The following is a 115343-nucleotide window of genomic DNA, read 5'->3' on the forward strand; positions in this document are numbered from 1 at the left end:
GAAACCAGCTTTTACCCAGCGCTCCCACTAGAACCGCACCTGCCAGCAGGCCGCCAGCGTGGGCCATATAGGCGACACCGGTAGCGCCGGCGTACCAGTAATCGTAAATTTCTTTACCCAGCCACACCGGCAGAATGGCGATAGCCGGCGCTCGAAAATAGTTGAAGTAGACGCCCAGGAAAATGAAAAAGCGGATTTTTTGCAGACCGTAAATCGCCACATACATGCCCATCAGCCCGGAAATGGCGCCAGACGCACCAATCAGCGGCACCAGGCTGCCCGCAGAGAATCCAGTGAACATCAGGCCAGAAAGCGCCCCACACAGCAGATAGGCCAACAGAAAGCGCGTAGCGCCCAAGGCTTTCTCCACGGTAAATCCCAGCAAAAACAGAAACACCAGATTGCCTAGCAAGTGTCCCCAGCCGCCGTGCAAAAACTGATAGCTGATAAGGCTGTGCAACGACAACTGCGCGGGTATCAGCCCAAAACGCTGGGAACTGAGCCGGCCAATAAAGTTGTCCTCAATAAAGCCGCGCTGCTGTTGCCAGCGTTCGCGTTCTGCGCTGGCCCACACCAGATCACGGTTATCGAGCAAATACTGATAAAAGTCGCGGTCCATCAGCAGGGTAACCGCCAGCCAGCCGCCTTTCTGATTGGCCTGTAGATTACGCATCTGCTGCAGCTGGTAAACCGACTCGCTATCACCCTGTTGGCGTATCTTACGCAGCAGGTAATCTTCGTAAACCGGCGCCTCCAGAGCCTGTAGATTATTTTTCAGATACTGGTTAACAGCCACCTGAAGCTTGCGCTGGTCGGCACCCTGATAAAACGTGAACACCAGCACGCAGGCCAGCATCAACCCTAAGGTAATCCAGGGCGGGCGTTTCCAGTTAACAGCGTTTTCAGCGGGAATAATCAGCATGGGTCGTCACATTTGATCACAATTGGCCACCTGTAAGCCGTGTTTTGTCATAGCGTAGCCTTGGTTGTGAGGTTTAATGGCGCTATCGACCAACCGCCTAATGCTGGTATTGTTCTGCGCGCCAATAGTTCGGCCTTAATATCTTAATATATAGTACGGCCTCAAAATCGGGCTTGAAAACCCGGTTTAAGAACCATCGTACGGCGTAAAACATTATCAGCCGGCCCCCGAATGCAAGGAAACCCCACATGACCGTTCTTGTTTTGGATAACCCGGAATTACTGGCCCTCGCAACTCTGGCGGAGGGTTTTCAGCCAGATTCATGCGCCGAGTCACACAAACCCCGTCAGCTGAAGTTCCATTACGGCTACAACAAACATCAGCTTAGCGCCGCCGACATGGACATGCTTACCCGTCACGGCCACTACTTGCTCCGCAACGTTCATCTACATGTGCGCGTACACGGGCATTCCGACGCCTTTGGTAGCGACGACTATGGTCATTTTCTGTCGCGCATGCGGGCCAGCGCCGTGGTACGTTTTTTAATTGAAGAGGGCGTGGATGAACAGCGTTTAAAAGCTGTCGGCTGGGGCTCAGACCGCCCGCTGGCAACACGGGCAGATCACGCGGCCAACCGCCGGGTGGAACTGGAGTACGTGCAACACAGCGTCTCCAGCGCGCTGTCCGGCTAATTTGCCCAGACCCCGGACATTTTTCGACCTAACCGTATACTTGAAACACGTTCAGCAGCAGCAATACGGCGATCATCAGAATTGAGACCCAGGTTAGCAAAATACCCACCATGCGGGCCTTGTGGGGCCCGCCATGGCCCTGGAACATGCCCCAAGCGTGCAATATGCGCCCCAAGACAAAAGCCATACCAATCCAGTAAATAAAACCGTTGGAAACGCCGTTCAGCTCGGCAATACCCAACATCAGCAGGGTCAGCGGTGCGTATTCCACCAGATTACCGTGGGCCCGCACGGCAGCCTCAAAATCGAGATCTTCCGTAATACCCATACCCTTGCCGTATTTGATTCGGTACTTAACCACAACGGCAGACAAAACCAGCAGCAAAATTCCGATAACAGCCGCGAAAACACCGGTTATAGGTACAATCATATTCAGTCCTGTTGATCAATGAAATGCCCGCGCAGGCCATGCCTGCGTCGCGGACAGGTGACGGAAGCTAACTCACTGTGCCTTACTTTCACCCAGCTCGGCAATTGCCTTGGCCATAGCGCTGTGGCAGCGCGCGATCAGTTCGGGTATGTCTTTGTTGGTCATGCCAGTGGTTTCAATGGCCGGTAAAACCCTGAGTGGAACCGGTTTGCGGCGGCCCAGCCAGCCCAAGGAATCATCCTGGTACTGGCCAACACACACCATCACCAGCGGTGATCCGGAGGCAATGGCCGCGTAAAATGCACCTTTTTTAAAACTCTGCAGCCCTTTACCACGGCTGCGCGTGCCCTCTGGGAAAACCCACAGGCTTTTGCGTTCGTGAACAATGGTATCGCCTACCGCCTGCATGCTGGCAACGGATTTGCGCGAGCGCGAACGGTTCAGAATTACGTTGCCACCAAGCCAGAATACCTGTCCGAAAAACGGCACCCACAACAGCCCCGCCTTGCCCACCGCCACCAAGCGCCGCGGCACAACATCCCCCACGATCAAAAAATCGTCGTTATGCTGGTGATTCGCAATCACCACCATGGAACGGTCTTTGGGCATATTCTCCGCGCCGTACAGCGGGCGCTGCATGCCAAGAACTGCGCGCCCGAAACGGGCACATACCCCCGCCAGAATACGGTTATTATCTGGATTAAAGGGCCGCGCCAAATACAGCACCATCGACAGCAGACAAAGCAGTAATACACCCGTCCAGGCCAGTATTTTTCTTAGTAGGGCCATAACATAGCAACTCTGTGTCCGATATTTTGGCGCACAAGTGTACGTCAGCTTTACGGCCCGGAGACAGTCCCAATTTGCTCAAACACCCACACCGCAGAATCCAGAGCGTTGCCGGTTTCGCCAAACAGGGGATGCACAAACAGAATCAGCAACATAACCAGCCAAAGACCGGCGGCATCACGGCCACGCCTCAACCCGGCTATGGTGCGGCGCACCAGCGCACGGCTGAACGATATTACCTGCGAAAAAAATAGACCTGTCATTATCATAATCAGCACCGCCGTTTTGTGTTGGTCAGTTGTGTTAGTACGTTGCGTTGGTAGATTTATGGCAACAGCACTGTATGACCGCAATATGGCAACGACAGCGGGCAACTGTGATCAATTGTGGCAAGCTCCGCAGCACAACCCTTTTGCCCTTGTGCAGCGCGAGCGTCATCACTATCTTAGGTTTACAGCACTGCTCGCCTATTAACCCCTCATCCACTCACCGGGCCACCATGAACAAGCATCTGGCACTGATCGAAGACGAACCCGCCATCCGCGATAATTACCGCGCTGCTTTCGAGCGCAGGGGCTTTTCTGTGTCTACCTACGGTGACCGGCCAGCTGCCTGGCAGGCATTACAGCGGCAGTTACCGGACCTGGCGATTATTGATGTGGGCCTGGGGAGCGAAGCCGAGGGCGGGTTTACTTTGTGCCAGGACTTACGCCGGCAGTCCGCCACACTGCCGATTATTTTTCTGACCGCTCGCGACAGCGACATAGACTCCGTGCACGGCCTGCGCCTGGGCGCAGACGACTACGTCACCAAAGACATGAGCATGGAACATCTACTGGCCCGCATTAATGCATTGCTGCGCCGCGCAGACGCCTGGAATCAGGCCCATCAACAGCCCGACGAATTGCTGGCAAGAGGCAAACTGACACTGAATCTGGACCGCATGAGCGCCAGCTGGAACAACCAGGCCGTTGAGCTGACGGTCACCGAGTTCTGGATGCTGCACGCACTGGCCCGCCACCCGGGCCATGTGCGCAGCCGTGTTCAGCTGATGGACGCGGCCAGCACGGTACTCGATGACAATACGGTGACGTCGCATATCAAACGTATTCGTGGCAAATTCAACGCTCTGGATCGCGACTTCAACAGCGTTCAAACGGTTTACGGCATGGGTTATCGCTGGCACGACCACAATGCCTGAGCGTGCCATTTTCGGCCCAAGCCAAGAGCCGTGCGCGTGGCCGCACTGAGCCTGAAACGCCAGCTGTTGCTGGTAAGCCTGTTGATGTTGCTGGTTCCTCTTGCCGGGGTTCAGTTTGCGCTTGAGTTAGACAACATTCTGCGCCAGCAGGCCCAGCAACAATTGCAGCAACAGGCAAATCGCCTGGCCCTGCTGGCGGGTGATGAGCTGCTGGCACAGCCACCGTTGGCCGCCGGCACGTTTGCTGTTTATACCGCGGCTCAGAATAGCGCCCTCCTGCTTGACGGCTACGCCGATGATTGGCCGGGCTACGATTCCTCCGAGCCGTTCCCGCCGTCGGCGCAGGCACCTCTGTCCGCTCTTCAACCTTGGCAGCAGCTGCCCGGGGCCGCCCCTCAGCCTAGCGCGCTTTACTGGCAGGCCAGCCACAGCGATAAAACCCTGTATCTGCTGATTCGCATTCCAGGCCAGCCACCTCAGCTGTTCAATCCCGGCGCGCCGCGGCTGGCCCACCACCGGTTATTGCTGCAACTGTTCAGTGGCGCCAATGAGCTCCGTATAAACCCGCGCAATCAGGCCTGGTTGCTACGCCCGTCGGCACCCGGACAGCTGCCGGCCCGCAGCGGTGCTAACTGGACCGAAACCGACCCCCGCGTGAACGCGTTCTGGCAACCGGTGGCCAATGGCTGGCAGCTGGAACTGGCCCTGCCCCGGCCTGCCGCGGGCAGCCGCATAACGCTTGCCCTTTATGGAGGCGAAGGTGTGGCTGCTGAAAGTCCGCCATTGGCGCAGATTCCAGCGGCTGCGCTGGTTCGCCGCAACGCGGATCTGGAGCAGACGCTGGCCAGCTGGCTAGACAGCGGCCAACAACTGCGAGTAATGGAAGAATCCGGTTGGGTTATCGCCCGTCAGCAGCGCACAGTCTTAACCAAGCCGGCGACCACGACGGGCATCGAGCCAAGGTCTGCACGCATCGACCAAGCAGATGAAAACGCCTCGTGGCTACAACAGGTAGGGCAGAATCTGCTGAAGGCGCTGGTGAAAGCCAATCAACCCGACTCGATTCTGGTGAATGAACAGCTCTGGCGCCAGTTCCCGGTTAATCTTCCCGCCCCGGCGTTGATGCGTCACAGTAACGATAGCCTGTGGCTGAGCGCACAGGCTCCGGTGTTTGGTGGGCGAACACTGGTGCTGGAGCAATCGCTGGATCAACTGCTGAACATTTCAGGCGCCGCTCTGGGCACCGTACTGGCCCGCAGCTTTCTGATTATTATTGGCTTGGTGGTGGTTCTGCTGGGTTATGCCAGCTGGCTGTCGTGGCGCATTAGCCGTTTGGCGAAATGGGTCACCCAGTGCGTGGATGCCGATGGCCGAATGGCTCCTCAGGTGCCGTTGCAGCCAAAGTCAGGTATCGGTAACGACGAGCTTGGCCAGCTTCAGCAGCGCTTTAACCGGCTAGTCAGCAGTCTTCACGGTTACAACCAATACCTGGAAAGCTTCTCACAGCGCTTGTCTCATGAACTGAAAACGCCACTGGCGGTGGTACGCTCATCCCTTGATAACCTGACTCACTGCGCCGATGAAGCCGAGCGGCAAAATTATCTGACCCGTGCCCAAAGCGCTGTGGCCAGGCTTAGCGGTATTTTGCGCAGCATGAGTGAAGCCACACGGCTGGAGCAGAGCCTGGAAGCCGAACACAAAGAGGTGTTTGACGTGGCTGAAGTGCTGACGCAGGTAACAGCTGCCTACCAGGCGTTGGATCCGCACCACGTTATTGTGTACCGGGGCCCGGAGCACGGCAGTCATGTTTTGGGGTCGCCGGAGCTGTTGGTACAGCTTTTGGATAAGTTAGTCGACAACGCGCGGGACTTTACCCCTGAAGGCCAACGTATTGAGCTGAATCTGCGGCGAGTTGACCAGGGCTGGCAACTCGGCGTATTTAATCAGGGCTCCCAACTGCCCGCCGGGGCGGATATTTTCTCGGCGTTTGTGTCCCATAGAGTAGGCCAGATCAACACGTCTGAACATCATCTGGGCCAGGGCCTGCTGATTGCGCAGCTGATTGCGAACTACCACCAGACCCGCCTGGAGGCGGAAAATAAGAGCCGAAACGGCCTTGACGGCGTGACGTTCCGGCTGGTGATTCCCGCCGCTGAATCAGGCGCGGATATAAATTCGACGCCGCCTTAACCACCGAGTAATCGCCTACTAATCGCTTACTAGTCAACTACCGGCGAGCGCGGGCCGTGCTGACGGAAGAACTGCTGCGCTGTGCGGCCATTGCGGACACCGCGAGCGGTCGCGAAACGAATGGCTTGCTGGTGCAGGGCCTCACGATCGCCAACTTCGGCAAACAACGCATCAATCGCCTGCAAGTAAAGCTCCTGGGAAAACGCATAGAACGAGAGCTGCACGCCAAAGCGATCAGCCAGGGAAATCTGCTCTTCTATAGCTTCAGCCGGATGAATTTCACCCCCGCGACTGTGGCTACTCATATTGTCTGCCATATACTCGGGCATCAGGTGGCGACGATTCGAGGTGGCGTACACACGCACATTCTCCGGTGGCAGTTCCAGCGACCCTTCCAGAACGCTTTTCAGCGCCTTGTAGCTGGTTTCACCGGCCTCGAATGAGAGGTCATCGCAAAATATAACGAAGTGGTAGGGCAAGTCCCACAAATCATCAACAATCTCAGGCAGGTGCACCAGGTCGTCTTTATCCACTTCAATCATTCGCAGGCCCTGTGCCTGATAGTGGTTCAGCAGCGCTTTGATCAAAGACGACTTGCCAGTACCACGGGCGCCCCAAAGCAGTACGTTATTAGACGGCTCGCCCTGCAAAAAACGTTCGGTGTTCAGCGCCAGCGCCTGTTGCTGTTGGTCTACGCCGGTCAGCGACCCCCAGGTAACCGGATCCAGGCGGCGAATAGCACGCAGGCCGGAACGGTGCCGGCGCCACACGGCGGCCGGCGTGGTGCGCCAGTCGATAGATTTGGTAACCGCCATAAGTTTCTCCCTGTAGTCATCTTGAAAGCAGGCACTGTAGCGCAAAGCGGTTTGCTGTAAACAAAAAAAGGCGTGGCAACTTAATGCCACGCCTTTTTCGCTCTTTAGTCGGTCTTAGCAGCAGTCCTTGTTAAAACTGAAACTTCACGCCAACCTGACCGGTGTCGAATTCCGGGCCGCTGTTGCTGAGCTGACCGTTAAAGTCATCTGAGTCGATGTCGATGTCATAGCGGTTATATTCCGCAAACGCCGTAAGGTGCTCGGTTACACGAAAATCCACGCCCACGCCCACAAGCGGGCTGACGTCATCGTAGGTTTCGCTTTCGCCGAAAGCGTCAACATCTAATGACGAAGCAAACGCACCGGCTTTACCATACACACCAAAGCTCTGGGTCAGCGGTAAGCGTCCCACTGCGACCAAATTCACACCTTTAAGCTTGCCATCAACGTCGTCTTTACCAAAATTGCCAAAGTCGATGTACCCGGCTTCCAGCGCAAAGAACGGGTTAAACTGATAACCCACTGCGGCGCCGAGCAGATCGTTATCGTCTTTAAAATCACCACCGTGTGATTTGTAACCACCGTAACTACCGCTGATGTAAGGGCCCGAAGACTCGCGATCTACAGAGCCTTGGGCAAGAACAGTCGGCGCAGCGAAAACGCTGGCTGACAAAACCGTGGCGCAAGCAATACGAGATTTATAATTCATAACGGGGTTATCCTCGTTGTTCGTCTATAAAGATTTGAGTTAAGCATCTTCAACGTTTGCGACGACGGCTTGTATGAAAAGACTGTCGCCAGCACGTACAGCCAGATTAGCCGCCATCGTGTCTTTTTTGGGTTACAAATACCGTAAAAAGCCTTCATCTTCTGTTAACGTGCGAAACTCAATAAAACCCCCAAGTTCGCTCAGAGGAAGGCTTTTCAGGCGTCCCGGGTTGGCTGTTTGATTAAAAAGAAGTGAAAAACCGGAGCGTCGCTATGGCCGAGCTGGATAAACAAAGCTCAGCTCACGGGCGCGATCACATTAGGGCGGGGTATCTGCGACAGGGGTTTGCGGTTCGGCAGGAGCAGTCGCGTTTTTTTCTGGCTGTTCCATCATCGCCATACCGCCTTGCAGCAACAGGCGTCGAAGGCGAGAGTCGTCGTGCCCTGCAATACCGGCTGCAAACGCAATAGCAATGGCTTCCAGGGGGTTGTCTGTAATCGCAGAACGCAAAATCTGTATCGGCGAGCGGGAAGCAGACTTGGCGCTGCCCTCGCTACCGCTTTGATCTTTCGAAGAACGCCCGGGGCTGGCCAGTCGATAGAAAAACAATGCAACCAACAACACGCAAGCCAGCCCGGAAATGGCCATCGCCCCGGCTTGCCCCACCAACGGGGCAAGCGCGAGGGTGCCTGCGTTCACCAGCAAATGCAGCCCGGTAAGCAGCAGCGCCGCTAACAAAATCAACGCCATTACAAAACCTATCAGCGCAGCTGCGGCTTTGCGGATGGTGCTTTTTATAGCGGCAGAATCAAACATAATCAGCGATCGAGCATCTTACCAACCACAATGCCCGCTAGAAACATCAAGATGATGCTCAAAAACGGGCGCTCTTCAATTTTGTGCTCAACGCTTTCCACCGTTTGCGAGCCGGCTTCCGTGGCGCGGGCTATCGCTTTGTCACCGCTGGCACGAAGCTGGTCGAAAATCGCGTGAGTTTCCTTGCTGATTTCGTCTTTCAGATTGCTGGCACTGTTTGCCTGGCCACTGGCCACGGCCTTGGTCAGTGCGGCCAGATCTTCCCTGAGCGCTGTAAGATCGTCTTTAACGCGAGCGTAATCGTCTTGTGCGGATTTGTGTTCCATGTGCTGTCTCCCGACTTGGTTGAGTAATCCAGAAACGTGATGTGTAATCGACTCTTTATTCGGCCCTTCATTCGATTCTTCATTCGACAACGGATGGAGAATGTTTCTTTCCATCAACGCTGACATTGCGGCTGCCAGCTCAAATAACTCTAGCACAGTGGCCTGAAGGCACCATGACAGTCCATTAATGCAACGGCGTTCGGGCCAGACGGTAAAAACCTACTGAATGCCAGGCGACTCCGGTTCATCATTTCGCACTCGCATAAAACTGGCAAATCGCGGCAGGCCGGTGGCGGTGTGGCCGAAATGTTTGAAGGTAATAACGCTACCCAGTGGCGGTGGTTCTGCGCGTTCGGCATCGCTGAAACCGCTGCCAATGCGAAACTCCCTTTTACCAGCCAGCCTCACCCGCAGCGCGCCCATCATCCCCTGATATTTGCCCTTGCCCGGCAGAATGCCAACAACAATCGCTTCGGCGTCGTCAAAGCGCTTCACTTTTAACAGGTCATCCGAGCGACCAGCCTTATAAAGGCTAGCGCCACGGCGCAGCATCAGCCCTTCGCCGCCGACAGCAATCATTTTATCCCGGCGAGCCATCAGCTGCTGATGGCTTCCGGGCCGTTGCTGCTCAACCAAGGCCAGATAGGGTGACCCCGCTTGACTGACCAACTCGCGCAAACGGGGAAGACGTTGATCGAATGTCTGGTCGATCAACGGCAAATCGAACACCATAAAACGCACAGAACGCCAATCCGCATCGACGGGACGAACGGTGCGCACAATGCCAGAAAGTTGTGCGAAATGGCCGCGCCCCAGCCACAGCTCGCCGTCTAACGGCTGCGGCGGGAAATCACTGACAAACCAGTCAGGCGCCTGAAACGGATTGCCGCGGCGGGACCACAGGCGCTCACCGTCCCAATAAGCCCGCACTCCATCCAGTTTTTCGCTCACCCAATAATCCGCAAGCGGCGCGCCCTGCTGATACACATTGGCCAACGGAACCTTCGCTGGCGCACCAAGCACCACGGCCGTCATCAGCGCAAGACTCGCCAACAGGCCTGAACCCAAGCGCTTCGTCCATAATATGCCGGACATTAACAACTCCCTTTACAACGTTACGTTAATACAGACTGCGCGGCAGGCGGAACCCACTCAGCAGTTGCTGGGTAAAAGGGTTGGTGTTACTGCCGGCGTGCAAGCGGTAACGCATGGCACCCTCATCAACTGTGAATTTAACGTCTACCGCGGTGCTGTCGACGCCGGTTAAATCAGCGTTTTCCAACAGCCGGAACAGCGCCCAGGGTCCCTGCTGCGAAAGACTGCGGGGCGACCTGTTAACTTCAACCGGCACCAGGGTGATGCGGCTTTGCACGTTATCCCGCAGGGTATTGGGCCACACCAGCGGAATGCTCTGCCGCGGCCCGTGGTTAAACTCCACCAGTTGGCCATCCAGATTCATCACGCTGCGGCGCTTGTTGGAGGTAAGGTTCAGCGGCTCTAATGCGAACTCCACGTCCAACGATCCCGACGTTGTAAAGTAGGCACGGCGAATGGCATCCGCGCTGGCCAAGGCCGCCGTTACTTCCCGCCGCAGTAACCCGGCACGAGCCAATGCCCCGGACTGCTGCGGATAATCTTCCACAAATAGTTTTAGCTTCTGGTTATAGAAGGTTTGCAAGGTGCCGCCCGGCGCAAAGAATTGTTCAAAATCCTGCAGCGCCGCATCTCGGTCGGTGCCGGCCTTGAAGGGATAAAACGGAGCCAGATTTTGGGCGAACGGCTGGTACACCTCGCGAAACCACTCGCGCTCTAGCTGCGCCACTGCGCTGTCCAGCAGTACCCGCCAGCTTTCACTGGCCAAGTGGCCGAGCATCCGGTTTAGTGGTTCGGGTTGATAAGCCGCCATTCGCTGAAGAGTGAAGATCGGATCTGCACCTTCCAGGTCTAATCGCGCCCTTGCGGCCGCCAAAGCAGATTTGCCGCTGTCTGGAGCCTCCTGAATATTACGCAGATATTGATGCAGCTCTGCAACCACCAGCATGATTTCGTCCAGCTCGCTGGGGTCTTCGCCTTGCGACAGAGTTAACCGGTTCAAATCACTGAACTGGCGTTCGATGTTCTGCAGCACGGCCAGCCTGGGTGGCACTTGCGCAGGGGTTAATGCCAGCCCTGCCGCTGCAGGCGAGGCCTGGCGCAAATCGTTGCTTAGGCCCGCCGCCAGCGAGGTGTTTTCGCGCAGCTGCTGCAACACGCTTGCCAGAGGCTGATAACTGCTGCCCAAGCTCTCCAGAATCCGTACGCCGTGGTTCAAGTCCTCAAAACGATGGATCTTCAGGCGGCTGAGCGCGCCACGCCAGTGGCGCACATATTCTTGCGAGTAAATGTTGTGCAAGCCGGCCTGCAGTTGCTGTTGATCGGCCGGGCTGAAATCAATGTTGTCACGCCGGCCCAGCACCCAGGCGTCTATCAGCGCCAGCTCGGTTACCCTTCCCGCGCGATCCAAAAACCATTTTTGCAAGCTGTCACGCGTAAACAGAGCCGGTATCAGCATAGGGTTGTCATCACTCACTGAGGGCAAAGACGTTGTGTCAGCATCCACAACGCCGAATACGGTAGCAAAGGCCGGGCCGCTGCTGCGGGCCAGATCCCTCGCTGGCGGCAACTGCCTTGCGGCGGCCTGCTCCAGGTCTCGGTATACCCGCCGTAATGTGGGCACACGCCCAAGTTCATACTGAGCCCACTCTACGCGACCGCTGAACGGCGCCAGAACCATACGAGCATTGACGTCACCGGCCTCAGCCCAGCCTGCCAGATTGGTATTCTCAAGGCCGTAATCCAGATGCGTCAGCAATTGCTCCTGGCGCTCACGCTGACCCGGATACAGGCGCTGCCAATAATCCTGAAGATAGCCGCGAACCATGTCTTTGCGGCGACCGCTGGCGTCATACAACATACGCAACACCCGCAAGTGCTCCAGACTATCGTTGCTGTAGTTGCCGTTGCTGTAGTTTGAATAGTTTGAAGAGCCTAAAGAGTCAGAAAGGCCCAAAGAGCCTGGCGAACGTGGAGATCCGGGTGCGGCCACCATCTGTTCACTGACGGCAAACATCAACGCCGGTAAAAACTGATAGGCCAGCATGTCGCGATAGGCGCCTTCCAGCGCTGGCGCAATCTGATCGCCCCGGTACAGACCCATATCCCGCAGCCACGGCGCAGCTTTTTTACGTTCGCCAAATGCCAGAGTGGCGTCGCGCAACCGATTCAGAGATCCCAGCAGTTCTGCGCCAGACACAGCACGGTCAACATTCACCGTCGCGGTGCTGTTTAAAAACGCCTGCACCTGGGCCTCGACCATCAATGCCGCTTCGGCATTTTTAGTAAAGTAATGCTGCCAGCCGGCGCTCATTAGCCCGCCAGCGGCCAGTGCCAAAACCGCGGCGACTGCAATCTGACGTTGCCGTCTGAAGCAGCGCTGACCTTGGCCGGCCAGGCCCTCCTCCGCCATAAAAATCGACGCAAACAATTGCGACGCAAACATCGGTACCGATCGCCGTTGACGTTGGGCCGGCTGAACGGGACCGGTTAACCGGTAATTGGCCGCAGCCGCCGTTACAAATGCGTCTTCGGGCACGCCTTCCTGGCGCACCGAGGTAAAATAACTGCCGCGCACCAGCGCCGGATTAGAGAAGCCATCGGCTGCTAGCAGCGTAGCCAGATAGGCTTCAAGTACCGGCGCAAGACCGGCCATCTGGCGGGTGAAGGAATAAGCGGCAGCCCGCGTTTCAGCGTTGTGACTGGCGCCCAGCACCTCTGGCAGACGTGCCATCAGGCCCTGCACCAGCTGTTCATAGCGTTCGGCGAACTGCGTTAGCCAACGGTCGTTATCGCCGCCGCGATGAAGTTCGAAGGTAAAACCCAAGGGCTGCTCCAGCTCGGCCTTTGGCCAACTGGCGGCGAAGCTCTCAAAGCCGTACAGCAAGTCCATTTTTGTGAAACAGATGTAAATTGGCAGCTGTGGGCCGGTTTTTTCCATCAACTCACGCAGGCGATTGCGAAGAACGATGGCCTGGGCCTGGCTTTGCGGTTCGCCAGCCATGCTCAATTGGGCCAAATCGATCACCATTAGCACACCGTTGAGTGGCTGATGCGATCGGTTGCGTTGAAGCCAACCCAGAAAGTGCCGCCACAGACGGTGCTGAATCTCGCCGCTGATGCCGCCTTCATTATTCTCACCAAGAAGCTCGCCGGCAGGATCAATCATCAAACCGGTGTCAGCCACCCACCAATCGAAACCGAAGGGATTACGGTCGGTACGGTTGTTACGGGTAACATCGGACAACGCCCAGGACTGCCCGCAACCCTGAATCAGGCTGGTTTTACCAGCGTTTTCAAGTCCCATTACCAGATACCAAGGCAGCCGATAAGCGCCGTGCCGGCGCGAGTGCTTACCCCGTAGCGCAGCCAGTTGCCGGTCCAGCAAGCGCTGTTGTTTGCGCTCGAACGGCAACACTGGATCTTCCTGCTCCTGCGCTACAGCGGTTTGCGATTGTTGGTTTTGGCGTAATCGCCGCGCCAGCATTAAGCCCCACAGCAACGTAACCAACAGCACGGCCGCCAGTGTTACCAAGGAGCGGGCCTGCCAGCTCGCAAGGGGAAATTCACCGTTCAGCGACCAGCGTGGCCCCAGCCACCAGACGGCAGCCAACGCAAGTGCCAGCGCCACAAACAGGGCACGAGGCGCTACGCGACGTAAATGCGGCGTCACCACGGCAACAGTGCGGCCGAGTCGTAATACATAAGTCCACATGGCATCCCTTCCTGCGGTTTAAGGTTAAATTCGATGATTTCAGGCTGGCGGTTCAAACTGTTTCAGTAAACTCGGTTCCCAGGTTTCCAGTGTCCGGCCCTGCAGCTGCTGTCGTAAGTCCTGCTGTTGTTGCTGCGCCAGAGTTATCAGCCCACTGTGTTGAAGTAGACGGTTAGACGCCAGGCGCCAATAAAAGCGTTCACGGGGTTCGCGAGCACTCAGCAAGCCGTCCTCCAAAATCTGCATGGCGGCGGCCAAACCGCAGTCGGCCAGCCGCTCACAAGCCTGTTGATAAGCCTGGTTCCACGGGTTGGCAGCAGCAGGCGTTGATGTGCTGCCCGTCTGTGGTGCCTGCAGCCAGAGCATGGCCTCCGCGCATAAAAACTCGGTACCGTCGCTGAAAGTCAGGTGTTGCAGGGTCGGCAGGCGTTCCACAAAAGCGGCCAACGCCCCACGAATCGCTTCAGCACATCGGCTATGGCCTAATGTCTGCGCCGCTCGCGCACTAAGCCAGTGGCCGTCAAGCCAGAACGGACTTGCGGCTACGCTTTGCTCGATACGCTGCCAAACCTCTCCGTTTGCTGCCTTCGCCAAGGCATCCTGGTAGTCGGCCACCCGGTCCGCACTGATCGCTGCGAGCTCAGTGCGTACACCGTCGCGTGTTGGCGGTGCGCCGCTGATGCTAAACCAGAGCGCATGGCGGCGCAGTTGGTAACCCAGAGGGTTGGCCACGTCTGTGGTGGTGAGCAGTTCTGCAACTTTCAGCAGGCTCTGGCGGGTAGCACGTTCGTTGTTTGGGTCCAGAGTGAGCGAATCAGGGACAATCACCAAGCTCGCTGTTGCTGGTTTGGCAGAATCTGCAAGCGGATGTTCTGCGCTCTTGCCCTCGTTTTTATTGGTCGAGCGGATTGTTTTCGACGGCGCAAAATCGGTGGGCAGTCTGGCCAGTGTCTGTTGTAAACTTTTTACCGGTTCAGCGGGCAGCTGTTGCGCAGGCAGCAACGTTAGAATTCGCGACAGAGCTGCCTGGCAGAATGCTTGCCCATCGCCCTGGCTGGCGTCAAAACTCAGAGCATCGACATGCTTCGCTGCCCGCTGCAACATCTGTTTGAACAGCATCTGCCGGGCCCGCTCTCCCTTGACCCCGGGGTGGGGCCAGGCTTGCGCCCACCAACTGTCCAACACGCCGGCGAGTAGCCACAACGCCAGAGCGAAGCGTTCACCGCCGCCACCTCTGAGCAGACACAACAAAAGAAAGCCGAATACTTTCAGATCTTTACTGCGGTCTGAAAGAATACTGAGCGCTTCCCGCTCTACCTTGGGCCAATCAATAGTGGTGTGTGCCAGCGAGCCCATTTTCATTAATTCCTGGTCCAGAAAATCAAGCGCCGGATCGTCTTCCAGGCACTCGCCAAATTCGGGCCCGGCTCCTTGGTCGAGCGTTCCTAATACCAGGTCTACATAAGGATGTTGCTCAATGGCTTGCATAGACTCTCCTATCACCAGCCGCAGGCGTTGCGCAGCGGTTTGATGGCGCTGGAAAAGCCCGCCAGATCAAACACCAGGCCATCGATTGAGCTGACATTAGCCTGCACTCGCACTTGCGGCATGAGCGCCAGCGTTTTAGCCAGCGCTATGGACGGCAGCCCACGGCCGGCGCTGAGCATGTAGCCGTCGTCGCGCAGGCGCCACAGTGACGGGTCACCGTTGATGTTCACCCGGACCCGATCCTGACCTAACGGCTGCGGCAACATCAGCGCCAACTCGGTAATATTGTTATGGCATTGCAGTACCATTAAAGGCCGTGGCAGCGTGGCACCCAGAGCCGGCAACGTAAGCAGCAAACCAGCGGCCATGCCACTGTCGTGATAAACCCAGCCGTCACGGTTATCGCCAGCCGCTTGAGCATAGGCCTGGCGCCAACGTTCTGAGTTCGGTAGTTGGGGCTCCTCGTGGGCACTCTGAACCGCCAGCGGCGTGGCGAAAACCCCATCAAAACACGCCAGGCGCTGCAAGCGCCTAGGCTCACCGGTACACTCCCGTGCCTGCTCCATTAGCCCGCTGTAGGCGGGCGCAGCGGGCAGCAAAAAAAGGCCAGCCAACGCCCAGCGACAGCATTTCTGATAGTGCGCAGCCGCTTTTTTGATGGCGAGAATCATGGGTGCATCACTTCATATTTCAGGCATTTATGCGCAAGTGTTCGCTTTGGCAATCCCAGGCTCTGTGCTGCCTGGCTGCGGTTGCCGTGGTACTGCTGCAAACGCTGACGAATCAGTGCCGCTTCAAAGGCCTGAGCAGCGGCCTTCAGGTCTTGCACCTGAGCCAGTGGCGGCAGGCCCGCCAGAAATTCACGATCAAGGTTGTCGCTGCGCTGAGCACACTGATCGCTGACTAGCGGGGCAGCGCCGCTGTTATAGGAGCCATCATTAAATGGGTCATCCAGACGAATAACGTCAGGCTGAATATCATCACCGAGTGGGGTCTGCAGACAGGCCAGCTCGATCACATTGCGTAATTCACGCACGTTGCCGGGAAAATCATAGTGTTTCAGCCGCCGCAATCCACGGCTACTGATGCCCTGAGGGCCGGCACCTTCACGCTCGCAGTAGGCACGAATGAAATGGCGGGTCAAAGCTTCCAGATCGTCGGGGCGCTGACGCAATGGTTCAATCCGCAGTGGAAACTGGTTCAGACGGTAAAACAGATCGCGGCGAAAGCGACCGTCATTAATGGCCTGCTGCAACGGCTGATGGGTCGCCGCCACCAAACGAAAATCCGAATGCTGTTCCTGTTGCGCTCCCAGGGGCCGGAACTGTCCGCTTTCCAGTACCCGCAGGAGTTTGGCCTGCAAGGTCAACGGCATATCTCCAATTTCATCAAGAAACAGCGTGCCACCGCGGGCCTGCGTCAGCAGCCCTTCCTGGGCTCGATCCGCCCCGGAAAAAGCGCCTTTGGTATGACCAAAAAGCTGACTTTCCAGCAAGGTATCGGGAATGGCGGCGCAATTCACCACTACCATCGGTCCTTTGGCTCGAGCCGAAAATTCGTGCACCGCCTGCGCCACGACATCTTTGCCACAACCGGTTTCTGCCTGTACCAACACCGCCAGCTGGCTGCTCGCAGCACGCACGGTTTGCAGGCGCAACTCGTCCATCTGCTGCGAATGACCCACCAGCACGGCCGCCAGTCTTTTGGCCCGCTGGCGCAGCAATTGCGCACCCTGCAGATGATCCAGCGAACGTTTAAGCAGCCGGCGCTGCCAAATCTGATCATGGTTACGCAACACACTGACCCATTGATGGCTGATAATCTGGCGCAGGCTGCGGTAGAGCGCCTGCTCGGTCACCCTCGCCCACTCCGGCTGGTCACTGCACAGCACCAACACGCCCAACGTGCGTCCGTCACTGCCAAAAAAAGGTTCCAACCACATGGATTCAGGCCGGCCACTGAGATCAGTCAACGCCTGAAAACCCGGATGTTCCAAGCGATAACCAGCAACCCGCGACAACGCGCAGGGGCGACCGCTTTGTAACAAATGAGCAAATGGGTGGCTGAAATCATCACAGACAAATTCGCTGGCGCCTTGCGAAGATTGTTGATCGACCAGCGCGCTGCAATGCAGAGTGCGGCCGCTTAAGTCCAGCTCTAGCGCCCAGCAGCGCTCCAGGCCAAAGGTTCTTTGCATCTGGCTAGTGGCCGTGCGCAGCAAGTCCGGCAGATTTTTTTGCCCAATCAGCGCCAGCGCCAAGTCGATACCGGTGTGCAGTTCCGTCTGCATCTGTCCCATACCCGATTGTCCGTTTTAAGGTGTGTAATGTGAGGTGGCCGTTCAGGCAACCGTGCCACTGAATCCGTTTTCGCCGACGCTCAGGGTGACCCGCGCAACCGGTTCCCGCCGCGCCAGTTTTTCCAGTAGGGCCAGTGACACTTTCGGCAGCAGTTCGCCCTCAATAACGGCCTCGAGCATGCGGGCGCCATTTTCACTGTGCAGAGCGCGCTCGCGGATGGCGCCAGCAAGATTACCATCCAGCACCACCTCGGCCTGGTAGCGCTGGCCGATCTGCTTGGCCAGTCGCTCCAGTTTGTCCACAACGATGCAGTCGAGAGTGCTGTCGTTCAGCGGCAGGTAAGGCACTACCTGCATACGCGCCAACAGCGCCGGCTTGAAGAAAGCGGCCAGCTCCGGGTAAATCGCTGCGATGAGTGCTTGCGGCTCATCGGCGTTTTGCACAATGGTCTGGTGGCCAAGATTTGAGGTCAGGAAGAACACAATATTGCTGCAATCGATCAACCGGCCTTCGCCATCCGCCATTTCCCCTTTGTCGAAGGCCTGGTAGAAAAGGTTCAGAACATCTGGATGGGCTTTTTCCACTTCATCCAGCAGCACCACCGAATAGGGTTTTTGGCGCATTGCCTCGGTGAGTAAACCGCCTTCGCCAAAGCCTACGTAGCCTGGGGGCGAGCCAATCAGGCGCGATACGGTGTGCTTTTCCTGATACTCGGACATATTGATGGTGGTCAAAAACTGTCGGCCACCGTAGAGCAGCTCGGCTAACTGAATCACGGTTTCCGTTTTGCCCACACCACTCGGGCCCGCCAGCAGGAAAGCGCCCATTGGCCTGCCGGGGCGGCGCAGATCCGCGCGGGCGGTCAGTAAATGCTGATGGATTGCGGCAATGGCGCTATCCTGACCTTTGATGTGGGCGAACAGATACGCCGGCAGGTGGGTGATTTTCTCCAGCTCGTCGCGGCTCATACGGTTGACCGGAATACCGGTCCAGTCGGCGATGACCGCGGCAATCTGACGTTCGTCTACCCGCGCGTACACCAACGGCTCGTCGGCCTGCAGCTGCGCAAGCTGCTGCTCAATAGTGCCGGCTTCTGCGGCCAATTCGGAATCGCCAGCCAGTAGCTGTTCTTGCACCTTAATCAGCCGCTCGACCAGCTTACGCTGGGCTTGCCAACGCTGTTCCAGCTCGCTTGCGGCGACCTGCAATGACGCTAACAATTCGTCGAGTTCTATTTGCCGTGCGCTGTCTGTTGCCTGCCCCAGTTGCTGGTCGCGCTGCAGTAATTCCTGCTCCAAAGCCAGCTGCGCAACCTCGCTGTGGATGTGGCTAAGCTGGCGCGGCGGCGCGGTCAAATTCAGGCTGACCCGGGCGCAAGCGGTATCCAGTACATCAATGGCTTTGTCAGGCAACTGGCGCCCGGCAAGATAGCGCGCAGACAATTCAGCCGCGGCCTGCAGTGCGCTGTCAGCAATCAAGATCTGATGGGCTTTTTCGTAAACCGGTCGCAAGCCGCGCAGTATGTGCACCGCCTGTTGCGGGCTGGGCTCATCCAAAGCAACCGGTTGAAAACGACGGCTCAGCGCCGGGTCTTTCTCAAAATACTTTTTATACTCGCGCCACGTGGTGGCGCCGATGGTGCTCAGTTCACCACGGGCCAGAGCCGGTTTTAGCAAATTAGCAGCGTCTGATCCGCCCTCGCTGTTACCGGCGCCGATCAGGGTATGGGCTTCGTCGATGAACAGAATGATCGGCGTTGCGGAGTTTTTGACGGTATCAATCACGCTTTTCAGACGCTTTTCGAATTCGCCTTTCACCGACGCCCCGGCCTGCAGGGCCCCCAAGTCTAGCCCCCATAGCGCCACTTTGCGCAGGCGTTCCGGCACTTCACCCTGGGCGATGCGCAGCGCCAAGCCTTCCACTACCGCACTTTTACCAACGCCGGCATCGCCCACAACCATGGGGTTGTTTTTGCGCCGACGGCACAAAATGTCGATGATCTGGTCGATTTCCCGATCGCGGCACAACACCGGGTCCAGCTTTTTCTGCCGTGCCAGCGCGGTGAAGTCTTGGGCGTAACGCTGCAAAGGGCCATCATCAACGCTGACCTGGCGGCTATCGGCGGCGGAGCCCTGCTGCGCAATAGTCGGCTGTTCTGCCGAGCCACGGGTGCAGGCTTCAAACTGGCGCCGCAGCTGCTCGCGGTTGATCGGCGCAAGGGTGTCGCATACCTGTGCTGGCAGATAGCGCTGCGGATTCAGCAGCAGCGCCAGCGAAATGGCTCCAGAGCGCAACTGTTGCTGCCCCAATTCGACCGACGCCAGCAGCCAGGCGTCTTGCAGCAGCTCAATCAGCAGCGGTGAAAAGGCTGGGTAAGGCTCGGCGTTTTGTACGCTGCCGGCCAGGCTGTCACCCAGTTGCTGCTGCAACGGCGAATACCCGATATTAGCCTGCTGAAGAATCTGTCGAACATCGCACAGGGGCTGATCCAGTAATTGGAACAGCAAATGGGCAGGCGTTATTTCCGTACCCTGACGGCTGATACTCAAAGCCGCAGAAGCTTCCAACGCCTGACGGCACACTTCGTTGAGGCGTCCGATTAACGCCGGCAGTTCAACCCGAATCACGGTGATATCCTTATCGTGGTAGTTGTTCCAATAATTCATGTACCTGCGCTACACGCTCATCCAGAGCGTTGCTGTACAGGTGAAAGATGCCGCCCAAAGCGAGCACTAAAGCCAGCGCAATACCCGCCAGCGGCCAGCGATTGCCATAATGACTGCGGGCCGGCACACGATTTTTCAGCGCGTCAGCCAGCGGCGCAAAAGCCGCGTCGCCATTAAGAGTGGCCAGTTGCTGGCCCAGACCGCGCACAATGCTGTTGTATTCGTCGCGGCCGTTAGTCATTACTTTGTAACGGCCCTCGAACCCCAGGCACAAGCATAGATAGATAAACGCCAGCATGTCCTTGTAGCGCTCCGGTTCCTGTTCCATCCGCGCCAAAATACCAAACACTTTTTCGCCGCCCCAGGTTTCGTTATGGAAGCGCGACAGCAGCGACTGCTGCGACCATACGCTGTGGGCACCCCAATGCGTCCCCAGCATGGCCTCGTCAATAAAGGCGCAGAGTACGTAGCGGTACGACACTAACGCCGAGTGTTCGTAACCCTGCACCACCAACTCGCGCTCAATAGCTATAATGTCGTCCCACACCTGTTGGTAAAGGCTTTCAACCGACGAATAGTCTGCCAACCGGCGAATCCGTATCACCAGCCCCAGCAATGGCGCCGCAGCGTCAATCAGCGGGTTCGGCTCCAGCCCACGCAGACTGAAGGCATTGCCGTGCATTTCGTTATCCATGGCTTATCTCCGGATAGCCCAGAACTGCATTTCCAGCGCGGGGAAATCACCGGCCACGTGAAAAGCAAAACCGCTGGCGTTTTCCAGCATTTGCCAGGCCTGACTGTTGTCGTCTAGCTGAAAGTACACATAACCGGCATGATACGGCAGCTGACGCGGCGCCACCGGCAACACCACCAATGGAATGCCCGGCAGCTGCAAACTGATCAAATCACGAATTTTTTCCACTGAAGCCACTTTGCACTGCTGCACAAAGCGACTGCGCAGATCGTCTTGGGGCATATCAGCTTTTACCGCCAGAATGAACTCGGCGCTGCCGATCAGGCCGGAATCGTGCAGCGGAGCTACCGTCAGCCCGAACTGACGCTCCTGAAGACTAATAGCCATGGCTTGAGGCTCCAATACCGTGCTCAGGGCCTGGCGCAGCAGCTGTATAAGCTGGCTGAAACAGACTTCCGGCAAATCGTGGTGATAGGGCACAAACGACGGTGACAGCCGGCTCTGATCGGTGAAGGTCACCAGTTCTGCACACAGTTCTAGCAGTGCTTCATAAAGAGTTTGTGGGTGCAGCTGCGGCAACCGTGACAGGTGCAGAAAGCGCGGGTGGTTGCGGTTCATCAGCTGCAGCAACAAAAAGTCTGTGACTTCGGCCACGCCGTTGTGTCCAGGGGACCCCACACGATCGGCGATATTACGCGCACGTTCTTGCATCAGCCCGGCCATTTCCTCCACAAACCGTTGCAGCCGCGGTGCAGCCTTTATGTCTAGCAGCGTAGGAATAAAATTCGTATCCATCACCAGGCTGCCGTTCGCTCGTTGTTCCAGAATGCGGCCAATGGCCAGCGTGCTGTAGGCGCTAAGGTCGTCACTTGCCAGCATCAATCTTGGCGTTACCCGCGCTAGATCAACACTGTGGGTGTCGCCCTGAGCGGTGTGCAGATCGCGGATATCTGTGCGAATTGCCTGGAAGCGCGAGTGCACCGCGGGCTCTTCCGGCCAGCAAATTTCAGCTTGGGTGTTGCTATACAGCGGCAGTGCCAGGTACACCAGCTGATTGGCCACTGAGGTGCCTGTAATTTCCAGCGGCGCCGGCATCACATCGTCGCGAAGCAAATCAAAGCAGGTGCCGTCGGCAAACAATCCGGCCGCATGGACCAAGGAAATCCGGCCAAAACCCAGATATTCATCATTCAACGCCAATGCACTGAAACCATAAAGTGACCGAGACAATGCCAGCGAACGCTGATGAATCTGCTGTTCCAGATAGCGCTGTTGCTGCTGAAAGTGCTGGGGTTTTATAAACAACCCATCACTCCAGACTACGCGATTGCTGCTGGTCATCACGATTCACCCGCGCGTTTCAGTTGCACTTCGCGTTGGCGCAAGTTCACCAACAGGTGATAGCGCCCGCCCAATGGGTCCACTTTGACCACTTTTTTCCACTGCGACTGATTGGGATAAGCGTAAAAAGCGATAACGCCGATAAACCGCGTGTCGGCGCTAACATCGAACGGTTCTACAAACTTGAATTCGCCCGGCACCACGGTGTAATCACTGTGGTCTATGTAATTGCGCCCCAGGGACGACTCCAGGTTGCTCAGCAGCTGATCAAAGTCGGCGGCCATCAGCAACGAGCTATCGCGCAACTCGATAATCTGAAACGCAATGGGTGTCGGGTTCAGCGCTTCATTGGGATTCACGTCTTGTTCGGCCACCATCGCCAGATCTATGCGGCTGGGAAGATCTTCGGCGTAGCCTACTGGAATGTCCGGGTCCCACAGTACCTTGCCGGTTTTGCTGACCACTTTGTAAGGGGTGCTGCAGCCGGCCAAACCCAGACCGAGGATTAGAATCAATAGGTGGCGCGCGATTAGACTCATAACAGGCTTTCTCTTTGCAGTTGACGTATGTGCTGGTCGTAGGCTTGGTCAAACACTTCCTGGAACAACCGCTCAAAGCCTTGCTGACGGCTGGAATTCAGCTCTTGGTAATAGTGCCGGTACATATCCCAGGCCCAAGTATTTTCATCTTCATCGGTTTGCAGGCCGCGACGATATCCGCGAAAACGCTGTAGCAGGGCGTCAGGTGACAACGCGTGCAGGATGGCTGCCAGGCCCTGGCTGGTCGCCACGCGGGTGGCTTGCTGGTGGTGCTCCAGACTGGCCAGACTTTCCTTCACGGCCGCGGGCGCAGACAAGTGCACCGGGCTGCGCTGGCCAGCAAACAGGGTGTGTACGGTCGACGAATAATCGGCCGCAAATCGCAAAGGGTTGTCTTCAATAGGCTGTAAGCGTGTGCGCAGCACCTGGTGCCGGCTGTCTTCGCTTTGATGCAGCGCCAGCAGCCCGCTAATGGCCGCTTGCAGAGTTTGTCCGGCTTCCTCCAGCAACAGCGTCATATCATCACTGTTAGCCAGAGTCAGATTGCTATCAAGGCCACGTAATAAGGGCGCTACGCCAATGTGCTGGCGGCTGTCCAGGCCCGTCTTTTGCGATTGAAAATGCCGGCGCTCCCCGCCGTCACCCTGCTCTTCCGCCGGGGCGTTTACGCCAACATTCGGGCCCGCCAATGACCAGGGCGGCGGCCCGTCAAAAGCAACGGCATCCTGGATCGGAGCTCTCAATGTGTGTAGAGGTTCCGCAGCCAACTGCTGTTCTTTTTGGCCTCGCAGCAAAGGGGCTTCAGCGCTATGCACTAAAGGCTGCTCTGTGAGGTTTTCGGTATCTGGGCCAGTGGCCAACTCCGCCGCCGCAACGCCAAATTCGGCGCGCATGCGATAGATACCGATGGCGATGGTATCGCCCCGCTGTAAGCGGGCCCGCCGCCCCCGCCCTATCGGTTGGCTGGCACTATTAATATAGGTACGGCCACTGCGATCAATCAGGCAATAGCCGTCGTCGGCAAAGCGCACCTCGGCGTGACCGGACACCGCGCCGGTGCGATGGGCCGACAGCCGCCAGGAATCGTTGCCGGCGCTACCAATGGAGCCACCTTCACGGCCAAAGCGGAAGTTTGTGGCGGTGCCGGCAACCGGAGGATTCAGCAATGTCAGCGTCAATTCATCGGTCGATAAGGGCATGGCGTAGGGTCCTGCGGGTTAGTGGCGAATGGGCAAGCAGACATAGGAGCTCGCAGATGCCCTTTCGGGACTTAGAAACGTGGTCCACCCCAAGCGGCCGTGCTGCCCTAGTGCAACCGGCTGGATATCCTGCGGGCGCATGTGCAGCTCCAAATCCCACGCCAGAGGTTCACGCACCACAAATTCCAGCAGGCGAATCAGCCTTGGGTAATCGTCGCCGTTAGGCAAAAAATCGGCGAAACGCCGATGGCAAAGGTTGCCAAGACGCAGGCAGAACTTGCCGCTGCGGTCCGCCACCCTGGCACCCGCCAGGGTGGCCTGACCCAGACTGGCGTTGGCCTGCCCCAAGGCAGTTTGCTGGGCCGGCGCAATATCGACGTTGCGCAGTACCCACTGACGAATGGCCACATCGGCCAAGTCAAAACAATGACCAACAATCTTCGCGACCACATCTGCCGAGCGGCTGGGACCTGCCAGCACACCAGCGCAGGCCAGCAATCTGGATTCGCTCACGGCCAAGGCCTGGCGCCTTTGCCGATCGCCCAGCCCCATCAAGGCAAAAACAGTGTCAGAGAAGCCATCATTCGCGCCTGGGCGGTAGCGCACGTGGTAACGGTATTTGCGCCAGGAGCGGTGGAACAGTGTGACCAAACGATGGTTGAAAAAATCAAGGAAGTGGCGACGCACGCCCAGATTCTGACCGGCCTCCCAGGCCAGGTCTTCCAGGTAATAGCCCGGCAATGGCGACTGCGAGCCGTGCAGACCCAGAAAACTCACCTCCATCTGGTAGGGGGCATGCTCATGTGCAGGCGACAGCGCTGACACCACATCGCTGCCAGGGAACCCCAGGCCCGCCGAGGCTGAAAAGCGGATACGTTCAGGCGCCGGCGAGCCATTGCCGGCCGCGTCAGATTCCATATTATCGTTGTGGTGCCGGTGAATAAGATCCACCAGTTGAAAAAAACTGTAGCGCCTGGCGTCACCCAAAACGGGCTGCAGAACCGCTACATCAGCAGCTGCTGATCGTGCTGTAACGTCCATGTATAGCGTTCCTGATTATCGGTATTCACCACATCCAGTTGGTGAAAAGCATTGATACTGGCATAGAGTGCAAAAAATCGACTCAACACCGTGCCAAACAGGTACAGTTCGCCTTCCGAGGCAAACCCCTGCTGGCTTAAAAACAAGCTGGTGCGAGAGCCTCGTACCGGTAATCCCCGCAACATCCGGTCTAGCGTCTGCAACTCCAGGCGCTTAATGGCCGACTGACGCTGGCGGGCAATTCGCGCAGCCTGCCGGTCAGACAACGCGCGAAAATCGTACAGGCGCATCAACGTGCGTAAAGCCTCGGCGTCTGGAGCCGCTACGTAGTTTAGCGACAAGTTGGCCACCAATGCCCACAGCAACCGCCCGTCCAGAGTCGGCCTGATCGCAGCTGTTGGCCGGGTAATATTGCGAAAGCTGGCGAAGGTTGGCGAGCTTTCGGTGCCCATGCAGATTTCCCCTGCTGCCAGTTGTTCCGGCAGTTGCCTGTTGCTGCACACAAGGCTCAGCGAAATGGCTTCCTGCCGGTTCACGCAGGCGGATTCGTCTGCGCGCACAAACGCCATGTAATGGTCAAAACCGTTGTTAAGCACGCTTTGCCGCGCCCGCAGGTGATAATACAAAGGCGTTGCCTGTTGCTCGCTGTCCATGTCATGGCGGAAACTTTCGAACGGCGTGTAAATGCGCGGAGCATTTCGCCCGGTATGCCCCTCCAGCCAACCTTCAACCTGCTCAACGCTGAACACTTCATAGTGGTCGGGCGAGCGGCTGGACGCCAGAATTCGGTACTCGGTCTGCCGCCCATTCAAGTCCACCGGCTCACCTTCATGGCTGAACAGGTTAATAGCAGGTGTACAGTACAACTGAAAATCATCCACGCCCACGCGCATCTGCACCGGCAATAGGCGGCTGAAATGAAAGCGCAGGCTGATTTCGTCTGCCTGCAGATTCGGCAAACGCGAAGACAGGCCCGTGACGGTTACAAAACGGAAGGCCTCGGGCAGGCTCAGATATTCCTGCAGAAGCCGGTGGCCGGGTAAAGCGCTCTGCGGATAGGGCAACAACGCCTCGTCGTCTGCAAAGCCCGCAGGCCGAAGCCGCTCAGTAGGCAACGGCCAGGCGGTGTCGCCCACCACCAGTTCCATAGCGTCCAGATAGTGGTTTAACCATAAGTAAAGCGTGGAGGCGTTTGGCTCATTCCCACCCAGATAAAATTGCAGGCTATCAAGCCCCAGACCGTTCACCGGCTGATCGCTGTGCACACCCAGCGACACCGTGACAGATGATCGCTGCGGCCCGTGCTCAGCCTTCACCGCGGCCACCGTCAATGGATAGATGTCGAGGGCACGGCAGGTACGGAAACGGCATTGGATCTGGCGATTGGCTTCGCCCACCGGCCGGCTTTTCACTTCAGTGTGGCGCGGCACCCGCTGGCGTTCGCTGATGGCGTGCAGCTGTGGGTCAAAACGCATGATGGTCAAGCTTGGCACAGGGCGCAAGTAGTTGGGCCACAGCAGGTTTAACAGCGAATGGGTCAGCTCGGGAAATTCATCTTCCACTTTTTCCCGTAGCTTGCCGGTCAAAAAGGCAAAGCCTTCCAACAGCCGCTCCACGTCAGGGTCTGCGCTCTGCTCCGACAGAAAACGCGTAAGCTGAGGATGGCTTTGCGCAAACTCCCGCCCTTGGAGCTTGAGGAAGCTCAACTCATCCTGATAGAAACGGTTCAATTTCATTCATGCGCCCGTTGGTGTGTTATCAAAGCTAGTCAGATCACCCGGTAATAGCGTTTGTCGTCCAGTAGCAGATCGATGGTCGCTTTGTCGTCTACCGCTGCCACCCGCAAATGCACGGTTACCTGAAAACGCAGCTGAAGCGGGTTCGCGCCCTGAGGTAATGCCAGAACGTTCACCCTGTTCACCCGGGGCTCAAAGTGTTCGATGCACTGACGGATGGCGTCACGCACCCGAATACCCAAATCAACAGTGCCCAGGGTAGCGTCGTTGAAGTCCAGCAAGCCCAGTTCAGGCGCGCTGGGGCTAGCACCGGGGTGGGCATTGAGTAGGCGCACCAGATGGCGTTTGATGGACTGCACCACATCGCCCAGCTCGTCCAACAGCGGCACGGCCGATTCGCCCGCCTGCTCCAGGCGTTCGAACAGGCTAAGCCCGGATGGCACAGCGGGGAGTGGAAAGTCTGCCTCAGAAACACCGAACATGGTCTATTCCTTGTCCAGCCGGCCCACCAGCGACAACTCAAAATTGGCGCCCATATACTTGAAGTGCGGCCTTACTGACAGCATCACCTGATACCAGCCCGGTTCACCTTCTACGTCTGACACCGTAATGCGGGCAGCCCTTAGTGGTCGGCGGCTACGCACCTCCGCCGGCGGATTTTCCTGATCGGCTACGTACTGGCGAATCCAGGTGTTCAGCTCACGCTCCAGATCCTGGCGTTCTTTCCAAGAACCGATCTGCTCCCGCTGCAACACCTTGATGTAATGCGCAAGACGGTTAACCACCATCATGTAAGGCAACTGGGTGCCTAGCTTGTAATTGGTCTCGGCGATTTTGCCCTCACGGGTGTTCGGGAACTGACGGGTTTTCTGCACCGAGTTTGCGGAGAAAAACGCTGCGTTGTCGCTCCCTTTGCGCATGGTGAGTGCAATAAAACCTTCATCCGCCAGTTCGAATTCGCGGCGATCGGTGATCAGTACTTCGGTGGGAATTTTTGCTTCCAGCTGGCCAAAGGACTCAAACAGGTGCACCGGCAGGTTTTCCACCGAGCCGCCGCTTTGCGGACCGATGATATTCGGACACCAGCGGTACTTGGCAAAGCTTTCGCTCAGCCGGGTGGCCAGAAGATACGCCGTATTGCCCCACAGATAGTGCTCGTGGTCAGCGGATACGTCTTCTTTGTAATTAAAACTGCGCACCGGATTTTCAGCCGGGTCATAAGGCGTGCGCAGCAAGAAGCGCGGCGCGGTCAGGCCCAGGTAGCGGGCGTCTTCAGATTCGCGCAGGCCGCGCCATTTGGTGTAGCGAGGTCCCTCGAAGACCGCTTTTAATTCCTTGATGGCCGGCAGCTCTTGATAGCCGTCTATGCCGAAAAACGACGGCGCCACCGATGACAAAAACGGAGCATGAGCCATGGCACCCACAGAAGCCACATAGTGCAGAAGCTTGATGTCTGCCGCGCCGGGGTTGAAGGCGTAATTGCCCACCACCGCGGCCACCGGTTCACCGCCAAACTGGCCGTATTCGGTAGCATAAATGTGCTGGTAAAAGCCTGTTTGAGTCACATCCGGAGCGAACTCGAAGTCTTCCAGCAGCTCGGCTTTGGTGGCGTGCAGAATGTCTACTTTAATGTTTTCACGGAAGTCGGTGCGGTCGACCATCAGCTTGAGCCCGCGCCAGGACGATTCCAACTCTTGCAGGCTAGGCGCGTGCAGAATTTCGTCCATCTGCGCGCTGATTTTACGATCCAGTTCCACCACCATCTGGTCCACCAGCGCTTTGTTCACCGGCTGGCCTTTTTCATCACTTCGCAGCAGATTGGTGATGAAGGTAGCAACGCCTTTGCGCGCTACCTCATAGCCTTCATCCGCTGGCGCCATTCTGCTGTTGGCCATTACCTGGTCCAGCAAAGAACCCTCCACAACAGTTTCAGCAGCCGTGTGCTGCCCGGCAGTATCAGACATACCAATTCCTTTTAGTACGTGTTTCGTCGTGAGGTTTATATCAAGATTGCGGTATAGCGGTAACCGTTACTCGCCGTCTGTGGCCAGTTGCAGTTCGCTTATCAGTTGCTCCCGGGCGCTGTCGTTGTTCAGCAATTCTTGCAGCTTACTGCGAAACGACGGCACGTTGCCCAGCGGGCCTTTTAAGGCGACCAAGGCTTCACGCAGCTCAATCAGCTTGCGCATCTCTGGAACCTGGCGTGCAATACTGTCGGGGGAAAAGTCTTCAAGGCTGTGAAACGCCAGATTGACCGCGAGGGCTTCGGCCTCTGGATCCAGCTTATTGCCAACACTGGCTGAAAGATTCAGTCCGGCTTCTTTGATCACCGAGCGAAAATTGCCTTTATCTACGCTAACGGCTTTGCGTTCTTCGATAGGGGTGGTTTCGGCGTGGCCCTTAAAATCGCCAACCACGAACAGCTTGAGTGGCAGCTCGGTTTCGGCCTGGCTATCGCCAGTAGCGGGTACATATTTGATATTGATGCGCTCTTTTGGCGCAACAGAACCGTCTTTTGCAGACATGGCTTGCTCCCTGTGCAATTCCTTTGCGATGTTACTTCCCTGATTGCGCACCATCCTGGCGAACAACGGTCTACACTGTACATAGAGAATTCTTGCCCCTCAAGCCAAATTTTGCCTTGCGCATCGAGAATGTGAACAAGGGCAAGTTTTCGCTCAAAGTCATCTCGCTTTGATCCTCCACGTTTCGAACTGTGACGCCAACCACCGTGCCCGCTATACTCGCGGCATCAGCCACTGGAGAGCCACCATGAGTGATCTGAAAACCCAATTTGAACAGGCCGTAAATCAGGTACAGAGCGCCGACGGCGATTTTAAGCCTTCGACGGAAATGAAGCTCGAATTCTATGCGCTGTACAAGCAGGCGACCGTCGGCGATGCCAGTGGCAAGCGCCCTGGAATGATGGATTTTGTGGGTCGGGCAAAGTACGACGCCTGGGCCAAACTGGAAGGTGCGTCAAAAGACCAGGCAATGCAGCAGTACATCAACAAACTCGCTGCGGTTAAGTAGCGCTGTGGGCCGGCCATGAAAACCAATCTGATTACCCGCGAAGGCTATGATTTGCTGCAGCAAGAGCTGGATCAGCTCTGGCGCCACGAACGCCCGGAGGTTACCCGCAAGGTAACCTGGGCCGCCGGCCTTGGCGATCGCTCTGAAAACGCTGATTATCAATACAACAAAAAGCGACTGCGGGAGATAGACCGTCGCGTGCGCTATCTGCGTAAGCGTTTTGAAGAATTGAAGGTGGTTGCCTATTCGCCGGAGCAAGAAGGTAAGGTATTTTTTGGCGCCTGGGTCAGCCTGCTGGACGAAGACGACAAGCCACTGACGTTCCGCATTGTAGGGCCTGACGAAATCTACGGCCGCAACGATTACGCCTCTGTCGACGCACCTTTGGTGCGCGCCTGCCTGAAAAAAGAGGTGGGTGACGAAGTGGCGGTTATACTGCCGGCCGGCGAAAAAACCTGGCTCATTGAGACCATTCACTACCCTTACTGACGTTTCATAAACGCTGACAGCAGACATAAAAAAGCCCCGTTAAACGGGGCAAGGTTCGCGCTGTCTGGAGTCCCAGCTGCTGAATAACTATTATTATACTCCAACACTATTACCAATGGGTGTCGGGGCCGTTACCAGTTGGTCAGAATTGATTACTGAGCGCTACCGTTCACCATAATTAGGTTGTGCACTCTAGTAGCCCGGCGTAACGTTCAGCCAACGCAGTTACATTCACAACGGAGGCTGTTATGAACCGCCAAAAATTACAGGATCTGGCGCTACAAGGTGTCGACACCCTGGGTTACCAGCTGGACCGTTTTGGTATTACCAGTAAGGTAAATCGCCACAATCTGGCGGCTTATCTGATGCACGGGCAGAAACAGCTGGAAGGCGAGTGGGACAGCTTACAGGTGCGTTTTGATCTGCAAAAAGCCCGCTTCGAAAGACTGAGTGAAACGGTTGAACAGAGGGCTAATCGCCTGTTGCGCCCGCTCAAGCGAAATAAACAACAGGGCTGAATCCGCTTTCAGATCATGGTGTCGTTGTCAATCGCAGGGCTAGCAGCGTTGATAGTTTTTCTGCGCCGCTTTCTGCGCTCTTTCACCACCGCCGGCATACGCACGGTAATGGTCAACCCCGGCGGCTCTTTGCCGGGGTGAGTGTCCGTCAGCTCGATGCGGGCCTGATGAATTTCCGCAACCGCATTCACCAGGCTAAGGCCGAGCCCGTTGCCGGGTAAAGAGCGACTTTTACCCACCCTGTAGAAGCGTTGAAATACCCGGCTTTTCTCTTCGTCTGGCACGCCAATACCGCTGTCTTGCACCGAAAATACCGCCTCGTCGTTTTCTTTGCGCACAACAATGCGAATAGTACCGTGTTGCGGGGTGTACTTAATGGCGTTATCAATTAGATTACTGAACATCTGAAACAGCAAATCCCGGTCGCCTTCAATATTCACACCTTGTTCCAGCTCTTGCTCGAAGTTCTGATCTTTATCTTCGGCTACTGCTTCGTAAAGCTCACAAGCGTCTTCCACCAAAGCATCTATTGCCACAGCCTTTACGTCCCCTGCGTTACCACGGCTTTCCAGACGGGCAATTCGCAGGAGGGCATTGAAGGTAGCCAGCAGTTGATCAGCTTCGGCCACCGCACGGCCAGCCTGTTCACGGGCTTCGTCGTTATCCACAGACATCAGGGTATTTTCGAGTTGATTACGCAAGCGGGTAAGTGGGGTGCGCAAGTCGTGGGCAATGCTGTCGGACACATGACGAATGCCTTCCATCAGATACACTATGCGGTCAAGCATCTGGTTCAGATTTTCCGCCAGCTGGTCAAAATCATCTTCGGTACCGCGGTTAGGAATGCGCAAAGACAGATGGCCGTTCATGATTCGGCGCGACGTGGCGTTAATAATTTCAATGCGGCCAGTCGTGCTGCGACTCATCAAAAAGCCGCCCATCAAGGCCAGAGCCAAGGTAATACCCATACCCCAATTGATGGTGTTTCCGATGACTCTTTTAACTTTGGTCAGCTCTTCGACATCGCGGCCTACCAACAGCAGCAGACCGCCCTGCACTTCAAAAATTCGCGCGCGGGCCAGGCGCTCGTTGCCCATCCAGCCTACTGCTTCATCGAGTTTGAAGTTGATCCAGCCAGTTTCCGAGGGGGTGATTGGCGGCCATTGTTGAATGTTGCCGGCGAGTTTGACATGTTCGTCGGTGGTCAGTAGGTAAATAGACTTTGCGTTGGGTTCGCGGGCCACACGCTCACGGATGATGGTAATCAAGCCGTTCACGCCGCGCCCACGATATTGCTCCGCCAGCCCCGCAATTTCGGCTTCAATAGTGGCATCTGTCTGGGCTGTCATAAAACCGGCCGTACGCCAGTATATGAACGCCAGAAGCAAGAACACCGAGGTGGCAAACACCACCATATACAGCAGTGCCAGTTGGAACGACGACGTTCTGAGCTGGCTAAGCAGTTTCACGCAGCATGTATCCGGCACCGCGAACGGTTTGCAGCAGCGGCGTATCGAACTCTTTGTCGATTTTCGCCCGCAGACGACTTATGTGCACATCAATCACGTTGGTCTGGGGGTCAAAATGATAGTCCCAGACTTTTTCCAGCAGCATGGTACGAGTAACCACCTGACCGGCGTTGCGCATCAGATATTCCAGAAGGCGGAATTCCCGCGGCTGTACGTCGATATTCTGGCCTGCGCGTTTTACCGTGCGTGCCAGCAGATCCATTTCGAGATCGGCCACATGCAGTACAGTCTCGGTTTCTGCTGCCTGGCGATTACGACGAATCAGAGATTCGATACGGGCCAGCAACTCGGTAAACGAGAACGGCTTGGTGAGATAGTCATCGCCGCCGCCACGTAGGCCCTCTACCCGGTCGTCCACATCACCCAGGGCGCTGAGAATCAAAATGGGTACCTGATTGCCTGTGGCGCGAACGGTTTTGATGATGGCTAGGCCATCCATGCCAGGCAACATGCGATCGACAATCATAATGTCGTATTCTTCGCTGGCTGCCATCAGCATGCCTGTTTTGCCGTCGTCCGCGTGATCCACTACAAAGTCAGATTCTCGCAGGCCTTTCACCAGATAACTTGCTACGTCGTGATCGTCTTCTATGACCAGTGCTTTCACCGGTATTCCTCCCGCTGGCCTATGATAGTGCTCCAAGGGTACGAATAACCTGGCCGCTGGGCCAGTTACCATCTTGTAAGAGGCTGTCGCCTATGACGACGCAACACTTACAAAAACGCCACCGGGCGTAAAAGCGGCGGTGGCGTTAATTGGCAGAGCCCCGTTAACACTGCATTTAAGCGGTTAAAGTCAGGCCGCTTCTTGCATGTGCAGACGTATTTTCTTCATCGCATTTTTTTCCAGTTGACGGATGCGTTCGGCAGATACCCCATAACGATCGGCCAGCTGGTGTAAGGTCGATTTGGTCTCTGACAGCCAGCGCTCGCGCAGGATATCTTGGCTGCGATCGTCCAGAGTGGACAGAGCCTGCATCAGGCGCCCGTTAGAATCTTCAGTCCAGTCGGAGCGTTCCAGTTGGGTAGCCGGATTGCTGCGGTGATCTTCAAGATAATACGCCGGCGCCTGGTAAGCGCTGTCTTCGTCATCGTTCATCGGGCCGTCAAAAGCCGTATCGTGAGACGACAGGCGGCCTTCCATTTCGCGCACCACGCGAGCTTCCACGCCTAAGTCTGCGGCCACTGCGTTTAGCTCATCGTGGCTCAACCAGGCCAATTTCTTTTTCTGACCGCGCAGATTAAAAAATAGCTTACGTTGGGCTTTGGTGGTCGCCACTTTCACAATGCGCCAGTTGCGCAAAATGAATTCGTGAATTTCTGCTTTGATCCAGTGCACCGCGAACGACACCAGCCGCACACCGTATTCGGGGTTGAAACGTTTAACGGCTTTCATCAGACCCACGTTACCTTCCTGCACCAAATCAGACTGATTCAGGCCATAACCGGAATAACTACGGGCAATGTGAATCACAAAGCGCAAATGCGACAGAATCAGCTGGCGGGCAGCATCTACGTCGCCCTCGTGATAAAGGCGTGCCGACAATGCACGCTCTTCATCCACTGTTAAAATGGGTATGCGACTCGCAGCCTGAATGTAAGACTCGAGATTAGCGCCCGGAACCAGCTTGTCCATCAGCTGCAAACTTGTGCCCATGCTTTATTCCTCCGAATCTGTACGCTGTAAAAACAGGCAATGACCTATAAGACCACAAAATGCCCTGAAAGTTCCTGAACGCATCATTAAAACACGGTAAATACGGGTGTTTACAGACTTCCTACCGCCTATTCTAATGGTCTCCGGGCTCCATGTCATCCAAGTGTCTTCGCACCGCCACCCAGGCACCCAGCCAGCCCAGTGTCATGGCAGTGAAAATCAACATTATTGCGTTTTCAAAGCCCAATCCACTCAGAACAAAATCACTGTGATATAACGCCGCTAATCTTGCTATCGGTGCGCTTAGCCACCAAAAAGTAATGAGTAGCAGCAAACACGCCACTAAACCGCCACCCAAACCAAACCAGGCGCCGGTGTACACAAAGGGGCGGCGCACAAAGGCGTCAGTGCCACCCACCAGCTTGGCCACCAAAATTTCATCGCGCCGGCTTTCAATGGCCAGGCGCACGGTGTTACCAATAACCAATACGACGGCAACCGCCAACAAGATTGCCAGCGCCAAAGCAGCCCGCGTCAATAAACCGGCCAGGGCATTCAGCCGCTGCAACCAACCCAGGTCCACTTGTACACGCTCCACTGCAGGCAGGCCTTGAAGGTACTCCACTAAAGCCTCCACACCGTCGGTACTGCGATAACTCGCCTCCGGCGTAATCAATAGGCTGTGCGGCAGCGGGTTCTCCTGCAGAAAATCCAGTGCGTCGGCAAGCCCGGAGCTGACGCGAAATTCCGCCAGGGCGCGCTCGCGGTCTACCAGCTCTACAAACGCCACCCGACTGTCGGTGTCTATCTGATCAGCTAGCGCATTGGCCTGCGGCAAAGGCGTTTCAAGGCCAAGGTAAACCGTCACCCGCGCGCCATTTTCCCAACCGGCACTGACATTCTGCAAACTGGCCAACAGCAGTAACAACGCCACCGGCAGCGCCAACGCAACGCCCATAACGGCCCAGGTCATCATGCTGGACACCGGGTTGCGCCACATGCGCGCTATGCTGTCGCGGGCTACTGTGCGGTGGTGGTCCAGATAACTGCCCGCAACCTGCTTCAGCGGCGAGGCGCTTTGGCGGGCGCCGCCGGAGCGCGGTACCGGTGATTTAGCCATGGTTAACCTCCGTCCGCGGGCGGCCATCAGCCACCAACTGGCCTTGGTCTAGCCTTAGGGTGCGGCGGTTCATGTCGTTAATCAGTGTAATGTCGTGGCTGGCAATCAACACGGTTACGCCCACCTGACTGAACTGGCCAAACAGATTCATAATATCGGCAGACAGCTCCGGGTCGAGGTTACCGGTAGGTTCATCGGCCAGCAGCACCGGTGGTTTATTCACCACCGCCCGAGCAATGCCGACGCGCTGCTGTTCACCACCAGACAACTGCAGGGGGTTCATCTTCTCTTTGCTCAGCAGACCCACTTTGTCCAACGCCGCGCGCACCCGCCGGCCAATGTCACCCGGGGCGACTCCGATGACCTGCAGTGGCATGGCAACGTTGTCAAATACGGTGCGGTCAAACAGCAACTGGTGGTTCTGAAACACCACGCCGATGTGACGGCGAATGTAGGGGATTTGCCGCCGAGGCAGGCTGTTCAACAACTGCCCGCCAACCCATACTTCACCGGCGCTGGGGCGCTCCATCACCATCAGCAGTTTTAGCAAGGTGCTTTTACCGGCCCCGGAATGCCCGGTCAGAAACGCCAGCTCGCCCCGATTAAGAGCAAAGTTTACCTGTCGCAGCGCGGTGTGATCGCTGCCATAGCGTTTCGTGACCTGACGGAACTCGATCATCACAATCCCTGGTGGTTGGCGCTCAAACGTTAGTCAAAAAGAGCGTCGACAAAGGCACGGGCGTCAAAGCTGCGCAGGTCTTCAACCTGCTCCCCCACGCCAATAAAACGAATCGGTAGCTGCAGCTGGCGGGCAATCGCGAACACAATACCGCCTTTGGCCGTGCCGTCGAGTTTGGTCAGAGTGATGCCACTGACGCCCACCGTTTGCTGGAACACCTGGGCCTGGCTCAATGCGTTCTGGCCGGTACCGGCATCCAGCACCAACATGACTTCGTGAGGTGCTGCGGTATCGAGCTTTTTCATCACCCGCACAACTTTTTCCAGCTCGCTCATCAGGTTATCTTTGTTGTGCAGCCGCCCGGCGGTGTCGGCAATGACCACGTCAATGCCGCGGGACTTGGCTGACTGAATAGCATCAAAAATAACAGACGCGCTGTCGGCGCCGGTGTGCTGGGCAATCACCGGGACTTTATTGCGGTCGCCCCAAACCTGCAACTGCTCCACTGCAGCGGCGCGGAATGTATCCCCCGCGGCCAGCAAGACAGATTTGCCTTCGTCTTGAAATTTCTTGGTGAGTTTGCCAATGGTGGTGGTTTTTCCAACCCCGTTCACGCCAACCATAAGAATGACAAAAGGCTTCGCTTGGGCGTCGAGCACAAGCGGCTTACTGACATCTTTTAACAACCCGTGGAGCTGGTCGCGCAGCGCCTGGCGAAGGGCTTCGCCATCTTTGAGCTGGTCGCGCTTAAGCTTTTCAGTCAGCGATTCAATAATTTCGGTGGTTGCGGTTACGCCTACGTCTGCCATTAACAGTGTGGTTTCAATTTCTTCCAGCAGGTCTGCGTCAATCTTCTTGCCCGCCGAGAACATATCCGCCAGGCCGCCGGCAAAGCTAGCGCGGGTTTTGCCCAGACCGCGGCGAATGCGCTCAAGAACGCTAATCTGGGGCTCTGGCTCAACTAACGGTTGCGGTACAACCTCCGGCCTGAACACTGCCGGTTCGGGTACGATGGGCGCCTGTTTAGGCTGGAGCTCAGCCAAGGCGGTGTCGGCCAGCTCGGCGTCAGACGCAGGCTTTGTTTCAGGCAATGGTTGCGGCGCAGGCGCGGCTTGCGAGTCTGGCTGGCGCAACTCGAATGTACGCGGGCGCGGAATCTTACGCCGGCGGCTGGCCAGATCCAGCACGAATAACAAAACAACCAGGGCCGCAATGCCAATTGAAATCCACTCTGCCGTTATAGTCATACCATTGAATCCAAAAATAAGCGGGACAAATTAGGCCGCTATTCTAACAGACTGCTGCCGGTTAGCGAGGTAGCGCACGCGGTGACGCTTTTGTTTTATCATGGGCCGGCCCAAACACCGCCTTTCAGGACACATGCCATGCCTCAGCGCCGCAAATCACCGCGCCCTTTGCCCAAGCAACACGCCGCCGATGGTCAGCGCCCTAAATCGGCCTCTACTAATGGGGGCGTTCAGGGCGAATTACGCATCATCGGCGGCGACTGGCGCAGCCGCAAGCTGACATTTCCAGACAGCGGAGGCGTGCGGCCAACGCCATCGCGCATCCGCGAAACCCTTTTTAACTGGCTGCGTTTCCATCTGGCCGGGGCTCACTGCCTGGATTTGTTTGCAGGTTCCGGTGCGCTCGGGCTAGAGGCGTTATCAAGGGGCGCAGCCCACAGCGTGTTTGTGGACCACACGCCAGAACTGGTCAAAGCGCTCAACAGCAATCTTGCACTTCTTCAGGCCGACAACGCCCGTGTTGTGCGCCAGGATACCGATGCCTTTCTGGCCGGCCCGGGGGACAGCTTTGACATCGTCTTTATTGACCCGCCCTTCCGTCAGGGCTGGCTGACACGATTGTTGCCTGCGCTGGCAGACAACGGCTGGGTCAAACCCGGTAGCTGGGTTTATTTAGAACACGAAAGTGAACTGACGACTCCAGCGGTGCCCACCGGCTGGCAATTACAGCGGCAAAAGAGCGCTGGGCAGGTATGTTACTGCCTGTTTCGTATAACCGACACAACATCAGTTTAAGGTTACCGACACAATTTAAGGTTACCAACACGACACCAGCCTGACGCTGCTTTTTATGACGGAGTGATCACCGTGCCCGAATTGCCTGAAGTTGAAACCACCCGCCGTGGCATAGCCCCCCACCTGGAAGGCCAGACCGTTCGCTCTGTCAGCGTTCGTAATGGTCGATTGCGCTGGCCGGTGCCAGAGGATCTAGCTATGCGATTGGAAGGGGAAGTGATACGCAGCGTGGAGCGACGCGCCAAATACCTGTTTCTGAATCTCGACAGCGGCAGCGTTATTGTGCACTTGGGTATGTCTGGCAGCTTGCGAATCATTACTGACGACAGCGCCGCGTTAACCCATGATCACGTAGAGCTGATGCTGCATTCGGGTGTACGCCTGAGATACAACGACCCACGCCGTTTCGGCTGCTGGCTGTGGTCCTCAAATCCCAGCACTCATCCGCTGATCGCTAGCCTGGGGCCAGAGCCGCTGGCACCCGAATTCAACGGCGCCTATTTATTTCGCCGTTCCCGGGGCAAAAGCACCGCGGTCAAATCCTTCATTATGGACGGCCATGTGGTGGTGGGCGTGGGCAATATTTACGCCAACGAAGCCCTGTTCAAAGCTGGCATTCACCCGCGGAGGCAAGCCGGACGCATCAGCCTTAGCCGCTACCACCGATTGGTCGAGGTGATTCAGGAAACCCTGATGGCTGCTATCCTGATGGGTGGCACCACCTTGCGGGACTTTGTTAACAGCGATGGCCAGCCCGGCTATTTCGCACAGTCGCTGCTAGTGTACGGTCGCGGAGGCAAGCCCTGTTCCGAATGTCAGGCTACGCTGCGGGAAATCCGCATGAATCAGCGGGCGACGGTATACTGCACCCGTTGCCAGCGCTGAGGCCGTGTTCAATCTGCCAAAATCGTTTGAAAAAGCTCAAATATGCTTCATAGTTAACAGTGCTACAGGCCAGCGCTGCTAAACTAAACATTAGCAATACACCCATCGTTGCGGCCGCTATTCAATTAAGCAGCCACACAAAACAGCCGATCATAGCTCTTGTAACTCGTCAGGGCTTATTTCGCTCAGGAGACATCGAATGACCCGCAAGCTGACCCAAATTTTGACGACTGTTTTGAAGACTATGATGGTCGCCAGCCTGCTCTCGTTTTCCGCCATCGGCCACGCCAACACGTTAGATGAAAGCCCATCTGCGCTGGCTATGACGACCGATGCACTGATTGTGCGTCCTTTGCTGTTGGCGACGACCATTGTGGGCAGCGCGGTGTACTTGGTGTCACTGCCATTTTCACTGCTGGGTGGCAACACCGCTGAAGCCGGTGAAGTATTGGTAGCAGGGCCGGCCAGAGCCACATTTATGCGCTGCTTGGGCTGCACCCGCAGCGGGAGCAAGCACGATACCGTTGAGCAACCCGCGAACTGATTCAGCCCGCTTCAACGGCTCTGGGTCAGCACAAGCCTGGGTTGTCAGGCGCAATCAATTGAGGCAGCCTGTGAGAAATTTCACGGGCTCTATTTGTTTATGGTGAACTGGTCAACTCTCGATACGGTGTTTCTGGATATGGACGGAACACTGTTGGACCTGCATTTCGACAACCATTTTTGGCTGGAACATCTGCCGCTGCGCTACGCACAAAAAAACAATCTGCAACCTCAGGTAGCCAAACAACAGCTGATGGCTTTGATTATGGCCCAGCGTGGTTCGCTGAACTGGTACTGCACCGATTACTGGAGCGACCAGCTGTCCATGGACATCAATGGACTGAAAGCCGAGGTGGGTGAGCGTGTGGGCTATCGGCCCCATGTGCGGGCGTTTCTATCCAGCCTACGCGAACGCGGTTTGTATACGGTGATTGCCACCAATTGCCACCCGGACCCCCTGGCCATGAAACTTGAGCGTACCGGCCTGGACACTTTGGTTGACGACATAGTGTCTAGCCATCAGCTTGGCAAACCCAAGGAAGACCCTGCTTTTTGGCAAGCACTGCACCGTGTGACCCCCTACGATCGCAGTCGCACCCTGATGGTAGACGACAGTTTTGCCGTGCTTGAAAGCGCAGCCAAAGCCGGTATCGCACAACTGCTGGCGGTACTGGCACCAGACAGCCAGCAGCCTGCCAATAGCGCTCACCCGCAAATCACCGGTATTCATGACTTCGATGAAGTACTGCCACAACTGCAGAAGCAGCGGCCCCTGCCATCTGCGGGATGACACCGCTATAATCAACTCGCGCAGCAAAAGGTGAGATGACATGGCTACACCCAACAAAAAAGACGATGACCGCGTCAGGCTGGACAAGTGGCTATGGGCGGCGCGCTTTTTTAAAACCCGCGCCCTGGCCAAAACCGCGGTGGAAGGCGGCAAAGTGCGTTACAACACCCAGCGTTGCAAGCCCGGCAAACTGATGGAAGCCGGGGCGGAACTGTCGATACGGCTAGGCTTGCAGGAAAAAATTGTGGTGGTAGACGATATCAGTGACCACCGCCGTGGGGCAGCGGAAGCAGCCCTGCTTTATCACGAAACCGAAGACAGCGTGAAAAAGCGCGAAGACCTGACCTTGCAACGCAAGAGCCTGCAAGCCTCACAGCTTCCGCCGGCACGGCGCCCGTCGAAAAAAGACCGCCGCGACATCGACCGGTTTCGCGAACACAACGGGATATAGAAGGCAGCTCGAAAAGGCAGCCCGCAGACCCCAAACAGCTTTATTCCACGTTTTTTCAGGAGACACACAATGGCGTCCGGCGATCAGTTCCAGCGCTTTATATTTGAAGACAGCCAGATCCGCGGGGCCTGGGTACAGCTGGATGAAAGTTATCAACAAATCGGTCGCCAGGCCCCCTACCCAGAATCTGTGCGCCAGTTACTCGGCCAGTCACTCGTGGCCAGCGTGTTAATGAGCAGCACACTGAAGTTCAACGGTGCGTTGTCATTACAGGCCCAAGGTGATGGCCCTGTGCAAACGCTAATGTCGGAATGCAGCCACGACCGCTTCATACGCGGAGTAGCGCGGTTTGACGATCAGGCCATCGGCGACGGTGATTTCCAACAGTTGCTGGGCGACGGCCGCATGGCCATTACCATCACGCCGGACCAGGGCCAGCGATACCAAGGTGTTGTGCCCCGCGAACGTGACAGCCTGGCAGGCTGCCTGGAAGAATACTTTGAGCGCTCTGAACAAATCGCCACATCGCTGCTGCTGTTTGCCAGCGAAGACAAAGCCGGTGGCCTTCTGTTGCAGCGCCTTCCCGGTCACACCCAGGAAGATGACGAACTTTGGGAGCGCATCAATCACCTGGCGCGCACCGTGGAAGCCAGCGAAATGCTCGAACTGGACAGCGAGACACTACTTCACCGCCTGTTCAACGAGGAAACCGTGCGGATATTTGACGCGGAACCAGTCGCCTTCCGCTGCAGCTGTTCCCGTGAGCGCACAATGAGCGCGCTGGAAGCGGTTGGGAGCGAGGAATGCTATAGCATTCTGGAAGACCAGGGTTCCATTGAAATGGACTGCCAGTTCTGCCATGCCCACTACCGTTTTGACCGTATCGACATAGACCAATTATTTACCGGCCACACCCTGCACTGAGCCGGTGTTGACCGATAACTACAGCGGCCGCAAAAAGGCACCCAGCAGACCTTGATGGCAGTCGTTTTTTATTGCCGCGTCTGGCATAATGGCCGGCCTAGATTGACTCGATTGTTCAGTTTTCCACCGCTTCCGGTGTGGCCCTGGCAATCACCAAGACACCCGAGGGCGAGATCGCAGTGAGCAAATCTTATCAAGAGCTAGGAACAGCACAGCTGGTTGAACAAGCACTGGCGCGTAATGAAGGCCAACTGGCTGCAAATGGCTCGCTGGTGGTTAAAACTGGGGTACGCACAGGCCGGTCTCCTATGGACCGCTATATCGTGCAAGAGCCCAGCACCGCTGATGATATTCACTGGGGCCCAATCAACCGCCCGTTCGACGCCGACAAGTTCGACGCCCTATGGGAAAGGGTCGAAGCTTACGTCGCCGAGCACGATTCTTTCGTGTCTCTTGTGCACGTTGGCTCCGATCCGGAACACTACCTGCCCATCAAGATGACCACCGAGCTGGCTTGGCAAAATCTGTTTGGTCGCAACCTGTTTATTCGTCCGAACACGTATAACCCGGCTGACAAACAGGAATGGCAAGTTCTTAACATTGCCAATTTTGAGTGCGTGCCCGAGCGTGATGGCACCAACAGCGAGGGCGCTGTTATTATCAACTTTGCCCGCCGTAAAGTTCTGTTGGCTGGCATGCGCTACGCCGGCGAAATGAAAAAAGCCATGTTCTCGGTGCAGAACTTCCTGCTACCAGAGAAAGACGTGCTGCCCATGCACTGCTCTGCCAACGTGGGCGACGACGGCGAAACCTGCCTGTTCTTTGGCCTGTCCGGCACCGGCAAAACCACCCTGTCGGCAGACCCGGAGCGCTATCTGATTGGCGACGACGAGCACGGCTGGGGCCCCGGCACCGTATTTAATATTGAAGGCGGCTGCTACGCCAAGTGTATTGATCTGAGCAAGAAGAACGAACCCATTATCTGGGACGCGATCCGTTTCGGCGCCATCGTCGAGAACGTGATGATTGACGAAGAAACGCGCGAGCCGGATTACACCGACGTGTCGCTGACTGAAAACTCTCGCTGCGCCTACCCGCTTGAGCACATCGAAAAACGCGTAGCAGAAAACCTGGCCGGCGAGCCGTCGCACATTGTCTTTCTGACCTGCGACATGACCGGTGTTCTGCCCCCGGTATCAATCCTCAGCAAAGAAGCGGCGGCCTATCACTTCCTTAGCGGCTATACCGCTCTGGTGGGCTCAACCGAGATGGGCTCTTCATCAAAACTGAAGTCCACCTTTTCTACGTGTTTTGGTGCACCCTTCTTCCCGCGTCCGGCCGGTGTTTATGCCGAGTTGCTGATGAAGCGAATGGACGAATTCGGCAGCAAGGTGTTCCTGGTAAATACCGGGTGGACCGGCGGCTCCTTCGGCGAAGGCAAGCGTTTCAGTATTCCCACCACGCGCGCGCTGATCAGCGCCATTCAAAACGGCGATCTGGACGATGTTGAAACCGAGCACTTGCCAACACTGAACCTGAGCGTGCCAACCCGCGTGTCGGGCGTTGACAGCAAACTGCTAAACCCGCGCAACTCCTGGGCCAGCACCGAAACCTACGACGCTAAAGCCGCCGAGCTGATCGGCCAGTTTGTGGAAAACTTCAAAAAGTTTGACGTGTCAGACGCCATCGTTGCGGCCGGCCCAAAGCAGTAAAGCCAAGCTGACAAAAAAGCGCCTTGCGGGTGACGCAAGGCGCTTTTTTATGGTCTTTCAAACGCCTACATTCGCCGCCGGCCCCTTAAAACACCGGCGATCACCAACCCTTTAAGGCAACAGTGACGGCCAGGCCTTGTGGCCGGCAACCAGGGTGTAATGCATCACACCCCGCATTGAGCGCTCCAGTACCGGTCCGTTGCCACCGGCAGACACCAGAGTGCCGGGGCCAGGGCGCCAGGGCTGGTCGGGGTTAAAAATACACAGATCTGCCACCGCACCGGCGCTCAGGCCTGCGTTGCTTGCCACACTCTGGCCCAGCACGGCAGCAGGGCCGGCAGTCAGCGCGCGCAGCAATTGCGGCAGGCTCAGCTCGTTAGCAGCTACCCGCTCCAGGCCAAGCGACAATACAACTTCAATACTCGATAACCCCGGCTCGCTGGCGGCCAGAGGCGCCTGTTTGGCAGCGCTTTCATGGGGTTGATGCTGACTAACAATGGCGTCAATAACACCATCGCGAACACCCGCCACCAGGGCCTGCCGATCGCGCTCCGAGCGCAGTGGCGGGCGCACGTGAAAACGACTGTCAAATCCACTCAACGCGTCTTCGGTAAAAGCCAGCTGGTGCATGGCCACGTCAGCGGTGATCTGAACTCCCCGTTGGCGCGCTTCCTTCAGCATGTCCACGCTGCGGGCGCACGACAGCTGGCTAAGGTGCAAGCGCACACCGGTTTCCTGTGCCAGTAGGATCATTTCCATGACCGCGGTGGTCTCCGCCACTTCCGGAATCCCCAGCAGACCAAGGCGCGTGGTCACCAGGCCATCGTGGGCGTAACCATCGGCGGCCAGCGCCTGATTTTCCGGGCTGAACATCAGCGTTAACCCGAAGGTCTGGGCGTAAGACATGCAACGCCGTAGAACCCGTGCGTTACGCAAGCCCCGTGAGGCGTTGCCAAGGGCAACACAACCTGCCTTCTGCAAACCGGCCATGTCACTGAGCAGCTCGCCTTCCAGGCCACGGGTAACCGCGCCTATGGGCAGCACTCGGACCAACGCACGGCTGGCGGCAATATCACGGATCAGGTTGGTTACAGCGCCAGAATCGTTTACCGGCGAGGTGTCGGGTGCGGCGCACACGCTGGTAAAGCCACCGTGGGCAGCGGCCCGTGTTTCGGAGGCCATATTGCCTTTTTGGCCATTGCCCGGTTCGCGCAGGTTACAGCACAAATCCAGAAACCCCGGGCTGACAATACAATGTTCCGCCACCAAGGTTTCATCGGCTGCTTGCGCCAGGGCGGCGGGACCAAGGGCCGCAATACGGCCATTTTTTATCAGCAAACCGGGGTTGGCCTCCAGCGCACCGGCGCTGGAGGCCGTGGCGCCAATGTACAACTGGCCACCAATGATTTTCACGCTGCCGGCAGAGGGGCGGGAAGACAATTTCATGAGCGCACCTCTTGCTTGGCAATGTCGTTCAAAGCTTGCTGACGCTCAGCCAGTTGGCCACCCATGGCCATGGACATCACCGCCATACGAATGGCGATGCCGTTGGTGACCTGATTCAGGATGACCGACTGCGGCCCGTCGGCCACCGCCGATTCAATTTCCACGCCGCGGTTAATCGGCCCTGGGTGCATCACAATACAATCCGGTTTGGCCAGCGCCAGTTTGGCCCGATCAAGACCGTAAAGGCGGTAAAACTCACCTTCACTGGGCAGAAGCGCGCCTTCCATCCTTTCTTTTTGCAGGCGCAGCATGATCACCACGTCGAGATCTTTCATGCCGCGCAGCATGTCGTACTCTACGGTGCAACCCAGCGCTTCCACATCCCGCGGCAACAGCGTGCCCGGTGCAATCACCCGCACCTCGGCCACACCCAGCTCGTTAAGAGCACGAATCTGCGAGCGCGCCACACGCGAATGCAATACATCACCCACAATAGCTACCTTCAGACCGGCAAACGTTTTTTTATGCTGCCGAATAGTGAGCATGTCCAGCATGGCCTGGGTGGGATGGGCATGGCGCCCGTCACCGGCGTTAATGATGGCCACTTTGGGCGTCACGCTTTCGGCAATAAAGTGCGGTGCACCGCTTTGGGCGTGACGCACCACAAACATGTCGCTGGCCATGGCCTCCAGGTTGTACAGGGTGTCCGCCAGTGATTCGCCTTTAGAGGTCGCCGAGGTACTGATATCAAGATTCAGTACGTCTGCAGACAGGCGTTTAGCCGCCAATTCGAAGGTGCTGCGGGTGCGGGTGCTGGATTCGAAAAACAGGTTTACTACAGTACGCCCGCGCAGCAACGGAACCTTTTTAATGGTGCGCTCGCCCACCTCTATAAAAGAGTCCGCCGTATCGAGGATGTCGGTCAGTAACTCGCGGCCAAGGCCGTCCAGAGTCAGAAAATGCCGCAACTGACCTTCCCGGGTCAGCTGCAAATGATGGGGGCCGGTAGCGATTGCGGTCATGGGTTGCCTGTATAAACAAAGGTGGCTGGGGCGTGGCTAGGGTGTGGCTTGAGTGAAGCTAGGTCTGTTCCAGTTCAATACGCAGCGGATCGGGCCCGCGTAGCTTTATGCGCTGGTTGGTCGCCAGCGTCAGCGCAAGACCACGCACATCTGGCTGCACCGGCAGTTCACGGGCGCCCAAATCAACCAGCGTGGCCAATATAATACTGGCCGGGCGACCATAATCGAAGATTTCATTCATCGCGGCACGAATCGTACGGCCGCTCATGATCACGTCGTCTATCAGCACTACGTCCCGATCGGCGGTATCAAACGGTAAGCTCGACGGCTTTACCTTGGGGTTCAGGCCAATGCGACTGAAATCGTCGCGGTAAAATGAAATATCCAGCTCACCAAACGGTTCCTGCAATTGCAGGCGCCGGGCCAGCTCAGCGGCTAACCACACACCACCGGTTCGAATTCCGATAAGTGCCGGTGAACTTACGCCACGCTCCCGCAACAACTGGCGCAGACCGGCTTCCATTTTGTCCAGCAGTGGCTCTATATCAAGTTGTCCGTTCATAAATCCTCGTCGCAGCGCCGGGCAGGCACTGTGGTTAACATTCGTCAGTTCAACATGGGTTGTTAGATAGGGCTATTGATTAAACCAGGTTTCCAGAATCAGCACCGCGGCGCGATCATCGATACCATCGCGCCCATAATTGCGGCTACCGCCGGCAGCCATCACTTCACCTTTGGCCTGATAGCTGGTCAGGCGCTCGTCCACCATCTCCACGGTTACGTGAAAGCGCCCGTGCAGGCGCTTGCCAAATTTGCGAGCGCGGGCGCACATCTCGTTTTCGCTGTCGTCCATATTGAGCGGCAGGCCTACCACTACCAAGTCAGGGCGCCACTCGTGCAGCAATTTTCCCAGCAAGGCCCAGTCTGGCGTACCATCACGGGCCGTGATCATGGTCAGTGGCTCGCCGCAGCCGAGCATTTCCTGGCCCACGGCAACGCCGATACGGCGGGTGCCAAAATCAAACGCCATAACGCGGCGCTGGCCGACTTCATGCATGGCCTATGGTCTCGCTAAGCTGGTTAATGTCGATGCCCATACTGGCCAAAACCGCCTGATAGCGACGGTTCCAGGGCGTACGAAACAATAGGTCCGGGCTCGCCGGGCATGTCAGCCAGGTATTGCCGCCCAACTCCGCTTCCAACTGACCGTCACCCCAACCGGCGTAACCCAAGGCCACCAGAAATTCATCCGGTCCCTTGGCAGCACCAATGTCGGCCAATATGTCGCGCGAGGTGGTCAGCCAGATGTCGGCGGTCACTTCCGCGGTGTGCTGCCAGCGCTGCCCGGGGTTGTGCAGTACAAAACCGCGCTCGGTCTGCACCGGGCCACCGGCAAACACCGGCAAATCCAGTTCGCCGCCGTGCATGTCGAGCTGTTCAAGAATTTCCCCCAAGTGTATGTCCAACGGCTGGTTCACGGTCAAACCCAGCGCACCCTCGGCGGAATGGTCACAGACATAGATCACCGCGCCGTGAAAACGCGGATCGCCCATCCATGGTGACGCCACCAGAAAATGATTGCGAAAATTGTCCGTTGTATTGGCAGTATCGCTCATCCGGATGTCAGCCCCCGCTGCTGGAATGACCAGGTACGTATGATTTCAAGTTCATCAACATTGCGGCTCATTTCCTCGGGGAATGGCGGATAAGGCCCCGCGAGCCTCACAATGCGAATGGCTGCGTCGTCCAGCAGAGTGCTCCCGGACGACTGTACCACCAGAACTTCTTTCAGACTGCCATCTTTGCGCAGTGTGACCAGCAAGCGCAAGTTGCCATAAAGACCGCTGTTCCGGGCTTCGGCAGGATAATTCATGTTACCCACTCTGGTAACCTTGCTGACCCAGTTCTGAACATACCAGGCGTTGCTAGACTGAAGCGTTGAAGCCGCGGTTACCCGCAGCACACGGGGCTTGCGTGAATAGGCTTGTTGCTGGGCATCCAGCCGGGCTTCCAGACTGGCAATTTCAAGGCTGCGCTGAAGCAGATTTGGCCTTGGCTTTGTTGGCAGCTCTTTCACTTCTTCGGCGCGGATTTCTGGCTTGGCAACCTGCCTTGCACTGGGCGCCTTGGTACTCACCACCGTTTGCTGTTGCACCGGCTGAGGTTCGGGTTGCGCCTGAGGCTCGGGTTGAACCTGCGCCACTTCGGTCTGGTTCAGTTCCACCGGCTGCGGGCTGGTCAGTTCTTTCGCCTGTTCCTCGGTGCCACTGCCCTGCTGACTGGTGGGTGCCAGAAAATCCGCTTTTTCCGGCGCTTTTTCATCGGTGAAACGCGACAGGGTAATTTCCATGGTTTGCGCCGATGGCGGCGGTGTTTCGGGAGCGAAAGTAATGCCCAACACAATCACCCCGTGAATCGCCAAAGCCATAAACAGGGTGAACGAAAACCGGTCAACATCGCTTACCTGAACTGCCATTCCCGTTGCTCTTGAACCATCAAATTAAAGCCGTTTGAAACGATCAGCGCTGCTGCAGCCTTTTGGCAATGGCATCCATCAACAACGCGCTGATATCAATGCCAAAGGCGGCGTCCAGTTCGCGGATACAGGTGGGGCTGGTTACGTTGATTTCGGTCAGGTAATCGCCAATCACGTCCAAACCCACAAACATCAGGCCCTTGGCTTTTATCACCGGCGCCACCCGGGCACATATCTCGCGATCGCGGTCGGTCAGTTCGCGGCCTTCACCGCGGCCGCCGGCCGCCAGATTGCCGCGATTTTCACCGGCGGAGGGTATGCGCGCCAATGCGTAAGGTACGGGCTCACCTTCAATCATAAGAATGCGTTTGTCGCCCTGTGTGATTGCGGGCACAAACTTCTGCGCCATCGCCTGCCGGGTGCCGTGTTCAGTGAGGGTTTCAATGATCACACCCAGGTTGCCGTCGTTTTCTTTAATACGAAATATAGAACTGCCGCCCATACCATCGATTGGCTTCATGATGATATCTTTGTGCTCGGCGTAAAACGCCCGTAAGCGCGCTGAAGAACACGTGACAATAAGCGGCGGCGTCAGATCTTCAAACTGGGTAGCAAACAGCTTTTCGTTGCAGTCGCGCAGCATGGCCGGCGGGTTCACCACCAGCGCGCCCTGCTCTTCAGCGGCGCTTAAAATATAGGTCGCCATCAGAAATTCACGATCGACCGGGGGGTCTTGGCGCATCAGAATAACGTCCAGATCGCCCAGCGCAATATCGTCTTCCGATTCAAAGCTGTACCAGTCGTTCGGGTCCATCCGCACAGTCAGGTTGCGGCTGCGGGCCCGAGCCTGGCCACCATTCAGGTACATGTCCTCCGGTTCCATATAAACCAACTGCCAGCCACGTTGTTGGGCGGCCCATAGCATGGCCAGCGAACTGTCTTTTTTGAACTGGATCCTGTCAATGGGATCCATCACGATACCGAGTCGGACTGTCATAACGTCTCTTTCTATTGTCGGGGGTTTAAAATTACGAACCGGTTTGCAAAGCAGGCCTTTCACATAGTGCTATGCTGAGGATTCAGATGGTATTGTACTCGAGCCGTGAATGCATCTGCAGAAATCCTCAGCCCATAACGTGATGGGGCTGGCAAAAGTACATTTATTGACGAACAAGTACTGTCTATTCGGGCACCTATACTTTATAAAGGAGCGGAGTTCATAGGACAAAATTGTTGTTTGTGCTAGAACCCCGGTTTGCTAACAATACAGTCGCTGAGCGCAAGGCAGTTGGACAATGGACGACAACTTCGGGAACTTGAAAGTCATGGTAATCGACGACAGCAAAACGATTCGTCGCACTGCCGAAACCCTTTTAAAAAAAGTGGGTTGTGATGTCATAACCGCGACTGACGGTTTCGATGCGCTGGCCAAAATTGCCGACTCCAAACCCGACATTATTTTTGTTGATATCATGATGCCGCGGCTAGACGGTTATCAGACCTGCGCCCTTATCAAGAACAACTCCACCTTCAAGAAAACGCCGGTCATCATGCTGTCCAGTAAAGATGGCCTGTTTGACAAGGCAAAAGGCCGTATTGTGGGTTCCGATCAGTATCTGACCAAGCCATTCAGCAAAGACGAACTGCTTAATACCATTCGTCATTTCGTGCCACAGGCGCAGCACTAACTCTGACATTTCCGGAACTCATTGGGGACACCATGGCTCGCATTCTTATTGTTGACGACTCGCCCACCGAGGTGAAGAAAATCACCACCATATTGCAAAAGCACCAGCACGAAGTGCTGACCGCAGACAACGGCGCCGATGGGGTGGCCAAAGCTCGATCGGAAACCCCCGATCTGGTGCTGATGGATGTCGTTATGCCCGGTTTGAACGGTTTTCAGGCCACCCGCCAACTAACCCGCGCACCGGAAACTGCATCAATTCCGGTTATTATTGTGACCACAAAAGATCAGGAAACAGATCGGGTTTGGGGTACCCGCCAGGGCGCCAAAGGTTATCTGGTAAAACCGGTTAACGAGAACGATCTGATTCAGGTCATCAATAGCCTGATTGGCTGATCTTCAAACACGGAGTACGTATGTCTGCGCAGGCTGCCCCCTTTGCTGTTCTGACGAACATAGCCCTGCGCAGCCGGCAATTGTCAGCAGGTCTTCCAGAGCAGGAAAAAGCTGCGGAACAATGGAATGGAATCGGTTTTGTGCTGGCCGGTGAACACTATGTTGCGCCTATGGGCGAGGTTACCGAAATATTGCATGTCCCCCGTTTTACCCAGATACCAGGCGTGCGCTCTTTTTTAATGGGCGCGGCCAACGTGCGCGGCCGATTATTGCCCCTGGTGGATCTTGACGCCTTTTTTGAACTGCCCCGCGCTGCCACCAGAACCCTCCGCCAGCGAAGGGTTCTGGTGGTTGAAAAAGACGACCTGTTTAGCGGCTTGGTTGTCGACTCGGTTCTGGGCATGCAGTATTTCGGTGCAGAGAATTTCACATCAGATACCAGCGGTGTCCCTGAACGTATTCAACCCTTTGTTGCCGGCGGCTATACGCGCAACGGGGAAACCTGGAATGTGTTCTCGGCCACCGAACTGCTTGGCGACGAACGCTTTCTAGACGTTGCACAGCGGTAATTGCAACGCAGTGGTTGGGCCACCAACCCACGACCGTACCCATTTCAATAAAACAGACTTGTCCATTTCAGAATAAAGGCCGGGAGCCAGAAGATGAAAAACAGAGCCGGAAAACTCGGTAGCAGACAAGGTGGCAACAAACTGATTGCCGGGCTGATTACCGTGCTGATTGCACTCACCGCATTACTGGTTGTGGTGCTGTTCATGGTTAACCGTGACAGCCAGCACGATCGCGAATACACGAACACCACCGCCGAGCTGAGAGTGCTGTCGCAGCAGATCGCCAAAAACGGCACCGAGGCCGCCAGTGGTAACGCCAGCGCGTTTGACCAGCTGAGCGACACTCGCGACAGCTTCCGCCAGCTCTGGAGCAATCTGACCAAGGGCAACTCGCAAACTGGCCTGCCCGCCAGTGACACCGCAGCGGCCAGCCAGGTGCAGCAGCACTGGGATTCGGTGCGCGAAAACGCCGACATTATTCTGGCCACCCGCGACTCGGTCATGAACATGCGGGAGGTGACCAACACTCTCAATGAAATCATCCCGCAGATGCAGGTTGAATACGAAGACGTCTCTATGGTTCTTCAGAACAGCGGTGCCCCGGAAGCCCAAATTGCTCTGGCGCGACGTCAGTCGTTGCTGGCTGAACGTATGTTCCGTTCAGTGAACAATGTGCTCTCCGGTGACGAAGATGCGGTGACCGCCGCCGACCGTTTTTTGACCGACGCCACCCAGTTTGGCCGCGTACTGAACGGCCAGCTTGACGGCAACAACGCGCTGGCCATCACTCGCGTTGCCAACGAAGATGCACTTTACGGGCTCGAGGCGGTCGCCGAGCTGTTCGGGTTCATTGCCAGTAACGCCGATGCGGTATTGCAGGCGTCTCCCGATCTGTTCAAAGTTTCCAACGCCGCTAACGACATCTTCGAAAACTCAGAAATTTTGCTCGGAAAATTGTCCGAACTGGCCACAGAGCTGCGTGATCTTTCGGCCGCGCGAGTCATCAGTCCTACTCTTGCCCTTGCGCTACTGGCCGCCGTGATTGCTATCGTCGTGCTCATTGGTTTGGCGGTTTATCGCGAATCCCAAACCCGCCTGACCAAAACCCAGGCACAAAATGAACAGAATCAGAACGCTATTTTGCGTCTGCTGGACGAACTGGCCGACCTGGCCGACGGTGACCTGACCGCAGAAGCGTCGGTGACTGAAGACTTTACCGGCGCCATCGCCGACTCCATCAACTACGCCATCGACCAGATGCGCGGACTGGTGCAGGCAATCCGTGGTACCGCCGTACGAGTTGCTACAGCGGCTCAGGAAAGCCAGTCGACTGCTATGCAGCTGGCAGACGCGTCCGAGCACCAGGCCCAGGAAATTGCCGGCGCCTCGGCAGCGGTTAACGAAATGGCGATTTCTATTGATCAGGTATCGTCTAACGCCGCGGAATCGTCTGCAGTAGCAGAACGCTCGGTTGCCATCGCCAAGAAAGGCACAGACGTGGTGCAGAACACCATCCGCGGCATGGACAATATCCGCGAGCAAATTCAGGAAACCTCCAAACGCATCAAGCGCCTGGGTGAATCGTCCCAGGAAATCGGCGACATCGTATCGCTGATCAACGACATTGCCGACCAGACCAACATTCTGTCGCTGAACGCCGCTATTCAGGCCTCCATGGCGGGTGATGCCGGCCGCGGCTTTGCCGTAGTTGCCGACGAAGTACAACGGCTGGCAGAAAGGTCTTCTGCCGCCACCAAGCAAATCGAAGCTTTGGTAAAAACCATCCAGGCAGATACCAACGAAGCCGTTATCTCGATGGAGCACACCACTGCCGAAGTGGTCCGCGGTGCCCGCCTGGCGCAAGACGCAGGTGTTGCACTGGAAGAAATTGAAAACGTTTCCACGAACCTGGCTGAACTGATTCAGAACATTTCCAACGCGGCTCGCCAGCAATCTTCTTCGGCTTCGCACATTTCCAATACTATGAACGTCATTCAGGAAATCACCTCACAGACTTCATCGGGCACCAACGCTACTGCTTACTCAATCGGTAATCTGGCAGACATGGCCTTCGAGCTGCGTTCGTCGGTAGCAGGTTTCAAACTTCCAGACGAGGACGAAGTAACAGACACCAACAGCAAGGTTCCGTTGGTAAGCTGAGTCTGAATCAGAAGTAGGGAGCCGCAAAGACCAAAGCTCCAGGAAACTAAAAAGCAGCGGGCAACGACGAATAACCGGAGAGGTTATGGGCAATAACCATGACAGTATCGCCCTCGACTGGGTTCGGGGTGAAATACAGAGTACGCTGACTCAGGGCCAGCAGGCTCTGGAAAGTTATGTGGACAACCGTAAAGACACGGCCCGCCTACGCTTTTGCCTGAACTATCTCCACCAGGTGCACGGCACACTGCAAATGGTTGAGCTCTACGGTGCATCGCTACTCACCGAAGAGATGGAAAAACTCACCCAGGCCATTCTGGGCAACCAGGTTGACAGCGAAAACGAAGCCGTTGAAGTGCTGATGCAGGCCATTCTGCAGTTGCCACAATACCTCGACCATATTGACAGAAGCAGTGATGATTTCCCGCTGGTGCTACTACCGCTAATGAATGATCTGCGCGCCGCACGCGGCGAAGCATTGTTATCTGACACCTCTTTGTTCAAGCCCGATATGTCGCCGGCGCGCACCAGCGGTGAAATAAAAGACGACCGACTGCAAGAACCAAAAGTGCGCAACCATGTGCGCAAACTGCGGCAAATGTATCAGTTCGCGCTGGCTGGAGTGGTGCGGGAAGCTGATCTCGACTCCAACTTTGATTACATGCAAAAAGTGATCAGACGCTTGGTTCGGCTGTGTCAGAAAACGCCGCGGGGTGAGTTGTGGAAAGCTGCCGCTGGTTTTGTCGAAACACTTCAGCTTAAAGCCAACCCGGTTAACGCGGCGGTAAAGTCGCTGCTGCGGGAGCTGGATAGCGAAATTCGCCAACTAACAGACAATCCCGGCACGGCCCTGGCACAACCGGCGCCAGAGGCTCTGTTCAAAAATCTACTGTATTATGTAGCCCGCGCCCGCGAACTCGATTCGCCGCGCATAGAAGCACTGCGCACTGATTACCAGCTAGCCCAGGCATTACCTTCTGACGATGATGTAGATGCAGCGCGTTCACGGGTCAGCGGCCCTAACCGCGATGCCATCCATTCTGTTGTGCACGCCCTCAACGAAGAACTCGCCAAGCTCAAAGACTCGCTGGACCTGTTCGTCCGCGCCGACCTGCGCAGCAACGATGAACTGGAAGACCTGCTGCCAGGTTTGCAGCAGGTAGCCAACACTCTTGCAGTTATTGGTCTGGGCGTGCCGCGTAAAGTGGTTAATGAACAGATTGATCTGGTGGCCCAGCTGGTCCGTCAGGATGAGCGTGTGTCCGATAACACGCTGATGGACATCGCCGGCGCCCTGCTCTATGTGGAAGCCAGTCTGGCTAATCTGGGCCAGGACAGCCAGCATGAAGACACCCACCAGCGCGACCTGCTGAACCCCGGTTCGCGGGAGCTGGGGGATGCCAACGGTGCACTGTTAAAGGAGTCCCGCAACACTCTGGAACAGGCCAAATCGGCCGTCGTCAACTTTATTGCCTCACAGTGGGATACCCGTGAGATTGAACATCTGCCGGCGCTGCTGCACAGCATCTGTGGTGGCCTGAGGTTGATTCCGCTTGAGCGTGCCAGCGAGTTGCTGGAAGCCATGGAACGCTACATCAACGACGTGCTGCTGAGCGGTCGCGAGGTGCCCAACTGGCAGGAACTGGATACCCTGGCCGATGCTGTTACCAGCATCGAGTATTATCTGGAACGCTTGAATGACGGAATCCGTGACAACGACAGCGTGTTGCGGGTGGCGGAAAGCAGTCTTGAAAGCTTGGGCTTCCCTGCAGGCAAGGCGTCTACCTGGCGCCCCAGAGCTGACATCAACGAAGCCGACATCCCCCTGGTGGACACGCCATTGCTGGAGGCACCCCTGCTAGACGCCGTATCAGCGCCCATCTTAGACACGGGCGTACCCCCAGACGAATTGTTGGATGACGAAATTGTTGGTATTTTTATCGAGGAAGCCGAAGAAGTTCTGGCGACCATCCACGAATACTATCCGCGCTTACAGCGCAACCACGACGACCGGGCAGCGCTGGCCGAAATGCGCCGCGCCTATCACACATTCAAAGGCAGCGGCCGCCTGGTGGGCGCCAGCAGCCTGAGCGAACTGGCTTGGGCGGTTGAGAACCTGCTGAACAAACTGATTGATCAAACCGTCAAACCCAACGATGACGTGTTTTCTTTGGTCACAGACGCCAACGCGCATCTGCCCCAACTGATCAATGAGTTCCGCGCCGGCAACCCGGAGGGCGATGTCGGCAGCCTGGTTGCTCGCGCCGAAGCCATCACGACCACCCGCCGCGCAGATACCGATACCGATACCGATACCGATACCGATACCGCCATCAGTGCGCCAGTCAGCGCCGCAGACCGCACCGACAACCCGCAAAGCGAGTTGATTGACGACGAAATCCTGGAAGTTTTCATCGAAGAGGCCGGTGAAGTATTAGCCAGTATTGATGAATACATGCCTATGTTGTTGCGGCACTATGGCGATCGCAGCGCTTTGGGTGAAGTGCGCCGCGCCTTCCACACCCTGAAAGGCAGCGGCCGCATGGTCGGCGCCGACGTAATTGGTGAATTGGCATGGTCTGTGGAAAATCTGCTGAACCGGGTGCTTGACGGCAGCCGCAGCATGAGCGACGCCGTTGCCGCGCTGGTTAGCGATGTTATCGCGATTTTGCCGGCGTTAGTCTGTGATTTTGAACAACACCGCACCGCAACCGTTAACACCCATGAAGCACAAGCCCGCGCCCATGCTCTGGCCGACGGCAAAGACGTGCCGGCTGCCACTGGTGCCGTTGCCGCAAGCGAAACCGCCACGGGCGATGTTCTGCAGCCGCCCGAGCCAGGGCAAGAGTCAGACGACGAGCCAGACGTAGATCAGCTTCTGCTGGATATTTTCGAGAGCGAAGCCCGGTCTCACCTAAAAACGGTGGAAGCCTATATTGCCAGTGCCGCAGACAAACAAACCACGGCCTATACCGACGAACTAACACGGGCACTGCATACCCTTAAAGGCAGCGCTCACACCACCGGCATAACGCCCATTGCCGATTTGGTTACCCCCCTTGAGCGCTTTGTGAAAGACGCCCGCACCGAAAACAAACGGTGCGACAGCGGTGCTATCTCCTTGCTAGAGCAAGGCGTGTCATTGTTAAACCAAGGCCTGTTGCAACTTCACAGTCAGCCACTGGCAGAATTGCCGGGCAGCCGCGAGTTCCTGGAGCAACTGGCACAGCTAGCTCGGGCTACCTTAACGGGCGCCAGCTACGACGGTACCCAGCCATCGTCGGCCAATAGCCGCTCCGCTTTGCTAGAACTCTTTCTTAGCGACGACATTAACATCGTGCTTAACGCCAGCACCATACTGGACACCTGGATTGCCAACCCCGCTAATGGCCAGGCCCTTGAACAGCTGCGTCACGAACTGACGCTGCTGACTGCGGCTACCGAAATTGCCGGCTTGGACGACATAGCCACGTTGTCGGCGGCGCTGCAAAGCAGCTACAGCGTTCTGGCTGACAGCGACCTCGAACCAAAACCCGAACTTCAGGCCTGCCTGCACCTGGCTCATGAGCAGTTGATCAACATGATGGACCAGGCCGCCGCCGGGCTGACCATCGACAGCGCAGATCCGCTGCGCCAGCAAATCATGGATCTTACCGATGATGTTCTGGCCAGCGACGCCTTCCTTGCCGAGTTTCAGGAAGACGAAGACCTAAACCCAAACATAGACAACGAACCGGCAGCCGCTGAGACTGCATTTGAAGCACCCGTGCCTGCCTATGCGCCGGATGCGGAAGACGACATAGATCACGAAGTGCTGGAGATTTTCCAGGAAGAAGCCCGCGAGTTGATCGACAGCACCGCCGACGCACTTCAGCGCTTCAGTCAGGACATCAGCAATCACGATTTACTGCGATTGCTGCAACGGGACCTGCACACCCTCAAAGGCGGTGCACGTCTGAGCAAAGTGGGCAGTATTGGTGATCTGGCCCACGAACTGGAAACCCTGTTCGAAGGTCTGGTTCAGCAACAACTGGCAATGTCGCCGGTTCTATCTAACCTGCTATTCAGCTGTCACGACCGTCTGGCCAGCATGGTAGAAACGCTGGAAAATGGCAACAGTCCGCGCTCAGCGCCCGACCTGATCGCAGAAATACAACGTTATTCCAGCAACGCTACAAGCGCCGGCGCCGATCATTCCTCGGTTGCTCTGCAACCGGAACAAAGCCCAGACGCACACGACACCAACCGCGTAACCACCGACCCGGAACTGATGGGCATCTTCCTGGAAGAAGCCTATGACCTGATCAACGCCACCGGCAGCGCACTGCACAGCTGGAGTGAGAATCCCGAAAACAGTATGCTTGCCGCCGAATTGCAGCGCGACGTGCACACACTGAAAGGCGGCGCACGAATGGCGGGCGCAGACGCCATGGGTGATCTGGCACACGCTCTGGAGGATTTGTTCGAGCTGATTACGCGGGGCGAACTGAGGCCCGGGCCAGAGTTGTACGAACCTCTGTTTGCCTGTCACGACCGTCTGGCCGCCATGGTAGAACAAATTGCCACCGGCAAAGCCTGCCCACCAGCTCAGGATCTGATCGCGCAGGTGCACCAGCTGCATCCGCCGCAACAGACCGAGTCTTCAGTGCTGGCTCAAAAGCCTGCGAAAGTGGAACAGGAAGAAGAGCAGGACCTAGAGCCGAAGGCCGTACAGAAAACGCCAGCGCCGACAACAGAACAGCAGCAGACGCCCATTGTTGCAGTGCCCAAGCCAAGGCCGAAGCGCGCGCAAAGCCGCAAGACCCTGCGCACCACGCAAGAAACCATTCGGGTGTCGGCACCGCTGCTTGACGACCTGGTCAATCTGGCGGGCGAGACCAGTATTGCCCGCGGCCGCCTGGAACAGCAAACCAGCGACTTTAGCCACACTCTGGAAGAGATGGCCGCCACAATTGAACGCTTGCGTGAACAGCTGCGGCGCATGGATATCGAAACCGAAACCCAGATTCTGTTCCGCGCCGAAAAAGAGCTCGGGCCCGATTACGATGAAGACTTCGACCCACTGGAAATGGACCGTTATTCGTCTATACAGCAGCTATCGCGGGCTCTGTCGGAATCGTCTTCCGACCTGATTGATCTGCGCCAGACCTTGGCCGACCGGATTCGCGACACCAAAACCCTGCTGGTGCAGCAGTCACGTATCAATACGGAACTGCAAGAAGGTCTGATGAAGACCCGCATGATTCCGTTCGCCTCAGTGGTGCCGCGCTTACGCCGTATTGTGCGCCAAATCAGCGCTGAGCTAGACAAGAAAGCCAATTTTGAGGTGTACAACGCCGAAGGCGAAATGGACCGCAACGTACTGGAACGGATGATTGCGCCTCTGGAGCACATGCTGCGTAACGCGCTGGGCCATGGCGTTGAGGCGCCCGAAGAGCGTCTGGCCGCAGGCAAAGCAGAAACAGGGGAAATCAGCCTGTCGCTGCAACGCGAAGGCGGCGACGTTGTTCTGCGCATGCGGGATGATGGTGCCGGCATTTCTACCGAGCAGGTACGCAGCAAAGCCATCAGTCAGGGCCTGGTCGGCCCAAATGATGTGTTGACCGAGCGCGAGATTCTGCAGCTGATCATGACACCGGGGTTTTCCACCGCCAAGGAGATTACCCAGGTATCCGGCCGAGGCGTTGGCATGGACGTGGTAGCGTCAGAAATCAAACAGTTGGGTGGCAGTCTCGACATTCATTCCGGCGCCGGCCACGGCACCACATTTACCGTTCGGCTACCGTTTACCGTATCGGTTAACCGCGCCTTGATGGTCACCAGCGGCGACAATTTTTACGCCATACCGCTGAACACCATTGAAGGCATAGTGCGGGTGAGCACCTACGAGCTGGAAGAATATTACAAACCCGAAGCGCCGCTGTACGAGTACGCCGGTCAGGAGTATCGACTGCAATATCTGGGCAATCTGCTGAACAGCGAACACCAGCCCAAACTTCAGGGCCAGGCACTGCCACTGCCGGTTATTTTGGTGCGCGGCGCAGAGCAACCTATGGCCCTGCAGGTAGACAGCCTGGTGGGCAGCCGCGAAATCGTGGTGAAATCTCTCGGGCCTCAGTTCAACTCTGTGCGTGGCGTATCCGGCGGCACCATTCTGGGTGACGGAAATGTGGTGGTCATTCTTGATCTGCCAGCAATGATCCGCTCCGACATACTGTCAGAGCAACAGCACGCCAGCGACAAAGCGAACCAGCCGCGCCAGAAACCGCGACTTCACCAGCGCGCCACCCTGGTAATGGTGGTCGATGATTCCGTAACCGTGCGTAAAGTGACGTCGCGCCTGCTTGAGCGCAACGGTATGGAAGTGATTACCGCCAAAGATGGTTTGGATGCCGTAGCCCAGCTGCAGGATTACCAGCCTGATATCATCCTGCTGGACATTGAAATGCCGCGCATGGATGGCTTTGAAGTCGCTGGCTTTGTTCGCCACGACGACGCTCTGCGAAATACACCCATTTGCATGATTACCTCCCGTACCGGAGAGAAACATCGTGAGCGTGCATTAGCCATTGGCGTTAACGAATATCTGGGTAAGCCGTTCCAGGAAACAACTCTGCTAGAAACCATTCGCAGGCTGACAGGTAACTTATGAGCGATAACAACCAGACCCTGGCCTGCGTCATGATTCCGATGATCGGCCGTCAGCTGTTACTGCCCAACGTATCGCTGGCAGAAGTGGTGGACTACAGCCCAGACATCAACTCAAGCGCCGACGCACCCGCCTGGCTGGCCGGCTATCTGGACTGGCGCGGGCTAAGACTGCCGATTATATCCTACGACGCCGCCAGCGGCGGCCAATTGGCACAACCGAATAGTCGCCGCGGCCGGGTGGTTATTCTTAACAGCATCGTCGAAGAACACCGCGAACAGCCCTTTATTGCCCTGATGACTCAGGGCATACCCAGCCAGAATCGTATTAATCAAAGCCAGATTCAGCGCCTGGACAGTCCAACCGGCGTCGCCGACCTGATGGAAGTTGAAGTAGACGGCGAGCGCGCCTGGATTCCCAATCTGGAGTATCTGGAAAGCCTGGCGCAGCAATTACGCTGAGGCCTCACCCAACGATGCGGAAACCCTGGCAGCACCGATGGCAACTGTTATAATGTTTCAAATCTCATCGGATACTTGCCATGCCCGCCCGCGCTTTACCCTATCGCCCCCATAATCATGATCTTTGCGTTGATCAGGCCCTGGCTCAGGCTAGGGATATTTGCCGGCGTAACGAAGCGCGGCTAACCCCCATCAGGGAAAGAGTGCTGGAGCTGATTTGGCAGTCCCACAAACCATTGGGCGCTTACGATGTGCTGGCTCAGCTAAGCGCCGATGGCCACAAGGCTGCGCCGCCAACGGTATATCGCGCCCTCGATTTTTTACAGCAACACGGCCTGGTACACCGTATTGCGTCGCTTAACGCGTTTACCGGTTGCGACCACCCGGGCCAGAACCACTGCGGCACCTTTCTGATCTGCCGCAGCTGTGGCAACGTGCTGGAGTTAGCCGCCCCGAATATAACCGCTGCTATCAACCAAGCTGCCACCGCCGAAACGTTTCAGGTAGAACAGATTACTTTGGAAATTGCCGGCTTGTGCCCACGTTGTCAGAGCGACAGCACTGATCAGCCGACGCCATCATGAGCGAAGTTTTGGCAGAACTGAGCAAGGTATCGGTGACGCTCAATGACCGATTGATTGTTGATCAGGTGTCTTTGAGTATAAAGCGCGGCGATATCATCACCATTATCGGTCCCAACGGAGCCGGCAAAACCACCCTGATCAAAACCATTCTGGGCATCCAGAAAGCCACGTCTGGCTCGATTAGCCTGCAATCGGGTTTGGTGATCGGTTATGTGCCACAAACCCTGAACCTTGAAACCACGTTGCCGCTGAGTGTAGAGCGCTTTATGGCGCTGAGCGGCTGCGACCGCAAAGGTTGTCAACAAGCGCTAGCGCGTACCGGAGTGGCTCACCTTTCGGCAGCCTCGGTGCATCACCTATCTGGCGGCGAGAAACAGCGCTTGCTGCTGGCACGGGCGCTGGCACGCCAGCCCGGCCTGCTAGTACTGGATGAGCCCGCCCAAGGGGTCGACATCAACGGCCAGGCCGCACTTTATGACCTGGTGCGCCAACTCCGAGACGAGCTCAACTGCGGCGTTATCATGATCTCACACGACCTGCATCTGGTTATGGCCGCGACCGACAAGGTTATCTGCCTGAACCAGCACGTGTGTTGCAGCGGTTTTCCGGAAGACATCTCCCACGACCCAGCTTTTATTGAAACCTTCGGCACCGCCGTTGCTGAGTCACTGGCGGTATACCATCACCATCATAATCACCGCCATGACTTGCACGGCAACGTCATTGGCGCCGGCACCGCTGTCAGCGACGGAGCTCTCAGTGATGGCACTCTTAGTAATGGCGCTCTCGGCGAAGAAGCTCTCAACGTCAGTTCATTCAGCGAAGCGAAAGCAGCGCCAACCTGCTCAGGGCACCATCATGATTGACAGCATTCTGGATGATTTTTTCTGGCGTGCGCTGATTGGCGGCCTGGGTGTGGCTCTGGTAGCGGGGCCTCTGGGCTGTTTTGTGGTTTGGCGGCGGCTAGCTTATTTTGGCGATACCCTGGCCCATTCGGCGCTTCTCGGCATTGCCCTGAGTTTTGTGATTCAGGTGCCGATTAATGTCGGGGTGATTATCACTTGCTTGGGGTTGGCTCTGGCGCTGGTGCTGTTTTCCCGCAACAAAACCTTAGCCACCGATACCCTGCTGGGCATCCTGGCCCACAGTGCGCTGGCCATTGGGCTGGTCACCCTGAGCTTCATGCCCTCGGTGCGAATGGACTTGACAGGGCTTCTGTTTGGCGATCTGCTGGCCATGAGCCGCGGCGATCTATGGTGGATTTACGGCGGTGCCGCCACCATTTTATGCCTGCTGGCACTGCTATGGCGCGGCCTGCTGATGAGCACCATTCACGAAGAACTGGCGCGGGTTGAAGGGGTACCGGTAGAACGCCTGCGGCTGGCCCTGATTCTGATGTTTGCTATTGTTATTGCAGTGGCCATGAAAATTGTCGGCGTGCTGCTGATTACGGCGCTGCTGATTATTCCCGCCGCCACCGCAAGGCGCCTGGCACGCACACCCGAACAGATGGTGGCCATGGCGATGCTGTTCGGATTTATTGCCGTGACCGGCGGGTTGGCCCTGTCATGGGAACTGGACACACCGGCGGGGCCGTCGGTTGTGGTTACTGCATTCAGCTGTTTTCTGCTGATATCCGCGGTTGGCGGCAAACAACGTGCATAAGTCGCCTTTACAGAAGGATTCTCGCATCCAAACGCAGGGGCTACAGCGGCTGCATCACTGAATCCCACTGGCGCTTTTCCACTAATTCCATGAAGTCATCACCCAGGCGCTCACTCTCGGCAATCGCGCGACGCCAGGCTTTTTCGCGGCCGACGTCATCGCCCAGGTACTTTTCAAAATCACGACGGTCCGGCAGCTTTCCATTGGGCAAACTCGCCAGATAGTCCGCCGAGGGCGACACCAACAACACATCTTGCACATGTGACGCGTTAGACTTGCGCCAAGGTAAAGGCTTATCAAACCAGCCGGGGATTATCCGGTCGGTAAAGTGTGGATACAGCACAACCCCGGGCTGCTGGTACGGCAAGTCCAGGTGATAATCCAACAAGCCACCATCGCGATAAAGTCCCGCTGGCGCTCCGGGTATATTCGCCACGCCCGACATCACCATCGGAATTGAAGCCGAGGCTAGCAGCGCCGGAAGCAGGTTGTCTTGATTCAGAGCAATGGTGTGGCTGGCAAAATCGCGCAGCTCCTCCAAAGGTACCGGTGTGCGACTGTCCTGCACAATGCCCCGCTCCATAATCCGGCCCAGGTACCGACGGCCCAGTATATTGCTGCCAATGGCGTACAGCAGCCCCAGAGTCAGGCGACCGCGGCTATCGTGCTGCAATAATCCCAAGCTGCGCACCATCATTACGGTGAGTTGGTACTGCGGGTGGTTCAAAATATGTTTTTCTCGCCCACCCAATAACTGTTGCAGAAATTCGAGGCTTTTACGGGTTACCTCGGCGGCGCTGACCCCTTTGGTAAAACGTTGCTGTGTGTATAACTCCGCCAGCAACTCCAACTGAGCAACCGGGTCATCAGACGACGCCACCGCCGCAAAGCGCCAACTGCCGATAGACGAACCCACTAACGCTCTGGGTTGCGGCGCACTTGGCAGCCAGTGGCCAAATAAGGTTTTATCCAGACCGCTTAGCCCCAAGGCTTTTGGCCCGCCGGCAGCACCGGGGATCACGTGAACATCCGCGGCACTCAACGGGTTGTCCCGTAACCGCCTCATGGCACGAGTTCCGGCTCGAATGGTTAGCGCCGGTGTGCGAATATGAATCGCGGTCATGATTTTCCCTTAGTAAGAAATGCTGTCGAGAAGGCCGCAACGTGTCACCCTTATTAAGTCTGGCAAAAAGTTGCGCCGGAGAACACATCAACGATTATTCAACAAGGCAGCGTTTTTTCATGGCCAGCCGTGTTAAATTTGGCGTGTTGAGTGATAACAATAACCAGTGTGCCAAGCCGCAACATTGGGCTGACGAAGGGAACTCTCGGTGGCCGTACCTTTTTTTTTATCGGAAAAATTTACCAGCAACCCGACTTTGGTGGTGATGGGGTTTCGCCGCCAGTTGGTTTATCACTTGCATTTCTGGGCTTGCCTGGCAGTAGCGCCGCTGATTGTGGTGCAGTGGCTTCATCAGAATTATCTATTGTCCGCCCTACTCTTTCTTTTTTGCGCCAACGCCTTGCTGGTGATTGGCTTTTTGCGCTTCCGCCAACACTACTTCTTACGGGGCTGGCTGTTCCCGCTGCTGGCGATGGTCTGCGCGGTCTATTCTACCGCCATTAACGGCCATGCCGGGCTTTACTGGGCCTACCCTGCCATTACTGCCGTATTTTTTCTAATGCCTCTGCGGGATGCCGCGCTCAGCAACTTTGTGTTTTTAGCCTTGATGGCGGTCATGGCTTTTTACGTATTTCCCCTGTCAGAGTTCTGGCGCATCAGCACATCGCTAGGGCTGACCTGTCTGTTCGCACTGATTTTTGCCTGGCTGGTGGGGCGCTTACAGCAGGAAATGACAGAACTGGCCACCACCGACCCACTCACCGGCTGCCGGAACCGGGCAACACTGGCTGAAAGCCTAACCAACCAAATCAAGTTGTGCGAACGCTACGACCGGCCATCGTCCATTTTGCTGCTGGACCTGGACCACTTCAAAACCATCAATGACCAGTGGGGCCACCACACCGGTGACACTGTACTCACAGGCGTAGCACGCCTGCTGAGCAACCGCCTGCGTGACAACGACCACATATTTCGTATTGGCGGCGAAGAGTTCATGGTGCTGCTACCGGAAACCGGCCTGCACGAAGCCTCGATACTGGCCCGTGAACTGGTAAAGAGCGTGGCCGCCGAACCGTTCCAGACCGGCATTCGGGCCACCATCAGCGGCGGCCTGACGCAAGCGTGCGCCAGCGAGACGTGGTCAGCTTGGCTCAAGCGGGCAGACCGGGCATTGTATAAAGCAAAAGCCGGCGGCCGTAACCGTGTTGTACAATTGCCCGGAGGCTCGCCGCCAGCCAATACCGGCCTTGAGGGCAACAGCTGAACCACTATCACAACGTTTACCCATAGAGATCATGGCCAATTTGCCTTAAGCTTCTGCCCTTGCCAGATTCAGAAAACCGGACCCTTATTTATGAGCAATCCCCTGACAGATGATCTTGCTGGCCATTATCGCGCCATTATTAACGGCCTAGGCGAAAACTGTGACCGCGAAGGCTTGAAAGACACGCCTCTGCGTGCGGCCAAGGCGATGCAGTTTCTAACCCGCGGTTATCAGCAGGATCTGAATGACCTGATCAACAACGCCGTGTTCGAATCCGCCATGGACGAAATGGTGGTGGTACAGGACATCGAACTTTACAGCCTGTGTGAACATCACATGCTGCCTTTTATTGGCAAGTGCCACATTGCCTACCTGCCTCAGGGCAAGGTATTGGGCTTGTCCAAGTTCGCCCGCATTGTCGATATGTACGCACGGCGCCTGCAAATCCAGGAAAATCTAACTCGACAGATCGCCGAAACGGTAGAGAGTGTGACCAATGCCAAGGGCGTAGCCGTCGTCATCGAAGCCCAACACATGTGCATGATGATGCGCGGCGTTGAAAAACAGAATTCGAAAATGAAGACGTCAATGATGCTTGGTCAGTTCCGTAAATCACAAGCCACCCGCCTGGAATTTTTTAATTTGATCAATACCAACCGTTGATCAGGCTCAAATTGGTCTAGCGCTAAGGCGCTAGATAACGTGTAAGACATGCATTATTATCATTTTCTTTGATAGGAGCGTTACACCATGCTCGAGATGTCTGACTCGCAGATTCTCGAAATCCTGCAACAGGTCCGCACCATAGCACTGGTGGGCGCCAGTGAAAAAACCAACCGCCCCTCCCACGAGGTCATGCATTACTTACAGCAGCAAGGTTATCGGGTAATACCCGTTAACCCCCGTTTGGCCGGCCAACAGCTGCTGGGTGAAACCGTTTATGCAGACCTTGAATCACTGCCGGTTGCAGTAGACATGGCAGACCTGTTCCTGGCTCCGCATCGCACCGACGCGGTGATCGACCAGGCCATCGCTATGAACATTCCGGTCCTGTGGCTCCAAATTGGCGTTATTAATCACCAAGACGCCGAGCGCGCGCGACAGGCGGGCATAAAAGTGGTGATGGATCGCTGTCCAAAAATGGAAATACCCCGGCTTATGCCCCGACCCTAGTGAGCCCAATGAAAAACACGGATTCAACACAGCGTGTTGTCGCAAAAGGGCTTTTGCACCCAGCCCTGCCGGTGTTTATCTTCTTTTTATTTTTATTGCTGGCCCTGGGTTTGCGATTTGGCCAAAGCCAGCAAGACAGTCGCCAGATTCAGGCGCATCTGGACACCGAGGCCGAAATAATGGCCAACAATCTACAGCGGGAGTTCAATAGCCTGTTGTTGTCCCTGCGCCGCAACGCTGATCGCCTGCACACCAACAACGGAATTAGCGAAGCCCAGTGGCGCAGGGATGTCCACAACCATTTGCAAGATTTCAAGATTTACCAGGCAATCGAGTGGATTGACCGTGATTTTTACATCCGCTGGATCGAGCCGCCGCACGACTGGCCAGAACTGGTTGGCTACAATGTCGCTTTCAATGCCGAGCGCCTCCGCGCACTGAAGCGCGCAATGCGCACCGGCAACTCTGATGTTTCAGGGGTTATTCCCCTGTACCAGGGTGGCAAAGGGATTGTAGCCTATGTGCCTGTGGGCACCGGCGACGACAACAACGGTTTTATCGGTGCAGTTTTCCAGATAGATGTTCTGGTACAAACTCTACTGAACAGCCGTGCGCTGACGCTGTTTCAAGTCAATATTTACGAAGACGGCAAGCTTGAATCTCAGCTGAATTCGTCGCTGCCTATCAGTGACGAATTCAATAGCAAGATCGCGCTGGATTTACCCACCATGGACTGGACCCTGACGCTGCGCCCTAGCCACACCTGGGTGCAGGACCAACGCAGCCCTTGGGCCTGGCTCACGTTAGCCAGTCTGTTAATTCTAGGGCTGGTTATCAGTATGGCAACGCTGCTGGCGCAGGAAATCCTGCGCCGCAATCAGGCACTGCTGAGAACCCGCAGCCAACTGGACCAGGAGATCGCTCAGCGTAGCGCTATCCAGCAGGATTTGGCCCGGCTGGAATCCACCGACCCTCTCACGGGCCTGGCCAACCGTCGTTTTTTCATGGACGATCTTGCGTTCACCCTGTCTATGGCCGAACGCAAGTCGCGACAGGTGGCCCTAATTATGCTTGGCCTGGACCGTTTTCAGATGCTCAACGACTCTCTGGGGCATCAGGTCGGCGATGAAATTCTCAGCAAGGTAGCAGAGCGCTTAAGCGGCCTGGCGGATGAACGTATTATGGTAGCCTATGCCGGTGGTGACGAGTTCCTGATCTGTCAGCAGCAGGTAACCGCCGTTGATGATGTCATTCACCTTTTAGGCAGAGTACAGCGAATTTTCACCCAACCTTTTAGCCTGCCAGGCAACCCACTTCAGATTACCGCCACCATGGGCGTTGCCGTATACCCGCAAAGCGGGCCAAACGCCGAAACCCTCCTGCGCAATACTGATATCGCCCTGTATCGGGCCAAAAAGCAGGCCCGTAACAGCTACCAGTTTTATACCGAAGGCATGCAAGAGCGGGAATTATTGCGCCTGGAGCTGGAAAAAGATCTTAGCCTTGCCCTTAGCAATAACGAATTTGTACTTTATTATCAGCCTCAGCTAAACCTGCACAGCAACCGCATCGTCAACGTAGAAGCACTCATTCGCTGGCAGCATCCACGCCGCGGATTGTTGGCGCCGGGCGAATTTATACCGTTGGCCGAGGAAAGCGGGCGCATCACCGATATTGGCCGCTGGGTGGTGACGGCCGCCTGCAATCAGCTCAGCGAATGGCGTGGCACCCCTTACCAAAATCTGCAGATTGCGGTGAATCTGTCCGGGCGCGAACTGGAAAATCCTGACCTTCTGGACTACGTACAGTCGGCGTTAGCGACCACCGGTGTGGCACCGCAGCAGCTGGAAATCGAGCTGACCGAAGAGATATTCGTGAGCAATATCCACCACAATCTGGACCAGCTCAAACGCCTGCGGCAACTTGGCGTGCGCTTGGCAATTGACGATTTCGGCGTTGGCTACTCCTCGCTGAGCTATCTCAAAGACTTCCCGATTGACCTGCTAAAAATTGACCGTTCATTCATCACCCAGGTAACTGAGCGCCAGGACGATGCCACCATTACCTCTGCAATTATAAATTTGGCCCACAATTTGGGCATCCAGGTGGTAGCCGAAGGCGTAGAAACTACCAGCCAGCTCAACTTTCTGCGCCAGCATGGTTGCGATGTGGCTCAGGGTTATCTGATCAGCCGTCCGATTCCTGCCGACCAGCTGGAGCAGTGGCTGAAGCCGCAATACGCTGAAAACCCACTCTAACCGCGAGACTTCATGGCCAATTATCTGACCACCCTACAAGACGCTCGTCTGCGCCGCTGGGAACGGTGGAACCGCAATTATTTTCTGTTCGCCTTTACGGCGCTGATCATCATTTTGGTGTTCAGCAGCCAACTGGGGTTGTCGAGCGACGATGACTGGGGTGGGCTGGGCATCATTCTGGTGCTGTTAGTGGCGCCAATAGTGGCTATGCAGCTAAGGCTGACCTGTCCCGCTTGTAGCGAAAAGCTGGGCTGGCAAGCCAAGCTGATGGTTCCGGAACAGTGCAAGCACTGTGGCTGCTTTCTTCGCGCCAAAGGCTGACAACACGTTCGTAACATTTGACCTATGAGCGGCTAACAGGTTTTAAGCTACACTCATCGTAAAAGGCGACGGGGTAGTTTATGAAAGTAAAAGATATGGCCCGTGCCGCTGGGGTAACGCCCGACACTGTGCGTTTTTACACCCGCGAAAAACTGCTGGCACCCAGCCGCGATCCGGCGAACAACTACCAACATTTCTCCAGCGATGATCTGCGCCGCCTGCGTTTTGCCCGGAAGGCCCGCCAGCTCGGTTTTTCTCTGCCAGAGATCCGCGACATTTTGAACCAGGCCGATGACAAACATTCCCCCTGCCCTATGGTCCGCGGCGTGTTTGAACAGCGCCTGGCCGAGGTTGAGCTCCAGATCAACGAGCTGCAGCAACTGCACCAGCGCATGCAAAAAGCCCTGAACGCTTGGCAAGGCATGCCCGATGGCATGCCAGACGGTCATACCATCTGCCGTTTAATTGAACACTGGGATCAGGCCGAACCTAGCCTGACGGAGGAATCCTAAATCATGGACAGCACAACCGCTAACACCGAAAACCGACTCAGCATTGCCGGTGCCACCTGCCAGGGCTGCGCCCGTAAAATCCGCGTGGCTTTAGAACCTCTGATCGCCGACAACGCGGCGGTGGATGTAGACATTGAGCAAAAAACCGTCACCTTGCCCGCAGGCATTGACCCCGCCGACGCCGTCCGCAGAATCACCGAAGCAGGCTACCCGGCGGAGATTCTTCATGCCGGGCCCGCCGCTGCCAAAAGCTGCTGTGCCAGTAAAACAACGTCATCCTGTGACAGTAAAAAATCAGACTCTGAGGAAACAGAGCCCCCTGCACCCAAACCGACCACGTCCAGCAATGCCCGCAACGACAGTAACGAGAACGACGACGGCATTCAGCTGGCGATCACAGGCGCCACCTGCGCGTCTTGCGTCAGCAGCATCGAAAAAGCCCTGAAGTCGGTTAGCGGCGTTACCCACGCCCACATGAACCTGGCCGATAATACCGCCAGCGCCAGCGGCCAAGTAACTCCGCAAGCACTGATCAACGCCATCGAAAGCGCCGGCTACGGCGCCAGCGTGATTGAAGATCCAGACACTGCAGACGAACGCCGCCAGCAGCAAGATCGCAAACGCTACCGCACCTTGATGGTAAAAATGGCGGTCAGCCTGTCACTGGGTGTCGGCCTGATGATCTGGGGCATGGGTTTCGGCTCGATGACCGTTGATGCCGGCAACCAGACTACCTGGATCAACCTGGGCATTCTAACCCTGGGCGTGATGATTGCCACCGGCAGCCATTTTTTCACCAGCGCCTGGAAAGCCTTTCTCCATCACAACGCCAATATGGACACCCTGGTAGCGCTGGGTACCGGCACCGCCTGGATTTATTCCATGGTGGTCGCGGTGTTCCCCGAAGCCCTGCCAGAAATGGCGCGCCACGTGTATTTTGAAGCTTCGGCGATGATTATCGGCCTAATCAATCTGGGCCAGGCCTTAGAGCTGCGCGCCAAAGGCAAAACCTCCGAAGCCGTGCGCCGGCTGCTGGATCTGCGCGCCAAAACTGCCCGCGTGATCCGCGACGGCCAAGAGCAGGACCTGCCCATAGAGCAGGTGCGTAAAGGCGACCAGATTCGCGTTCGGCCCGGCGAACAGCTGCCAGTAGACGGTGTGGTGCTCGAAGGTAACACCCGCATTGACGAAAGCATGCTCACCGGCGAGCCCATGCCGGTCAGCAAAGGCGAAGGCGACGACGTGTCTGCCGGCACTTTGAACACCCGTGGCAGTATTGTGTACGAAGCCACCCGTGTAGGCAGCGACACCGCCCTGGCGCAAATTATCCGGCTGGTAAAAAAGGCCCAGGGCTCGAAGCCCTCGATAGGCCGCCTGGCGGATAAGATATCTTCCGTGTTCGTACCGAGTGTGATGCTGATCGCCATAGCCGCTGCGTTGGTTTGGTATAACCTGGGGCCGGATCCGGTGATTGCGCACATGATGGTCGCCGCCACCACCGTATTGATCATCGCCTGTCCCTGTGCGCTGGGCCTGGCCACACCTATGTCGGTGATGGTGGGTGTCGGCAAAGCCGCTGAATACGGCGCGCTGATCCGCCAGGGTGAAGCCCTGCAAACCGCTGGTAAGATCAACCTGGTGATTCTGGATAAAACCGGCACCATAACCGCCGGCGAACCCGCGGTTACTCAAGTGCATGTAGTAGAGGGTGACGAAAGCCACCTGCTAGCCCTGGCCGCCGGTCTTGAACAGCACTCCGAACACCCGCTGGCCCACGCCATTATGGAAAAAGTCCGGCAGGACACTATCCAACCGGCCGACATAACCGGCTTCGACAGCCTCAACGGCAAGGGCGTAGCCGGGGAACACAACGGCGATACCCTGCGCCTGGGCAACCGGCGCTGGCTGGAAGATGAAGGGCTGGATGTAACCCCGTTGGACCAGGCCGCCCAAAGTATTACCGACAATGCCGGCACCCCGCTGTTTGTAGCCTTGGGCACCCGGGTGATGGGCGTCATCGGCGTCGCCGATGCTATCAAACCGGATTCCCGCGCTGCCATTAAACGGCTGCATCAAGCCGGCATCAAAGTGATGATGGTCACCGGCGATGTGGACGCCACCGCCAAAGCCATTTGCGCCAGCGCCGGTATTGACGATTACCGCGCCGAAGTGCTGCCGGAAGACAAAGCCAACGTAGTTAATGACATGCGCAAAAAAGGCTATACCGTGGCCATGGTGGGTGACGGTATTAACGATGCCCCGGCGCTAGCGGCCGCCGATGTTGGATTTGCCATTGGCACCGGCACCGATGTGGCGATTGAAAGTGCTGCCATCACACTGATGCGCGGTTCCCTACACGGGGTTCCCGACGCCATCGAAATATCCCGCGCCACGGTGAAAAACATTCATCAGAATTTGTTTGGTGCCTTTGTTTACAACAGCTTGGGCATCCCCATCGCCGCCGGCCTGCTGTATCCGCTGTGGGGCATTTTGTTAAGCCCGATCATTGCCGGCGCAGCCATGTCGATGTCGTCGGTCACCGTGGTCACCAACGCCAACCGTTTACGGTTGTTCAAAACCAGTTATAAAATAAACAACTCGTCCAAGCAGGAGCAGAACCAATGACATCTTTTCTGGTCAACCTCACAGGTTTAGCGCTGATGGCCGCCGTCGTCTGGTGGTTCTGGCTCGCCCCAACCGACTCCAAAACACAAAGGTAAGAACGATGAAACAACGCACATTGGCCATTATCCTTGGCGCCAGCCTCAGCCTTGGCTCGGCTCTGGTCAGCGCTGAAACCGAGCGCAACATTCACGTTTACAAGTCGCCCACCTGTGGCTGTTGCACCGACTGGGTAAAGCATCTGGAAGATAACGGTTTTGAGGTAGAAATCAGCGAAGTCGACAATGTTACGCCCGTGAAAATCGAAGCCGGGCTGACACCGGCTTTAGCCAGTTGCCACACCGCGTTTATCAACGATTACGTGATTGAAGGCCACGTGCCTGCGGACGACATCAAACGCCTGTTAACCCAAGCGCCCCAAGCCCGTGGTTTGAGTGTGCCCGGCATGCCAGCAGGCTCACCGGGAATGGAAATGGGCGATCGCAAAGATACCTATCAAGTGCTGTTATTCAACGCCAATGGCCAGACCCAGGTATTCGCCGAACACAACTGATTGCCAGACCGTGGGCGCGCGCGGTTACGCAATGCCTTCCCATGCGCCTCGGGCGGCCTGAGGCGCATGGGAAGACCAGAAAATACCCTTGGTATGCTTTTCGACAACACACACGACAAACACCGTTTTCATCGAAAATAAAGTCCCGCAAACCCGGTTTAACCCGAAAAATAATGCATCAGCCACGCTCTCATTGCCTAACGGGTCTGACTCATTGCTCCTTTACAGTTATACTGCGCGGCAACATTCATTTTTTTATCAGCCAGGTTACTTCATGCTTAATGCCGACGCTCTCAGCCAGTTGCGCCAGCTGAAATCCGATATCGAAGAACACAAAGTGGTTTTTTCCGGCACCGTAAAAGCAACCAATGGCCGCTTTGGCTTTGTTGCCCTGGACGATGGCAGAGATGTGTTTCTTCCGCCCGAGGAAATGCAAAAAGTGCTTCCCGGCGACCGTATCAACATCATCGAACAGGATGTTGAGAAAGGCAAAACCCAAGGCGTGGTAGAAGAGCTGTTAAACAGCTCGCTGGATACCTTCGTAGGCCGCTATCAGGTCAAAGGCAAAGGCCATTTTGTGGTGCCAGAAACAGCGGGCATTAACCGCTGGATTTTTATACCGCCAAAAGAGCGTAACGGCGCCCAGCCCGGTGATTACATATATTGCCGCCTGCACCGCCACCCGATCAAAGACGGCAAAGGCCAGGCACAAGTATTGCGGATAATAGGCCAGGCCGGTGATGCCGGAATTGAACGGGCGCTGACCATGGCCGGTTTTGATTTGTCTGACGCATGGCCAGAGGCAGTGCAGCAACACGCCCAAGCACTCAGTGAAGACGCGATAGCCGCACACAGCGCAGGGCGGGAAGACCGCTGCTCGCAGCCCTATGTCACCATCGACAGCCCGGGCACTCAAGACATGGACGACGCCCTGCTGGCGGTGCCAAATGCCACCGGCTGGGCGCTGTCGATTGCGATTGCCGATCCCACCGCACTGATTGAGCCAGGCAGCGCCACCGAACGCGAAGCCATGCGCCGTGCTACCGCCATTTACTTCCCGGGCGAGCCGCTGCCGATGCTGCCTGACGCCGCCAGCACCCGCTTATGTTCGTTGCAGCCCGACGCTACGCGCCTGGCTTTGGTGTGCGATCTGCAGGTTAACAACGATGGCAGTCTGGGCGATTACAGTTTTCACCAGGCCAGCATCCGCTCCCACGGCAAGCTCAGTTATGAACTGGTTGCCAACTTGATTGACGGCCGCGAAGACGACGACATTAAAGCTCTGTCGCCAGCCGTGTCTAACAGCCTGGACCAGCTGCACCAGGCCGCTACCGCGCTGCGTCGCTGGCGCGTCGAACACGCTCTAATTAGTGGTGACCGCACGGAATTCCGCCTGCGGCTGGACGAAAACCGCCGCATTCGCAGCATTGAACCCACGGTTCAGAATGAAGCCCACCGCCTGGTAGAAGAGTGCATGGTAGCGGCCAATCGCTGCGCCGCCGACTTTCTGTCGCAGCACAACAAAGGTCTGTTTATTTGTCACAGTGGCCTGCGCGCCGACCGTCATGACAACATCCGCAAGCTGCTGGAACAGCACATGCCACAGCTTGCCGAGCTGGACGTTGCCCAGGCAGAGAGTTTCAAAACACTGATGAAAACCGCCGACAGCCTGAACGTGGACGTCCCGGTAAAATCCATTGTCGCGCGCCAACTGGCTCGCGCCGAGCTGGCCTTCAGCCCCGCGCCACACCAGGGTATGGGGCTTGCTGCCTACACCACGTTCACCTCACCGCTACGCAGGTTCACCGACTTTTACGTGCACCGGGTGATCAAATCGCTGATCTGGCAGGCGCCGTTGGAAGAGTTGGATAACAACGCCCTTAGCACGCTTCAGGCGACTCTGATACAAGCTCGCCAAGCCGCCAACAGCGTAGAGAACTGGTTAAAAAGCGACTTTGCAAAAACCTTGGGCGATGATGACATGGGCGGCGTTATCAGCCGCACCATTCCCGCCGGCTTTTTTGTGCGCTTAAATTGCAACGGCCTGGAAGGGTTTGTCAGCTGCCGTGACTTGGATGGCAAATACAGTTTTGACCCGATCACCCTGCGCCTGATTCACAACAAAAATGGCCGTATCTTCCAAATCGACCAGGCCGTTACGGTGCGCATGGCCGGAGTGGATGACGAACGCCGTCAGATCAATCTGACGCTGCAGGAGCCGAAGCAGGAGCCTGTCCCAGCATCCGCGTAAGGCGCTGGTCTTTGGCTTGCCACTGCTCGGCAAGCCAAAGCTTTACGTTGCGGCGGTATTCAGAGTCGGCCATGTAATCGCGGCCTTTAAGGTTGTCGGGAATGGCCACGGTGTGAATTTCCATTTTAATTTCTGACACCTGGCCGCACAGGAACTGCCAGAAGGTCGGCGCACCGCCGGGGTAGGCAATCGTTACGTCCACCAGTGTTTTGACGGAGTCACCCATAGCGTCTAACACAAAGCCAACACCGCCAGCTTTTGGCGGTAACAGGTGAGTGTAGGGTGATTTTTGGGCGGCACGCTTGGCCGGCGTAAAGCGCGTTCCTTCTACGAAGTTCATAATACTGACGGGCGTGTGACGGAACTTCTCGCAGGCGCGGCGGGTTTCTTTCATATCTTCACCGCGTTTTTCGGGGTGCTTTACCAGATACTGGCGCGAATAGCGCTTCATGAACGGGAAATCCAGCCCCCACCACGCCAAGCCGATCACCGGTACCCACACCAGCTGCTGCTTCAGAAAAAACTTCAAAAACGGTGCCTTGCCGTGAAAAACCCGCTGCATGGCCAGAATATCCACCCAGCTCTGGTGATTACTAAGCACCAGATACCAGCTTTCCTGCTCCAGCTCTTTGGCCCCGGTCACTTCCCAGCGGGTGCCTTGGGTGAGTCTCATCCAGCCACTGTTACACGCTACCCAAATTTCGGCCACGCGAATAATCAGCTTGGTGCACAGCACACCAAAACCCTTGTGGGGAATAATCAGCTTCAACAGCGCCGGAATGTACAAAAGCAGGCACCAGGCCAGGGTGTTCAGTAACAACAGCAACGAGTTCAGTACACCAATCACCGGCGCAGGTAAAAAACTGAGCATGGGTTCATTCCATTTTGAAATTTCAGGATGGCTAATCATAACAACCACATTGGGTCTTGGGCAGAGGTGAATGCCTTCTACTGCTACCAGCGTGGTATCGTATTTACATTATTCTGGCGCCAGCTTGTGGCACTAGCACCATACTTCATTATGGCACTGACACCGGATTCCCGCTGATGAACCCTGTTGAACCTTTCAATCTGGACCTGCGCGCCCTGGCTACCTTTTTGGTGGTGCTGGACGAAGGCAGCGTATCGCGAGCCGCGGTAACGCTTGGGGTTAGCCAGTCGGCCGTTAGCCACACTCTGGAGCGGTTGCGCCAGGCTTTGGGTGACCCGCTGTTCGTAAAATCCGGGCGCGGTATTACCCCTACCCGTTATGCCCAGCAGGCCGGCCCGCATATTCGCCAGGTGCTGGATGATTTGCGCGCGCTGTCTTCCGGCCCGCCGTTCAGCCCTCAAACCACAGACTTAGTGTTTACCATCGCCGCCAACGATTATGAGCGCGACCTTCTGTTGCCAGGCCTGCTGGCTATTCTGCGTGCGCAGGCACCGGGCATTCGCCTGCAAGTGATCGCTGCCGGCATTCCCAGCGCCGAGCTGTTACGTCAGGAAACCTGCGATTTGATTGTGTCGCCGCACCCACCGGAAGCCAGCGATATTATGCAACGTGGCTTGATGGCCGACCGCATGGTGGTGTTTTATGATCCGGTCCGGCGCGAGCCGCCTCATACCCTGGCAGATTTTCTCAAAGCCGACCACATCAGCCTGATGCTGGGTTCCGCCGAACAGCCGGGGCTGGACCAAGCCTTGAGCGCCCGCAATCTGCGCCGCACCAAGAGAGTGAGCGTGTCAAACTTCTCGGCCCTTGCCAGCCTTTTATACGGTACCGACATGCTGGCAGTGGCGCCGGAACGTATGGGTCAGCAGCTGTTATCGCGGGCCGCTTGGGTGCCACTGCCGTTCGATTACAAGCCCTTTACCCTGTTGATGATCTGGCATCAGCGCTATCAGAACGATGCTGCCCATCGCTGGTTGCGCAACCAGATAAACGCAGTGGCGGCCACCATGAATGGAATGGCGCAATAATCAATCGATATCATTCATAGGTTGTATGACAACTGACTGGCTTACCCGCTGCCTTTAAATCCGTAAACTGCCTGCCCAAGTCACCGCTTTTACGGAATTTTCCATGCTTGCCTTAACCAGTATCTGGACCACCATATTATTAGCTGCCGCGGTGGCACTGGGGCCATTGGCAACCGATATGTACCTGCCGGCACTGCCGCAGATTGGCAGCGACCTGAACGCCAGCATCGGCGATGTCCAGCTTACCCTGAGCTTTTATCTGGCCGGTTTTGCCATGGCGCAGTTGTTTTGTGGCCCCTTGGCCGACCGCTTTGGCCGCAAACCCATCATGATTGCCGGTTTTTTTATATTTGCCCTCGCCAGTATTGGTTGTGCTCGCGCCACCAACGTTGACAGTCTAATGCTGTTTCGCTTTTTGCAGGCGCTTGGGGGTTCGGCTGGCCCGGTACTGGGGCGCGCCGCGGTGCGCGATATTTATACACCACAACAATCGACCCGCATCATGGCCATTCTGGCCAGTATTATGGCCCTGGCCCCGGCGCTGGCTCCCACCATTGGCGGCGTAATGGTTACCCATCTGGGTTGGGCATCGATTTTTTACGTGCTGGCCGGTTACGCCCTGGCGATGATGGCCATTGTGGCTATCGGCATACCCGAGCCCATGCGCCCGGGATACCGCCAGCCACTGCGGCCCGCATCACTGCTGAAGAACTATCGCCTGATTGGCAGTGACATCAGTTTTCTGGGTTATACCCTGACCAACAGCCTGATGTATTCAAGCCTGTTCGCCTTTATTTCCGGCTCGTCTTTCGTACTCATCGACTTTCTGGGGGTGTCACCACAACATTTCGGGCTCTACTTTGCCTTTGTGGTGGCCGGCTACATCGTGGGCAACCTGCTGGCGGTGCGCTTGGGCAAACGCTTGTTACCCGATCAGATTTTACTGCGTGGTATTTTGTTGGCTACGACCGGTGGCACCGTTATGGCATCATTGGCACTGGCTGAGATCTATTCAGTATGGGCGGTTATGTTGCCCCAAGCGGTGATTCTGTGCGGCACCGGTATGGTACTGCCACAAACCATGGCCGGCGCACTGGCAAACTTCCCGCGCATGGCCGGCTCCGCCTCTTCCCTGTTTGGCTTCGCACAGATGACCATAGCCGCCGGTTCCGGCGCTCTGGTAGGCTACCTGCACGATGGCACGTCACTGGTGATGGCGCTGGTGATTGCGCTGTCTACGTTTGCCGCGCTTGCCAGCTACGTACTTCTGGTACAACGCTTCCCGGCACCGGGCTTCGAGGCGGAAGCCCGTGTTTAACCGGGCACCTGGCGACCAAAAACGTGCAAATGCATCCAATTTAGACTAAAAAGAGTAAGTTACCCGGTATTATAAAATCTGTTTTTCTGACACTTCCATCCTTAAGGAGAATGTTATGAGCAACGTAACACTTGGCGGCGATGCCGTAGAATTGAGCGGAAACTTTCCCCAACCTGGCGAAACCGTCCAACCTTTTACTCTGACCAACAACAGCCTGGAAGACGTCAAACTCAGCAGCTGGGACGGCAAGCGTAAAATTCTGAGCATTTTCCCAAGCATAGATACCGGCGTGTGTGCTGCATCTACCCGCAAATTCAATGAAAAAGCCGCTGATCTCGACAACACCGTAGTGTTGGTGATTGCCGCAGATCTGCCCTTTGCCTTCGCCCGTTTCTGTGGCGCCGAAGGCCTGGACAAAGTAATTTCCCTGTCCAGCTTCCGCAACTACAGCTTTCAGCAGGACTACGGCGTCGCTATGCAAACCGGCCCGTTGGCAGGTTTGTGCGCCCGCGCGGTGATTGTTCTAGACGAGAACAACAAGGTACTGCACAGCGAACTGGTTGGCGAAATCAAAGACGAGCCCAACTACGACGCCGCTCTGAACGTTCTGTAATCTGCCATAACGAATGCCGGCATCGCGCCTGCGGTGCCGGTTTTTTTATTTTGCGTTGCTATTCAACTCAACGCGCAAGCATCCAATGCCCCGGCGCTTACTGCTACACTGCTCGACTTCATTCAGAACGCACATCCGGATTGCCCCTGTGAGCCAATTAGCCACCAACACCAGCACCGACGCCAGCCTGCCTCGCCAGCTTTACAATATGACCTGGCCGATGTTGTTCGGTGTGTTATCGCTGATGACCTTTCAGCTTACTGACAGCGCGTTTATAGGCCAGCTTGGCCGCGACCCGCTCGCGGCGCTGGGTTTTACCATTCCCATGCAGCAACTGGTCAGTGGCATGTATGTCGGCCTGGGCATTGCCACCACCGCCGTAATTTCGCGCACCCTGGGCCTGAACAACAACGATCGCGCGCGCCAATTAGGCGGACTGGTAGTCATCATTGGCGCTGCCCTGGTGCTGGTGCTGTGCCTGCTGGTGTGGTTCGGTCAGCAACCGATTCTGACCCTGCTGGGCGCCGAGCCTGAACTATGGCCTGTTATTCGCCAATACTGGGCGCCTTGGCTGATTGCAGCCTGGATCGGCGCCATGGTGTATTTCGGTTACAGCCTGTGCCGCTCCCACGGCAACACCAAACTGCCCGGCGCGGTTATGGTGGCCACCAGCCTGCTAAATATAGGGTTAGACTGGCTGTACATCTTTTATTTCGGCTGGGGCCTGCCCGGTGCGGCCTGGGCCACCGCCACCGCCTTCGGCCTGGGCGCTCTGGTGATCTATCCGCTGCTGCTCAAGCGCGGCTGGCTGGGGTTTGATCTGGCCGGCCTGCAGCTGGCCCGTGCTGCGCGCCAGCTAGGCGGCATTATGGCGCCGGCCATGGTCAGCCAGATGATGCCGCCAATGGCCGCGGTGCTGGCCACAGCGCTGGTCGCCAGTTTTGGTTCTACCGCCGTAGCGGCCTGGGGGTTGGGGTCGCGGCTGGAGTTTTTCTCGATTGTGGTGGTGTTGGCGCTGACCATGTCGATGCCGCAAATGATCGGGCGCATGCTGGGCAGGGGTGAAATAGAAGATGTCCGTCGCCTGGTGCGCCTGGCCGTGCGGTTTCTGGTGGTCTGGCAGCTGGCTATTGGCCTATTGTGGCTGCTGGGATCCGCCCTGGTGACCGAATTGTTCACCACCGATGCACAGGTGCAAAGCATTCTGGCCAGCTATCTATGGCGGGTACCGCTGAGCTACGGTGGGCTGGGCGCCTGCATGCTGATGGTGTCGGTGTGCAACGCCCTGGGGCTGCCGCTGCGGGCGCTGGTAATTTCCACCTTGCGACTGTTTCTGTGTTACCTGCCCATGCTCTGGCTGGGCAGCCGGCTTAATGGCATTCCCGGCCTGATGACCGGCGCGCTGGTGGGCAATTTGCTGGCCGGCATTATCGCCTGGCAGCTTTACCGTGCCGGTATGGCAAGGCTATCCGCAAAAAGCAGGCAAGAACCCGGCGAAATAACTGCCCGTAATGCCGGTTAGGCGAACTTCAAACGAAAGCTATCCGGCATGGGCGTTACCTGTTTTTCACCATAATCAAAAAATACAAAACCGTATTTGGCCTGCGCCACTTCTGTGCCGTCCCGTTCGCGGGTTACGCGGAATACAAAATCACCGCCGTAACGATTAAAATCGGTTACCCCTACGTCAAACACCAGGGTTTCCGGGTAGTAAATTTCGGCCAGATACACGGTAGCCAAGTCAGTCACCAGAACTCCCAAACCATTGTGACCGACCTCGTCGATCCCGTGATGGGAAAGAAGCTGCACCCTTGCCTCTGACAGCATGGAAATCAGCGCATCGTTACCCAAATGATTGGCACCGTTGAGATCGGTGCTGCGCACTGCCAGACGAGTTTGAAAACAAAACACCTGTTCGGGAAATTCCAGTTTTATTCGAGCCACAATGCATTCGCCTATGCCGAGAAATGAGGTATGTTGGCATAATCACGCAAAAATCCCAATTGCGTTATATTGACCACTGACTGCTGGTAATTTTATGGATATTCGCCCCGCTGCCACTCTTGCTTTGATCCGCGATAGCAACAAGGGTCTTGAGGTGCTACTGCTACAACGCACCTGGAAAGCCTCTTTTCTGCCGGGCTATTTCGTGTTTCCCGGTGGCGCGGTGGATGACGCCGACCAAGCCTGCCGCACCCACATTGCCGGCCCTGACGATAGCGCCATCAGCCAGACCATGAGCCTAAGCGAGGGCGGCGCAGACTACATGGTGGCGGCATTGCGGGAATGCTTCGAAGAGGCCGGCCTGCTGCTGGCGGTTAACGATAACGGTGAACTGGTCGGCGCAGACCACCCCATTCATCAGTCACGGCAGGCGTTGTTTCGCGGCGACGTGAGCTTGCAGGTGCTGTGCCTGCAACACAATCTGATTCTGCCTCTGGACCGGCTGGCTTACCTGAGCCACTGGGTAACCCCGCCGGGGCCACCGCGGCGCTTTGATACCCGCTTTTTTGTGGCGGTTACCCCAGAAAACCAGATCGCCAGCCACGATGGCGAAGAAACCATCGACCACTTGTGGATAACCCCGCAACAGGGCCTGGCGGAATACCGCAGCGGCGAACGCCTGTTCAGCCTGCCAACCTTGCGCACCCTGCGGGTGCTGCACGATTTCGCCAACACCGGCGAGGTTATGCGCTACGCCCATGCCAACCCGCCCGAGCCTTTGCCCAGCGAACCCTGGCCTGCCAGACGCCGCGATAAAACCATCGTTCTGGAACCCGACGCGCCGGCGTACGATGAAGCCCGCAAGCTTGACCCGGAAGGTGCAGGTACCACTAACGCAGTGATTGTACCCGGCGAGCCGGTAGAAATTGCCGCGGGCGTTATCCGCCTGACCTCACCCAACCCGGGCGTGATGACAGGGCCGGGCACCAACACGTACCTGGTGGGCCACGATCGTTTCACCGTGATTGACCCGGGTCCGGAAGACCCCGCCCACATCGAACGCATTATGCAATTAACCGGTGGCCGTATTGATCAGGTGCTGGTAACCCACACCCATCAGGACCATTCGCCGGCCACCAGCCTGCTGAAACAGCGCACCGGATGCCGGCTGATCGGCCGTGCCGCTCCGGCAGGCGCGTCACAGGACAGCAGTTTCAACCCGGATGACGAGCCCGAACACGGCGACCTGATTGCCACAGACGCCGGCATCCTCAAGGTTTTACACACGCCGGGCCACGCGTCAAATCACCTGTGTTATTTGCTGTTGGAACAGGGAATGCTGTTTTCCGGGGACCACATCATGCAGGGATCCACCGTGGTGATAAACCCACCAGACGGCGATATGAAGGCGTACATGGAATCGCTCTATGATTTGCTGGCCGAACCGCTGAGTTTTATTGCACCTGGCCATGGCTTCGTGATGGCGCGGCCAGAGGCGACGGTAGATTATTTAATTACCCACCGATTGACCCGCGAACACAAAATTGCCCGGGTGCTGAAGAAGCTGGCACCGGTCAGCCTGGAAAAGCTTACCGCCAGCGCCTATGACGACGTACCGGCGGCGATTCACGGGGTGGCCGCGCGCTCGGCGCTGGCACACTTGTTAAAGCTGGAGCAGGAAGACCGCGCCAGTTGCAACGGCGACGCCTGGCATGCTACCCGCCATACCTGATTAGGCTGATACCGGGCGCATTCTGCGCCCGGTCTTTATTTCATGGCGGCGAATTTCTTGCAGCTATTTTTTGGCAATGACCCACACCGCGTGCACGATGCCCGGAATGTAGCCTAGTAGGGTCAACAGAATGTTGATCCAGAAATGCTTGCCAATGCCCACTTGCAGAAAAACGCCCAGTGGCGGCAACAAAATGGCAATCAGAATGCGCAGAAGGTCCATGGGCCCGACTCCTTGTTTGATGACAAAAGCATGCTACTTAAATATTTTTTCAATCCGCAATCTATTATGCCAAATCCAGCAAAAGCTTCATGAAAACGGTATTAAACCTTTGTCACAGCCATATCAACCATCTATAAAGCGCTCTAATCTGTCGACCGTCAGGCTCGGCAAAAGCCGGGAGTCATGATTACAAGAGGTAGTATGGCTAGCAAACACAGGGTGATGATGGCATTTTGGCAGCACTTGGCCAGGCGCTCGCTGGCAAGCGCCATAGTTGTGGCGGGCGCTTTTGGCGCGTTTTCAGTCCAAGCCGACGATAACGGCGGCGCCTTAGTCGCCGACTTGGATACCGAACAGGCAACCGTGGAATCACAACCGGCCGCCAGCCGCAGCGCACCGGACATCGATTTGAAGGACGTCGCGCGGCCACCCGAGCCGCCCCCGGCAGCCGCGGCCGAACCGGCAAGCCCTGACAGCGGTGCAAAGCCGCTTTCTGAGCCGCTGCCAGAGTCGCTGTCAGACTCGATTCAGCCCGCACCCGCGGTGGAGGCCCCAAAAATCACAGCCAGTTTCAGCCTGCTTGGCAGTGATATTCGCCCGGGCATTTCTACCCGCCTGGCTTGGTCTCCAAACATCCAGATTGCCGGTCTGTCGCAGCCAACGCCGGTTCTGGTGGTCAACGGCATCAACCCCGGACCTACCCTGTGCCTGACATCGGCCATTCACGGCGACGAGCTAAACGGCATCGAAATTGTGCGCCGCACCCTGTATGACCTAGACGCGACCAAACTGTCCGGGCGGGTTGTGGGTGTACCAATTGTGAATCTGCCGGGTTTTGAGCAAGGCAGCCGTTACCTGCCTGACCGCCGCGACCTCAACCGGCACTTTCCCGGCAGCTCCAACGGCAGCCTGGCGGACCGTATTGCCCACTCGCTTTTTACTCAAGTTATCAACCATTGCGACATGCTGGTGGACATTCACACCGGCTCGCAAAAGCGCACTAACCTACCGCAACTGCGCGCCGATATGAACAATCCAGATGTAGCAGCCTTCACCCTGGGCTTTGACCGAATGGCGGTGGTGCACAGCAGCGGCTCACCCGGTATGTTGCGCACCGCAGCGGCTAACGCCGGCATTCGCGCAGTGACTCTGGAAGCCGGGGAATCCCACCGAATTCAAGAGCACCAGATAGAAGCCGGGGTGAACAGCCTGATCAGCCTGCTGGAAAAACAGGAAATGATTTCGCGGATGTTTGTGTGGGGTGCACCCGAGCCGGTTTACTATGATTCACTGTGGGTGCGGGTGGATCATGGGGGCATTCTGTTCAGCAAGGTGGCCTTGGGCGACAGGGTAAACAAGGGCGACCTGATGGGCTACGTTACCGACCCCATTACCAACGCCCAGTATCCGGTGCGAGCCACTCGCAGCGGGCGGTTGATTGGGATGGCGGTAGACCAGGTGGTTATGGCAGGATTCGCCGCCTACCACCTGGGCACCAAAGCTGACAGCCCGGAATTTCACACCAGCGGCGAACTTGACCACGCCGACAATACGGGAATGGGAGAGAGCGTGGAAGCTGTAGAAAACGGTGACGACCTCATCGACAACGATGGTTAAACCACCACCCCACCACTCATCGTGAATCTACTCCCGAGCGCTAAGCGCCGCCTGGATACGCTCGATCACCTGCTCCAGAGTGGCTCGCGGGCTGCCAATGTTCAAGCGCATAAAACCGCTGCCACTGGCACCGAACGACACACCCTGATTCATCCCCACGCCGGCTTGCTGCACAAAAAAATGTTTCAGGTCGGCGTCGCTCAACCCCAGCGCGCGGCAGTCCAGCCACATCAAGTAAGTACCCTCAGGGGCGCTCACTTCTACGCCTGGCAGGCGTTGGGCAACCTGATTTACCACAAAATCGCGATTAGCCTGAAGATAGTCCATCAGCTGATCCAGCCAGGGGCCACCGTAGCAATAGGCGGCCTCAAAACCAGTCACGCTGAACGGGTTGCTTTGGGGCATGTGGAACGATTCCAGCACCTTCGCCATTTTCTGCCGTAGCCCACTATCGGCAATCACCAACGCCGACAAACCAAGGCCCGGAATGTTGAAGGTTTTGCTAGGCGCAACGGCAGTTATCAATTGGTCATCGGGGCGCGCAAGGGCCGCCAGCATACGATGCCGATGGCTGTCGGAAAACACCAGATCACAGTGAATTTCATCACTCAGCAGCACCAACTTGTAGCGTCGGCAAATATCCAGCACCGCCGTCAGTTCGGCCTCAGACCACACCCGGCCAATCGGATTGTGGGGTGAACACAGCACCAGCATCTTTGCCTGTGGCCGCGCCGCACATTGCTCCAGATGGGCCAGATTCATGCGGTAGTAAAGGCTGCCGTCTTCCTGCTTTTCCGCCAGCAGTGGATTTTCCAGAACCTGGCGTCCAGTTTGTTGCACCGAACTGAAAAACGGTGGGTAAACGGGCGGTTGAATAATTACCTCGTCGCCCGGGTTAGTGCAGGCCATACAGGCGGCATGTATCGAAGGCACAACTCCCGGTGCCATCAGCACCCATTCGCGCTGCATGCTCCACTGGTGCCGTTGGCGAAACCAGTCGCCCATGGCGCTGTATAGACTATCGGGAAACATCGTGTAACCGTACACCGGATGCCGGGCGCGCTTGATCAACGCATCGGTAACCGCTTGTGGCGCAGCAAAGTCCATATCGGCTACCCATACTGGCAATACATCGGCGCGGCCGAATACCGTTTCGCGAGCCTCCAGCTTTACTGCATGGGTATTTTCCAGGCTTATCAGTTGGTCAAAATCTACGTGAGACACACGACACTCCCTGAAAGGGTCAAAAGCAGGAACGCTCGCCGTTGCGAGCTGTGCCTAAGTTTGAGGTTACAATTGATTGATAGCAAAGTAGCAGCATACATTACAAGGCCCCGTATTCCATGTCTGAAACCGCCGTTGTTATTCGTACGTCGCGACCCAATTTTTTGATTATGGCGCCATTGTGCGTGGGCTTGGGAGTAGCCTTGGCGTGGCGGCTGCCAGAACCTCCGCCGCTGTTAGACACCTTGCTGGTGTTCATTGGTGCGCTGCTGGCCCATGCCGCGGTGAATATGCTGAATGAATACGAAGATTTTAGGTCCGGGCTGGACTTGCACACCCGCCGTACGCCGTTTTCAGGCGGCAGCGGCGCCCTGCCACAGCTGCCGTCGGCGGCGCGCTCCGTTTTACTGGGAGCACGGGTTACATTGGGTCTGGTAGTGGCTATTGGCCTATATTTTTTATCGCAACGGGGCTTGCCGATGCTGATACTGGGGGGAGCTGGCGTTGCTCTGATAATTACCTACACCCGCTGGATTACCCGTTCGCCCCTGCTGTGTCTGCTGGCGCCCGGGCTGGGGTTTGGCCCGGTGATGGTGCTGGGAACTCTGGTAGCACTGGGGGCGCCGATCAACGCCGCGGCCGTCGCGATGTCTGTCATCAGTCTGCTGCTGGTAAGCACACTGCTTTTGATGAACCAGATTCCCGACGCCGAAGCCGATCGCCGTGGCGGCCGTTATCACGCGGTGATTGTGCTGGGCGTTTATAAAGCTGCGTGGCTGGCAGGAGCCATGTTACTGGCCAGTTATGGCGTACTTGCGCTGGCTCTGGTCAGCGGCTGGTTGCCGCCAGCAACGGCGCTGGGTTTTATAACTTTGCCGCTGGCGTTATGGATTACCTTTAAATTACCCCAGGTGGCCAACGACCATCACCGCCTACTGCCGGTTCTGGCCATGAACGTAGCAGGCCTGCTTGCCACACTGGCTTTGCTGGTTATCGGGCTGAGCATGGAACGAGGGTGGTGATCACGCCTTCAGCTCGTTTCGGCGCCGCGAAATATATCAACCCGACGATTCAGCTGCTCGGCCAGTACGGCCAAACGCTGGCTGGCCGCTGCGACCTCATCAGAACCGGCTGATGCTTCTACGGTCGCGTCGTGAATGCGGCTAATGTTGCGATTCACTTCTTCCGCCACCGAACTCTGTTCTTCTGCTGCACTGGCAATCTGAGCGTTCATGTCGTTAATAGAACCCATTTCATTGCGAATACTGGCCAGCGCATCCTCAGCGCCGGACATCTTCTGCACGGTGGTGTTCGCCAGTGAACGGCTGGTTTCCATCACGCTGGTAGCCTCGCCGGCGCCGGTTTGCAGATTACCAATCATCTCCTGAATCTCGCGAGTAGATTGCTGGGTACGCGAAGCCAAAGACCGCACTTCATCGGCTACTACGGCAAACCCGCGGCCGTGGGAACCTGCCCGCGCGGCTTCAATGGCGGCGTTCAGTGCCAGCAGGTTGGTCTGATCTGCAATCGCGCTAATCACATCTACAATTTTCTCGATGCTGGCGCTGTCGGCAGACACACGCTGCACGTTAACAGCGGCTTGCTCCAGCGTTTTGGCCAGCTCGCCAATGGCACTGGCGGTATCTGCCACCAGGCGGTTGCCGTTTTCCACTTCGCGATCGGCCTTTTGGGTGGCAGACGCCGCGCTGGCCGCGTAACCGGACACCTCGTTCACCGTAGCCGCCATCTGGTTCACCGCTGCGGCCATTTGTTCGGTTTCGTTAGCCTGTAAACGAATTTGTTCGTTGTTCCCGTTAGAGGTAGACCGCAACGACGCCGAGGCCGACAGCAGTTCGTTGGCACCGGCGCGCACGTCGTGAATAATCTCTGCCAACTGGCCAACGGTCGTGCGCAGCGTGCCCATTACACTGTCCGGGTAGTCGGTGCGAATGTTTGTATTCAGTACGCCATTTGCCAACTCGCGGATGGCGTGGGCCACATCCTCCGGTTCAGCGCCCAGGGTGCGGCGCAGACTGCGAATAATCAGCCAGGCGACCAAGGCACCCAGCAAAATAGCCATCCCTGTTACGGTCAGGCTCAGCATTGAAAAGCCCCCGGCGGTCTGGCGAACCGCGGCAATACCCGCGGCGACTTTGGCTTCTTCGTGGTCGATAAACGCATTCACCCGCGCCAGCCACTCCCTGTAGGCGCCAGACACTTCATCTAACAGGTACTTCTGAGACGCCATCTGATTGTTCATCGTCAACAGGGTTTCGGTTTTCGCCAAAGCCTCGCGCTCTATGCCTTCAATAGCCCTGAGCAGGCTTCGCTCCTGATCGGTCGCACCCTGTTCGGCAAACAATTGCGCCATCGCGGTTGCGTTCTCCCGGTATGCGGCTTTCAGCCGCTCAATATCCCGAATGTGTTGCTGCGCTGCCTGGGGTGATTGTTCCAGAACCACATCGCGAATAGCGATGGCTCGGTCGTGCACACTACCCCGGAAATTAATGGCGTGGCGCTGCTTTACAGATTCGCCGTCACTGATCTCCGTCAAAGTGCGGTCAATAAAGCCCACACGGTTGTATCCGATCAAGCTGATCAGCACCATCAGTGAAAGGATCAGGCCAAAGCCAGCCCCAAGGCGCTTGGCTACCGTTAACTGACGACTCATACATCACCTCTTTTAAATTAAAATAACTATCATACTTAATTGTACAATAGGTTTTTATAATTTTATCCAATTAAATGTCGTTTTTTGTTGCAGTATTTAGCTGATATTACCAATCATTCCAGAGTGCAGAGTGCGACCCGCTCTACAGGGGCCTGCTATAGTGTTTGTTCCGGGCATCATGAGTTGTTCTGGGCATTTTTTGTTGTGACAAGGAGTTGCCATGAGTGTTGTGCTTCTGTTGTTGAGCGCGCTGGTACTGATTTACCTCAGTATTGGCGGAAAGACGGCCAGCATTGTGCTGAGCGTTGCTACGCTGATTGGCTTGGCCCAAGATGACTGGCATCTCGCCAGCTTTGTCCTCGGCGGGCTGGCCCTGGCTTTGGCGTTAATTCTGCTGAACCCCAGTGACCTCCGACTCAATAAGTTCAGCAGGCCATTGCTGAACTGGGTGCGCTCACGCTTGCCACAATTGTCAGATACCGAAGCCGAAGCGCTGAAGTCCGGCTCGGTGGACTGGGACGGCGAGCTGTTTTCCGGCAAGCCACAGTGGTCGAAACTGCTGGGCGCAAAGCCGGCGCACCTGAACAGCGAAGAACAGGCGTTTCTGGATGGCCCGGTAGAGGATCTCTGCGCCATGCTGAACGACTGGGAAATCACCCACGAGCATTACGACCTGCCAGAAAAAGTCTGGGCGTATATACGCGGCAACGGCTTTTTTGGGCTGGTCATACCCAAAAAAGACGGCGGCATGGGGTTTTCTAACACCGCGCACTCCGAAATCGTGATGAAAATTTCCACTCGCAGCGTGTCCACAGCGGTCACCGTGATGGTACCCAACTCTCTTGGGCCCGGTGAGCTGTTGATGCACTATGGTACCGATGCCCAAAAGCAGCATTATTTGCCACGCTTGGCCGGCGGCCAGGAAATCCCCTGTTTTGCTCTGACATCACCGGTGGCAGGCTCAGATGCCGGCGCTATTCCAGACAAAGGCATTGTGTGCAAAGGCCAGTGGAAGGGCGAAGAAGTACTGGGCCTGAAAGTCACCTGGAACAAGCGTTACATTACGCTGGCGCCGGTGGCCACTCTGATTGGGCTGGCCATCAAAGTGTATGACCCAGACGCCCTTTTGGGCGACAACGCCGATATTGGCGTGACCTGTGTGATGGTGCCGCGGGATACCGATGGCGTGCACGCCGGCGCCCGCCACTTGCCCATGAATACGGTGTTCATGAACGGCCCAACCTGGGGCAACGACGTATTTATTCCCATGGACCAGGTGATCGGCGGCCAAGACATGCTGGGCAAAGGCTGGACCATGCTGCTGGAATGCCTGTCTATCGGTCGCTCTATTTCGCTGCCGGCTTTGGGCACAGGCGCCGGCAAAGTTGCCAGCCTGGCCACCGGCTCATACGCGCTTACCCGTGAACAGTTTGGCCGCTCCATCAGCCAGTTTGAAGGCGTGCAAGAAGCGCTGGAACCCATCGCCGGGTACACCTGGATGATGGACGCCGCGCGCTTGCTCACGGCAGGTATGCTGGACCGCGGCGTACGCCCGGCCGTGCCTTCGGCGCTGCTGAAATACCGCAACACCGACCTGATGCGCATTGTGATCAACCACGCCATGGACGTCGTTGCCGGCCGAGGTGTTATTACCGGGCCACGCAACTTCCTGGCCCGCGCCTACCAAGCTATACCCATCGGTATCACCGTAGAAGGCGCCAACATTCTTACCCGCAGCCTAATGGTGTTTGGCCAGGGCGCCATCCGCTGCCATCCGTTTATTGTTGACGAAATCGCGGCGGCTGGCATGGAAGACCAAAATCAGGCCGCCAAAAAGTTCGATGGCGTTTTCTACCGTCACCTGGCACACACCACCCGCAACGGTTTGCGCGCACTGGTGCTGGGCCTGACCGGCGGCTTGGCCGAACCGGTGCCACGCCAAGGCAACCTGAAATCTTACTACCGCCAACTGGCGCGTTTTTCGGCGGCCCTTGCGTTGATGACCGATGTTACGCTGCTTTCCGTAGGCGGCGGCCTAAAGGCTCGCCAACGCCTGTCCGGGCGCATGGCCGACTGTCTGGTACAGCTGTATTACGCCACCGCAGTGATCAAACAATGGCACGAAGAAGGCTATCCGGAAGAACAACGCCACATGGTGGAATGGTGCCTGAAAACCTGCCTGCGCGACTTGCAGGGTTCCATGCGTGAAGCCATCATCAACTTCCCGGTTCCAGCCCTGCGCTGGCCCCTGCGATTGTTGGTATTCCCCTTGGGCGCGACGAGCCTGAATGGCCCCGACGACCGCCTGGGCACTAAAGTGGCCGCCAGCATTGTCGAAGACACGCCACTGCGCCAGCGCATTCACCGCGGCGCCTACATACCCACAGACAGCAGCGACTCCCTGGGCCGGGTGTTGAACGCCTACCGTCTGGCCAACGAAACCACCGACATGCGCGCCCGCCTGCACCAAGCCGTTCGCAACCGCGATGAAGACGACTTGGACGGCATTGCCCTGCTGATGGGCCACGAACGCAAACAACTGGTCGACTGGGCCTGCGCCGAAGGCGTAGTGAACGCCGATGATTGCGAAAAATTGGAAGAGGCACTCACCGCGCTCTACGACGTTATTCGCGTGGATGCGTTTGACAGCGACGGCCTGAAAGAGCTGTCAAAGTGCGCCACTGGCAAACGCAAAGTGGTCGAGCGCCCCGCAGGACACTGATCGCTGAGCCGGCAATCCCACAAAGATTGTCGGCGCTTTTATTTCGATAGCTTAGTTATTAAATAGGTGCTTATATATTAGATAGGCACTTATATATTAGATAGGTATTAAACGGCATTCAGGCTGACCAAAGCCACGGCTATACTGCCCTGCTGCATCCATTCCGCGTTTTCTGAGGTTATTCATGTCTGGCAAAACCGTTGGCAGCGCCATCTTTCTGCTGGTGATCGGCAACGCCATGGCGCTAATTTCCGATGTCCTGATAAAACTGCTGGAGCCGGGCGCACCCATATTTCAATTCGCCTTCCTGCGCTGCGTGCTAACTCTGCTGCTGCTGTTACCGCTGGCCAAAAAAATAGACCGCCGCCAGTTTTTTGCTGGCACCGGCATTCACGCCATCCGCGCCCATGTTCACCTGATTGGCATGCTGTGCATGATCGTCGCTCTGGCCAACCTGCCCCTGGCCACCGCCAACGCCGTATTCTACGCCGCGCCCATACTGGTGATGCTGTTCTCAGTCGTTATCTTCCGCGAACGCCTGACACCCCTAAGCGTGATTGCCGTATTCAGCGGCTTTGCCGGCATTATCCTGATATTAAGACCCATAGACTTCACTTGGGCGGCGTTTGCGGCCCTGGGCTCGGCGTTTTCACTGGCTATCAACGCCGTACTGGTGCGTAAACTGCCAAAGCAACAGAGCACCGTGCACAAACTGGTCCTGAACTACCTGCTGATTATCCCGGCCGCAGGCGCACTGGCCATCTGGGACTGGCAGCAAGGCTCACGCTGGAGCACCGACCTGGTCATCATCGCCGCCGGCTCCTCCCTGTTCATACTGGGTTACAACATCACCGTACTGCTGGCTTACCGCCAGGTAGACGCCAACCAAGTCACCAGCGCCGAATACACCGGCCTGATCTGGGCGGTGGCCATCGGCTGGATATGGTTCAACGAAGTCCCGGATTTATGGTTCCTGGCCGGCAGCCTGATGATCGTAATACCGCTAATCCTGATCGGCCTGACCCAAAGAAAAAAATACCCGGCAAGAGGCTTCAACCCCGCACTGCGGAATTCAAAAAAATAGATGCCCCAAGAACAAAATGGGGACAGATTTGAAATCTGTCCCCGACTTTCGGCTCGTTACCTAGCCACCAACCCAGAAGCCGCAATAAACCCGGACAACCCGGTCAATACGATCTCCGCCGCCATAGCCGACAGAATCAACCCGCTGATCTTCGACATAATATTCAGGCCATTCTTACCCATCGCCTTTTCCAGATAACCCGACAACCGCAACAACACCGCTAGAATCAGCAAACTCGACACCAACCCCAACAGACCCCCGGCCACCGCCGCAACCTCCTTCAGCTCCGCACCGTAAACCAGAATCGCACCAATAGTCGCCGGGCCAATCATCACCGGAATCGCCAGGGGCACCACCGCAATATCGTCGCGATTGTCATCCGGTAAACCCGTGGCGTGGCTGCGAGTACCATTGTTAACCAAGCTGATGGCCGTCAAAAACAGCAGTGTGCCTGCACCAATGCGGAACGAATTTAGAGTAATACCAATAGCACCAAACAACAGCGGACCGGCAAAAAACAGAATCACACCCAACACCAGCGCCGATATGCAGGCACGACGAATAATCGCGGTTTTCTCGTCCGCCGGCAGCCCGCGGGTTAGCGCCAAAAACATGGTCACCACGAAAAACGGCGCTAACAGAAACAAAAAGCGGATAGAGCTGCTGATGTAGGTCGAAAAAAACAATTCAATCATTATCGAAGAATTCCACAGAAGGAGATTTTGGGCGCCAAGCATAGTCTCCTCACCCCGGATTTGCCGTAAGGAAGTGGACCTACTCAGCGTTATAAAGACAGCGTAGAAATGTAAAATTGATTAAAACAAAACGGGCTGCAAATGCAGCCCGTTTATTTATTCACTCTTCGCGATTTACTGCGTGGCGTTGTAATTGTAAGACTTCACCACTCCGTTGCCATCAAACGTGATAATCAGGTCTTCAGTTTTGTCGTCGCCAAACGCAGACCAGCGATACTTGCCGTAAGTCCAGGTGCGCTTACCGTCTTTCATACCGGTACGCCAAGGCTCACCGAACAACGCCTGCACTTCTGAGCGAGTGGTTTCATTGACTGTAATCTGGTCAACATTGTGGGTGGCAAAATCCTGGCCCACAGATGCGCAACCTGCAAACGTCAGAGTAGTGGCCATCAACACAGCTGCTGAGATTTTTTTCACAAACATCGCCTTAACTCCTGTGGAAACTGCTCTGCATTTTTCAATCTGTATCATAGCGCCAATCGGGTGACAGAAAAAACAAACCCAACCATAATACCTGCAAGAACCCATTATAAGCCGGGGTAAGCTCACCCGCTCTGCGGGCCTGTCATTCAGCACGGAGAGATTCACCTTTGCCTGTAGAAGAACCCGGAAGCCTGCTTATCGCCACTGTTGCCTTCAGTGTGCTGGTGCGGCTGAGCAGCATACTAGGGAAAATGGGCAATCATCACCATTTCCGCCTGATTGTGGCCGTGCTGGGTGTTCTGGCCGCTCATGCTCTGGAAGTATGGATTTTTGCCATAGCGTACTTTGCTATGCACCATACCCTCGGCTGGGGGCTTCTGGTTGGTAACTTTAACGGCAGCCTTCTGGACTGCGTTTACTTTTCGTTCAGCACATTTACCACCGTCGGCTACGGTGACATTGAGCCTATAGGCAACCTGCGTTTTCTGACCGGTATTGAGGGCCTGACCGGGCTGGTACTGGTGGGCTGGAGTGCGTCTTTCCTATTTATGGAAATGCAACGTTACTGGCCACGGCGTTAAAACACCCCCGCAATACATTCATTACTTGAGCTGAATCAAAGGCGCCCTGAAATAGCGCTCCTCTTTTTTTAATAATTGCGCTAAATCAAGATTGCCTTTGTAACAACCATTACTCTTACCGCCAATACGAATCGAACCCTGGAGATTTACTATGTCCCATACTTTCAGAATTGGTGTTTTGGCTGCGGCCGTAATGGCGGTTGCACCGGCTGCTCAGGCTTTTGAAGCTGGTGATTTTATTCTGCGCGCTGGTGTTGCTCATGTTGCGCCGGACGGATCTAGTGAACGCATCAATGTAGCTGGCAATCCGGTTCTAACTGCAAACCCCCGGGTTGATGTTGACGACAACACGCAGCTGGGTATTCGTGCCACCTATATGTTCACCAGCAACATCGGTATCGGCTTGCTGGGTGCTACTCCTTTCAAACATAACATCGTAGGCGCTGGAACACTTGGCGCTGCAGGCAAGCTGGGTGAAACCAAGCACCTGCCACCAACGCTGACATTGCAATACTATCCAATGCATAGCTCCTCGGTCTTCCAGCCGTTTGTGGGCTTAGGCGTGAACTACACGACCTTCTTTGAAGAGAAAACTGACCCAACCTTAACATCCGCGCTCGGGGCAGCCTCCACTGACCTAAAGCTGGATGACAGCGTTGGCGTTGCTGTAGAAATAGGCATGGATTATATGCTGAGTGAGAATTTTGGTCTTAACGCAGCTGTATGGTGGGCTGATATCAACACTGACGCCACCATTACCGCTTTTGACGGGGCTGGCAATGTTGCAGCGCGTACCGACAAATTTGAAGTCGAAATCGACCCAATGGTCTACATGGTAGGTTTCACCTACAAGTTCTGATCCCTTGCGGATAGTCTGCTGAGCAGCCGGCCCAGCAGACTCTGAAAGTACTACCTTTTATGGGGCCCTGTTTTCACACGGTCCAGTTTTTCATTTTCAGATTCTGAACAATCGGGATAGGGGGGAGCCATGAGGCTCCGCCCCTCCCACACCACCCGGCATGCGGGTCCGCACCGGGCGGTTCGAGAAGTTGAGGTCATGAGAGTCTTGGCACACCCAGCCGATCGAAATAGGCAACCGTCAACACGTTGTGGATAGCAGACAAGCTATTGTGCCACCAGCGCCGGCTCAGAGCCGCTACCGATTGTGCCACCCAGGGATTTGCGCCCAGGCGCATCAGCTCCCGATAGATCGTCTTACCTCGTCGCCACTGCTTAAGCTGCATAGCCCTCAAGCGCCGACGTATCCATCCATCCATCCAGCGAGCGCCAGATGCGTGGAGTTTGCGACAGCTTGAAGTAACCTTTCCAGCCCAGCAGATAGCGTCGAAGCTTCTCCACCACTTGTTCCATGCTGCGCCCTCCCGAACGTCGAGTCAGTTGCCGGATCCGCAGCTTGAACGCTTGCAATGCCTTCGCTGAGACCGCACGGCGGACTTCGCCGTTCGGACCCTGCCATAAAGCATAGCCAAGGAACTTGCGCCCAAACACGCTCGTCACTGCACTCTTGGATTCGTTAATCTTCAAATGCAGTGTGTCGTAGCAGCGCCTCAGCAGCCGCATCAGACCGGGGTCGTTCACGCGTTTCCTCAGGCGGTCGATCAGAATGTCGTGATTGACGCGGTCAAAGAACTTGGACAAATCCACATCAACCACAATGTGGCGGCCTTGCTGGACGTATCGCTGGGCGGACAGAACGGCATCGTGGGCACGGCGGCCCGGGCGAAAGCCGTGACTGTGTTCGCTGAAGCTAGGATCAATCTTCTCTCTCGCGAACGCCTGCTCTAGCAGGCTTCGCCCTGCGCCCTTCGGATCTCGACGCGGGAGTTCTGTTTCATCGCTGGACACGCACGGCAAGGCTTCACCTTCCCGGTGCGTGACCCGCCCCGCGGATGCGGGCATCTGATGCCTGGCAGACCTCATCGTCAAGTCGTTTGACGCTCCTTCTCGTTCGGCCCTTCGCTCCGTGGTGGAGCTACTATGGCCGCTGCTGACTTCTCGCTCCGTGTTTCCACGTCGCCCTTTCAGGCATGAGGCGAGATCTCCCCGGGTAAGAACACACTCCTTCACCGCACAACCGCCGGATTTACACCACCTTGCCTTGACCACAAGAGCTTCGCGGCTTCTTGCCCGCTCGCCCTGCTTAGCAGCGCCTCATATCCGATTCTTGTTCATCGGCTCGCGGTTTACGCTCCACGCTTCCTCCCCACGGTCGGTCACCCTTCCTCAGTTGCGCTTCACTTCGTTCGCTGTGGCCAGCTTACGGGAGGACTTGCACCTCCAGGAGTGCGCCCGTGCCGGGCGCACAAAAAAAGCGGAGCCGAAGCTCCGCATTTTTTAACCTGCTACCTCAAGCCCGCATGGCTTCAGGCGTCCTGGTTTTGACGCTGGCCTGAACGTCCACGTTGGCCGCCATTGCCATTCTGGCTGCGGCCTGCGCTGCGTCCGCCGGGCTTATCACTGGGCCGGCCATTGCCGCCACCATTTCCACCGCTGCGATTACGAGCTTTGCTCGGATCGGCCTTGGCTTTTGGCTTCAGTGCCACGTTGTTTTTAGGCTCAAAGCCTTCCACTTCCTTACGCGGCAGCTGTTTTTTGATCAGCTTTTCAATACCGACCAACATGCTGAGCTCGTCAGCACTCACCAAAGAGAGCGCGTGGCCACTTTCACCCGCGCGACCGGTACGGCCAATGCGGTGAACGTAATCTTCCGGCACGTTAGGCAGTTCAAAATTCACCACTTGGGGCAACTGCTTAATATCCAAACCGCGAGCAGCGATGTCGGTCGCTACCAGCACACGGATATCACCCTGTTTGAACTCGGCCAAAGCACGGGTACGGGCACCCTGGGACTTATTGCCGTGAATCGCAGCAGCGGTAATACCGTCTTTGCCCAGCTTCTCGGTCAGGCGGTTGGCGCCGTGCTTGGTGCGGGTAAATACCAGTACTTGTTCCCAGCTGTTGTCGCGCACCAGTTTGCTCAACAGCGCCGTTTTCTGGCTCTGATCCACCGGATACACCGACTGCACAACACTTTCGACGGTTGAGTTGCGCACTGCAACGTCAATCTGCACCGGGTCGTTCAGCAGGCCCTTAGCCAGGGTGCGAATTTCGTTGGAGAAGGTTGCAGAAAACAGCAGGCTCTGGCGCTTCGCAGGCAGCATGGCCATAATCTTGCGGATATCGCGAATAAAGCCCATATCCAGCATGCGGTCGGCTTCGTCCAGCACCAAAAATTCTACTTCGTTAAAACGCACGGCGTTCTGCTGATACAAGTCCATCAGGCGGCCGGGTGTGGCAACCAGTACGTCCAGCCCTTTGCGCAGTTTCATCATCTGCGGGTTAATTTTTACGCCACCAAATACGACAGCCGCGCGGGTAGGCACGTAGCGGCTGTAAAGGTTCACGCTGTCGTGAACTTGGGCGGCAAGTTCGCGGGTAGGCGTCAGAATCAGCACGCGCGGGCCTTTGCCGGTGCGCGGGTTCTGCTCCAGCATCTGCAATATCGGCAAGACAAAACCGGCGGTTTTACCGGTGCCGGTTTGCGCGGCGGCCATCACGTCTTTACCAGCCAATACCGCTGGAATGGCTTTTAACTGAATGGGTGACGGGGTTTCGTAACCCTGGTCCAAAGTGGCACGGACTAACTGCTCAGACAAACCGAGTGAAGAAAAACTCATAATAGATTAACTCTTGATTGTTCTGCCTCCACGAACACCGTTGTTGGCGAATGCGGGCAGATGCCATGAAGATTCATGGAATAAAAAACGACTACGGTCACACGCCGTTAACGGGGTGACGTCCTCTGACAGGTCGTATGGATGGTTCGCATGTGGGCTTTACGCCTGAAACTGCGGGATCCCTAGAGGCAGGATGGCGCGAACAATAACAGAGTGATATGGGATACGCCATAGGTGATTGCCATGAAATCGGAGCGCCAGGCACATGCGTCAAGATGACACAAGGCCTTAACGGGTAAGCGATCTACGCCAAAACGAGCGTCAAACCGGCTGTGCCGGGAAGCAATGCCAAAATGGCGGCAATCAACGTAAGGCAAGCAAGGGTAGAACGTATCAGCAGCAAGGGAGTGCGTCTCTGAATGGCAGGAGCGACTATATTAGAGACTCGGAACCCTGCCAGGTATCAGCCATTATGAGCTTTCCCGTGTTTTGCTCCGGGCTTTATCAGTCCGCAGTGGCAGCTCGGGCAAAATTCTTCAGCGCGGCCCCCACTTTCGCTAACACCGGATCACAACCTTCGATAGCGTGGCGGGTTTTCAAATATTGCGGATCGTTATAGCCAAGCCAGACCTGGCCATTTTCGTCCTCCCAGATCAGCGCTTTCTGGGGCAAATCCACGGCGACAGTTTGCGAGCATTGCATCAATGGCGTGCCCACTTTCGGGTTACCAAAAATCACCAGCTCGGTAGGCCGCAATTCCATATTCGCCGATTCAGCCCCGGCAGCGTGATTAATCCGGTTCATGATTTTCATGCCGTTCTCACTCAAAACCGCTTCAAGTTTATCGGCTGTTGCCGCTACGCTGTGGTTACTTTTAACCTTAATCAGTCCATCTGCGGCCAAAGTCAGGCCCGAGCACATCAACAAAACGAGGGGTAGCGCAATCATTCTTAAGGCTTTCATATAATTCCTTAGTTACACGTGACAACAGCTCTTTTAGATAAGCGATCAGCCGCGAAAGCCCTTACCCACCAGATAGACCTCTCGCGAGCGGGCACGGGAAGAATCCGGTTTGCGCACCACCACCTTGTCGAACTGTTCGCGCACCGCTTTCACGTAGCCGTCATAACCTCCGCCATGAAACACCTTGGCGACAAAGCTGCCTTTGGGTTTTAGCACCTGGCTGGCCATATCCAGCGCCAGCTCAATCAGGTACATAGACGCCGCCTGGTCCGCCGCGTTTACGCCGCTGATGTTGGGCGCCATATCTGAAATAACCACGTCGACTTTTGCATCACCCAGTACCGCCATGATTTCTTCGAAAACGGCGTTCTCGGTAAAATCGCCCTGAATAAATTCGACACCGGCAACAGCGTCCATGGGCAAAATGTCCGAGGCTATTACCCGACCTTTGTGCCCCACCACGTCGGTGGCCACTTGCGACCAACCTCCGGGCGCAGAACCCAGGTCCATCACCGTCATGGTGGGCTGAATCAGCTTGTCTTTGGCGTTAATTTCAAGAAGTTTGTAACTGGCACGGGAGCGGTAACCATCGATTTGCGCTTTTTTTACGAAGGGATCGTTAACATGCTCTTCTAGCCAGCGGCTACTGCTTTTTGATCGGGCCATGGTGTCTCTTTGTTAACCGAGCGATAGCGGCTCTTTATTAGTAGGGTTATTAGTCAGATTACTCATTGCGTCATTGTACGCCGGGGGCCAGAACGCCGCAAAAGCGCCCCGCGCGTCGGCACCAACGCACTGACACAAAACCGGCAGCCACGTACAATAGCCCCAGTTATTAGCTGCCCCTGAGCTCTGCACATACTACCGGGACATAACCGTGAAGCTGGACGACATCAAAAAACTGCAACAAAAAAAATACCGCGAGGCTTTCGGACACTATCTGGTAGAGGGTGAGCATCTGGTGCTGGAGTTGCAAAAAGCCGCAAGCACCCAGCCAGCCTTAACGTCTTCAGAACTTTACGTGACGGCGTCTTATGAGCACTGGCAAGGCCCGTTCACTACTCATGTGATCAGCGAGCGCCAGATGGCGCGGCTGGCCAATACCCAAACACCTCAGGGTATTTTGGCGGTTGTACCAACAAGAGTACCAACAAAAGTGCCATTAATAGCGCCTGAAGTGGCACCAATAATTACGCCCATGGGCCAGGCAAAAGAGCAGCCAGCCACCGACCCACAGCACAGTCCTGAAAAAGCCATTTATCTGCACGAAGTACAGGATCCAGGCAATTTGGGCACCATTTTACGCACACTGGCCTGGTTCGGCGGTTTTCGCTGCCTGCTCAGCCCCGGCAGCGTTGACCCTTACAACCCAAAAGTGGTGCGAGCCAGCATGGGCGCAATATTTCATGTGCCGCTGGAAACCGATGTTGAGCTAGCCAGCCTGAGCCAGCGATTTCACCGGCTGGCTTGCCTCGACTTGAATGGCCGCGCCTTAACCGAGCGCAGCTTTGCCGATCACGACTGCTATTTGTTTGGCAACGAAGCCCGCGGCATTCCGACTCAGGCCCTCGATGAACTGAACGCCACTGCCTACACCATAAATGGCAAAGGCCAGATTGAATCTCTCAATCTGGCCTCGGCGGTCAACATTTGCAGCTGGGAACTGATGCGCAGCTGATTATTTAACAGCAATTGCTTTTCGACACCTATTCGTCAACAGAGTTACGAATCAGGAAGTCAAAGGCGCTAAGGGCCGCTTTGGAACCTTCGCCCATGGAAACCACGATTTGCTTGTAAGGCACGGTGGTGGCATCACCGGCGGCAAATACGCCAGGAATGCTGGTTTCGTTGCGCTCGTTGATGATTACTTCGCCGTGCTTGCTGAGCTCGATATCGCCTTTCAGCCACTCGGTGTTGGGTATCAAGCCGATTTGTATAAACACGCCCTCCAGCTCTACATGAACATTTTCACCGCTGTGACGATCGGTGTAATCCAGGCCATTCACCTTACCGTTGACACCGGTCACTTCGGTGGTCTGGGCCGATACCGCAATATCCACGTTCTTCAAACTGCGCAGCTTGCGCTGCAGCACTTCATCAGCGCGCAATTCGGCTCCAAATTCCAGCAAGGTTACGTGACCAACAATACCGGCCAGGTCGATGGCGGCTTCGACACCCGAGTTACCACCGCCAACCACCGCTACGCGCTTACCTTTGAACAACGGGCCGTCGCAGTGTGGGCAGTAAGCTACGCCCTTATTGCGGTACTTGTCTTCACCGGGAACACCCAGCTGGCGCCAGCGGGCACCGGTCGACAGGACCACTGTGCGGGCTTTCAGCGAGGCACCGTTGGCCATACGGATTTCATGGGGCATGCCCGGCTTTGTCGCCGGAATCAGCTTTTCGGCCAGCTGCATGTTCATGATATCCACACCATACTCTATTACGTTCTGCTCCATCGCGGCCACTAACTTGGGGCCTTCGGTGTAAGGCACAGAAATCAGGTTTTCAATGCCCATAGTGTCAGCAACCTGACCACCAAAGCGTTCGGCGGCAATACCCGTGGCAATGCCTTTACGGGCTGCGTAAACAGCCGCTGCGGAGCCGGCCGGGCCACCGCCAATGACCAACACTTCAAAAATGCCCTTCTGGCGAAGTTTATCGGCTTCACGGGCGTCGGTGTTGGTGTCCAGCTTGGCTACAATTTCTTCCAGCTTCATACGGCCCTGGCCAAACAGCTGGCCGTTCAGGTACACGCTAGGCACTGCCATGATTTCCCGCTCTTCCACTTCAGCCTGGAACAAGGCGCCGTCAATGGCGGTGTGCTTCACACTTGGGTTGAGCACACTCATCAGGTTAAGTGCCTGCACCACATCCGGGCAGTTCTGGCACGACAGCGAGAAATAGGTTTCAAATTCAAAATTTCCGTCCAATTCCTGAACCTGCTGAATCAGCTCTGGAGTTGCCTTGGAGGGATGCCCACCCACTTGCAGCAGTGCCAATACCAGGGACGTAAACTCATGGCCCATAGGAATACCGGCAAAGCGTACACCTACGTTGGTGCCCACACGGTTGATAGCAAATGACGGGCGACGCACGTCTGAACCACCATCTTCACGTAGGGTAATCATGTCAGACAACCCGTCGATTTCCTGTAGCAGCTCAAACAACTCGTTGGCTTTTGCGCTGTCGTCCAGCGCGGCAACCAGCTCGATGGGCTGCTTCACGTTGTCCAGGTAACCTTTTAATTGGCCTTTCAAATTGGCATCTAACATTTTGTCGTCCTTTATAAGGAATAAAGCCGGTGAACCGGCTCGATTTTAGCCGGTTGTTCTGAGTTGATGCGGATAAGATACGGCGCCTGATAAACAAGCTCAAATCAATTGATTCAAAAACTGCGATAGAAATTTACTATTAATGAGCGCCGGCCATTTCGCACCTCATTGACAGAGTTTCTGCAGTATTTTTACATTAAGCCAGATGGTGCATTTTGATATGGGTGCAGCTGGACTATCATGGGCCACTGAATCTGGCCACTCGAAATAAGGTACTCCATGTTTCTAGAACGTTTTCACTGTGAAAAGGATGGCCGCGTATACATCAGCGCCGCCCAGGCCAGTCTGTTTGCCAAGGAAGTGGCCGGGGACTTTAACCCGATTCACGATCCGGACGCCCGCCGCTTCTGCGTGCCGGGGGACTTACTGTTCGCCGTTGTACTTTGGCGTTTTGGCTTGTCAACGAACATGACCTTCCACTTTCGCGCCCTGCTGGGTAAAGACGTGCCGCTGGAATTTCGCGAAAGCACCGACGGCACCATTCACGTGTGTGATACAGCTGGCAAGGTGTATTTGGAAGTAGCCCGCAGCGGCGATATCACTACCGACAAAGTGTTTATCGAGGAATTCACCTTGGGCTACGTGGCAGCGTCGGGCAAAAACTTCCCGCACACCATGAAGCCTTTGATGGAATCCAACGGCGTAATGTTCAACCCGGACCGGCCAATGGTGATGTACGACAGCATGACTGTCACATTAGACAGCCTGCATGCAGTGTCACCGGAGCTGGAGCTGCATAACGCCACTCTGGAAGCCAATGGCAAGCGTGGCCAGGTCACTCTGGAGTATCGTTTGATGTCTGGCGACCATGCGCTGGGCACCGTATCCAAGCGTTTAGTGTTGGGCGGTTTGCGGCCTTATTGCCCGGATGCAATGGCCGATGTGGTAGCGCAGTTCTATCGCTTGAAGGCCCGCGGTGTCAGTTATGGCACAGACATCGCCAGCACCTGACGCAGATCGTTTCTCTGGCCAGATTTCTGGTTACACTGATCCTTATGAACTTCACCATCATAGGGACTCGTAAGCATGGGCAGCGAACGCGTATTAAAGAAGTCCCAAGCCGCTTATCAATTATCTCCTGACGCCATCGTTTCCGCCCTGGAAACCAGCGCACAGCAAGGCCTGAGCGGCGAAAAAGCAAAGGCGCGCCTGGGGCGCAACGGCGCGAACGAACTGACCGCAGCCCGGCCTGTGCCCGGCTGGCGCAAGGTACTCGCCCAGTTTACTGACACTCTGGTCATCCTTTTATTACTGGCTGCGGCGATTTCCCTCGGCTTGTGGCTATTCGAGCGTGATTCCGCCCTGCCCTATGAGGCTATTGCGATCCTGGCCATTGTGCTGTTCAACGCAGCCATGGGTTATGTGCAGCAGGCGCGGGCAGAACACGCCGTGGCGGAGTTACAACGAATGTCCGCCGCTCGGGCTCGGGTGATTCGAAACGGTGAACAGCAGAGCATTGCCGCAGCTGAGTTGGTCACCGGCGATATTGTTCTGGTAGAAGAAGGCGATACGATTCCCGCAGACGGCCGCCTGATTCAGTCGGTTGCTCTGCAAACCTCCGAAGCCTCATTGACCGGCGAAAGCCTTCCTGCATCTAAAGACCCAGAAACCATCGTTGGCGATGCCCCTATCGGTGATCGCCAAAATATGATTTTTAGTGGCACCACCGTCACCTACGGCCGCGGCACCGCGGTTATTACCGCCACCGGCATGAACTCCCAAATGGGGCAGATTGCCGGCATGCTGGAGCAGGCGCCCGCTGAGACAACGCCGTTGCAACAAGATCTTGCCAAGGTTGGCAGAATGCTGGGGCTGGTGGTGATTGTCATTGCGGTGGTGATGATTTTCACCATCATTCTGGTAGAGCACGTCAGCGGCTTTTCGGCCATTTTCGACGTGCTGATTCTTGGCGTAGCACTGGCCGTGGCGGCGGTACCCGAGGGCTTGCCGGCCATCGTAACCGCCGTGCTTGCTTTGGGCGTTCAGCGCATGGCAGGGCGCCATGCGATTGTTCGCCATCTGGCAGCGGTGGAAACCCTGGGCGCCGCCAGCGTGATCGCTTCAGACAAAACAGGCACCCTCACCCGCAACGAAATGACTGTCCGCGCCATTGTGACCGCCAGTGGCCGGGTAACTCTAAGCGGCACCGGGTACGAGCCGAACGGCGAGATTACCGTGCATTCCACAGCGACCGACAGCGGCGAAAACACGATCAGTGAACCCCTGCGGCTAGAGCTGGAGCGAGCCCTGACGGTTGGTGATCGCGCCGCCAATGCGGTTTTGCGCGAAGAAGACGGTCGGTGGACCATTCAGGGCGACCCTACCGAAGGGGCACTACTGGTTGCTGCTCGAAAAGTCGGGCTGACGGAAGATCTTCTAGACACCCGTTATCAGCGGGTTGGCGAAATTCCGTTCTCCTCCGAACGCAAAATGATGTCAACACTGCACACCGACAGCCAGCAGCGAGAGTCAATTCAGGTATTTACCAAGGGTGCCCCCGATGTTCTGTTAGGCCGCTGCAACCGCGAACGGGTGGGGAGCAATGTTCGACCGTTAACGCCAGAGCGCCGTACCGACATCCTGCTGGCCAACGAAAACCTGGCGGCGGAAGCCCTGCGCACACTGGGTGTGGCGGCCCGTTTCATACCCGCAGCCGACTTCGAGCCAGACCGGGTAGATGAAGATCTTGAGCAGGATCTGGTGTTTGTAGGCCTGATCGGCATGATCGACCCGCCGCGGGAAGAAGCCAAAGAAGCCGTGGCCCAGGCACGACAAGCGGGTATCCGCCCGGTGATGATCACCGGCGACCACCCGGTTACCGCCGCTGTTATTGGTAAAGAGTTAGGCATTTGCACCAATGACCGGGCGCTCACGGGCGCGGAAATTGACGAGATGTCGGACGACGCACTGCACCGGGCCGTGCAAGAGATCTCGGTTTACGCTCGGGTTAATCCTGAACACAAACTGCGTATCGTCAAGGCGTTGCAGAAAGGTAAACACATAGTTGCGATGACCGGCGACGGTGTGAATGATGCACCGGCCCTGAAAGCCGCGGATATTGGTGTGGCCATGGGCATTACCGGCACCGACGTGTCGCGCCAGGCAGCGGATATCATTCTTGCAGACGACAACTTTGCCAGTATTGTTGCTGCGGTGGAGGAAGGCCGCGCTATTTTCGCCAACATCCGCAAATTTTTGCGTTATTTGCTGTCGTCCAACATCGGCGAAGTACTAACCATGTTTTTCGGCGTATTGCTGGCGGATGTGATTGGCCTGACCGCCGAGGGTGCCGGCCTGGCTCTGCCGTTGCTGGCCACCCAGATTCTGTGGATCAACATGGTCAGCGATGGCGCACCGGCCTTGGCGTTGGGGCTGGATCCGGGTGATGAAGCCGCCATGAGCAAGCCGCCAAGACCCCGTGAAGAAGGTGTGATTACACGGGGCATGTGGGCCGGGATTGTTTTTGTTGGTCTGATCACCGCAACCGGTACTCTGTTTGTGCTGGATGCATCGCTTCCCGGTGGTCTGGTGGCCGGCACGGGCAGCCTTGCCTATGGCCAAACCATGGCCTTTACCACCCTGGTGCTGTTCTCACTGTTTACCGTGTTTATTTCAAGGTCTGATGAACAAAGTGCCTTTCGCGGGCTGTTCTCTAATCTCTGGCTGTGGGCGGCGGTGGCCTTGTCATTATTGCTGCAACTGGCGGTTGTGTACGTGCCGTTTCTGCAAAAACCCTTCTCTACGGTCAACCTTAGCCTTGAGGACTGGCTGTTCTGTACCGCCGTGGCCAGCTCTGTGCTGTGGCTACGAGAGCTGAGCAAGCTGTTTGTCCGCCTGCGGAACAAAGCACCTGACCCAGCCACTGCACGCAGTTTATGATCCGCTTTGCCCTGAACGCAAAAAACCCCGGAAATCCGGGGTTTTCTGAAAGTAACAAGCCCGTGACACGAGCCCGTACCGTTTGGCTCCCTATTAAAGGAGCCTTAGAAAGGAGCCTTAGATCTTACCAACCAAATCCAGTGAAGGAGACAATGTCGCTTCGCCTTCCTGCCATTTGGCGGGGCAAACTTCGCCCGGGTGCTTGCGCACGTACTGAGCAGCCTTCACCCGACGCATCAGCTCAGACGCATCACGACCAACGCCTTCCGCAGTAATCTCGACGGCTTGGATTACGCCATCCGGATCGATCAGGAAAGTAGCACGGTCTGCCAGGCCTTGGCCTTCGCGCATCACACCAAAATTATTGGTGATGTTGCCGGCTTGGTCGCCAACCATGTAGTACTGAATCTTGTTGATGGTTTCAGAGCTGTCGTGCCAGGCTTTGTGAGTGAAGTGGGTGTCTGTGGATACAGAAAACACTTCAACGCCCATCTTTTGCAGTTCTTCATACTTGTCAGCTACGTCGCCCAGCTCGGTGGGACATACGAAAGTGAAGTCAGCCGGATAAAAGAAGAACACAGACCACTTGCCTTTTACGTCTGCTTCGGAAATCTCAACAAACTCGCCCCGTTTGAAAGCGGTTGCTTTAAACGGTTTAATTTCAGAATTAATGATACCCATAAAATATTGCCCTTTGCTTGCCAGATGATTAATGGATGGGCACCACTATAATGATGCTGCGCGCTTAACAAAAATTGATAATACCCAAACAAGAGATAGCTTGAAGCTATTGTTTACACTCCCGCCACCTCTGATAAGCAGCAACGGGTAGTCCGGGTATGTGGATGCTAACCCACACTATTTCAAGGCAGCGCTTGGAGCGCTGGCGCCGTTAACCGGCGTGGTTTCCAGCACCGTCAGCCGTACGTCCACCGTTACCTGCAATTTGCCAAGCGCAGCGGCGCGGGCCAGCCCCTCGGCTTTGGCGCGATAAAAGTGCGGGGTCATCGCCAACAGGTCCGCAATGGCGCCTTCGCCGACCAATGCAAGGCTGAAATTAATCGTCTGCCGCCCTATTGTCTGAAAGCCCGGAGGTGCTTCACTGGCGTTGGGTTTGTCAACCTCGGGCTTGAGTACCGGGTAAATGACTTTTCGCAATTCGCGCAAATGAGCCGGCCCCGCGTCGACAACTATTACCCGGCCGCCAGGGCGCAACACCCGCCGGAACTCCGGATACACCGGAAACCCGAACAGGCTCAAAATGCAGCCCAAAGACCCGTCAGCCAGCGGTATATTGGCGTTGCTGGCGACCAGCCATCGCGTTGTTTTTGACTGTTTTGCCGCAGCCAGCACCGCCGGTTTTGAAATATCCAGGCCTACCAGCGACAGCGGCTGTTCGTGTTTCTGGCCCGACGAGCAAGCATCAAGCTGGCGCAAATAATAGCCGTCGCCGCAACCCGCATCCAAACAGGCGAAAGGTTCTTCTATGCCTGGCTGAGTTTCAATGCCCTCGCCCTGCGTCTTAACTGCTTCCGCGACCGCTTGCACAACCGCTGCCGCTATCGGCTGATAGTGCCCTGCGTTTAAAAAACGCTGGCGCGCGGCCACCATTTCTTTGCTGTCGCCAGGCGCCAGTGACCGCTTGTTCTGCACCGGCAACAAGTGCACATAGCCCTGGCGGGCGTTATCGAAACTGTGCCCGTTGGCGCAGTGCCAACTGTTTTGCTGCATCAGCAGGGATTGTCCGTCTAACGGGCAAATAAGGTGGTTGAATGGCGTTATGGTCATAATAGGAGGGTATCGCTGGCAAATGTGCGGGGAGCGCCTTGGTCACGGCGTTGCTGGGCGCTATCTTAGCGCTAAGATAGCATTCTCATAGCACCTTTATTGAACAGCCTCATACCCGGGGGTTAGCGCAGCTGGCTGTCTTTACTGGCGCGTCTGTTAACGCCCCCACTTTTGCCCTGCTGCTTTTCCAGCTCGGCCTGGCACTGTATGCACAGGCGCACACCCGGCACCGCGACCCGCCGGGCTTCAGGTATTTCCCGGTCGCATTCTTCACAATGGGTCAGGCTATCGCCCTTACCCAGGCTGCTTCTGGCTTTATTAACCGCATCTTCAACGCTGGCGTCGATCTGATCTTGCACGGCGCCATCCCGTGCCCATCCTCCGGCCATAATCCCTGCTCCTTTGGCAGCTACGTTATTTCAACTATAGCTTGGTTATTGCTCTATTGATGTGCTGCCGCGGTTTCACTATTTCAACACGTGGCTTATCCGTTGCTGTACCTACAGGTTACAAAAAATCACACAAAGGCTTTGCAATGACTTCGTTTGCGTGTAGAGTGCCTTCCGTCGGAAAGATTTAGCAAAGCACTTCATCAATAGAACGTACTAAGTAACGCATCGTCCTGTTTTTGATCACGCCTCATTTTTTGTTTCCCGCATACCGCTGATCCGTCGTCATTATGGATGACTGACAGCACATTACTTTAAGAATTCAGGATTATTATTATGTCTACAGTTACCGGTACCGTTAAGTTCTTCAATGAAGCAAAAGGTTTTGGCTTTATCACTCGCGAAGGCGGCCCCGACGTATTTGTTCACTACAGCTCTATTCAAGGTGGCGGATTCAAGACCCTGGCCGAAGGCCAACAGGTTGAGTTCACTGTTACTCAGGGCCAGAAAGGTCCTCAGGCAGAGAACGTTGTAGCTGTCTAAGCTAGAACAGATAATTGTGCTGTGAGTAACAGCCAATAATCAAAAAAGGCAGCTTCGGCTGCCTTTTTGCTGTCTGCTTTTTTATTCGTGCCTTTCCTGCCCCGCTAATGAATACACTTCGCCCCCACCAACGTAATCTCAGTAGCTCAACTTCACTAACGCACGACTCGAAAAGACTGACTACAAGGCTACGCTATGCCCGCAAAACCGATTTTATTCTACGATGGCCAATGCCCGTTGTGCCGCCGCGAGATTGACCACTACCGTAAGGTCGACAAGCAATCACGCATTGACTGGCAGGACATATTTGCCAGCAATAATACTCTGGCCCAATACCAACTTAGTCACACAGATGCGATGAAAGTCATTCATGCAGTAGACAGCAAAGGCACGCTTCAGTCCGGTGCCCACGCGTTTGTGGTGGTGTGGCAGGAACTGCCGGGCTACCGCCATTTGGCGACCGTGTTGAAGAAACTGCACCTGGTTGGCCTGGTGAACCGAGCCTATCTGGTGTTCGCCCGCTTGCGCTTTCGTTCGCGTTGCAAGCAGGGTTGTCAGTTGCCGCCGCGCTAGATTGTCACGCATCGCGCCTAAACCTGCATTTACCAAGGCCCAACCACATAACCAAGCTTGTCGGGCAGCCACAGCGCAATGCCCGGCACCAATGCGACCAGCAGCAGGCTCACGCCCATAGCGGCAATAAAAACCAGCGCCCAACCCAAGGTGTGCTCCAGGCGGATATTGGCAATACGGGTGGTAACCATCAGATTCACCGCCACCGGCGGAGTAAACTGACCAATAGCAATGTTCATGGCTAGCAGAATACCAAACCAAACTGGGTTCCAGCCAAAGTGGTTCATGAGCGGCAGTACGATGGGAATCAGGATCAGGTATATGGATACCGCGTCCAGCAACATACCCGCCAGCAACACCAGCAGCATCACCAGCCCTAACAGAACCCATCCATTGTCTGACAGCGACAACAGCGTATCAGCCAGATGTTGGAAGGTGCCCAGAGTTGTGCCAGCCCAAGCAAAAATACCCGCCAAAGCGATAATCAGCATAACCACGCCGGACGTAACCGCAGCGTCGGTCACCAGATCATAAAGCCCGCGCAGGCTCAGATTGCGATAGATCAGGCAGCCCACAATTACCCCGTAGGTGACCGCCACCACCGCGGCCTCGGTGGGTGTAAACAGGCCGGAACGCAGGCCACCCAAAATGATCACCGGCGCAAACAAAGCCGGCAAGGCCGCTTTAAAGCTGGGCCAGAAAGGTGGACGCTCTGAGGTTTTCGGATCTTCCCAGCGGTATTTCCGGGAAAAATACAGCGCCGGCACCAGCAGCGACAGCCCCGCCAGAATACCGGGGAACACACCGGCGGCAAACAGCGCGCGCAAATCCACCCCCGGCACCACAATGGAATACAGAATCAGCGCGATGGACGGTGGAATCAAAATGGCGGTAGACGATGATGCTGCAATCAGCGTGGCGGAAAACGGCTGCGGATAACCCGCCTTGCGCATGCTGGGCAGCATCACCATGGCCACGGCGGCAGCATCGGCCGGGCCGGAGCCACTCATGCCGCCCATAATCAGGCATACCAGCACGGCAACAACGGTCAGACCACCGTGGCGCGGGCCGATAATAGCTTGGGCAAAACGCACCAAGCTGGCGGCCACCCCGGCACGTTCAAAAATCAAACCGGTCAGTATGAACAGCGGTATGGCGATCAGCGGGTACTTTGCCACGCTGTTGTAGGTGTTAGTGCCAAAGGTGGCCAGCATATCTGGCGAAAGCCCGGCCACAATGCCTACCGCGCCGCCCAGCCCCAAGGCGATGGCCACGGGTACACCCAACAACAGCGCCACCATGAAGCTGGCGATCATTAACAGATCAGGACTCATGAATGATCTCCGGATCAGCTTTGCCGCGCAGGCGATCTATCAAACTCTGGGTCATGCGTACAATAATGGCCAGCGCCATCAGCGGCAGCCAAATCACGTAAATCCAGTTGGGCAAGCCCAGCCCGGGTGACAGCGACTCCCACTGGTATTCCTGCCAGGCAAACACGCTGCCGTACCAAGCGGTAATGGCAAACACCGTCACGCCCAACGCCCACTGCACTACGTATACGGCCGTTCTAAAAGGCGCCGGCAGGTGGTGCTCGATCAGCTCGATGCGAATGTGCTGGTTGTTGCGCGCCGCTACCGCAGCGCCAGCAAAAGTCACCAGAACCAGGAAAAATACCGAGAACTCTTCAGTAAAGGCAAAAGACGCATCGGTGGTGTAGCGCACAATCACGTTACCCAGGCTGATCAAACAGATCGCAATCAAGGCAACAGACGCAAGCCAGGCTTCGGGCCAGCACTTAGGGGGGCGGGTAGACATGAAAACTCCGGGTTAGGCAGCCCGGCTCTGCGCCAGAGTGGAATTTCGGCACAAAGCTCGGGCCAGAACGCTTACTGCTGGCGCTCGGCGACGGCTTGCTGGGCCTTCTTTACCAGATCTTCACCAATCCGCGGTGACCATTCCTGATAGACCGACTGAGTAGCATTGATGAACGCATCGCGCTGGGCCGGCGTCAGTTCGGTGACGGTCACGCCACGCTCTTTTATGGCGGCCAAGGTGGCGTCCAGCTCACTGCGGGACTTTTCGATTTCCCATTGGCCGGCGTCTATTGCGGCCTTCTTTAGCAAGGCCTGATCGTCGGCGCTGAATGTCGCCCACACCCGATTGTTAACGGCAAAGACCAGCGGGTCTGCCATGTAGTGCCACAGGGTCAGGTGCTCCTGCCCTACCTGATCAATACGCGCCACATCAAACACCGACAGCGGATTTTCTTGGCCGTCTACGGCACCGGTGGTTAGCGCCGGCTTGGCATCAGCCCAGCTCATCTGAGTGGGGTTGGCGCCCAGAGCATTAAAGGTATCCTGAAACAATGGCGAACCTACCACGCGAACTTTCAAGCCTTCCACATCCGCCGGCTCGCGGATCGCGCGCTTGGAGTTAGACAGTTCACGAAAACCATTTTCGCCCCAGGCCAGCGGCGTTACACCACGTTTCTGGATGGCGGCAAAAACGGCCTCACCGACCTCGCCTTGGGTAATCGCATCAATGGCGGGATAATCCGGCATCAGAAACGGCAGCGAGAACAGATTCAGTTCCGGCACCTGGGGTGACCAGTTGATGGTAGAGCCCACCGCCATATCAATCAGTCCGGAGCGCATGGCAGAAAATTCTTTGGTCTGGTCGCCAGACACCAGCTGGGAGTTGCTGTAAATTTTCATGTTGATACGCCCTTCCGAGCGCTCGTTCACAAGCTCTACCCACTTGTCGGCCGCCTGGCCCCAAGGAAAGGCCGATGGCAACACGGTAGATACGGTGTACTCGTCTTTGTATTGAGCATGGGCAATAGACCCAAATAAGAGCGCGCCTGCGGCGGCGGCAACTAACGTGCAACGTTTCAGCATTTTCTTTTCCTTATTGTTTGACGAGAAACTGGCCGCCGGGCAAAAGCATAATAGGCGACAGCCCCGCGATTATAGGAGGGTCGCTTGGCGCGACGCAAAAAAAACTGCTGCGTGCCAGCGGTTAAGGCTATGTCGCCTTGAGACTGCACCTCATTGCACACTATGCTTGTTAGCAGAACCAAGGCAATGCTGCTCTTAAAAGTAGCTCAACTAAACCAGGAGTAATTACTATGTCATCGCTTTCACAACACCATCGTCGCGGTGGCAAGTGGCCTGTATTGTGCGCCTGGCTGGCCGTCATCGCGCTGATTGCCGCCGGTGTTCTAATGGCGACGTCAGGGACGATGTTTCGCATGGAATGGATTGCACTGGGCGACGCCTTTAGCTGGCTGCGAATGGGCGCGCAACTGGCAGCAGTGGCCGCCATACTGGGCATAGTGACCATTGTGGTTGCCGGCCTGTGTAGGCGCTGGGGTGCGGTTTTTACCGGAGCAATGGCCGCCGTGGTGGCGGTTACGGTGATTGCGATGCCGATGCAAATGCAGCAGCGGGCACAAACGGTACCGCCTATTCACGACATTACCACCGATATGGACAATCCGCCGGCGTTCGTAGCCCTGGCCAACGCCCGTGAAGCTGCGCCCAACGCTGTGGATTATCCCGGCATTGAGACCGCGCGCCAACAACGGGCTGCTTACCCAATGCTGCAGCCCATCACACTGGCGGTGCCCCTGGCGCGAGTGCAAACAGCGGCACGGGATCTGATTGCTGCCCGCGACTGGCAACTGGCCGAGGCCAGCCCAACAACCCTTGATGCAACAGCCATCACTCTTGAAGCAACAGCCACCACCCGCTGGTTCGGCTTTAAAGACGATGTCGTGATTCGCCTGACCGACACCAGCGAAGGCGTGCGTGTAGATATGCGTTCCGCCTCACGCCTGGGTACAAGCGATTTGGGCACGAATGCCGAACGAATACAGGATTTCCTGGAAGATCTACAACGCGCGGTGCGCTGATGACGCCGCCGCACATAAAAGGCCAACCCATGGGTTCCCGCTTGTTCACGGCGCCATTTTTTGCGCTTGTTATCGGTGTTGCGCTGCTGTGCCTAGCGGCCACCGCAACCCAGGCCCAGGGGTTGTCGCTGCCAGCAATCCCGGGGCTGCCCGGATCGAGCCCGGAAGAACAGAAACAAACGGCTTCTGCAGAAGCATTGAGCCAGTCACTTGAAATTACCATTCAGGCCCTGCAAGACGACAGCAGCCGCGAAGACCTGATCAAACAGCTGCAAACTCTGCAACAGGGCCTGCAAGCGCAAGCCATTGAAGATCAGCGAAACTCGCCCACTCAGCAGGGCTTGCTGGGGGCGCTCGCAGAATTTTTTGACGATCTCACACGCTCTGACGGTGCCGCTGGTGAGTCACTGGGGCGCTGGAAAGTAAATTTTAACAACGCCCTCAAAGCTGGTAAGGAGTTGATCGCCGCTGCCTCATTCAAGGTGGTGGCAGAAACAGCCATCGGGCTAGCACTGGGGGCGGCGCTTTTGTACAGCCTGTCGCGCCTTGCCCGAGTGCTGTTTATTCGCCGCGACTGGCCGTTGGAAATGCCCCGGCGCGCCAAGCCCTGGATGCTGATGGCGCATTTTGCACGCCGGATAATCCCCTGGATTCTGACACTGGTTGGCCTGTTCCTGCTGTTGGGTCTGCGCATGCTGGGCATTTCAGACACCGCGCAAAGCACCGTTCTGGTGCTGGCTTATATCAGCCTGTGCGGACGCCTTCTGACGTCATTATTCGACGTCATGATTTCGGTTTTCTCCAGCGGCCATAGAACCACCGCTGTTGCTATTTTACATAGGCGTACGCTGTTTCCGCTGTTCATTATTGGTGCTCTGTTCGCTTTGTCAGACGCTCTGGGGTCGTCGGAGCTGGTGTCGCAGCTCGGCGCCGACCTGGCCGCTACTCTGGCGCTCGTTTTCAGTGTGTTTGGCGCCCTGCTGGCAGTCTTCGTGATTATCCGCAACCGCCGCCCAATCACCCACCTGATACGCAATCAGCCGTATAACCAGCGCAAGAATCAAGGCGTATGGCGGGAACTCGTCGGCCTGCTGGCGCGGCTCTGGCATATTCCGTTGTTGCTGGCGATTGGCGCCTCTATGGTGGCTGTTTTTGCCAAAGGCGGTTCAGGCGACGCGGCTCTGGGCAAGGCGCTTATTGTTTCACTAGTACTGATTATCACTTTGGCAGCGCAAGGTGTTGTCGGCATTCAAAAAAGCAGCTTCCGCCACAAGTCTCTGAGCACCTTCAGCCGGCGCCTGGTGAAATTCGGCTATCGCCTATTACAAATTGCGTTATGGCTGGCCTTTTTTGAGATAGCGCTGCAAGTCTGGGATCTATCCCTGCTAGGGCTAGCCAACAAGCCATCCCTCAGTGCTGGCCTGGCAGACAGCCTGTTTGCGCTAACGGTTACCGGGCTGATCGCCAGCTTGACCTGGACCTTTGCCGATGAGCTTCTGGAGCGCGCTGTACGCCGTGGCGACCGCAAAAAGCGCCTTAGGGCGGCTCGCGCCCAAACCATCGTTCCCATTGTCCGCAACACCATTATGATCATCATTGTGGTGGTGGCCTTTCTGGTCAGCCTTTCCATTGTCGGGGTAGATGTTACACCGCTGCTGGCCGGTGCCGGTATTGTCGGTCTGGCGGTCGGTTTTGGTGCCCAGACGCTGGTACAGGATTTGATCACCGGGCTGTTTATTGTGGTGGAAGATTCAATGTCGGTGGGCGACTTCGTAGAAATCAACGGCTTTATGGGCACGGTAGAAGGCTTCAATCTGCGCACCGTGCGGCTGCGGGATCTGGAAGCGGTGGTACACCACATTACCTTCAGCAAAATCAGCTCTATTCACAATATGTCGCGCCAGTTCGGCATTGCGCTGATAAAAATTCGGGTACCGCGGGACCTGCCCATTGATGACGCCATCAAACTGATGACCGACACCGCAGAAGAACTACGTGCTGATCCCGCCATGCGCTGGCTGATCTGGTCGCCTCTTGAAATGCAAGGCATTCATGCGTTTACAGAAGGCTGCCCGGTGTTACGCATGCGTATGCGTACCAAGCCCGAGTTCCAGTGGGATGTGTCACGAGCGTTCAATCTGCTGCTGAAGCGGCGGATGGAAGACCTGTATCTGGACCTGGCCGCACCGCGCATCAGCGTGCAAATGGAGGCCGAAGGCGGCGCCCGTTCGCTAGGTCGCGGAGGCCAAGCCGTCCATCTGGAAAATCAGGACTAACGCAGCAGACATTAAAAAGCCAGGCTCCGCGAATAAAACGGAGCCTGGCAAAAGGCAACTCTACACTTGAAAATCGAGACGTCAGGCGCTGGCGATGCGCCCGGCCAGCGGTGATGACGGATCTGCCAATTGGCGACGGGGCATGCGCCCGGCCAGAAAGGCTTCACGCCCGGCTTGAACCGCCAATCGCATGGCACGGGCCATTGCAATAGGGTCTGGCGAATGGGCAATGGCCGAGTTCATCAATACCGCATCGCACCCCAGTTCCATCGCCATAGCAGCCTCGTGAGCGGCACCAATACCGGCATCCACCAACACGGGCACGTTCGCGCGTTCGACGATCAGGCGAATATTGTGGGGGTTTTGAATACCAAGGCCGGAGCCAATCAGCGAACCCAGGGGCATAATCGCGCAGCAGCCGATTTTTTCCAGCTCCAACGCCACAATGGGATCGTCGCTGGTGTACACCATTACATCGAAGCCATCACGAATCAGCTCTTCGGCGGCTTTTAGGGTTTCCACCACATTCGGGTAGAGGGTGGTTTCATCGCCCAGCACTTCCAGTTTGACCAGATTATGGCCATCTAGTAGTTCGCGGGCCAGCTTGCAGGTGCGCACCGCAGAGCGGGCATCAAAACAGCCAGCGGTATTCGGCAGCAGGGTGTAGCGGTTTGGCGGCAGGAAATCCAGCAGGTTAGGCTCGTCGGGATTCTGGCCAATGCTGGTGCGGCGCACGGCAAACGTTACGACCTCGGTGCCGCTTTCGTAAAGTGCCCGCGCGGTTTCATCGTAGTCTTTGTAGCGGCCGGTACCCACCATAAGGCGCGATGTGAAGTGCCGCCCTGCGATCACC

104 protein-coding genes and 1 pseudogene (2 of these 105 running past the window's edge) are annotated in these 115343 nt (G+C 56.4%); 49 read left to right on the plus strand and 56 right to left on the minus strand.

Annotation, left to right across the window (positions count from 1 at the left end; translation table 11 throughout):
• On the minus strand, positions 1-922 hold the 5' portion of the coding sequence (locus tag MIH19_RS20525; protein WP_249006628.1) for a rhomboid family intramembrane serine protease. 518 nt of this gene lie to the left of the window's left edge; the window shows 922 of its 1440 coding nt (coding positions 1-922); the start codon lies at positions 920-922; its stop codon lies off the left edge, out of view.
• A 248-nt stretch (positions 923-1170) separates the two neighbouring features.
• On the opposite strand from MIH19_RS20525, the gene MIH19_RS20530 reads away from it, so the two are divergent.
• Complete coding sequence (locus tag MIH19_RS20530) at positions 1171-1614, plus strand: OmpA family protein (RefSeq protein WP_249006629.1); 444 nt, start codon at positions 1171-1173, stop codon at positions 1612-1614.
• 28 nt (positions 1615-1642) lie between these two features.
• Here MIH19_RS20530 and MIH19_RS20535 read toward each other — a convergent pair whose 3' ends face one another.
• From MIH19_RS20535 to MIH19_RS20545, 3 genes are all read right to left on the minus strand, one after another.
• On the minus strand, positions 1643-2044 hold the full coding sequence (locus MIH19_RS20535) for an MAPEG family protein (RefSeq protein WP_249006630.1): 402 nt from the start codon (positions 2042-2044) through the stop codon (positions 1643-1645).
• Between the two features lie 72 nt (positions 2045-2116).
• Entirely contained in the window at positions 2117-2833 is a 717-nt protein-coding gene (locus MIH19_RS20540; RefSeq protein ID WP_249006631.1) for a 1-acylglycerol-3-phosphate O-acyltransferase, read from the minus strand.
• A 50-nt stretch (positions 2834-2883) separates the two neighbouring features.
• Positions 2884-3102, minus strand: a complete 219-nt coding sequence (locus tag MIH19_RS20545) for a hypothetical protein (RefSeq protein WP_249006632.1) — start codon at positions 3100-3102, stop codon at positions 2884-2886.
• 230 nt (positions 3103-3332) lie between these two features.
• Here MIH19_RS20545 and pdsR point away from each other — a divergent pair, with 230 nt between their 5' ends.
• Together pdsR and MIH19_RS20555 are read left to right on the plus strand one after the other, a co-directional pair.
• Positions 3333-4034 (plus strand): proteobacterial dedicated sortase system response regulator, encoded by a 702-nt coding sequence (gene pdsR / locus MIH19_RS20550; RefSeq protein ID WP_249006633.1) that lies wholly within the window; start codon positions 3333-3335, stop codon positions 4032-4034.
• A gap of 36 nt (positions 4035-4070) precedes the next feature.
• Positions 4071-6224, plus strand: a complete 2154-nt coding sequence (locus MIH19_RS20555) for an ATP-binding protein (RefSeq protein ID WP_249006634.1) — start codon at positions 4071-4073, stop codon at positions 6222-6224.
• Positions 6225-6253: 29 nt separating this feature from the next.
• Here the strand turns inward: MIH19_RS20555 and MIH19_RS20560 are convergent, their stop codons facing one another.
• The 19 genes from MIH19_RS20560 to tssB all read right to left on the minus strand — a co-directional run bounded on the left by MIH19_RS20560 (position 6254) and on the right by tssB (position 29226).
• A complete protein-coding gene (locus MIH19_RS20560; protein ID WP_249006635.1) occupies positions 6254-7039 on the minus strand; it encodes an ATP-binding protein in 786 nt (261 codons plus the stop codon).
• A 130-nt stretch (positions 7040-7169) separates the two neighbouring features.
• Positions 7170-7748: an outer membrane beta-barrel protein gene (locus MIH19_RS20565; protein WP_249006636.1), complete on the minus strand. Its 579-nt coding sequence runs from the start codon at positions 7746-7748 to the stop codon at positions 7170-7172.
• Between the two features lie 318 nt (positions 7749-8066).
• On the minus strand, positions 8067-8564 hold the full coding sequence (locus MIH19_RS20570; RefSeq protein ID WP_249006637.1) for a hypothetical protein: 498 nt from the start codon (positions 8562-8564) through the stop codon (positions 8067-8069).
• A 2-nt stretch (positions 8565-8566) separates the two neighbouring features.
• A complete protein-coding gene (locus MIH19_RS20575; protein WP_249006638.1) occupies positions 8567-8890 on the minus strand; it encodes a hypothetical protein in 324 nt (107 codons plus the stop codon).
• 219 nt (positions 8891-9109) lie between these two features.
• The gene (locus MIH19_RS20580; RefSeq protein WP_249006639.1) at positions 9110-9985 is read right to left on the minus strand and encodes a DNA ligase; all 876 of its coding nucleotides are present in this window, start codon (positions 9983-9985) and stop codon (positions 9110-9112) included.
• Between the two features lie 25 nt (positions 9986-10010).
• Complete coding sequence (gene tssM, locus MIH19_RS20585) at positions 10011-13697, minus strand: type VI secretion system membrane subunit TssM (RefSeq protein ID WP_249006640.1); 3687 nt, start codon at positions 13695-13697, stop codon at positions 10011-10013.
• Between the two features lie 39 nt (positions 13698-13736).
• On the minus strand, positions 13737-15185 hold the full coding sequence (tssA, locus tag MIH19_RS20590; protein ID WP_249006641.1) for a type VI secretion system protein TssA: 1449 nt from the start codon (positions 15183-15185) through the stop codon (positions 13737-13739).
• Between the two features lie 11 nt (positions 15186-15196).
• Entirely contained in the window at positions 15197-15856 is a 660-nt protein-coding gene (vasI, locus tag MIH19_RS20595) for a type VI secretion system-associated protein VasI (protein WP_249006642.1), read from the minus strand.
• On the minus strand, positions 15853-17484 hold the full coding sequence (locus MIH19_RS20600) for a sigma-54-dependent Fis family transcriptional regulator (RefSeq protein ID WP_249006643.1): 1632 nt from the start codon (positions 17482-17484) through the stop codon (positions 15853-15855). Before MIH19_RS20600 ends, vasI begins: the two co-directional genes overlap by 4 nt.
• Before the next feature lie 42 nt (positions 17485-17526).
• Entirely contained in the window at positions 17527-20112 is a 2586-nt protein-coding gene (tssH, locus tag MIH19_RS20605; RefSeq protein WP_249009064.1) for a type VI secretion system ATPase TssH, read from the minus strand.
• Between the two features lie 10 nt (positions 20113-20122).
• Positions 20123-20845 carry a type IVB secretion system protein IcmH/DotU gene (icmH, locus tag MIH19_RS20610; protein ID WP_283164073.1) on the minus strand — a complete coding sequence of 241 codons (723 nt, stop codon included), beginning with the start codon at positions 20843-20845 and terminating at the stop codon, positions 20123-20125.
• 3 nt (positions 20846-20848) lie between these two features.
• A complete protein-coding gene (tssK, locus tag MIH19_RS20615) occupies positions 20849-22186 on the minus strand; it encodes a type VI secretion system baseplate subunit TssK (protein WP_249006644.1) in 1338 nt (445 codons plus the stop codon).
• Positions 22186-22725 (minus strand): type VI secretion system lipoprotein TssJ, encoded by a 540-nt coding sequence (tssJ, locus tag MIH19_RS20620; protein WP_249006645.1) that lies wholly within the window; start codon positions 22723-22725, stop codon positions 22186-22188. Before tssJ ends, tssK begins: the two co-directional genes overlap by 1 nt.
• Positions 22722-23924 (minus strand): type VI secretion system-associated FHA domain protein TagH, encoded by a 1203-nt coding sequence (gene tagH, locus MIH19_RS20625; protein ID WP_249006646.1) that lies wholly within the window; start codon positions 23922-23924, stop codon positions 22722-22724. The genes tssJ and tagH overlap by 4 nt, the downstream gene beginning before the upstream one ends.
• A gap of 18 nt (positions 23925-23942) precedes the next feature.
• Positions 23943-24965 (minus strand): type VI secretion system baseplate subunit TssG, encoded by a 1023-nt coding sequence (tssG, locus tag MIH19_RS20630; RefSeq protein ID WP_249006647.1) that lies wholly within the window; start codon positions 24963-24965, stop codon positions 23943-23945.
• Positions 24929-26701 carry a type VI secretion system baseplate subunit TssF gene (gene tssF, locus MIH19_RS20635; RefSeq protein ID WP_249006648.1) on the minus strand — a complete coding sequence of 591 codons (1773 nt, stop codon included), beginning with the start codon at positions 26699-26701 and terminating at the stop codon, positions 24929-24931. Before tssF ends, tssG begins: the two co-directional genes overlap by 37 nt.
• Before the next feature lie 32 nt (positions 26702-26733).
• On the minus strand, positions 26734-27183 hold the full coding sequence (gene tssE, locus MIH19_RS20640; RefSeq protein WP_249006649.1) for a type VI secretion system baseplate subunit TssE: 450 nt from the start codon (positions 27181-27183) through the stop codon (positions 26734-26736).
• Positions 27184-27186: 3 nt separating this feature from the next.
• A complete protein-coding gene (gene tssC / locus MIH19_RS20645; protein WP_249006650.1) occupies positions 27187-28665 on the minus strand; it encodes a type VI secretion system contractile sheath large subunit in 1479 nt (492 codons plus the stop codon).
• Positions 28666-28731: 66 nt separating this feature from the next.
• Positions 28732-29226, minus strand: coding sequence for a type VI secretion system contractile sheath small subunit (gene tssB, locus MIH19_RS20650; RefSeq protein WP_249006651.1), 495 nt, complete (start codon positions 29224-29226; stop codon positions 28732-28734).
• Between the two features lie 247 nt (positions 29227-29473).
• Here tssB and MIH19_RS20655 point away from each other — a divergent pair, with 247 nt between their 5' ends.
• The 3 genes from MIH19_RS20655 (at position 29474) to MIH19_RS20665 (ending at position 30741) form a co-directional block, all read left to right on the plus strand.
• A complete protein-coding gene (locus MIH19_RS20655) occupies positions 29474-29734 on the plus strand; it encodes an acyl-CoA-binding protein (protein ID WP_249006652.1) in 261 nt (86 codons plus the stop codon).
• A gap of 15 nt (positions 29735-29749) precedes the next feature.
• On the plus strand, positions 29750-30223 hold the full coding sequence (gene greB, locus MIH19_RS20660; protein WP_249006653.1) for a transcription elongation factor GreB: 474 nt from the start codon (positions 29750-29752) through the stop codon (positions 30221-30223).
• 248 nt (positions 30224-30471) lie between these two features.
• Positions 30472-30741 carry a hypothetical protein gene (locus tag MIH19_RS20665; protein ID WP_249006654.1) on the plus strand — a complete coding sequence of 90 codons (270 nt, stop codon included), beginning with the start codon at positions 30472-30474 and terminating at the stop codon, positions 30739-30741.
• 8 nt (positions 30742-30749) lie between these two features.
• On the opposite strand, the gene MIH19_RS20670 is transcribed toward MIH19_RS20665, so the two are convergent.
• The 6 genes from MIH19_RS20670 to ftsY form a co-directional block, all read right to left on the minus strand.
• Complete coding sequence (locus MIH19_RS20670) at positions 30750-32210, minus strand: HAMP domain-containing sensor histidine kinase (protein ID WP_249006655.1); 1461 nt, start codon at positions 32208-32210, stop codon at positions 30750-30752.
• Complete coding sequence (locus tag MIH19_RS20675; RefSeq protein WP_249006656.1) at positions 32197-32877, minus strand: response regulator transcription factor; 681 nt, start codon at positions 32875-32877, stop codon at positions 32197-32199. The genes MIH19_RS20670 and MIH19_RS20675 overlap by 14 nt, the downstream gene beginning before the upstream one ends.
• 189 nt (positions 32878-33066) lie before the next feature.
• Entirely contained in the window at positions 33067-33927 is an 861-nt protein-coding gene (rpoH, locus tag MIH19_RS20680) for an RNA polymerase sigma factor RpoH (RefSeq protein ID WP_098420759.1), read from the minus strand.
• Positions 33928-34060: 133 nt separating this feature from the next.
• Positions 34061-35047 carry a permease-like cell division protein FtsX gene (gene ftsX, locus MIH19_RS20685; protein WP_249006657.1) on the minus strand — a complete coding sequence of 329 codons (987 nt, stop codon included), beginning with the start codon at positions 35045-35047 and terminating at the stop codon, positions 34061-34063.
• Positions 35040-35726 carry a cell division ATP-binding protein FtsE gene (gene ftsE / locus MIH19_RS20690; protein ID WP_249006658.1) on the minus strand — a complete coding sequence of 229 codons (687 nt, stop codon included), beginning with the start codon at positions 35724-35726 and terminating at the stop codon, positions 35040-35042. Before ftsE ends, ftsX begins: the two co-directional genes overlap by 8 nt.
• Positions 35727-35755: 29 nt before the next feature.
• Positions 35756-36973 carry a signal recognition particle-docking protein FtsY gene (gene ftsY, locus MIH19_RS20695; RefSeq protein WP_249006659.1) on the minus strand — a complete coding sequence of 406 codons (1218 nt, stop codon included), beginning with the start codon at positions 36971-36973 and terminating at the stop codon, positions 35756-35758.
• A 138-nt stretch (positions 36974-37111) separates the two neighbouring features.
• Between ftsY and rsmD the strand changes: the two genes are divergently transcribed.
• From rsmD to MIH19_RS20730, 7 genes are all read left to right on the plus strand, one after another.
• Positions 37112-37768: a 16S rRNA (guanine(966)-N(2))-methyltransferase RsmD gene (gene rsmD, locus MIH19_RS20700; protein WP_249006660.1), complete on the plus strand. Its 657-nt coding sequence runs from the start codon at positions 37112-37114 to the stop codon at positions 37766-37768.
• A 72-nt stretch (positions 37769-37840) separates the two neighbouring features.
• A complete protein-coding gene (gene mutM, locus MIH19_RS20705; protein ID WP_249006661.1) occupies positions 37841-38653 on the plus strand; it encodes a bifunctional DNA-formamidopyrimidine glycosylase/DNA-(apurinic or apyrimidinic site) lyase in 813 nt (270 codons plus the stop codon).
• Positions 38654-38852: 199 nt separating this feature from the next.
• The gene (locus tag MIH19_RS20710; protein ID WP_249006662.1) at positions 38853-39197 is read left to right on the plus strand and encodes a hypothetical protein; all 345 of its coding nucleotides are present in this window, start codon (positions 38853-38855) and stop codon (positions 39195-39197) included.
• Between the two features lie 99 nt (positions 39198-39296).
• Complete coding sequence (yrfG, locus tag MIH19_RS20715; protein ID WP_249006663.1) at positions 39297-39986, plus strand: GMP/IMP nucleotidase; 690 nt, start codon at positions 39297-39299, stop codon at positions 39984-39986.
• Positions 39987-40026: 40 nt separating this feature from the next.
• Positions 40027-40437, plus strand: coding sequence for a ribosome-associated heat shock protein Hsp15 (hslR, locus tag MIH19_RS20720; protein WP_249006664.1), 411 nt, complete (start codon positions 40027-40029; stop codon positions 40435-40437).
• Positions 40438-40506: 69 nt separating this feature from the next.
• Positions 40507-41361, plus strand: a complete 855-nt coding sequence (gene hslO, locus MIH19_RS20725; RefSeq protein WP_249006665.1) for an Hsp33 family molecular chaperone HslO — start codon at positions 40507-40509, stop codon at positions 41359-41361.
• Between the two features lie 179 nt (positions 41362-41540).
• Entirely contained in the window at positions 41541-43073 is a 1533-nt protein-coding gene (locus MIH19_RS20730; RefSeq protein WP_249006666.1) for a phosphoenolpyruvate carboxykinase, read from the plus strand.
• A 111-nt stretch (positions 43074-43184) separates the two neighbouring features.
• Here MIH19_RS20730 and MIH19_RS20735 read toward each other — a convergent pair whose 3' ends face one another.
• The 7 genes from MIH19_RS20735 to gshB form a co-directional block, all read right to left on the minus strand.
• The gene (locus MIH19_RS20735; RefSeq protein WP_249006667.1) at positions 43185-44519 is read right to left on the minus strand and encodes a dihydroorotase; all 1335 of its coding nucleotides are present in this window, start codon (positions 44517-44519) and stop codon (positions 43185-43187) included.
• Positions 44516-45541, minus strand: coding sequence for an aspartate carbamoyltransferase catalytic subunit (locus MIH19_RS20740; RefSeq protein ID WP_249006668.1), 1026 nt, complete (start codon positions 45539-45541; stop codon positions 44516-44518). The genes MIH19_RS20735 and MIH19_RS20740 overlap by 4 nt, the downstream gene beginning before the upstream one ends.
• Positions 45542-45599: 58 nt before the next feature.
• Positions 45600-46103 carry a bifunctional pyr operon transcriptional regulator/uracil phosphoribosyltransferase PyrR gene (pyrR, locus tag MIH19_RS20745; RefSeq protein ID WP_249006669.1) on the minus strand — a complete coding sequence of 168 codons (504 nt, stop codon included), beginning with the start codon at positions 46101-46103 and terminating at the stop codon, positions 45600-45602.
• A 72-nt stretch (positions 46104-46175) separates the two neighbouring features.
• A complete protein-coding gene (gene ruvX, locus MIH19_RS20750; protein ID WP_249006670.1) occupies positions 46176-46598 on the minus strand; it encodes a Holliday junction resolvase RuvX in 423 nt (140 codons plus the stop codon).
• Positions 46591-47157: a YqgE/AlgH family protein gene (locus MIH19_RS20755; protein WP_098420745.1), complete on the minus strand. Its 567-nt coding sequence runs from the start codon at positions 47155-47157 to the stop codon at positions 46591-46593. The genes ruvX and MIH19_RS20755 overlap by 8 nt, the downstream gene beginning before the upstream one ends.
• Positions 47154-48017, minus strand: coding sequence for a TonB family protein (locus tag MIH19_RS20760; RefSeq protein ID WP_249006671.1), 864 nt, complete (start codon positions 48015-48017; stop codon positions 47154-47156). Before MIH19_RS20760 ends, MIH19_RS20755 begins: the two co-directional genes overlap by 4 nt.
• Before the next feature lie 43 nt (positions 48018-48060).
• Positions 48061-49014, minus strand: coding sequence for a glutathione synthase (gshB, locus tag MIH19_RS20765; protein WP_249006672.1), 954 nt, complete (start codon positions 49012-49014; stop codon positions 48061-48063).
• Positions 49015-49312: 298 nt separating this feature from the next.
• On the opposite strand from gshB, the gene pilG reads away from it, so the two are divergent.
• The 9 genes from pilG to MIH19_RS20810 all read left to right on the plus strand — a co-directional run bounded on the left by pilG (position 49313) and on the right by MIH19_RS20810 (position 62188).
• A complete protein-coding gene (gene pilG / locus MIH19_RS20770; protein ID WP_014872951.1) occupies positions 49313-49705 on the plus strand; it encodes a twitching motility response regulator PilG in 393 nt (130 codons plus the stop codon).
• 32 nt (positions 49706-49737) lie between these two features.
• Positions 49738-50100: a twitching motility response regulator PilH gene (gene pilH, locus MIH19_RS20775; RefSeq protein WP_249006673.1), complete on the plus strand. Its 363-nt coding sequence runs from the start codon at positions 49738-49740 to the stop codon at positions 50098-50100.
• 20 nt (positions 50101-50120) lie between these two features.
• Positions 50121-50669, plus strand: a complete 549-nt coding sequence (locus tag MIH19_RS20780) for a chemotaxis protein CheW (RefSeq protein WP_249006674.1) — start codon at positions 50121-50123, stop codon at positions 50667-50669.
• A 93-nt stretch (positions 50670-50762) separates the two neighbouring features.
• Positions 50763-52829, plus strand: a complete 2067-nt coding sequence (locus MIH19_RS20785; protein ID WP_249006675.1) for a methyl-accepting chemotaxis protein — start codon at positions 50763-50765, stop codon at positions 52827-52829.
• 85 nt (positions 52830-52914) lie between these two features.
• On the plus strand, positions 52915-59481 hold the full coding sequence (locus MIH19_RS20790; protein WP_249006676.1) for an Hpt domain-containing protein: 6567 nt from the start codon (positions 52915-52917) through the stop codon (positions 59479-59481).
• Positions 59478-59939, plus strand: a complete 462-nt coding sequence (locus MIH19_RS20795) for a chemotaxis protein CheW (RefSeq protein ID WP_249006677.1) — start codon at positions 59478-59480, stop codon at positions 59937-59939. The genes MIH19_RS20790 and MIH19_RS20795 overlap by 4 nt, the downstream gene beginning before the upstream one ends.
• A gap of 80 nt (positions 59940-60019) precedes the next feature.
• Positions 60020-60523: a transcriptional repressor gene (locus tag MIH19_RS20800; protein ID WP_249006678.1), complete on the plus strand. Its 504-nt coding sequence runs from the start codon at positions 60020-60022 to the stop codon at positions 60521-60523.
• Entirely contained in the window at positions 60520-61389 is an 870-nt protein-coding gene (znuC, locus tag MIH19_RS20805) for a zinc ABC transporter ATP-binding protein ZnuC (RefSeq protein WP_249006679.1), read from the plus strand. The genes MIH19_RS20800 and znuC overlap by 4 nt, the downstream gene beginning before the upstream one ends.
• Positions 61382-62188, plus strand: a complete 807-nt coding sequence (locus tag MIH19_RS20810) for an iron chelate uptake ABC transporter family permease subunit (RefSeq protein WP_249006680.1) — start codon at positions 61382-61384, stop codon at positions 62186-62188. The genes znuC and MIH19_RS20810 overlap by 8 nt, the downstream gene beginning before the upstream one ends.
• Positions 62189-62228: 40 nt before the next feature.
• Here the strand turns inward: MIH19_RS20810 and MIH19_RS20815 are convergent, their stop codons facing one another.
• Complete coding sequence (locus MIH19_RS20815; protein ID WP_249006681.1) at positions 62229-63311, minus strand: patatin-like phospholipase family protein; 1083 nt, start codon at positions 63309-63311, stop codon at positions 62229-62231.
• A gap of 208 nt (positions 63312-63519) precedes the next feature.
• On the opposite strand from MIH19_RS20815, the gene MIH19_RS20820 reads away from it, so the two are divergent.
• From MIH19_RS20820 to MIH19_RS20860, 9 genes are all read left to right on the plus strand, one after another.
• Positions 63520-64575, plus strand: coding sequence for a GGDEF domain-containing protein (locus MIH19_RS20820; RefSeq protein ID WP_249006682.1), 1056 nt, complete (start codon positions 63520-63522; stop codon positions 64573-64575).
• 90 nt (positions 64576-64665) lie between these two features.
• Positions 64666-65238, plus strand: a complete 573-nt coding sequence (gene folE, locus MIH19_RS20825) for a GTP cyclohydrolase I FolE (RefSeq protein WP_249006683.1) — start codon at positions 64666-64668, stop codon at positions 65236-65238.
• A gap of 87 nt (positions 65239-65325) precedes the next feature.
• Positions 65326-65748: a CoA-binding protein gene (locus tag MIH19_RS20830; protein WP_249006684.1), complete on the plus strand. Its 423-nt coding sequence runs from the start codon at positions 65326-65328 to the stop codon at positions 65746-65748.
• 8 nt (positions 65749-65756) lie between these two features.
• Positions 65757-68006 carry an EAL domain-containing protein gene (locus MIH19_RS20835; RefSeq protein WP_249006685.1) on the plus strand — a complete coding sequence of 750 codons (2250 nt, stop codon included), beginning with the start codon at positions 65757-65759 and terminating at the stop codon, positions 68004-68006.
• Positions 68007-68018: 12 nt separating this feature from the next.
• Positions 68019-68327 carry a hypothetical protein gene (locus tag MIH19_RS20840; RefSeq protein ID WP_249006686.1) on the plus strand — a complete coding sequence of 103 codons (309 nt, stop codon included), beginning with the start codon at positions 68019-68021 and terminating at the stop codon, positions 68325-68327.
• 80 nt (positions 68328-68407) lie between these two features.
• Entirely contained in the window at positions 68408-68839 is a 432-nt protein-coding gene (locus MIH19_RS20845; RefSeq protein ID WP_249006687.1) for a MerR family DNA-binding protein, read from the plus strand.
• Positions 68840-68842: 3 nt separating this feature from the next.
• Positions 68843-71464: a heavy metal translocating P-type ATPase gene (locus tag MIH19_RS20850; protein WP_249006688.1), complete on the plus strand. Its 2622-nt coding sequence runs from the start codon at positions 68843-68845 to the stop codon at positions 71462-71464.
• Between the two features lie 100 nt (positions 71465-71564).
• The gene (locus MIH19_RS20855; protein ID WP_249006689.1) at positions 71565-72014 is read left to right on the plus strand and encodes a DUF411 domain-containing protein; all 450 of its coding nucleotides are present in this window, start codon (positions 71565-71567) and stop codon (positions 72012-72014) included.
• 274 nt (positions 72015-72288) lie between these two features.
• Positions 72289-74265, plus strand: a complete 1977-nt coding sequence (locus MIH19_RS20860; RefSeq protein WP_249006690.1) for a VacB/RNase II family 3'-5' exoribonuclease — start codon at positions 72289-72291, stop codon at positions 74263-74265.
• Here MIH19_RS20860 and MIH19_RS20865 read toward each other — a convergent pair.
• A complete protein-coding gene (locus MIH19_RS20865; RefSeq protein WP_249006691.1) occupies positions 74213-75136 on the minus strand; it encodes an acyltransferase in 924 nt (307 codons plus the stop codon). The two genes, MIH19_RS20860 and MIH19_RS20865, sit on opposite strands and share 53 nt — an antisense overlap.
• A gap of 176 nt (positions 75137-75312) precedes the next feature.
• On the opposite strand from MIH19_RS20865, the gene MIH19_RS20870 reads away from it, so the two are divergent.
• From MIH19_RS20870 to MIH19_RS20885, 4 genes are all read left to right on the plus strand, one after another.
• Positions 75313-76224 carry a LysR family transcriptional regulator gene (locus MIH19_RS20870; RefSeq protein ID WP_249006692.1) on the plus strand — a complete coding sequence of 304 codons (912 nt, stop codon included), beginning with the start codon at positions 75313-75315 and terminating at the stop codon, positions 76222-76224.
• A gap of 103 nt (positions 76225-76327) precedes the next feature.
• Positions 76328-77542 carry a multidrug effflux MFS transporter gene (locus tag MIH19_RS20875; protein ID WP_249006693.1) on the plus strand — a complete coding sequence of 405 codons (1215 nt, stop codon included), beginning with the start codon at positions 76328-76330 and terminating at the stop codon, positions 77540-77542.
• Between the two features lie 115 nt (positions 77543-77657).
• The gene (gene tpx / locus MIH19_RS20880; RefSeq protein WP_249006694.1) at positions 77658-78155 is read left to right on the plus strand and encodes a thiol peroxidase; all 498 of its coding nucleotides are present in this window, start codon (positions 77658-77660) and stop codon (positions 78153-78155) included.
• 148 nt (positions 78156-78303) lie between these two features.
• On the plus strand, positions 78304-79677 hold the full coding sequence (locus MIH19_RS20885) for an MATE family efflux transporter (RefSeq protein ID WP_249006695.1): 1374 nt from the start codon (positions 78304-78306) through the stop codon (positions 79675-79677).
• Here the strand turns inward: MIH19_RS20885 and MIH19_RS20890 are convergent.
• Positions 79674-80099, minus strand: a complete 426-nt coding sequence (locus MIH19_RS20890; RefSeq protein ID WP_249006696.1) for a thioesterase family protein — start codon at positions 80097-80099, stop codon at positions 79674-79676. The two genes, MIH19_RS20885 and MIH19_RS20890, sit on opposite strands and share 4 nt — an antisense overlap.
• Positions 80100-80193: 94 nt before the next feature.
• Here MIH19_RS20890 and MIH19_RS20895 point away from each other — a divergent pair, with 94 nt between their 5' ends.
• The gene (locus MIH19_RS20895; RefSeq protein WP_249006697.1) at positions 80194-81831 is read left to right on the plus strand and encodes an MBL fold metallo-hydrolase; all 1638 of its coding nucleotides are present in this window, start codon (positions 80194-80196) and stop codon (positions 81829-81831) included.
• 63 nt (positions 81832-81894) lie between these two features.
• Here MIH19_RS20895 and MIH19_RS20900 read toward each other — a convergent pair whose 3' ends face one another.
• Entirely contained in the window at positions 81895-82053 is a 159-nt protein-coding gene (locus tag MIH19_RS20900) for a YqaE/Pmp3 family membrane protein (RefSeq protein ID WP_091998138.1), read from the minus strand.
• A 201-nt stretch (positions 82054-82254) separates the two neighbouring features.
• Between MIH19_RS20900 and MIH19_RS20905 the strand changes: the two genes are divergently transcribed.
• A complete protein-coding gene (locus MIH19_RS20905; protein WP_249006698.1) occupies positions 82255-83670 on the plus strand; it encodes a succinylglutamate desuccinylase/aspartoacylase family protein in 1416 nt (471 codons plus the stop codon).
• Between the two features lie 27 nt (positions 83671-83697).
• Here MIH19_RS20905 and MIH19_RS20910 read toward each other — a convergent pair whose 3' ends face one another.
• A complete protein-coding gene (locus MIH19_RS20910; protein ID WP_249006699.1) occupies positions 83698-84894 on the minus strand; it encodes a PatB family C-S lyase in 1197 nt (398 codons plus the stop codon).
• A 119-nt stretch (positions 84895-85013) separates the two neighbouring features.
• On the opposite strand from MIH19_RS20910, the gene MIH19_RS20915 reads away from it, so the two are divergent.
• On the plus strand, positions 85014-85916 hold the full coding sequence (locus tag MIH19_RS20915) for a prenyltransferase (RefSeq protein WP_249006700.1): 903 nt from the start codon (positions 85014-85016) through the stop codon (positions 85914-85916).
• 8 nt (positions 85917-85924) lie between these two features.
• On the opposite strand, the gene MIH19_RS20920 is transcribed toward MIH19_RS20915, so the two are convergent.
• A complete protein-coding gene (locus tag MIH19_RS20920) occupies positions 85925-87565 on the minus strand; it encodes a methyl-accepting chemotaxis protein (protein WP_249006701.1) in 1641 nt (546 codons plus the stop codon).
• 220 nt (positions 87566-87785) lie between these two features.
• On the opposite strand from MIH19_RS20920, the gene MIH19_RS20925 reads away from it, so the two are divergent.
• Both MIH19_RS20925 and MIH19_RS20930 read left to right on the plus strand, forming a co-directional pair.
• Positions 87786-90287 carry an acyl-CoA dehydrogenase gene (locus tag MIH19_RS20925; RefSeq protein ID WP_249006702.1) on the plus strand — a complete coding sequence of 834 codons (2502 nt, stop codon included), beginning with the start codon at positions 87786-87788 and terminating at the stop codon, positions 90285-90287.
• Positions 90288-90471: 184 nt separating this feature from the next.
• Entirely contained in the window at positions 90472-91371 is a 900-nt protein-coding gene (locus MIH19_RS20930; RefSeq protein WP_249006703.1) for a DMT family transporter, read from the plus strand.
• Between the two features lie 56 nt (positions 91372-91427).
• Here MIH19_RS20930 and MIH19_RS20935 read toward each other — a convergent pair whose 3' ends face one another.
• Both MIH19_RS20935 and bamE read right to left on the minus strand, forming a co-directional pair.
• Positions 91428-92066: a MarC family protein gene (locus MIH19_RS20935; protein ID WP_098420715.1), complete on the minus strand. Its 639-nt coding sequence runs from the start codon at positions 92064-92066 to the stop codon at positions 91428-91430.
• A 174-nt stretch (positions 92067-92240) separates the two neighbouring features.
• Positions 92241-92549, minus strand: coding sequence for an outer membrane protein assembly factor BamE (gene bamE / locus MIH19_RS20940; RefSeq protein WP_249006704.1), 309 nt, complete (start codon positions 92547-92549; stop codon positions 92241-92243).
• Positions 92550-92716: 167 nt separating this feature from the next.
• Here bamE and MIH19_RS20945 point away from each other — a divergent pair, with 167 nt between their 5' ends.
• Positions 92717-93130 (plus strand): potassium channel family protein, encoded by a 414-nt coding sequence (locus MIH19_RS20945; protein WP_249006705.1) that lies wholly within the window; start codon positions 92717-92719, stop codon positions 93128-93130.
• A gap of 151 nt (positions 93131-93281) precedes the next feature.
• Entirely contained in the window at positions 93282-93989 is a 708-nt protein-coding gene (locus MIH19_RS20950; RefSeq protein ID WP_249006706.1) for an OmpW family outer membrane protein, read from the plus strand.
• 196 nt (positions 93990-94185) lie between these two features.
• On the opposite strand, the pseudogene MIH19_RS20955 reads toward MIH19_RS20950, so the two are convergent.
• The 4 genes and pseudogenes from MIH19_RS20955 to rlmE all read right to left on the minus strand — a co-directional run bounded on the left by MIH19_RS20955 (position 94186) and on the right by rlmE (position 98457).
• Positions 94186-95077 (minus strand): annotated as a pseudogene (locus MIH19_RS20955) (group II intron maturase-specific domain-containing protein).
• Positions 95078-95514: 437 nt separating this feature from the next.
• Positions 95515-96828 (minus strand): DEAD/DEAH box helicase, encoded by a 1314-nt coding sequence (locus tag MIH19_RS20960; RefSeq protein ID WP_249006707.1) that lies wholly within the window; start codon positions 96826-96828, stop codon positions 95515-95517.
• A 504-nt stretch (positions 96829-97332) separates the two neighbouring features.
• Complete coding sequence (locus tag MIH19_RS20965) at positions 97333-97791, minus strand: DUF302 domain-containing protein (protein WP_249006708.1); 459 nt, start codon at positions 97789-97791, stop codon at positions 97333-97335.
• A gap of 45 nt (positions 97792-97836) precedes the next feature.
• Positions 97837-98457, minus strand: coding sequence for a 23S rRNA (uridine(2552)-2'-O)-methyltransferase RlmE (gene rlmE, locus MIH19_RS20970; protein WP_249006709.1), 621 nt, complete (start codon positions 98455-98457; stop codon positions 97837-97839).
• A 211-nt stretch (positions 98458-98668) separates the two neighbouring features.
• Between rlmE and MIH19_RS20975 the strand changes: the two genes are divergently transcribed.
• A complete protein-coding gene (locus MIH19_RS20975) occupies positions 98669-99469 on the plus strand; it encodes an RNA methyltransferase (RefSeq protein WP_249006710.1) in 801 nt (266 codons plus the stop codon).
• 28 nt (positions 99470-99497) lie between these two features.
• On the opposite strand, the gene ahpF is transcribed toward MIH19_RS20975, so the two are convergent.
• Entirely contained in the window at positions 99498-101066 is a 1569-nt protein-coding gene (gene ahpF, locus MIH19_RS20980) for an alkyl hydroperoxide reductase subunit F (RefSeq protein WP_249006711.1), read from the minus strand.
• Between the two features lie 279 nt (positions 101067-101345).
• On the opposite strand from ahpF, the gene MIH19_RS20985 reads away from it, so the two are divergent.
• A complete protein-coding gene (locus tag MIH19_RS20985) occupies positions 101346-102077 on the plus strand; it encodes a DUF3581 domain-containing protein (protein ID WP_249006712.1) in 732 nt (243 codons plus the stop codon).
• Positions 102078-102152: 75 nt separating this feature from the next.
• A complete protein-coding gene (locus tag MIH19_RS20990) occupies positions 102153-105005 on the plus strand; it encodes a cation-translocating P-type ATPase (RefSeq protein ID WP_249006713.1) in 2853 nt (950 codons plus the stop codon).
• Between the two features lie 117 nt (positions 105006-105122).
• On the opposite strand, the gene ahpC is transcribed toward MIH19_RS20990, so the two are convergent.
• The 3 genes from ahpC to MIH19_RS21005 all read right to left on the minus strand — a co-directional run bounded on the left by ahpC (position 105123) and on the right by MIH19_RS21005 (position 107182).
• A complete protein-coding gene (gene ahpC, locus MIH19_RS20995; protein ID WP_249006714.1) occupies positions 105123-105686 on the minus strand; it encodes an alkyl hydroperoxide reductase subunit C in 564 nt (187 codons plus the stop codon).
• A 177-nt stretch (positions 105687-105863) separates the two neighbouring features.
• A complete protein-coding gene (locus MIH19_RS21000; protein ID WP_249006715.1) occupies positions 105864-106793 on the minus strand; it encodes a putative RNA methyltransferase in 930 nt (309 codons plus the stop codon).
• 122 nt (positions 106794-106915) lie between these two features.
• On the minus strand, positions 106916-107182 hold the full coding sequence (locus MIH19_RS21005; protein WP_249006716.1) for a DksA/TraR family C4-type zinc finger protein: 267 nt from the start codon (positions 107180-107182) through the stop codon (positions 106916-106918).
• A gap of 336 nt (positions 107183-107518) precedes the next feature.
• On the opposite strand from MIH19_RS21005, the gene MIH19_RS21010 reads away from it, so the two are divergent.
• Together MIH19_RS21010 and MIH19_RS21015 are read left to right on the plus strand one after the other, a co-directional pair.
• A complete protein-coding gene (locus MIH19_RS21010; protein WP_007348184.1) occupies positions 107519-107725 on the plus strand; it encodes a cold-shock protein in 207 nt (68 codons plus the stop codon).
• A 195-nt stretch (positions 107726-107920) separates the two neighbouring features.
• A complete protein-coding gene (locus MIH19_RS21015; RefSeq protein WP_249006717.1) occupies positions 107921-108298 on the plus strand; it encodes a DUF393 domain-containing protein in 378 nt (125 codons plus the stop codon).
• 29 nt (positions 108299-108327) lie between these two features.
• On the opposite strand, the gene MIH19_RS21020 is transcribed toward MIH19_RS21015, so the two are convergent.
• The 3 genes from MIH19_RS21020 to MIH19_RS21030 all read right to left on the minus strand — a co-directional run bounded on the left by MIH19_RS21020 (position 108328) and on the right by MIH19_RS21030 (position 111198).
• Complete coding sequence (locus MIH19_RS21020; RefSeq protein ID WP_249006718.1) at positions 108328-109632, minus strand: TRAP transporter large permease; 1305 nt, start codon at positions 109630-109632, stop codon at positions 108328-108330.
• A complete protein-coding gene (locus MIH19_RS21025) occupies positions 109622-110116 on the minus strand; it encodes a TRAP transporter small permease (RefSeq protein WP_249006719.1) in 495 nt (164 codons plus the stop codon). The genes MIH19_RS21020 and MIH19_RS21025 overlap by 11 nt, the downstream gene beginning before the upstream one ends.
• A gap of 71 nt (positions 110117-110187) precedes the next feature.
• Positions 110188-111198: a DctP family TRAP transporter solute-binding subunit gene (locus MIH19_RS21030; protein WP_249006720.1), complete on the minus strand. Its 1011-nt coding sequence runs from the start codon at positions 111196-111198 to the stop codon at positions 110188-110190.
• A 230-nt stretch (positions 111199-111428) separates the two neighbouring features.
• On the opposite strand from MIH19_RS21030, the gene MIH19_RS21035 reads away from it, so the two are divergent.
• Positions 111429-112214: a DUF1499 domain-containing protein gene (locus tag MIH19_RS21035; RefSeq protein WP_249006721.1), complete on the plus strand. Its 786-nt coding sequence runs from the start codon at positions 111429-111431 to the stop codon at positions 112212-112214.
• Positions 112214-114490, plus strand: coding sequence for a mechanosensitive ion channel domain-containing protein (locus MIH19_RS21040; RefSeq protein ID WP_249006722.1), 2277 nt, complete (start codon positions 112214-112216; stop codon positions 114488-114490). The genes MIH19_RS21035 and MIH19_RS21040 overlap by 1 nt, the downstream gene beginning before the upstream one ends.
• 81 nt (positions 114491-114571) lie before the next feature.
• On the opposite strand, the gene MIH19_RS21045 is transcribed toward MIH19_RS21040, so the two are convergent.
• A protein-coding gene (locus tag MIH19_RS21045) for a thiazole synthase (RefSeq protein WP_249006723.1) crosses the window boundary here: on the minus strand, positions 114572-115343 show its 3' portion. 29 nt of this gene lie beyond the right edge of the window; only the last 772 of its 801 coding nucleotides appear in the window; its start codon lies beyond the right edge, outside the window; it ends in the stop codon at positions 114572-114574.

This window comes from Marinobacter sp. M1C, assembly GCF_023314135.1.
In the GTDB taxonomy this organism is placed as follows: domain Bacteria; phylum Pseudomonadota; class Gammaproteobacteria; order Pseudomonadales; family Oleiphilaceae; genus Marinobacter.

What these genes read in the sequence shown, in the direction of transcription:
- MIH19_RS20530 (WP_249006629.1), top strand. Translation starts at nt 1,171, where the DNA reads ATGACCGTTCTTGTTTTGGATAACCCGGAATTACTGGCCCTCGCAACT.
- MIH19_RS20535 (WP_249006630.1), bottom strand. Translation starts at nt 2,044, where the DNA reads ATGATTGTACCTATAACCGGTGTTTTCGCGGCTGTTATCGGAATTTTG.
- MIH19_RS20540 (WP_249006631.1), bottom strand. Translation starts at nt 2,833, where the DNA reads ATGGCCCTACTAAGAAAAATACTGGCCTGGACGGGTGTATTACTGCTT.
- MIH19_RS20545 (WP_249006632.1), bottom strand. Translation starts at nt 3,102, where the DNA reads ATGATAATGACAGGTCTATTTTTTTCGCAGGTAATATCGTTCAGCCGT.
- pdsR (WP_249006633.1), top strand. Translation starts at nt 3,333, where the DNA reads ATGAACAAGCATCTGGCACTGATCGAAGACGAACCCGCCATCCGCGAT.
- MIH19_RS20560 (WP_249006635.1), bottom strand. Translation starts at nt 7,039, where the DNA reads ATGGCGGTTACCAAATCTATCGACTGGCGCACCACGCCGGCCGCCGTG.
- MIH19_RS20565 (WP_249006636.1), bottom strand. Translation starts at nt 7,748, where the DNA reads ATGAATTATAAATCTCGTATTGCTTGCGCCACGGTTTTGTCAGCCAGC.
- MIH19_RS20570 (WP_249006637.1), bottom strand. Translation starts at nt 8,564, where the DNA reads ATGTTTGATTCTGCCGCTATAAAAAGCACCATCCGCAAAGCCGCAGCT.
- MIH19_RS20575 (WP_249006638.1), bottom strand. Translation starts at nt 8,890, where the DNA reads ATGGAACACAAATCCGCACAAGACGATTACGCTCGCGTTAAAGACGAT.
- MIH19_RS20580 (WP_249006639.1), bottom strand. Translation starts at nt 9,985, where the DNA reads ATGTCCGGCATATTATGGACGAAGCGCTTGGGTTCAGGCCTGTTGGCG.
- tssM (WP_249006640.1), bottom strand. Translation starts at nt 13,697, where the DNA reads ATGTGGACTTATGTATTACGACTCGGCCGCACTGTTGCCGTGGTGACG.
- tssA (WP_249006641.1), bottom strand. Translation starts at nt 15,185, where the DNA reads ATGCAAGCCATTGAGCAACATCCTTATGTAGACCTGGTATTAGGAACG.
- vasI (WP_249006642.1), bottom strand. Translation starts at nt 15,856, where the DNA reads ATGATTCTCGCCATCAAAAAAGCGGCTGCGCACTATCAGAAATGCTGT.
- MIH19_RS20600 (WP_249006643.1), bottom strand. Translation starts at nt 17,484, where the DNA reads ATGGGACAGATGCAGACGGAACTGCACACCGGTATCGACTTGGCGCTG.
- icmH (WP_283164073.1), bottom strand. Translation starts at nt 20,845, where the DNA reads ATGGATAACGAAATGCACGGCAATGCCTTCAGTCTGCGTGGGCTGGAG.
- tssK (WP_249006644.1), bottom strand. Translation starts at nt 22,186, where the DNA reads ATGACCAGCAGCAATCGCGTAGTCTGGAGTGATGGGTTGTTTATAAAA.
- tssJ (WP_249006645.1), bottom strand. Translation starts at nt 22,725, where the DNA reads ATGAGTCTAATCGCGCGCCACCTATTGATTCTAATCCTCGGTCTGGGT.
- tagH (WP_249006646.1), bottom strand. Translation starts at nt 23,924, where the DNA reads ATGCCCTTATCGACCGATGAATTGACGCTGACATTGCTGAATCCTCCG.
- tssG (WP_249006647.1), bottom strand. Translation starts at nt 24,965, where the DNA reads ATGGACGTTACAGCACGATCAGCAGCTGCTGATGTAGCGGTTCTGCAG.
- tssF (WP_249006648.1), bottom strand. Translation starts at nt 26,701, where the DNA reads ATGAAATTGAACCGTTTCTATCAGGATGAGTTGAGCTTCCTCAAGCTC.
- tssE (WP_249006649.1), bottom strand. Translation starts at nt 27,183, where the DNA reads ATGTTCGGTGTTTCTGAGGCAGACTTTCCACTCCCCGCTGTGCCATCC.
- tssC (WP_249006650.1), bottom strand. Translation starts at nt 28,665, where the DNA reads ATGTCTGATACTGCCGGGCAGCACACGGCTGCTGAAACTGTTGTGGAG.
- tssB (WP_249006651.1), bottom strand. Translation starts at nt 29,226, where the DNA reads ATGTCTGCAAAAGACGGTTCTGTTGCGCCAAAAGAGCGCATCAATATC.
- MIH19_RS20655 (WP_249006652.1), top strand. Translation starts at nt 29,474, where the DNA reads ATGAGTGATCTGAAAACCCAATTTGAACAGGCCGTAAATCAGGTACAG.
- greB (WP_249006653.1), top strand. Translation starts at nt 29,750, where the DNA reads ATGAAAACCAATCTGATTACCCGCGAAGGCTATGATTTGCTGCAGCAA.
- MIH19_RS20665 (WP_249006654.1), top strand. Translation starts at nt 30,472, where the DNA reads ATGAACCGCCAAAAATTACAGGATCTGGCGCTACAAGGTGTCGACACC.
- rpoH (WP_098420759.1), bottom strand. Translation starts at nt 33,927, where the DNA reads ATGGGCACAAGTTTGCAGCTGATGGACAAGCTGGTTCCGGGCGCTAAT.
- ftsX (WP_249006657.1), bottom strand. Translation starts at nt 35,047, where the DNA reads ATGGCTAAATCACCGGTACCGCGCTCCGGCGGCGCCCGCCAAAGCGCC.
- ftsE (WP_249006658.1), bottom strand. Translation starts at nt 35,726, where the DNA reads ATGATCGAGTTCCGTCAGGTCACGAAACGCTATGGCAGCGATCACACC.
- ftsY (WP_249006659.1), bottom strand. Translation starts at nt 36,973, where the DNA reads ATGACTATAACGGCAGAGTGGATTTCAATTGGCATTGCGGCCCTGGTT.
- rsmD (WP_249006660.1), top strand. Translation starts at nt 37,112, where the DNA reads ATGCCTCAGCGCCGCAAATCACCGCGCCCTTTGCCCAAGCAACACGCC.
- MIH19_RS20710 (WP_249006662.1), top strand. Translation starts at nt 38,853, where the DNA reads ATGACCCGCAAGCTGACCCAAATTTTGACGACTGTTTTGAAGACTATG.
- yrfG (WP_249006663.1), top strand. Translation starts at nt 39,297, where the DNA reads ATGGTGAACTGGTCAACTCTCGATACGGTGTTTCTGGATATGGACGGA.
- hslR (WP_249006664.1), top strand. Translation starts at nt 40,027, where the DNA reads ATGGCTACACCCAACAAAAAAGACGATGACCGCGTCAGGCTGGACAAG.
- hslO (WP_249006665.1), top strand. Translation starts at nt 40,507, where the DNA reads ATGGCGTCCGGCGATCAGTTCCAGCGCTTTATATTTGAAGACAGCCAG.
- MIH19_RS20735 (WP_249006667.1), bottom strand. Translation starts at nt 44,519, where the DNA reads ATGAAATTGTCTTCCCGCCCCTCTGCCGGCAGCGTGAAAATCATTGGT.
- MIH19_RS20740 (WP_249006668.1), bottom strand. Translation starts at nt 45,541, where the DNA reads ATGACCGCAATCGCTACCGGCCCCCATCATTTGCAGCTGACCCGGGAA.
- pyrR (WP_249006669.1), bottom strand. Translation starts at nt 46,103, where the DNA reads ATGAACGGACAACTTGATATAGAGCCACTGCTGGACAAAATGGAAGCC.
- ruvX (WP_249006670.1), bottom strand. Translation starts at nt 46,598, where the DNA reads ATGCATGAAGTCGGCCAGCGCCGCGTTATGGCGTTTGATTTTGGCACC.
- MIH19_RS20755 (WP_098420745.1), bottom strand. Translation starts at nt 47,157, where the DNA reads ATGAGCGATACTGCCAATACAACGGACAATTTTCGCAATCATTTTCTG.
- MIH19_RS20760 (WP_249006671.1), bottom strand. Translation starts at nt 48,017, where the DNA reads ATGGCAGTTCAGGTAAGCGATGTTGACCGGTTTTCGTTCACCCTGTTT.
- gshB (WP_249006672.1), bottom strand. Translation starts at nt 49,014, where the DNA reads ATGACAGTCCGACTCGGTATCGTGATGGATCCCATTGACAGGATCCAG.
- pilG (WP_014872951.1), top strand. Translation starts at nt 49,313, where the DNA reads ATGGACGACAACTTCGGGAACTTGAAAGTCATGGTAATCGACGACAGC.
- pilH (WP_249006673.1), top strand. Translation starts at nt 49,738, where the DNA reads ATGGCTCGCATTCTTATTGTTGACGACTCGCCCACCGAGGTGAAGAAA.
- MIH19_RS20780 (WP_249006674.1), top strand. Translation starts at nt 50,121, where the DNA reads ATGTCTGCGCAGGCTGCCCCCTTTGCTGTTCTGACGAACATAGCCCTG.
- MIH19_RS20785 (WP_249006675.1), top strand. Translation starts at nt 50,763, where the DNA reads ATGAAAAACAGAGCCGGAAAACTCGGTAGCAGACAAGGTGGCAACAAA.
- MIH19_RS20790 (WP_249006676.1), top strand. Translation starts at nt 52,915, where the DNA reads ATGGGCAATAACCATGACAGTATCGCCCTCGACTGGGTTCGGGGTGAA.
- MIH19_RS20795 (WP_249006677.1), top strand. Translation starts at nt 59,478, where the DNA reads ATGAGCGATAACAACCAGACCCTGGCCTGCGTCATGATTCCGATGATC.
- MIH19_RS20800 (WP_249006678.1), top strand. Translation starts at nt 60,020, where the DNA reads ATGCCCGCCCGCGCTTTACCCTATCGCCCCCATAATCATGATCTTTGC.
- znuC (WP_249006679.1), top strand. Translation starts at nt 60,520, where the DNA reads ATGAGCGAAGTTTTGGCAGAACTGAGCAAGGTATCGGTGACGCTCAAT.
- MIH19_RS20810 (WP_249006680.1), top strand. Translation starts at nt 61,382, where the DNA reads ATGATTGACAGCATTCTGGATGATTTTTTCTGGCGTGCGCTGATTGGC.
- MIH19_RS20815 (WP_249006681.1), bottom strand. Translation starts at nt 63,311, where the DNA reads ATGACCGCGATTCATATTCGCACACCGGCGCTAACCATTCGAGCCGGA.
- folE (WP_249006683.1), top strand. Translation starts at nt 64,666, where the DNA reads ATGAGCAATCCCCTGACAGATGATCTTGCTGGCCATTATCGCGCCATT.
- MIH19_RS20830 (WP_249006684.1), top strand. Translation starts at nt 65,326, where the DNA reads ATGCTCGAGATGTCTGACTCGCAGATTCTCGAAATCCTGCAACAGGTC.
- MIH19_RS20835 (WP_249006685.1), top strand. Translation starts at nt 65,757, where the DNA reads ATGAAAAACACGGATTCAACACAGCGTGTTGTCGCAAAAGGGCTTTTG.
- MIH19_RS20840 (WP_249006686.1), top strand. Translation starts at nt 68,019, where the DNA reads ATGGCCAATTATCTGACCACCCTACAAGACGCTCGTCTGCGCCGCTGG.
- MIH19_RS20845 (WP_249006687.1), top strand. Translation starts at nt 68,408, where the DNA reads ATGAAAGTAAAAGATATGGCCCGTGCCGCTGGGGTAACGCCCGACACT.
- MIH19_RS20850 (WP_249006688.1), top strand. Translation starts at nt 68,843, where the DNA reads ATGGACAGCACAACCGCTAACACCGAAAACCGACTCAGCATTGCCGGT.
- MIH19_RS20855 (WP_249006689.1), top strand. Translation starts at nt 71,565, where the DNA reads ATGAAACAACGCACATTGGCCATTATCCTTGGCGCCAGCCTCAGCCTT.
- MIH19_RS20860 (WP_249006690.1), top strand. Translation starts at nt 72,289, where the DNA reads ATGCTTAATGCCGACGCTCTCAGCCAGTTGCGCCAGCTGAAATCCGAT.
- MIH19_RS20865 (WP_249006691.1), bottom strand. Translation starts at nt 75,136, where the DNA reads ATGCTCAGTTTTTTACCTGCGCCGGTGATTGGTGTACTGAACTCGTTG.
- MIH19_RS20870 (WP_249006692.1), top strand. Translation starts at nt 75,313, where the DNA reads ATGAACCCTGTTGAACCTTTCAATCTGGACCTGCGCGCCCTGGCTACC.
- MIH19_RS20875 (WP_249006693.1), top strand. Translation starts at nt 76,328, where the DNA reads ATGCTTGCCTTAACCAGTATCTGGACCACCATATTATTAGCTGCCGCG.
- tpx (WP_249006694.1), top strand. Translation starts at nt 77,658, where the DNA reads ATGAGCAACGTAACACTTGGCGGCGATGCCGTAGAATTGAGCGGAAAC.
- MIH19_RS20895 (WP_249006697.1), top strand. Translation starts at nt 80,194, where the DNA reads ATGGATATTCGCCCCGCTGCCACTCTTGCTTTGATCCGCGATAGCAAC.
- MIH19_RS20900 (WP_091998138.1), bottom strand. Translation starts at nt 82,053, where the DNA reads ATGGACCTTCTGCGCATTCTGATTGCCATTTTGTTGCCGCCACTGGGC.
- MIH19_RS20905 (WP_249006698.1), top strand. Translation starts at nt 82,255, where the DNA reads ATGGCTAGCAAACACAGGGTGATGATGGCATTTTGGCAGCACTTGGCC.
- MIH19_RS20915 (WP_249006700.1), top strand. Translation starts at nt 85,014, where the DNA reads ATGTCTGAAACCGCCGTTGTTATTCGTACGTCGCGACCCAATTTTTTG.
- MIH19_RS20920 (WP_249006701.1), bottom strand. Translation starts at nt 87,565, where the DNA reads ATGAGTCGTCAGTTAACGGTAGCCAAGCGCCTTGGGGCTGGCTTTGGC.
- MIH19_RS20925 (WP_249006702.1), top strand. Translation starts at nt 87,786, where the DNA reads ATGAGTGTTGTGCTTCTGTTGTTGAGCGCGCTGGTACTGATTTACCTC.
- MIH19_RS20930 (WP_249006703.1), top strand. Translation starts at nt 90,472, where the DNA reads ATGTCTGGCAAAACCGTTGGCAGCGCCATCTTTCTGCTGGTGATCGGC.
- MIH19_RS20935 (WP_098420715.1), bottom strand. Translation starts at nt 92,066, where the DNA reads ATGATTGAATTGTTTTTTTCGACCTACATCAGCAGCTCTATCCGCTTT.
- bamE (WP_249006704.1), bottom strand. Translation starts at nt 92,549, where the DNA reads ATGTTTGTGAAAAAAATCTCAGCAGCTGTGTTGATGGCCACTACTCTG.
- MIH19_RS20950 (WP_249006706.1), top strand. Translation starts at nt 93,282, where the DNA reads ATGTCCCATACTTTCAGAATTGGTGTTTTGGCTGCGGCCGTAATGGCG.
- MIH19_RS20960 (WP_249006707.1), bottom strand. Translation starts at nt 96,828, where the DNA reads ATGAGTTTTTCTTCACTCGGTTTGTCTGAGCAGTTAGTCCGTGCCACT.
- MIH19_RS20965 (WP_249006708.1), bottom strand. Translation starts at nt 97,791, where the DNA reads ATGAAAGCCTTAAGAATGATTGCGCTACCCCTCGTTTTGTTGATGTGC.
- rlmE (WP_249006709.1), bottom strand. Translation starts at nt 98,457, where the DNA reads ATGGCCCGATCAAAAAGCAGTAGCCGCTGGCTAGAAGAGCATGTTAAC.
- ahpF (WP_249006711.1), bottom strand. Translation starts at nt 101,066, where the DNA reads ATGTTAGATGCCAATTTGAAAGGCCAATTAAAAGGTTACCTGGACAAC.
- MIH19_RS20985 (WP_249006712.1), top strand. Translation starts at nt 101,346, where the DNA reads ATGTTTCTAGAACGTTTTCACTGTGAAAAGGATGGCCGCGTATACATC.
- MIH19_RS20990 (WP_249006713.1), top strand. Translation starts at nt 102,153, where the DNA reads ATGGGCAGCGAACGCGTATTAAAGAAGTCCCAAGCCGCTTATCAATTA.
- ahpC (WP_249006714.1), bottom strand. Translation starts at nt 105,686, where the DNA reads ATGGGTATCATTAATTCTGAAATTAAACCGTTTAAAGCAACCGCTTTC.
- MIH19_RS21000 (WP_249006715.1), bottom strand. Translation starts at nt 106,793, where the DNA reads ATGACCATAACGCCATTCAACCACCTTATTTGCCCGTTAGACGGACAA.
- MIH19_RS21005 (WP_249006716.1), bottom strand. Translation starts at nt 107,182, where the DNA reads ATGGCCGGAGGATGGGCACGGGATGGCGCCGTGCAAGATCAGATCGAC.
- MIH19_RS21010 (WP_007348184.1), top strand. Translation starts at nt 107,519, where the DNA reads ATGTCTACAGTTACCGGTACCGTTAAGTTCTTCAATGAAGCAAAAGGT.
- MIH19_RS21015 (WP_249006717.1), top strand. Translation starts at nt 107,921, where the DNA reads ATGCCCGCAAAACCGATTTTATTCTACGATGGCCAATGCCCGTTGTGC.
- MIH19_RS21020 (WP_249006718.1), bottom strand. Translation starts at nt 109,632, where the DNA reads ATGAGTCCTGATCTGTTAATGATCGCCAGCTTCATGGTGGCGCTGTTG.
- MIH19_RS21025 (WP_249006719.1), bottom strand. Translation starts at nt 110,116, where the DNA reads ATGTCTACCCGCCCCCCTAAGTGCTGGCCCGAAGCCTGGCTTGCGTCT.
- MIH19_RS21030 (WP_249006720.1), bottom strand. Translation starts at nt 111,198, where the DNA reads ATGCTGAAACGTTGCACGTTAGTTGCCGCCGCCGCAGGCGCGCTCTTA.
- MIH19_RS21035 (WP_249006721.1), top strand. Translation starts at nt 111,429, where the DNA reads ATGTCATCGCTTTCACAACACCATCGTCGCGGTGGCAAGTGGCCTGTA.
- MIH19_RS21040 (WP_249006722.1), top strand. Translation starts at nt 112,214, where the DNA reads ATGACGCCGCCGCACATAAAAGGCCAACCCATGGGTTCCCGCTTGTTC.